The organism is Paraburkholderia sartisoli (assembly GCF_900107685.1).
Classification (GTDB): domain Bacteria; phylum Pseudomonadota; class Gammaproteobacteria; order Burkholderiales; family Burkholderiaceae; genus Paraburkholderia; species Paraburkholderia sartisoli.
Window position 1 is genome coordinate 398,096 of sequence record NZ_FNRQ01000002.1, and the last position, 115,343, is coordinate 513,438.

The 115,343-nt window shown below is 62.9% G+C and carries 93 protein-coding genes and 2 pseudogenes (1 of these 95 cut by a window edge); 15 read left to right on the forward strand and 80 right to left on the reverse strand.

Annotated elements, in window-relative coordinates; translation table 11 throughout:
- From BLV45_RS09030 to tssB, 24 genes are all read right to left on the reverse strand, one after another.
- Positions 1 to 368, reverse strand: the 5' end (the start) of a protein-coding gene (locus BLV45_RS09030; protein ID WP_090531946.1) for a xanthine dehydrogenase family protein molybdopterin-binding subunit. Its footprint begins 1,936 nt before the window's first position; 368 of the gene's 2,304 nt are visible here — the first part of the coding sequence; it begins with the start codon at positions 366 to 368; its stop codon lies off the left edge, out of view.
- The gene (locus tag BLV45_RS09035; protein WP_090531949.1) at positions 365 to 1,243 is read right to left on the reverse strand and encodes an FAD binding domain-containing protein; all 879 of its coding nucleotides are present in this window, start codon (positions 1,241 to 1,243) and stop codon (positions 365 to 367) included. Before BLV45_RS09035 ends, BLV45_RS09030 begins: the two co-directional genes overlap by 4 nt.
- Before the next feature lie 100 nt (positions 1,244 to 1,343).
- Entirely contained in the window at positions 1,344 to 2,177 is an 834-nt protein-coding gene (locus tag BLV45_RS09040) for an alpha/beta fold hydrolase (RefSeq protein ID WP_090531951.1), read from the reverse strand.
- Positions 2,178 to 2,650: 473 nt separating this feature from the next.
- Complete coding sequence (locus BLV45_RS09045; RefSeq protein ID WP_090531953.1) at positions 2,651 to 3,826, reverse strand: hypothetical protein; 1,176 nt, start codon at positions 3,824 to 3,826, stop codon at positions 2,651 to 2,653.
- Positions 3,827 to 3,840: 14 nt separating this feature from the next.
- Entirely contained in the window at positions 3,841 to 4,983 is a 1,143-nt protein-coding gene (gene tssA / locus BLV45_RS09050; protein ID WP_090531955.1) for a type VI secretion system protein TssA, read from the reverse strand.
- A complete protein-coding gene (locus tag BLV45_RS09055; RefSeq protein ID WP_090531957.1) occupies positions 4,980 to 9,188 on the reverse strand; it encodes a type VI secretion system protein in 4,209 nt (1,402 codons plus the stop codon). The genes tssA and BLV45_RS09055 overlap by 4 nt, the downstream gene beginning before the upstream one ends.
- Before the next feature lie 37 nt (positions 9,189 to 9,225).
- On the reverse strand, positions 9,226 to 9,978 hold the full coding sequence (locus BLV45_RS09060; protein WP_090531959.1) for a DotU family type IV/VI secretion system protein: 753 nt from the start codon (positions 9,976 to 9,978) through the stop codon (positions 9,226 to 9,228).
- A gap of 91 nt (positions 9,979 to 10,069) precedes the next feature.
- Positions 10,070 to 11,386, reverse strand: coding sequence for a type VI secretion system baseplate subunit TssK (gene tssK / locus BLV45_RS09065; protein ID WP_407670989.1), 1,317 nt, complete (start codon positions 11,384 to 11,386; stop codon positions 10,070 to 10,072).
- Between the two features lie 126 nt (positions 11,387 to 11,512).
- Complete coding sequence (locus BLV45_RS09070; protein ID WP_322788607.1) at positions 11,513 to 12,004, reverse strand: hypothetical protein; 492 nt, start codon at positions 12,002 to 12,004, stop codon at positions 11,513 to 11,515.
- A 73-nt stretch (positions 12,005 to 12,077) separates the two neighbouring features.
- The gene (locus BLV45_RS09075; RefSeq protein WP_090531965.1) at positions 12,078 to 13,502 is read right to left on the reverse strand and encodes a dicarboxylate/amino acid:cation symporter; all 1,425 of its coding nucleotides are present in this window, start codon (positions 13,500 to 13,502) and stop codon (positions 12,078 to 12,080) included.
- On the reverse strand, positions 13,499 to 14,200 hold the full coding sequence (gene cuyB / locus BLV45_RS09080) for a cysteate racemase (protein ID WP_090531967.1): 702 nt from the start codon (positions 14,198 to 14,200) through the stop codon (positions 13,499 to 13,501). The genes BLV45_RS09075 and cuyB overlap by 4 nt, the downstream gene beginning before the upstream one ends.
- Positions 14,201 to 14,209: 9 nt before the next feature.
- Positions 14,210 to 15,490: a dicarboxylate/amino acid:cation symporter gene (locus tag BLV45_RS09085; protein ID WP_090531968.1), complete on the reverse strand. Its 1,281-nt coding sequence runs from the start codon at positions 15,488 to 15,490 to the stop codon at positions 14,210 to 14,212.
- Between the two features lie 30 nt (positions 15,491 to 15,520).
- Positions 15,521 to 16,510, reverse strand: a complete 990-nt coding sequence (locus tag BLV45_RS09090) for a substrate-binding periplasmic protein (protein WP_090531970.1) — start codon at positions 16,508 to 16,510, stop codon at positions 15,521 to 15,523.
- Positions 16,511 to 16,532: 22 nt separating this feature from the next.
- The gene (locus BLV45_RS09095) at positions 16,533 to 16,826 is read right to left on the reverse strand and encodes a hypothetical protein (RefSeq protein WP_090531972.1); all 294 of its coding nucleotides are present in this window, start codon (positions 16,824 to 16,826) and stop codon (positions 16,533 to 16,535) included.
- A gap of 13 nt (positions 16,827 to 16,839) precedes the next feature.
- Positions 16,840 to 17,226, reverse strand: coding sequence for a DUF4280 domain-containing protein (locus BLV45_RS09100; protein WP_090531974.1), 387 nt, complete (start codon positions 17,224 to 17,226; stop codon positions 16,840 to 16,842).
- 3 nt (positions 17,227 to 17,229) lie between these two features.
- Positions 17,230 to 17,937 carry a toxin-antitoxin system YwqK family antitoxin gene (locus tag BLV45_RS09105; protein ID WP_090531976.1) on the reverse strand — a complete coding sequence of 236 codons (708 nt, stop codon included), beginning with the start codon at positions 17,935 to 17,937 and terminating at the stop codon, positions 17,230 to 17,232.
- Positions 17,938 to 17,944: 7 nt separating this feature from the next.
- Positions 17,945 to 19,870 carry a type VI secretion system tip protein TssI/VgrG gene (gene tssI, locus BLV45_RS09110; protein ID WP_090531978.1) on the reverse strand — a complete coding sequence of 642 codons (1,926 nt, stop codon included), beginning with the start codon at positions 19,868 to 19,870 and terminating at the stop codon, positions 17,945 to 17,947.
- 4 nt (positions 19,871 to 19,874) lie between these two features.
- Complete coding sequence (tssH, locus tag BLV45_RS09115; RefSeq protein ID WP_090531980.1) at positions 19,875 to 22,568, reverse strand: type VI secretion system ATPase TssH; 2,694 nt, start codon at positions 22,566 to 22,568, stop codon at positions 19,875 to 19,877.
- An 11-nt stretch (positions 22,569 to 22,579) separates the two neighbouring features.
- A complete protein-coding gene (gene tssG, locus BLV45_RS09120; protein WP_090531982.1) occupies positions 22,580 to 23,680 on the reverse strand; it encodes a type VI secretion system baseplate subunit TssG in 1,101 nt (366 codons plus the stop codon).
- Positions 23,635 to 25,398 carry a type VI secretion system baseplate subunit TssF gene (gene tssF / locus BLV45_RS09125; protein WP_090531984.1) on the reverse strand — a complete coding sequence of 588 codons (1,764 nt, stop codon included), beginning with the start codon at positions 25,396 to 25,398 and terminating at the stop codon, positions 23,635 to 23,637. Before tssF ends, tssG begins: the two co-directional genes overlap by 46 nt.
- Positions 25,391 to 25,858 (reverse strand): type VI secretion system baseplate subunit TssE, encoded by a 468-nt coding sequence (tssE, locus tag BLV45_RS09130; protein ID WP_090531986.1) that lies wholly within the window; start codon positions 25,856 to 25,858, stop codon positions 25,391 to 25,393. Before tssE ends, tssF begins: the two co-directional genes overlap by 8 nt.
- A 53-nt stretch (positions 25,859 to 25,911) precedes the next feature.
- Positions 25,912 to 26,394: an Hcp family type VI secretion system effector gene (locus BLV45_RS09135; protein ID WP_090531987.1), complete on the reverse strand. Its 483-nt coding sequence runs from the start codon at positions 26,392 to 26,394 to the stop codon at positions 25,912 to 25,914.
- A 47-nt stretch (positions 26,395 to 26,441) separates the two neighbouring features.
- Entirely contained in the window at positions 26,442 to 27,953 is a 1,512-nt protein-coding gene (gene tssC / locus BLV45_RS09140; RefSeq protein ID WP_090531989.1) for a type VI secretion system contractile sheath large subunit, read from the reverse strand.
- 67 nt (positions 27,954 to 28,020) lie between these two features.
- The gene (gene tssB, locus BLV45_RS09145; protein ID WP_090531991.1) at positions 28,021 to 28,572 is read right to left on the reverse strand and encodes a type VI secretion system contractile sheath small subunit; all 552 of its coding nucleotides are present in this window, start codon (positions 28,570 to 28,572) and stop codon (positions 28,021 to 28,023) included.
- Positions 28,573 to 29,191: 619 nt separating this feature from the next.
- Here tssB and BLV45_RS09150 point away from each other — a divergent pair.
- Entirely contained in the window at positions 29,192 to 29,890 is a 699-nt protein-coding gene (locus tag BLV45_RS09150; protein WP_090531993.1) for a response regulator transcription factor, read from the forward strand.
- 61 nt (positions 29,891 to 29,951) lie between these two features.
- Here the strand turns inward: BLV45_RS09150 and BLV45_RS09155 are convergent, their stop codons facing one another.
- The gene (locus tag BLV45_RS09155) at positions 29,952 to 30,641 is read right to left on the reverse strand and encodes an HD domain-containing protein (RefSeq protein WP_090531995.1); all 690 of its coding nucleotides are present in this window, start codon (positions 30,639 to 30,641) and stop codon (positions 29,952 to 29,954) included.
- A 218-nt stretch (positions 30,642 to 30,859) separates the two neighbouring features.
- Here BLV45_RS09155 and BLV45_RS09160 point away from each other — a divergent pair, with 218 nt between their 5' ends.
- Positions 30,860 to 31,816, forward strand: a complete 957-nt coding sequence (locus BLV45_RS09160; RefSeq protein ID WP_090531997.1) for a GlxA family transcriptional regulator — start codon at positions 30,860 to 30,862, stop codon at positions 31,814 to 31,816.
- A gap of 17 nt (positions 31,817 to 31,833) precedes the next feature.
- Here BLV45_RS09160 and BLV45_RS09165 read toward each other — a convergent pair whose 3' ends face one another.
- Positions 31,834 to 33,132 carry a TAXI family TRAP transporter solute-binding subunit gene (locus BLV45_RS09165; RefSeq protein ID WP_090531999.1) on the reverse strand — a complete coding sequence of 433 codons (1,299 nt, stop codon included), beginning with the start codon at positions 33,130 to 33,132 and terminating at the stop codon, positions 31,834 to 31,836.
- A gap of 372 nt (positions 33,133 to 33,504) precedes the next feature.
- Positions 33,505 to 35,181: a methyl-accepting chemotaxis protein gene (locus BLV45_RS09170; RefSeq protein WP_090532001.1), complete on the reverse strand. Its 1,677-nt coding sequence runs from the start codon at positions 35,179 to 35,181 to the stop codon at positions 33,505 to 33,507.
- A gap of 267 nt (positions 35,182 to 35,448) precedes the next feature.
- Here BLV45_RS09170 and BLV45_RS09175 point away from each other — a divergent pair, with 267 nt between their 5' ends.
- Both BLV45_RS09175 and glmS read left to right on the forward strand, forming a co-directional pair.
- Positions 35,449 to 36,549 (forward strand): MraY family glycosyltransferase, encoded by a 1,101-nt coding sequence (locus tag BLV45_RS09175; protein ID WP_090532003.1) that lies wholly within the window; start codon positions 35,449 to 35,451, stop codon positions 36,547 to 36,549.
- Between the two features lie 144 nt (positions 36,550 to 36,693).
- Entirely contained in the window at positions 36,694 to 38,511 is a 1,818-nt protein-coding gene (gene glmS / locus BLV45_RS09180; RefSeq protein WP_090532836.1) for a glutamine--fructose-6-phosphate transaminase (isomerizing), read from the forward strand.
- Between the two features lie 278 nt (positions 38,512 to 38,789).
- Here glmS and BLV45_RS09185 read toward each other — a convergent pair whose 3' ends face one another.
- The 15 genes from BLV45_RS09185 to BLV45_RS09255 all read right to left on the reverse strand — a co-directional run bounded on the left by BLV45_RS09185 (position 38,790) and on the right by BLV45_RS09255 (position 60,257).
- The gene (locus BLV45_RS09185; protein ID WP_090532005.1) at positions 38,790 to 40,676 is read right to left on the reverse strand and encodes a polysaccharide biosynthesis protein; all 1,887 of its coding nucleotides are present in this window, start codon (positions 40,674 to 40,676) and stop codon (positions 38,790 to 38,792) included.
- Between the two features lie 682 nt (positions 40,677 to 41,358).
- Positions 41,359 to 43,230, reverse strand: coding sequence for a polysaccharide biosynthesis protein (locus tag BLV45_RS09190; protein ID WP_245753171.1), 1,872 nt, complete (start codon positions 43,228 to 43,230; stop codon positions 41,359 to 41,361).
- Positions 43,231 to 43,292: 62 nt separating this feature from the next.
- The gene (locus tag BLV45_RS09195; RefSeq protein WP_090532010.1) at positions 43,293 to 43,853 is read right to left on the reverse strand and encodes a sugar transferase; all 561 of its coding nucleotides are present in this window, start codon (positions 43,851 to 43,853) and stop codon (positions 43,293 to 43,295) included.
- 9 nt (positions 43,854 to 43,862) lie between these two features.
- A complete protein-coding gene (locus BLV45_RS09200; RefSeq protein WP_090532012.1) occupies positions 43,863 to 44,846 on the reverse strand; it encodes a UDP-glucose 4-epimerase family protein in 984 nt (327 codons plus the stop codon).
- Positions 44,846 to 46,033 carry a glycosyltransferase family 4 protein gene (locus BLV45_RS09205; RefSeq protein WP_090532014.1) on the reverse strand — a complete coding sequence of 396 codons (1,188 nt, stop codon included), beginning with the start codon at positions 46,031 to 46,033 and terminating at the stop codon, positions 44,846 to 44,848. The genes BLV45_RS09200 and BLV45_RS09205 overlap by 1 nt, the downstream gene beginning before the upstream one ends.
- Positions 46,034 to 46,044: 11 nt before the next feature.
- Positions 46,045 to 47,688 carry a heparinase II/III family protein gene (locus BLV45_RS09210; RefSeq protein ID WP_090532018.1) on the reverse strand — a complete coding sequence of 548 codons (1,644 nt, stop codon included), beginning with the start codon at positions 47,686 to 47,688 and terminating at the stop codon, positions 46,045 to 46,047.
- A gap of 79 nt (positions 47,689 to 47,767) precedes the next feature.
- Positions 47,768 to 49,903, reverse strand: a complete 2,136-nt coding sequence (locus tag BLV45_RS09215) for a bi-domain-containing oxidoreductase (RefSeq protein WP_090532020.1) — start codon at positions 49,901 to 49,903, stop codon at positions 47,768 to 47,770.
- A gap of 23 nt (positions 49,904 to 49,926) precedes the next feature.
- Positions 49,927 to 51,843: an asparagine synthase (glutamine-hydrolyzing) gene (asnB, locus tag BLV45_RS09220; protein WP_090532022.1), complete on the reverse strand. Its 1,917-nt coding sequence runs from the start codon at positions 51,841 to 51,843 to the stop codon at positions 49,927 to 49,929.
- A gap of 68 nt (positions 51,844 to 51,911) precedes the next feature.
- A complete protein-coding gene (locus tag BLV45_RS28315) occupies positions 51,912 to 53,195 on the reverse strand; it encodes an O-antigen polymerase (RefSeq protein ID WP_245753172.1) in 1,284 nt (427 codons plus the stop codon).
- Positions 53,182 to 54,420: a lipopolysaccharide biosynthesis protein gene (locus BLV45_RS09230; RefSeq protein ID WP_143130402.1), complete on the reverse strand. Its 1,239-nt coding sequence runs from the start codon at positions 54,418 to 54,420 to the stop codon at positions 53,182 to 53,184. The genes BLV45_RS28315 and BLV45_RS09230 overlap by 14 nt, the downstream gene beginning before the upstream one ends.
- A 67-nt stretch (positions 54,421 to 54,487) precedes the next feature.
- Entirely contained in the window at positions 54,488 to 55,543 is a 1,056-nt protein-coding gene (locus BLV45_RS27735; protein ID WP_218133534.1) for a glycosyltransferase, read from the reverse strand.
- Between the two features lie 233 nt (positions 55,544 to 55,776).
- Positions 55,777 to 56,811, reverse strand: a complete 1,035-nt coding sequence (gene gmd / locus BLV45_RS09240) for a GDP-mannose 4,6-dehydratase (protein WP_090532028.1) — start codon at positions 56,809 to 56,811, stop codon at positions 55,777 to 55,779.
- Positions 56,808 to 58,049: a UDP-N-acetyl-D-mannosamine dehydrogenase gene (gene wecC / locus BLV45_RS09245; RefSeq protein WP_218133535.1), complete on the reverse strand. Its 1,242-nt coding sequence runs from the start codon at positions 58,047 to 58,049 to the stop codon at positions 56,808 to 56,810. The genes gmd (BLV45_RS09240) and wecC overlap by 4 nt, the downstream gene beginning before the upstream one ends.
- A complete protein-coding gene (gene wecB / locus BLV45_RS09250) occupies positions 58,049 to 59,170 on the reverse strand; it encodes a non-hydrolyzing UDP-N-acetylglucosamine 2-epimerase (protein WP_090532029.1) in 1,122 nt (373 codons plus the stop codon). The genes wecC and wecB overlap by 1 nt, the downstream gene beginning before the upstream one ends.
- A 205-nt stretch (positions 59,171 to 59,375) precedes the next feature.
- Entirely contained in the window at positions 59,376 to 60,257 is an 882-nt protein-coding gene (locus tag BLV45_RS09255; protein ID WP_143130403.1) for a YveK family protein, read from the reverse strand.
- A gap of 98 nt (positions 60,258 to 60,355) precedes the next feature.
- Between BLV45_RS09255 and BLV45_RS26995 the strand changes: the two genes are divergently transcribed.
- Positions 60,356 to 60,568 carry a hypothetical protein gene (locus tag BLV45_RS26995; RefSeq protein ID WP_143130404.1) on the forward strand — a complete coding sequence of 71 codons (213 nt, stop codon included), beginning with the start codon at positions 60,356 to 60,358 and terminating at the stop codon, positions 60,566 to 60,568.
- 459 nt (positions 60,569 to 61,027) lie between these two features.
- Here BLV45_RS26995 and BLV45_RS09260 read toward each other — a convergent pair whose 3' ends face one another.
- The 7 genes from BLV45_RS09260 to rfbB form a co-directional block, all read right to left on the reverse strand.
- Positions 61,028 to 62,443 carry a mannose-1-phosphate guanylyltransferase/mannose-6-phosphate isomerase gene (locus tag BLV45_RS09260; RefSeq protein WP_090532033.1) on the reverse strand — a complete coding sequence of 472 codons (1,416 nt, stop codon included), beginning with the start codon at positions 62,441 to 62,443 and terminating at the stop codon, positions 61,028 to 61,030.
- Between the two features lie 242 nt (positions 62,444 to 62,685).
- Entirely contained in the window at positions 62,686 to 63,603 is a 918-nt protein-coding gene (locus tag BLV45_RS09265; protein WP_090532036.1) for a GDP-mannose 4,6-dehydratase, read from the reverse strand.
- Complete coding sequence (gene gmd / locus BLV45_RS09270; protein WP_090532038.1) at positions 63,587 to 64,627, reverse strand: GDP-mannose 4,6-dehydratase; 1,041 nt, start codon at positions 64,625 to 64,627, stop codon at positions 63,587 to 63,589. Before gmd (BLV45_RS09270) ends, BLV45_RS09265 begins: the two co-directional genes overlap by 17 nt.
- Positions 64,628 to 64,818: 191 nt before the next feature.
- Positions 64,819 to 65,724, reverse strand: coding sequence for a dTDP-4-dehydrorhamnose reductase (rfbD, locus tag BLV45_RS09275; protein ID WP_090532040.1), 906 nt, complete (start codon positions 65,722 to 65,724; stop codon positions 64,819 to 64,821).
- A gap of 199 nt (positions 65,725 to 65,923) precedes the next feature.
- A complete protein-coding gene (rfbC, locus tag BLV45_RS09280; RefSeq protein ID WP_090532042.1) occupies positions 65,924 to 66,475 on the reverse strand; it encodes a dTDP-4-dehydrorhamnose 3,5-epimerase in 552 nt (183 codons plus the stop codon).
- Positions 66,460 to 67,353 (reverse strand): glucose-1-phosphate thymidylyltransferase RfbA, encoded by an 894-nt coding sequence (rfbA, locus tag BLV45_RS09285; protein ID WP_090532044.1) that lies wholly within the window; start codon positions 67,351 to 67,353, stop codon positions 66,460 to 66,462. The genes rfbC and rfbA overlap by 16 nt, the downstream gene beginning before the upstream one ends.
- A gap of 10 nt (positions 67,354 to 67,363) precedes the next feature.
- Positions 67,364 to 68,428 (reverse strand): dTDP-glucose 4,6-dehydratase, encoded by a 1,065-nt coding sequence (gene rfbB / locus BLV45_RS09290; RefSeq protein ID WP_090532045.1) that lies wholly within the window; start codon positions 68,426 to 68,428, stop codon positions 67,364 to 67,366.
- 296 nt (positions 68,429 to 68,724) lie between these two features.
- Between rfbB and BLV45_RS09295 the strand changes: the two genes are divergently transcribed.
- On the forward strand, positions 68,725 to 69,567 hold the full coding sequence (locus tag BLV45_RS09295; protein WP_090532048.1) for a symmetrical bis(5'-nucleosyl)-tetraphosphatase: 843 nt from the start codon (positions 68,725 to 68,727) through the stop codon (positions 69,565 to 69,567).
- Position 69,568: 1 nt separating this feature from the next.
- On the opposite strand, the gene BLV45_RS09300 is transcribed toward BLV45_RS09295, so the two are convergent.
- The 8 genes from BLV45_RS09300 to BLV45_RS09335 form a co-directional block, all read right to left on the reverse strand.
- The gene (locus BLV45_RS09300; RefSeq protein ID WP_090532050.1) at positions 69,569 to 70,411 is read right to left on the reverse strand and encodes a lysophospholipid acyltransferase family protein; all 843 of its coding nucleotides are present in this window, start codon (positions 70,409 to 70,411) and stop codon (positions 69,569 to 69,571) included.
- 44 nt (positions 70,412 to 70,455) lie between these two features.
- On the reverse strand, positions 70,456 to 71,733 hold the full coding sequence (locus tag BLV45_RS09305) for a dihydroorotase (RefSeq protein ID WP_090532052.1): 1,278 nt from the start codon (positions 71,731 to 71,733) through the stop codon (positions 70,456 to 70,458).
- Between the two features lie 62 nt (positions 71,734 to 71,795).
- Positions 71,796 to 72,818: an aspartate carbamoyltransferase catalytic subunit gene (locus tag BLV45_RS09310; protein WP_090532054.1), complete on the reverse strand. Its 1,023-nt coding sequence runs from the start codon at positions 72,816 to 72,818 to the stop codon at positions 71,796 to 71,798.
- Between the two features lie 138 nt (positions 72,819 to 72,956).
- Positions 72,957 to 73,493 carry a bifunctional pyr operon transcriptional regulator/uracil phosphoribosyltransferase PyrR gene (pyrR, locus tag BLV45_RS09315; protein WP_090532056.1) on the reverse strand — a complete coding sequence of 179 codons (537 nt, stop codon included), beginning with the start codon at positions 73,491 to 73,493 and terminating at the stop codon, positions 72,957 to 72,959.
- Positions 73,480 to 73,920, reverse strand: coding sequence for a Holliday junction resolvase RuvX (ruvX, locus tag BLV45_RS09320; RefSeq protein WP_090532058.1), 441 nt, complete (start codon positions 73,918 to 73,920; stop codon positions 73,480 to 73,482). The genes pyrR and ruvX overlap by 14 nt, the downstream gene beginning before the upstream one ends.
- Positions 73,917 to 74,495: a YqgE/AlgH family protein gene (locus BLV45_RS09325; RefSeq protein WP_090532060.1), complete on the reverse strand. Its 579-nt coding sequence runs from the start codon at positions 74,493 to 74,495 to the stop codon at positions 73,917 to 73,919. The genes ruvX and BLV45_RS09325 overlap by 4 nt, the downstream gene beginning before the upstream one ends.
- Positions 74,496 to 74,870: 375 nt before the next feature.
- Complete coding sequence (locus tag BLV45_RS09330) at positions 74,871 to 76,304, reverse strand: hypothetical protein (protein ID WP_090532062.1); 1,434 nt, start codon at positions 76,302 to 76,304, stop codon at positions 74,871 to 74,873.
- A gap of 279 nt (positions 76,305 to 76,583) precedes the next feature.
- On the reverse strand, positions 76,584 to 76,754 hold the full coding sequence (locus BLV45_RS09335) for a rubredoxin (RefSeq protein ID WP_006047743.1): 171 nt from the start codon (positions 76,752 to 76,754) through the stop codon (positions 76,584 to 76,586).
- A 236-nt stretch (positions 76,755 to 76,990) separates the two neighbouring features.
- On the opposite strand from BLV45_RS09335, the gene BLV45_RS09340 reads away from it, so the two are divergent.
- A complete protein-coding gene (locus BLV45_RS09340) occupies positions 76,991 to 77,854 on the forward strand; it encodes a hydroxymethylpyrimidine/phosphomethylpyrimidine kinase (protein ID WP_090532063.1) in 864 nt (287 codons plus the stop codon).
- 144 nt (positions 77,855 to 77,998) lie between these two features.
- On the opposite strand, the gene BLV45_RS09345 is transcribed toward BLV45_RS09340, so the two are convergent.
- Positions 77,999 to 78,463: a group II intron maturase-specific domain-containing protein gene (locus BLV45_RS09345; protein WP_245753173.1), complete on the reverse strand. Its 465-nt coding sequence runs from the start codon at positions 78,461 to 78,463 to the stop codon at positions 77,999 to 78,001.
- A 159-nt stretch (positions 78,464 to 78,622) separates the two neighbouring features.
- Here BLV45_RS09345 and BLV45_RS09350 point away from each other — a divergent pair, with 159 nt between their 5' ends.
- Complete coding sequence (locus tag BLV45_RS09350) at positions 78,623 to 79,783, forward strand: acyltransferase family protein (RefSeq protein WP_090532065.1); 1,161 nt, start codon at positions 78,623 to 78,625, stop codon at positions 79,781 to 79,783.
- A gap of 124 nt (positions 79,784 to 79,907) precedes the next feature.
- On the opposite strand, the pseudogene BLV45_RS09355 reads toward BLV45_RS09350, so the two are convergent.
- The 4 genes and pseudogenes from BLV45_RS09355 to groES form a co-directional block, all read right to left on the reverse strand.
- Positions 79,908 to 80,189: pseudogene (locus tag BLV45_RS09355) on the reverse strand (IS3 family transposase); the annotation flags it as partial.
- 16 nt (positions 80,190 to 80,205) lie between these two features.
- A pseudogene (locus BLV45_RS09360) lies at positions 80,206 to 80,730 on the reverse strand (transposase); the annotation flags it as partial.
- A gap of 226 nt (positions 80,731 to 80,956) precedes the next feature.
- Positions 80,957 to 82,597, reverse strand: a complete 1,641-nt coding sequence (groL, locus tag BLV45_RS09365; RefSeq protein WP_090532067.1) for a chaperonin GroEL — start codon at positions 82,595 to 82,597, stop codon at positions 80,957 to 80,959.
- Positions 82,598 to 82,651: 54 nt separating this feature from the next.
- Positions 82,652 to 82,942: a co-chaperone GroES gene (groES, locus tag BLV45_RS09370; protein WP_007178996.1), complete on the reverse strand. Its 291-nt coding sequence runs from the start codon at positions 82,940 to 82,942 to the stop codon at positions 82,652 to 82,654.
- A gap of 875 nt (positions 82,943 to 83,817) precedes the next feature.
- Here groES and BLV45_RS09375 point away from each other — a divergent pair.
- Positions 83,818 to 84,873 carry a Dyp-type peroxidase gene (locus BLV45_RS09375; protein WP_090532070.1) on the forward strand — a complete coding sequence of 352 codons (1,056 nt, stop codon included), beginning with the start codon at positions 83,818 to 83,820 and terminating at the stop codon, positions 84,871 to 84,873.
- Positions 84,866 to 85,669, forward strand: coding sequence for a family 1 encapsulin nanocompartment shell protein (locus BLV45_RS09380; protein WP_090532072.1), 804 nt, complete (start codon positions 84,866 to 84,868; stop codon positions 85,667 to 85,669). The genes BLV45_RS09375 and BLV45_RS09380 overlap by 8 nt, the downstream gene beginning before the upstream one ends.
- A 100-nt stretch (positions 85,670 to 85,769) precedes the next feature.
- On the opposite strand, the gene BLV45_RS09385 is transcribed toward BLV45_RS09380, so the two are convergent.
- From BLV45_RS09385 to BLV45_RS09400, 4 genes are all read right to left on the reverse strand, one after another.
- The gene (locus BLV45_RS09385) at positions 85,770 to 88,052 is read right to left on the reverse strand and encodes an FdhF/YdeP family oxidoreductase (protein WP_090532075.1); all 2,283 of its coding nucleotides are present in this window, start codon (positions 88,050 to 88,052) and stop codon (positions 85,770 to 85,772) included.
- Positions 88,053 to 88,704: 652 nt separating this feature from the next.
- Entirely contained in the window at positions 88,705 to 89,880 is a 1,176-nt protein-coding gene (gene tcuB, locus BLV45_RS09390; protein WP_090532076.1) for a tricarballylate utilization 4Fe-4S protein TcuB, read from the reverse strand.
- Positions 89,867 to 91,270 (reverse strand): FAD-dependent tricarballylate dehydrogenase TcuA, encoded by a 1,404-nt coding sequence (gene tcuA / locus BLV45_RS09395; protein WP_090532077.1) that lies wholly within the window; start codon positions 91,268 to 91,270, stop codon positions 89,867 to 89,869. The genes tcuB and tcuA overlap by 14 nt, the downstream gene beginning before the upstream one ends.
- Positions 91,267 to 92,265 carry a LysR family transcriptional regulator gene (locus BLV45_RS09400; protein WP_090532079.1) on the reverse strand — a complete coding sequence of 333 codons (999 nt, stop codon included), beginning with the start codon at positions 92,263 to 92,265 and terminating at the stop codon, positions 91,267 to 91,269. The genes tcuA and BLV45_RS09400 overlap by 4 nt, the downstream gene beginning before the upstream one ends.
- Before the next feature lie 59 nt (positions 92,266 to 92,324).
- Here BLV45_RS09400 and BLV45_RS09405 point away from each other — a divergent pair, with 59 nt between their 5' ends.
- Positions 92,325 to 93,335, forward strand: coding sequence for a LysR substrate-binding domain-containing protein (locus tag BLV45_RS09405; protein ID WP_090532081.1), 1,011 nt, complete (start codon positions 92,325 to 92,327; stop codon positions 93,333 to 93,335).
- Between the two features lie 14 nt (positions 93,336 to 93,349).
- Here BLV45_RS09405 and BLV45_RS09410 read toward each other — a convergent pair whose 3' ends face one another.
- From BLV45_RS09410 to BLV45_RS09465, 12 genes are all read right to left on the reverse strand, one after another.
- Positions 93,350 to 94,879 carry an FAD-dependent oxidoreductase gene (locus BLV45_RS09410; RefSeq protein WP_090532842.1) on the reverse strand — a complete coding sequence of 510 codons (1,530 nt, stop codon included), beginning with the start codon at positions 94,877 to 94,879 and terminating at the stop codon, positions 93,350 to 93,352.
- Between the two features lie 19 nt (positions 94,880 to 94,898).
- Positions 94,899 to 95,642, reverse strand: coding sequence for an SDR family oxidoreductase (locus BLV45_RS09415; protein ID WP_090532083.1), 744 nt, complete (start codon positions 95,640 to 95,642; stop codon positions 94,899 to 94,901).
- A 29-nt stretch (positions 95,643 to 95,671) separates the two neighbouring features.
- Positions 95,672 to 96,637 carry an NAD-dependent epimerase/dehydratase family protein gene (locus BLV45_RS09420; RefSeq protein WP_090532085.1) on the reverse strand — a complete coding sequence of 322 codons (966 nt, stop codon included), beginning with the start codon at positions 96,635 to 96,637 and terminating at the stop codon, positions 95,672 to 95,674.
- Between the two features lie 22 nt (positions 96,638 to 96,659).
- Positions 96,660 to 97,082: a cupin domain-containing protein gene (locus BLV45_RS09425; RefSeq protein ID WP_090532087.1), complete on the reverse strand. Its 423-nt coding sequence runs from the start codon at positions 97,080 to 97,082 to the stop codon at positions 96,660 to 96,662.
- A 2-nt stretch (positions 97,083 to 97,084) separates the two neighbouring features.
- Positions 97,085 to 98,002, reverse strand: a complete 918-nt coding sequence (locus BLV45_RS09430; RefSeq protein ID WP_090532089.1) for an NAD-dependent epimerase/dehydratase family protein — start codon at positions 98,000 to 98,002, stop codon at positions 97,085 to 97,087.
- Positions 97,999 to 98,856 carry a sugar phosphate isomerase/epimerase family protein gene (locus tag BLV45_RS09435; protein ID WP_090532091.1) on the reverse strand — a complete coding sequence of 286 codons (858 nt, stop codon included), beginning with the start codon at positions 98,854 to 98,856 and terminating at the stop codon, positions 97,999 to 98,001. The genes BLV45_RS09430 and BLV45_RS09435 overlap by 4 nt, the downstream gene beginning before the upstream one ends.
- Positions 98,853 to 101,393, reverse strand: a complete 2,541-nt coding sequence (locus BLV45_RS09440; protein WP_245753174.1) for a branched-chain amino acid ABC transporter ATP-binding protein/permease — start codon at positions 101,391 to 101,393, stop codon at positions 98,853 to 98,855. The genes BLV45_RS09435 and BLV45_RS09440 overlap by 4 nt, the downstream gene beginning before the upstream one ends.
- A 68-nt stretch (positions 101,394 to 101,461) precedes the next feature.
- The gene (locus BLV45_RS09445) at positions 101,462 to 102,331 is read right to left on the reverse strand and encodes a branched-chain amino acid ABC transporter permease (RefSeq protein WP_090532095.1); all 870 of its coding nucleotides are present in this window, start codon (positions 102,329 to 102,331) and stop codon (positions 101,462 to 101,464) included.
- Positions 102,332 to 102,363: 32 nt separating this feature from the next.
- Positions 102,364 to 103,596 (reverse strand): ABC transporter substrate-binding protein, encoded by a 1,233-nt coding sequence (locus BLV45_RS09450; RefSeq protein WP_090532097.1) that lies wholly within the window; start codon positions 103,594 to 103,596, stop codon positions 102,364 to 102,366.
- Between the two features lie 101 nt (positions 103,597 to 103,697).
- A complete protein-coding gene (locus tag BLV45_RS09455) occupies positions 103,698 to 105,476 on the reverse strand; it encodes a thiamine pyrophosphate-binding protein (RefSeq protein WP_090532098.1) in 1,779 nt (592 codons plus the stop codon).
- Positions 105,477 to 105,489: 13 nt separating this feature from the next.
- Complete coding sequence (locus BLV45_RS09460) at positions 105,490 to 106,926, reverse strand: aldehyde dehydrogenase family protein (protein ID WP_090532100.1); 1,437 nt, start codon at positions 106,924 to 106,926, stop codon at positions 105,490 to 105,492.
- Between the two features lie 76 nt (positions 106,927 to 107,002).
- Positions 107,003 to 108,703, reverse strand: a complete 1,701-nt coding sequence (locus tag BLV45_RS09465; protein WP_090532102.1) for an FAD-dependent oxidoreductase — start codon at positions 108,701 to 108,703, stop codon at positions 107,003 to 107,005.
- 945 nt (positions 108,704 to 109,648) lie between these two features.
- Here BLV45_RS09465 and pal point away from each other — a divergent pair.
- Positions 109,649 to 110,152, forward strand: a complete 504-nt coding sequence (gene pal, locus BLV45_RS09470) for a peptidoglycan-associated lipoprotein Pal (protein ID WP_143130405.1) — start codon at positions 109,649 to 109,651, stop codon at positions 110,150 to 110,152.
- A 242-nt stretch (positions 110,153 to 110,394) separates the two neighbouring features.
- Here the strand turns inward: pal and mctP are convergent, their stop codons facing one another.
- Positions 110,395 to 111,876: a monocarboxylate uptake permease MctP gene (mctP, locus tag BLV45_RS09475; RefSeq protein WP_090532104.1), complete on the reverse strand. Its 1,482-nt coding sequence runs from the start codon at positions 111,874 to 111,876 to the stop codon at positions 110,395 to 110,397.
- Positions 111,873 to 112,070 carry a DUF3311 domain-containing protein gene (locus tag BLV45_RS09480; RefSeq protein WP_090532106.1) on the reverse strand — a complete coding sequence of 66 codons (198 nt, stop codon included), beginning with the start codon at positions 112,068 to 112,070 and terminating at the stop codon, positions 111,873 to 111,875. Before BLV45_RS09480 ends, mctP begins: the two co-directional genes overlap by 4 nt.
- A 276-nt stretch (positions 112,071 to 112,346) precedes the next feature.
- Here BLV45_RS09480 and BLV45_RS09485 point away from each other — a divergent pair, with 276 nt between their 5' ends.
- From BLV45_RS09485 to BLV45_RS09495, 3 genes are all read left to right on the forward strand, one after another.
- Positions 112,347 to 113,756, forward strand: a complete 1,410-nt coding sequence (locus tag BLV45_RS09485; protein ID WP_090532108.1) for a cache domain-containing protein — start codon at positions 112,347 to 112,349, stop codon at positions 113,754 to 113,756.
- 2 nt (positions 113,757 to 113,758) lie between these two features.
- Entirely contained in the window at positions 113,759 to 114,406 is a 648-nt protein-coding gene (locus BLV45_RS09490) for a response regulator (protein ID WP_090532110.1), read from the forward strand.
- Between the two features lie 96 nt (positions 114,407 to 114,502).
- Positions 114,503 to 115,048, forward strand: a complete 546-nt coding sequence (locus tag BLV45_RS09495) for a hypothetical protein (RefSeq protein WP_090532113.1) — start codon at positions 114,503 to 114,505, stop codon at positions 115,046 to 115,048.
- The last annotated feature ends 295 nt before the right edge of the window (positions 115,049 to 115,343 follow it).

A 115,343-nucleotide genomic window follows, 5' to 3' on the forward strand; every position in this document is an offset into this window, starting at 1 on the left:
TCGGCAACATGCGGATCGGCGGCCAGCACCACCGCCACCGGTTCGCCGACGTAGCGCACCTTGTCCAGCGCGAGGATCGGCTGGTCGTGAAAGGCCGGGCCGAAATACGGCTCCGGAATCACGCGCAGCACGTCCTGTGCGGTGTACACCGCATGCACGCCTTCCATGGCCCGCGCCGCGCTCACGTCGATATCGACGATACGGCCGTGTGCCACCGTGCTGCGGAAGATCTTGCCGTACAGCATGCGCGGCAGCACGAGATTGTGAATATATTCCGTGCGGCCAGTCACTTTCGCACGTGCCTCAAGCCGGTTCAGCGACCGGCCGACCTGGCGCGCCGCCGTCTGTTCAGTGTCGATTGTCGTCATGCGTGATCCTTCCTGCCGGACGCTTCCAGCGCGATGCGCACCGCGCGTCCGAGATATACCCTGAGCAGATGTTTCTTGTAGCTGGCCGAACCGTGCGGGTCGCCCACGATGTCCAGTTCTTCCGCGCCGGCCTCACCCGCGCGGCGCAGCGTCGCGTCATCGACTGAAGCGCCCTGCAACACGGCTTCGGCAGCGGTGAGACGGGTCGGTTTGTCCGTCGCCGCGCCGACGATCACGCTCGCCTTCGCGATCCGCGCGCCCTGCATGTCCAGCACGACCGCGACGCCGAGCGCCGGCCAGTCATGTGCGGCGCGCGTCGTGACCTTCATGTACGCCGCGGGCCGGTTCGCCTGCGGCGGCACGATGACCTTCGAGATCAGTTCGTTGCGCGCGAGCACAGTTTCGTAATAGCCGGTGCATAGCGCCTCGACCGGAAACGTGCGCTCGCCCTGCGGGCCCGTCACGGTCACGCGCGCGCCGAGCGCGGTGAGCACCGGCGGCATGTCCATGTGCGGGTCGGCATGGCCGAGGTTGCCGCCAAGCGTCGCGACGTTGCGCACCCGCACGTTCGACAGCGTGCGCAGCGTGCGGGCGAGCACCGGCCAGCCCTCTTTCACGAGCGACGAATGTTCGAGCGTGGCAAGCCGCGTGAGGCCGCCGATATGCAGCTCGCCGTTCGGGCCGGGGCGAACCTGCGCGTATTCCGGCTCGATGCCGCGCAGGCTCACGAGCCGCGTGGGACGCAGCACGCCGGCCTTCATCATCAACATGACCGCGGTGCCACCACCGACCGGCCGGATATCCGGATCCTCGGGGTCCAGCAACCCGATCGCTTCCTGCAGCGAACGGGGTGTGGCGAATTCAAAAGGTGCCATCCAGAGCACTCCTTGTTGCGTATTGCCTGAGCGCGCGGCCAGGGCCGCTGCGCATGACGGTGTCGAAAACGACTGTTGAGAAAAAAGGCTGACCGGTCTTTCAGTCGCGCGCTGTCCGCTCGAGCAAGGCGAGCAGTTCGCGGGCGATGATGTCGGGCGTCTCGAGCGGCGTCAGGTGGCGCGCCTGTGGAATGACCGTCAGCGTCGAGCCGGCAATGCCCTTGTGCAGTGCCCCGGCCATCGCGGGCGGCGCCGCGTAGTCTTCCTCGCCGACGATCACGCAGGTGGGCACGCGCACGTTCGCCATCAGCGCGCGGCCGTCGAACGCACCAAGCATCCGGCCGGTCGCGGCGAACGCGGCGACTTCGTTGCGCAGGAAAGTGTCGACGCAGCGCTGCACCACCTCGGGATGCGCGGCGCGAAAGGCGTCGCTGAACCAGCGCGTGATCTGAAACCCGACCAGCGGTGCGAGGCCCTCGTTCTCGGCCTTTTCAGCGCGGACGTTCCAGTCTTTCGGGGCACTCTCGCCGTACCACGCGGTGGTGTCGATCAGCCCGGCCGCGCGCGTCGCTTCGGGATAAGTGCCCGCGAACTGCAGCGCCACGCAGCCGCCCATCGAAGCGCCCGCGATCAGCACGCCACCGAAATCGAGCGCACTGACGACGTCATGCACGTCCTGCGCGAACTGTTCGACGGTATAGGGGCCGGCCGGCTTGTCCGACGCGCCGTGTCCGCGGCAGTCGATCGCGAGGACCGACGCATGCGGTGTCAGCCGCTCGATGACCGGTTGCCAGAAGTCCCGGTTCATCGCCAGCGAATGAAGCAGGACGACGCGCGCGCCACGGCCATCTCCGTGAAGGCTGTAGCCGATTCGCGTGCCGTCGCGCACGGTGACGTGCGCCGCCTCTACTTCGCTCGTGGGTAAGGTTTTCATCGCGTGCTCCGCTGGCTCGGTGAGATACGGGCACTGTGCCCGCCACGCGGATAGTGCAAGCCGGCACGCATTGCAGCAAACGACGATCATTCATGGGCGACATGAAAAACTTTCATCGCTGCCGCACAAACAGGCACGGGGGCCTTCTGCAGGCGGCGCAGGCCCCATTCGGGCGCACCTGTCCCGACGAAGCGCCCGGCAGTCAACGGGCGAACGCCGAACTCGCCACGCGCGACATATTTAATGTGATCGAACAGGACTACCGTATCTGGATCGGCGACGCGAATGTCGCGATCCGTTCGATGCCTTCCAGTATCAGCTACAGATCAAGCGGCGAGAGCCTGCACGTACCAGAGCGGCAAAACCATAACGGGCCAGACGGGTTCGAACCGCGTTACACGGTGACCGCTTTCCGGCCGAACCCGTCGGAAGACGTGCCGGAACAGACAACCCCTACGTCGCACGCATCCGGATCACGTAATCCGGAACGGCCTGCCATTCGGATCCCTCAGAAATTCGCGGGCGTAATAGCGATGCTCCTGCTTGACACCGGCGACCCACACGTAAAGATTGACCGTCGTCCACTGCAGGTTCAGTCCTTCGCTCTCGAGTACCTGGAGGCAGTTGTGGAGGTTGTCGCGCGTGGGCTTGTAGTGACCGCTATTGTTGTCGATGACGCGCAGCGCGCCGTCCTTGATGATGAGCGTGCCCGCGGAAATCACGTCCTTGCCGGCGTTGAACGACGAATGGTTGAAAAACGTCGCACCGCCAAGCGGAGTGGCATCCTTGGTATAGAGCGTTCCGTAGTTATCCATCGCATAGGCCGTGACCGCCCCCGCCGTGATCTTCTGGTCGTGGCAGTCGTACAGCGTCCCGTCCGCACCGACGATCGCGATGTACTGCAAACGCTCGGACTTGTTCAGATAGTTCACGTCTCCGGATACGAAATTTTGCCGGCCGATCTCGTCGAGAATCTGGAAATCCTCCATCGTCAGGGTATGCACGTCCTTCGCGGCGACCGCCAGCGCCTCCTGTCGCCTGAGGGGGTCTCGCGGAAGCTCGATGTCCTGGTTGGTCGCGAGTCCCTTGTTGATGAACTCATGCGTGCCGTGTACGCCACTACCGGAGATCGCCTGCGTTTTGTTCGACATCAGATAGGAGATGCGCTCGTTCTGATAATCGGCGCCCATCGGCTTCAATGGCTTGACGTTAGGCGCGCGGGCGCCCACGTGCCTGCCCGACCCGAGCACGGCCAGCTTGTGCGAGTCGAAATGGATCCGGCCGCGCAAATCCGCCGTCAGGATGCCGAGCGCCTGCAGGCGCGTGTAAAGTTCGCGCAGCGCCTCGGTACCCAGATTCGTGATCGCCGTCCTGCGCGCGATGAACAGCGTTCTGACTTCCTCCGTGCGGGTGAAGGTCGTCGTGCGTGTCTCCGACTTGCCCTGCTTCAGCTTGAGCCAGTCCTTGCATGCGATCACGATGTTATTGAGGCACGCGATTTCACGCGTGGCGTTGGCCGCACCGTTCATTTCCGTCCAGTACGCCCTCAGGGCGGTATCCACCTCCCTGATATTGTTGCCGCGCGCCGTGAAGACGGTATGGCGTTTGTCCGTTGCGGTTTTAAAGGTCTGGTATTGAGTGTTAAGCATCTTCTGGATCTCCGTTAGTCGAGTCCGAGCATCGACAGGTAGCGCCCAAGGCCGCCCTCTTCGCGCGCCACTTCGCGCATCAGTTCCGGGAGCGGCATGCGCCCCCACACCACGGCGCGCCTGAGCAGATAAGGCGTCGGGCTATGCGGTTCCTGCTGCGCCAGATAGTCGGCGATCGTCGCCAGCATCTGGTAAGCGTGATCGCGGCTCGCGATCGTTGTGCCAGCAACAGCCGCCGTGCCCACGCTCGCAACCGCCGAACGCGGCACGGCAACCGGTACGTCTGTCGCGGATAACGGCACCACCGCGCCGGCGCCGGCACTGGCACCGGCAAGCTGCAATGTTGATACGTCGTCCGGTTCCCGCACGCCCTGCGGCCCGAGCAAAACAGTCACCGCACGCAGCAGACGGTCGAGCACCACCGACACCCGCGCAAGGCTCGGCGCATCGTCACCCAGCAGTGCGTCGACCTGTGCCACCAGCGCCGCCCACTGTCCGCCCGCCTCCTCCAGCTGCCGGTGCATATGGATCAGCGCCGTGCGTGCCGGCCGCTGTGCGGCCGCGTTGACGATCAGCTCACGCGTGAGAACGGCGGCATCCTCGTCGTCCTGTGCGGGCGCGGGCGCGATCGCGCTGCGCTCCCAGCGATCGAGGCTGATCGACTCGGGCTCGTTCGCGTCGATCGCGAGCAGCGGCACGTGCAATGCCAGCACCTGGGGATACACCTCGTTCGCCCAGGCGAACGGCGCGCCGCGCGGCTCCGCGTCGCCGTCCTCGATACGCGGCCAGGCGCTGTCCCAGTAGCGCTGCGCAAGCGCCGTCAGCAACCGCGTGCCGGCGAGAAAGCCGTCGATGCCATGCAGGTACGTCCACGCCTCGCACAGCCACGCGGCCAGCTGAAAGTCCTTGCTGCGATGCTGCAACGCGTCGCAGCACAGCGAAGCGACGCGCTTCCAGTCAGCCTTGACGAGCGGACGCTCCCAGTCGCCCATCGGCAGCGTCTGGTCGTCTTCCTCGCGCGCCGTGCGGATCGCCTGATACAGCGGGTCGTAGCGCAACGAAACGCCAGCCGGGTCGTCACCGGGCAACGCTTCCAGCAGCGCGTCGGGATCGACCGGCGAGGCCTCACCCGGGTCCATCGTGGGGATCGCGTTCATAGGGCACTCCATTCGGGCGCTCGTGTCGGAAAACTGCGCGGCCAGGGCAGTGGCGTCTTGCGACCGGCGGGCATCAGCGTGAAACGCAGAAAGACGCGCCCACGTGACTCCTTCGGCAGCAGCGGCGCATCGGTGGGACTGGCCGTGCCCAGCGGAAACTCGAGCCGCAGCAACTGCGATGCGCTGTCCGCGCGCAGGCTGGAATCGGCCACGCGCTCGCGCGCAATCGCCGTGATCAGCGCCCACGGGTCGTCGAACTGCCACGTCAGCGTGCGGCCATCGGTCGACAGCGCGCGCTGCTTCGCGTCGTTAAGCGCGATCAGCGGCGAGTCCTTGGCGAAGCGCAGCGTCAGCACCACCGGTGTGCCGTAGTCCCAATGCAGCGGATGCGGCGCATCGCGCATCGACACACTCTGCGCGCCGAACGTCACGGTCCAGTCGATCACCTGGTTGCCGGCAACTTCGCCGTCGCGGCTCGCGCGGAACTCGACGCCGACGTCATAGCCGGTCGGCGCACCGCTGTCCGACGGATAGAGCGGCGCGAGCAGCGTCTTTACCTGGTTGAAGTTGTCGACGAACTGGCGCACCGGCACGCCTGCGACGTTGCTGCGTGCGCCCGTCGTGCCACGCGCTTCGGCGAACGTCGTCGAGATCCGCTGATAGCGCTTCAGCACGTCGCCGAGTTCACCGAAGTCGGCACTCGCGGCGCCGTCCGCGCGCACGGGTATCGCGCCGCCGAACGGTTGCCGCCCGGCGACCGACTGGTTGAACGCCGTCGAAAAATCACCCCACTGCTGCCGCAGGTCGAACGTATAGCCCCGGCTGCAGGTCGCCAGCAGTTTGTCGTAGAGCTGCGCATGCCGCTGCGCGAAGTAGTCGTCGCCACCGCTCGCGGAAGGACGCGCGGCGAACTTCTCCATGCAGCCGCCCGCGCCTGGCTCCGCCGCCACCTGCACGAACTGCTCGAGATTCAGCAGGCTGCTGTTGGGGTTTTTCAGCTGGTAACGCCCCAGGTCACGATTGATGGCCTGCCAGCGCTGGGCAAGCGGCGTCGCGAGATCCGCTGCGTCGAGCGCGGCCAGATAGATCGACGCTTCATGACCGAGCGCGAGCGCGCGCGCCGACTGCTGCGCGAGGTACGGCGCGAGTCCCGCCACATCGGGCACGCCGAAGGCGGCCAGCACCAGCGAATGCGCCGGCCGCACGCTGTCGGACATCGCGGCGGGCCGCGTTGCGTACAGTTCGGATTGCGCCAGCGCAGTGTCGACCGCGCGCAGATGCGCGAGCGCGTCGTGCGAGACGAGCGTGTCCAGATCCTCGATGCGCGCGTTCGCGCCCATCTCGGCCAGCATCGCCTTGATCTTCACGAGTCGCGCGTTGGCCGCGTCGAAATTCGCGCTGTCCGGATCGCCCTGCACGGGCGTGACGGTCGCCGCGGCCGCGACGGCGTCGATCGCAAGGCGCGCGAACTGCGTGTCGAGCGCCTGCCCGATCGCGGGCTGCGCCGCCGCCGGCAACCCGGTGAGCCCTTCCGCAAGGAAGCGCTTGCGCATGTCGCCGAGCGTCAACGCCTTGTCGAGTTGCGTCCGGTCCCACACGATCATCGAGCCGTCCGGCAGGAGCGGTAGCGCGAGATCGCGCGGCGCGGCCATGAACGGCTGGTTCAGCAGCGCCGTCAAGCCGTCGCGCAGCGCGACGCGGCCGGGCGAGAGCGCGTAGCGGCCATCCTTGTCGAGCCACACCACCCCGCTATCCGGGCCGCCGAAGCGCTGCGCCAGCTCGCTTCTGAATACCTGGAACGCGGTCGCCGAACGCTCGCGGTCCTGCGCGACGATATCGGCGCCGATCAGGCGATTCTGCGCGGCCTGCGCGAACGTGCGCTCGTAGACGGGGCCGGGCACGAACTGCTCACGCCGCATCCATGCGCCCTTGCCGGAGCCGAGCAGGTCCTGCTCCGCGTTGATCCCCGCGACGATGGAACGGTAGTCCGCCACGATCTGGCCAAAATCGCCGCCGGCCGTACTGGCGAGCGACAGGTTGCCAAGATGGTCCGTCACCGCGCGTTCCGCGACGAGCAGCGCATTGTTCCTGAAGAGCCGGTCGTCGAGTCGTTGCATGCCCTTCTCGAACGTGCAGCGCAACGGCGGTTGCAGGATCGCGAGGCCGACACCGGTCGAAGCGGCGGCGTCGCCCGCATAGGTCCGGCCGCCATCGGGATTTCGATAGAAGAACGGCAGGCTGCCCGACACGTTGCCCTGCAATTCCGCGCCGAGCGTATAGCGCACGACGAGCCGCAGCGCATCGGCGTTGCGCGGATCGGGCCGTTGCAGCCTTTGCAGCGCCTGCAACGTCGCGTCGAGCTGATCCAGCGAACCGACGTATCGCTGCATGGCCCGCAAGTCCGGCAGGTCGGCGACGGAAAGACTGCCCGCCGCTTGCTGGGCGACGTCCATGCCATCCGGCGCGGCGCAGTCGTCCCCGCTGATCAGCTGGCCGGTGGATGGATCGCGCCCCACGCCCGTGAGCTGGCTCACGCGCGCGAGCAGTTCACGCTGGATCGCCGTGACGGCGACGTCGCCGAACGCGTGTTCGAAGCGGTCGCGCACGCGCCGGTCGAGATCGTCGAACATGCTCCATGAACCCGGCATGAAGACGGACGACGACGTCTCGGCCGCGAGCCGCTGGTTCATCGCGATCAGCGAGAGCGCCTCGCGCCGGTACCAGTCGGACGACAGCTCCTGCGCGTGCTGCGCGGCCATCGCGCGCTGCTGCCCGACGCTGCGCAGCTCGCCCAGCGCCGTCACCAGTTCCGCGTTACGGTAGTGCAGCTGCCAGCCCGCCACGACGAGGCCGATGCCCCAGCCGCCGAGCAGCACGATGCCGCCCCAGCGCAACGCCCGATGCACCACCGGGCGCGACAGATGCTGCGAACGCGACGGCCGGGTCAGCCCGTATTCAGCGAAGATCTTCTTTTCGAACAGGTCGCGCAGGAATGCGGGCTGAAGCATCAGCTCGTCGAGAATGTCGCCCGCTGCGTCGCGCTCGCTGTCGGCGCCAAACCCCGGTTCGGCGTGACCCGCGCGCTCGCCGTACAGCGCCACGGCGTCGCGGGTCTGCGGATCCAGCACGCCGCTGTCCTCGCCATGCGACACGAGGCCAGCGCCGGGACCTTCGACGGCGCCGGCGGCCCCGCCCGGAACCGTGGCCCCGCCCTGCGCGATTTCGTTGCTGTCGCCCGTCAGATAGATGCCGCGAAAGAAGAACGGCTCGTGATACGCGCTCGGGCGCAGCAGCTCTTCCACATACCGCTGCAGTTGCGCGCGCAGGCCTTCGATGCGCGACGGCAGCATCAGGAACTGGCGGGCGTCCTGGTCGCCCGGCGCGAGCGCGAACAGTTCGGCGGTCGCGTCCGACACCGCGCCCGTCATGCAGGCCATCGCGGTGTCGATCCAGTCCGGCTGATACGTGGTGGACAGGTCGTACGGCGACGACCAGCCGAGCATGCTGGAGCGCATCGACTCGGGCAGCGCCCGCGCGAACGCCGTGAAACCGGGCAGCGCTTCGCAGCCGGTCACCACGACGTACACCGCGAAGCGCACCGCAAAGCGGTTTTGCGCGAGCCACAGCCGGCGGTGCGCGAGCTTCGCGCGGCGCACCAGTTCGAGCTGCGCGTCGGTGTCGCCGGCCAGCAGCATATCGGCCGGCACGGTCACGACGACGCTGTCGAACGGCCGTTGCGGACGATAGTTGCGGCACAGACCGAGAAACTCGTCCCACGGTTTTTCGTCGCCCTCGTCGTCGGGCGATCCCAGCCAGGCGGCCTTGATGTCGATCACCACGCCGCGGTCGAAGAAGTTCCACGCGATGCCCTGAGTCGACGCCGCGTTCGCCGCATCGGAACCCAGCGCGCTCGCCACGCCGGATTGCGCGATCGGCAGCGGCTGGCGTTCGTCGCCTTCGTTGAGCACCATGATCCACGGCACGTTGTAGCGCTCGGCGCGCGACGCGATATTGCCCTCGATCAGTTCGACTGCCTGACGGAACGCCGTGCGCAGCGAGTCCGAGCGCAGACGCATGATCTTGCGCTCGCCCTCCGGCTTCGCCCGTGCGCCATTCGCGGCGAAGTAAAGCACCGCGCCCAGCACGATACAGACGATCAGCGTCAGCACGCCGATCGACAACAGGAAGAGATTGCTCGTCAGCATCGTCGGCCTCCGGCTTGCCTTGCGTCAGCGGCGCGCATCACGGTGCGCCTCCGATCAGCGTATCGGCGCGCAGCGCGTCGCGCACCGGCCACGATTGCCACAGCCACAGCACCTCCGAGATCGCCAGCAGCGACACCGCGGTGAGCACGAAGATCACCGTCCAGCGCGTGACGGTCGGCAGCTTGCGCGGCGCGATATGCGAGAGCGTGTTCGAATAGGCCTCGTCGACCAGCACGCGATCGCGGCCGCCGAGGTCGGGCCTGCGCTGATAGACGAACTCGTACAGTTCCTCGCGAAAACCGCGCAGACGCGCGTCGTTTTCCATGCCGCGAAACCTGCCGTGAAAACCGAGCGCAAGCGCGAACAGATAAAGCCGCGCGATGTTGCGGCGTGACGGCTCGCGATCCGAGAGCAGTTGCTCGATGCGCGTGAACACGAGATCGCCCGCGACGTTGGTGCGAAAGAGCGTCGATTCGAGCAGATACGCGCCCCAGTGCGCGCGCCCCACCCACGGCGTGTTCAACAGGATTTCGTCGGCGAGCACGGCCTTCAGATAGCGTGCGTCCGCGACGTTCTCCATCTCGAAGCGCGTGCTGTCGCGCCGCGACTGCAGCGTCTGGATTTCCAGCAGGTTCAGCAGATGCCGGTGCAGCCCCTGGGCGGCGGCCTCGGGGTCCGTGTCGTGCGCGTCGGCAAGACGCGTCTGCACGTTCGTCAGTTCGCCGATGAACGCGCGGAACTGGCCAGCGATGAGATCGTCTTCCTGATTGTCGGGTCGGTAGCGTGCCATGCGTGTGTGACCTTCCTGTTACCTGTTTATTGCCCGTGTTTTAACTTCGGCCTGGCGGCGGATTGCCGCAACACCAAGGCCACGACCGGGATCAGCCCTTCACGAAGAGCAGCATTTCCTGCGGACGCTGCGCGTTCGCGCCTTCGTTCGGATTACCGATCACCAGCAACTCGCCGCCCTGGATCAGCGCGGGATCGGCTTCGATCTCGAACAGCAGATAGCCCGTTCCGGAGCGCACACCCAGATCGTCCGCGTGTTCGACGCCGCGCCGCGCGGCGCCCAGCACGCGCCGGCTGCGCAGCGACGGATACACCGGCTGCGAGCCGATCACCGCGCCCGCCATCCACGCCAGCAGGTCGCGATCGGACTGGCCACGCAGGCCGATCACGAGGCGCTCGCCGATCCATTCCGTCTGCAGGCCGATTTCGAACGCGCCGTGGCTGAACAGGAACTTGTGCTCGCGATATTTCTCGCTCACTTCCGAGACCGACTCGCCGAGCGCGCGCAGCAGCGGCGTGAAGACCGCCTGCGGATCGGCGTGGTCGTAGTCTTGCGGCACGGGCGGCATGCCGCCCGGCCGGAGCATGCTCAACGAGCCGAGCAGCGAAGTCAGCGCGAGATACAGCGTCAGCGGATGCAGATGCGGCGTGCGCAGCACGGCTTCCACGAACGGCAGGTCGCTCAGCAGGCAACGCAGGCGCTCTTTCAGCTCCAGCTGGGTCAACCGGTCGTCGGCCTTCGACGAGGGAATCGTCATCTGCCGCGCGACGAACGCCGCCTTGCCGCGCAGCTGGCCGAGGAGCGCGGCGACGCCGGTCCACAACGGGTTGTCGCGGCTCACTTCGAGGAGCGGCGGCAAACGCTCGCCAAGCCGCACGACCTCGTTGTCCTTGTAGACGGAACCGATGCACATCGACACATGAAGCGCCGAGGGACGCTCGCCCGCGACCAGCGACAGATTCGGCAGTTGTCGCGGGATATCGGCGGGCGGCGCGTCGGATACTTCGTCTTCGACAGGCGCGCCGCGCGCCGAGCGGAACCGCCTCACCTGCGCGTCGCGGCGCATCGTGCCGGCCACCGGCAGCGCGAGATACAGATCGAGCGCACCGTCGGCGATCCGCTCCGCGAGCGGTGCCAGCGAAAGTTCGAGCGGGCCGTGGCCGTCCGCTTCCGCAGCGTAGGCGACCGCCGTGCCGTCGGGCATGATGGCTTCGAGCTCGAGCACGCGCACGAGGCCAGTCGGCAGCAGACCGTGGTCGAGCACGAGCCGGCGCACGCCCCAGCTAAAAGGTGCCGCCGCGAGCGTCTGCCACGCGACCAGCGAATCGAAGCGCGCCGACATCAACTGGAAATGCTGTGGCGCGAGCAGCAGCCCTTCGTGCCATTCGACGCGATCTACGACGTTCATCGCTTCATGCATGGGAAATCGTCCTGGGCAAAGCCCGGTGGGTTTGATACGACACGGGCGAATCGCCACGGCCTGGCCAGGGTGTGGCCACGCAACGGGCCGCATCGGAAAGACATCGCACCCTGTTCACTTTGTGTCCGAGACAGAAAAAGCGGTGTCGTCCAGCTGCACGACGAGCGTGCCGCTGAACTGCTGGATCCGCACGCGATGGGCGCCGGCCTGGGGGTAGTTCGCGAAGACGAAGGCGCCCGCGACGCGCGTGCCATCGAACGTGTCGCCGGACACGTCGAGACGTTGCCCCGGCACCAGCTCCCAGCTCTGATAGCGCAGCCCCTTCGGGAACGACGCCACCAGGTCCGCGCGGCCGTCGAACCACTTCGACGCGGGCAGCGCGGTGAGCCGGTCGACGAGCGCATCGTCGGTCACGAGGACCACGTCGACCGCGACGGGACTATTGCCGTTGACGTCGTCGCTGGCAACCAGCGTCACCTGTTTCCACTTCACCTTGTCGCCCTTGAAGCTCAGGAACGACGGCACCGCGCAGCCGGCAAGCGCGCAGGCGGCGAACAGCGCGAGCAGGTAGACGGCGGTCCTGCGCAACGTAGACAAACCCATCATCGAAACTCTCCCCATCCACCGGCCTGCGCGGCGGCGTTAAACCCTGCATGTTTCGGGGCCGCGCGATCTGGTCTCATCTCGCCCCCACGCCGATACCCATCAGCACGATGAGCGACGCGGCCATCAACGCGCAGCCCGTGGCGAGCGCCAGTTGCGCGCGCGAAAACGAAAACGTCAGTACCGCGCCGCGCGGATCGGACGGCATCAACTCCGCCGGCGCGACGCGCTCGGACGGCAAACCCGCCGACACCAGCGCGACCACCGCGCAGGTCGAGACGAGGCTCAGCACGTTGCGCGGGCCGTCGCAGATCAGGTCGATCGCGATAAAAAGCGCGCCGGCTGCTTCAACCGGCAATTGCAGCGCGGACAGCACGACAGCCGCATAGGCGACGGTGCCGAGCCCGTTCTGCCCCGAAGAAAGAATCGCCGCGACGGTCGAGCCGACCGCGATCAGCACGATGTCGGACGGGCCGATTGGCCGGTCGTACAGGTTCGCGACGAACACGGTCGCGAGCGCGAAATACAGCGCGGAGCCCGCCCGCACGAACACGGAGCCGAGCGGCACGACGAGCTCCACCACGCCGCGCGAGAAGCCGAGCCGCACGCTCATCGCCTCGATCGTGTGCGGGATCGGCGCGGTGGCGCTGCCCGAGGTCAGTCCGACCAGCAGCGGCGCCTTCAGGTCCGCCAGCACGCGCAGAAACGGCAGACGCGCGATCCTCGCCATGACCGCGATCGCCACCACGCAAAGCAGCAGCGCGAGCCCGAGGAAATCGAGCAGGAAGCTGCCCATGGCGAAGACGGTCGCGCGCTGCGTGTGCATCGTCAGATGCGCGGCGGTGCCGAACGCGAGCACGGGGATCAGCAGGTTCGCGTACTCGATCACGTGTTCGAGCGCGCGGTAGATGCCCTCGAACACGTTGGTCAGCATGCCCGACTGCTCGCGCGAAAGCGCGGCGAACGCCATGCCGAACAGGATCGTGCCGGTCAGGATGCCGAGCGTGTGGCCTTGCGCGAGCACACGATAGAAGTTGTCCGGCACGATGTCGTTCAACGCGAAGCCGATCCGCGACGGCAGTGCGTCGGCGACGGCGCCGGCGAACAGCCTCATCGGCACCTCGCCGCCGCTGCCCGTGCTGTTGAGCACCAGCGTGCCGAGCTGGCTGCGCGCTTCGTGCGAAAGCTGCGCACCCGGCGTGGCGAGCAGTCCGAGCATCGTGCCGCCGGCCGCGGCCAGCGCGACCAGTACCACCGCGACCGCGAGGATCGTGCCGACGCGCACCGCCGGGCGCGGCAGCGCGAGCACCTGGCGCAACCCGAAAAAAGTGGCGACCACCAGCAGCGGAACCGCCGCCATGTTCACCACGGCAAGATAAAGCTGCCCGACGACCCATGCGAAGGTCGAGGGCCCCTCGGCAACCGCGCCCGTGACGCCGCCCGCGACGAGGCACAGCAGGAGCCCCGGCGCGCTGTTGGAGAGTTTTTTCAGCACGTTCATCTGAACGTGTTCCAGCCGCGCGCGGTGGCATACGCCACCGTCGCGCGGGCAAGTTCCAGCGTGCTGTCGATCAGCGGGAACGCCGTCGCGCCGGCTTGCCGCGCCGCCACCGGAATTTCGGTGCAGCCCATGATCGCCGCCTGCACGCCGCCATCGGCGAGCGTGGCGAGCACGTCCGCGAGCGCCGCCGATCCTTCGGCAAGCCGCCCGGCCTTGACGTCGCGAATGCAGATGTCGACGGCGTGCTGCGTCGCGTCGTCGGGTACGACGGGTTCGATGTCACGCGTGGCGAGCGCGCGCTGATAGAACCCGGAGGCCAGCGCGCCGCGCGTCGCCAGCACCGCCGCGCGCGACACGCCCGCAGGCACCGCGGCCACGCAGGTCTCGGCGATATGCAGCACGGGCGCCGCGCTGCGCGCGCTCATCTGCGCGTACCAGTGATGCGACGAATTGCACGGAATCGCGATCAACCCGACTTCGTTACGGTTGAGCAGGTCGATGCCCTTCAGCAGATACGGCAACGGCGCTTCGTCGCCACCCAGGATCGAGCGCGAGCGGTCCGGAATCTGCGGCAGGTTCGCCACCATCATCGGCAAATGCTGCTGGTCGCTTTCCGCGCGGGTGAGGCCGATCACCTTCTCCATGAAGTCCACCGTTGCAAGCGGCCCCATGCCCCCGAGCACTCCGATCATTGTCATCGCGCGCTCCTAGATCTTCAGCGGCCGCGGGCAGATCATCGACACGGCCGCCGCATTGCCGATCACGAGGATCAGCGTGCGCAACATGTCGCAGACCGGATCGACCGCGAGAAAGAGAATGAACGCCGCCTCGAACGGCAGCTGCAGATACGCGCAGGTCATGCCGATCAGCGAGACGGTCACGAGGCCGGTCATGCCCGCCGACGCAAAACCCGCCAGCACCGACGCGAGCAGCACCGTGCAAACCTCGACCACGCCGAGCGTGTGGCCGTAAAGCTGGGCGATGAAGAGCGTGGCGCACACGTAGTACACCATCGGGCCGACACGCAGCAGCGACACGGCGAGCGGCACCAGCAGCTCGACGCGCGAGCGCGCGAAGCCGAGCCCATCGACGAGCGTCTCGATCATGCTCGGCATGCAGGCCGCGCTGTTGCGCGTGGCGAGCGCGAGCGCGAACGGCGCGCGCAGCGCGTCTAGCGTCGCGCCCAGGCGCTGGTTCGAACGCTTCCAGATGACGACGACCGCGAATACCAGCAGCAGCACCGCCACGAGGAAGAACGCGATGACGAACTGCAGCATCGCGTGCAGCGGCCCGACGCCCGACTTGCCGAGTTGCGCCGCGCTCATGCAGAAGAGAATCACCGGCAGCGGATAGCTCAACCAGTGCATCAGTTTCTGGCACGCGTGATAGATCGTCTCCAGCGACTGGCTGAGGCCCACGGAAATGCGCTCCGGCACGCGGCCCACGGCAAGGCCGAACAGCAGCGCGAACACCAGCGCCTTGAGCGCGTCGCCATTGGCGAGCGCGGCGAAAATGTTGGTCGGCACGAGGCTCGTCAGCACGTCCGTGAAGCTGAGCGACTTCGGTGGAATGTCGGTGCCGTACAGGCTCATCACGGTGTCGCTGGACGTCGAGTCGCCGCCCACCATCATCCCGAACGTGTGCATGGTGCTGCTCGACAGGTTCGCGCCCGGATTGAGCAGCAGCAGCACGATCGCGCCGACCACCGCGACGATCACCGACGCCCCCGCGAATACCGTCACCACACGCAACAGCAGCCGCGAGGCGCCGCCGTCGCGGAAGAGCCGCTGCAGGCTGAAGATGACCGCCGAGATCATGAACGGCAGCGTGGTCATCTTCAGCAGGTCGACGTAGATGTCGCTCAGCACGACAAGCTGCTGCGATTCGGTGGGAAAGAGCAGGCCAACCGTGCCGCCGAGCACGAGGCTGCCGATCACGACCCACGGGTTGAGCACCAGGGCGTAGATCTTGCTGGAAGTGAGTGTCATGTGCCGGATCCGGTTGGCGAGATCAGTAAATCAGTAGCTGGGTGCCTGCAGAACGGCGGCGACGTCGAGCCGCTTCGCGCGATCAGCAAGGAACTGGTTGACGAACGCGAGCAGCGCGGGTTCGCTGATGTTGACGGCGACGGCGAGCGTGTCCTCGAGGTCTTTCAGCGTCACCACGCGCAGGCGCAGCGACGCGGTCGGATCGGATTTCAGCACGCGCTTGACCTCGAACTCGTCGCGAAACGCGGCGGTGATGTCGCCGTCGTTCAGCGCCTTGAGCACCGCGTCCCACGTCGGGTAGGTCATCAGCTTCGCGTGCGGGAAATTGCTCAACGCGTACTCGGCATAGGAGGACTTCGCCACCACGCCGAGCGTGCCGTCATAGGTGCGGATCACCTCGGGCACCGGGCGTCCATGCGCGAGCTGCGCGAACTTCACGCGGTTGAGCAGCAGCGCGCGATTCAGGCGCAGATAGGGCTCGCTGAAACTGATGGTTTCCGTGCGCGGCAACGTGCGCGACAGCTTGCTGACCGCGAGATCGGCCTGCCCTTTCGCGAGCAGGCTGACCACGCCGTCGAACGTCATCGCGTCGCGGTTGAAGCGCACTTTCACGTTGAGCTTCTGCGCGAGTTCTTTCGCGAGGTCGATGTCGAGACCGACGAGCTGTCCGTTGTGCTCTTCGAAGAACGGCGGCTGGTCGACGCCCAGCACCGCGACCACCAGTTCGCCCCGGTTGACGATGCGCGCGAACTCCGGCGCGAGAAGACGGCCGTCGGGCATCTGGACGAGACCCGTCGACGTCAGGACCAGCGCGGCCCCGGACGCAGGCGCGGGCGCGCTCGCCGCCGGGCGTGCGGCAGGTGCCGCGTCGGCGGCAAGCGCGAGCGCGGGTGCGCCGGACGTCGCGACGAGGAGCGCGGCACATGTTGCACGCGTCAGCGTGACGTGGGATCGAACGGCAGCAGCAACGCGCCGCCGGCAGAGTGAAGCAATGTCTGAGATGAATTTCGCAAACGACATGGGGCAGCCGGTATCAGTTAGATCAGTTAGTCGGGGAAGAAGCGGGAAGCGACACCACGTCGCCCGTATAGGTTGACTGCGTCGATGCGGGTGCGGCGGCAGGCGTGACGGCGGGCGCGGCAGCCACAGCGGCGACCGGTTGCGCGGCTACGCCAGGCAGCGCGCTACGTGCCGCGGCGTCGGCACCGGACCACGCGGGGGCCACGAAACGCACGCCGATCTCGACGCCCAGCAGAAAAAGGAGTCCGCATAACAGCACGGCGCAGGTCACGGCGATCGTCACCATGCGCGAAGTCATCGAAAAGGCGTATTGCATCGTGTGTCTTTCCTCAGGGAACCATGGTGTCGACCTGCGCGGGCATCACGATCTGGATCACGCCGCCCCATGCGCACATCAGCTTCGATGAGTTCTGCAACGCCGGCTGGCAGCCGATCAATACCGTGGGCGAGCCCGGCGCCCACGGCGCGGACGTCATCGGCACGCACGGCATCGGCGTGAGCACACCCAGCGCGGCGGCCGTCGCGGCGGCGACCTGCGGGTTGCCCATGCAACTGCACATGCCGAACGGCGCGACGTTGACGACCGGTGCGTGATCCATGATGCAGGCAAGCGGTGTCTGCCCCATCACGCCGCTTGCCGGCAGCACCGACAGCACGCCGGGCGCCACGCCGAAGCTGCATTGCAGGCCGCTGCCGGCGGTAATCTGGATGCCCATGGCCTACCCCCTCACCCAGCGTTCGAGACGCTGGGACAGGCGCGGCGCGGCGGCGGAGTCTCCGCCAGCGGGGATCGCGCGCCAGGCGCCCTGCGGCTTGCCCTGCACATAGCGGCGCTCCTGCATCACCTGACCGTCCGGTCCGTAGCGGCGCACGGTGCCATCGAGCAGCCCCGCGTGATACGGCGAGACCTGCGAGAGCGCGCCGTCTTCCGCGTAGTCGAGCGTCTCGCCTTCGAGTACGCCCAGGCGATACCGCACGCGACGCACCACCACACCGTCGTGCATGAAGAGCGCTTCGCCGTCCGGCAAGCCCTTCACATATTTCACGCGCGACGTGACGAGGCCGCCAGGCGCATAGCTCACGCTCTCGCCGTTCAGCGCTCCCAGCGCGTACTGCTGGCGGCTGACAGGCACGCCTTTTTGCCATGTGGTGACGAGGCCGTGCAGCTTGCCGTCCACGTAGTGCGACTCGATGAGCGGTGCGCCCGACGCATCGAACGCACGCGATGGTCCGGACAGCACGCCAAGCGCGAACATCGCGTTCAGCAGCACCGTGCCACCGGGGCCGTAGCGCACCATCTCGCCGTGCTGCACGTCGCCCGCGAACGACATTCGCGTAACGAGACGTCCCGCGTCGTCGTGTACGTCGACGACGCGCGTCGCGCTGGCGGGCGAACCGGAATCGACGGGAAGAGTGGCGGCGTTCATCGTCGGTCTAGTTGAGCTTGATGAGCGAGCCTTTCAGCTCGAGGATGCCGCCGCTTTGCACCGTGTGCGACGCACTGGCCTTCTGCTGCACCTCGGGCGCGTCGTTGGTCAGCGTGGCGCCCGCCTTGTTCGTGAGCGTCGTGCCCGCCTTGTTGTCGAGCGACGTGCCGGCCTGGTTCAGCAGTGCCGCGCCCGACTTGATCGTGACCGAGCCGCTCACATCGATCACCAGGTCGCCGCTCACCTTCAGCTGATAGTTGCCCGTCACGTTCTGCGTAAACGCCGCGTGGTTGGTGTGCGTTTCGTCGCCCGTCACGTCGAGCGTGCGGGTGCCCTTCACGTTGTGCGTCTCCTTGCCGGCCTGCACGTCGACGGTGCGGTCGCCCTTTTGCAGCACGTGCGATTCGGCGCCCGCTTTCACCGTCGTCGAAAGCGCGTTTTCGATCTCGACGGTCATATCCTTCTGCGCGTGGAAGTACAGTTCTTCCGAGCCGGACTTGTCCTCCATCCGCATTTCGTTGCCCGCGCTGCCATCCTTCGACGAACGCGAGCGCATCACGCTCTGGGTCTGCATGCCGGGCAACGCGACGGGCAAGGTCGATTGAAGGTTGTAGACGCTGCCGGTGACAAGCGGGCGGTCCGGATCGCCGTCGACATAACTCACGACGACCTCGTGGCCGACCCGGGGCAGGAACAGATGACCCCAGCCCTGCCCGGCCGACGACTGCACCACCCGCACCCAGCACGAACTGTTCTGGTCGGCCGTGGTGGAGCGGTCCCAGTGAAACTTCACCTTCACGCGGCCATAGGCGTCGGTCCAGATTTCCTCGCCGCTCGAACCGACCACCGTCGCCGTGTGCGTGCCGGCGACAACCGGCCTCGGTGTCACGAGCGGCGCACGGAACGGCACGGCCTGCGGGAAGACCTCGAATTCGTTGCCGTACGCCTCGTTCGACGCGGAGTGCGTCACCGAGCGCACCACGTACATCACGTTCAGCGCGCTGTTGGAATGGCCCGCGAGCGTGAACGTCGCGCCCGCCGCGAGGCTGTAGCAGACGCTGCTGCCCGCGCCCGTCTGCTGTTCGACGGTTTGCGCGGCCGCGCGGATCGTGGCCTTGCGGGTTGCGTCGTCGGAGTCGGCGTATCGGCCTGGATAGACGTACTGCTCGCCCGCGGTGGCCGCCGCGTCCGCATTCAATGCGGTGCTCGATGTCTCCGCCGTCACATAGTCGTAGTCGGCGAACACCTGCGCGGACGCGCCCAGTCCCTGTGTCAGCTCCAGATGCGTGACGGGCTGAACCGTGGCATCGCTCATCGCGCCCGTGCTGACGTGCAGCGTCGCGCTGTCCGCCGCGCCCGCGTGATGCGCGGACGAACCGTCCGCCAGCACCATCGTGTGTACGCCGTCGGCGAACGTGAAGAAGTAGAACATCCCTTCTTCCTCCATCAGCCGCGAGATGAACGCGAACGGGCTTTCGTCGAACTGCACGCAGTATTCGCGCACCGCGTAGGTGCCCGAGAGGCGCAACTCGTACGTAATGCTGAAGGCGCCGAGGACCTGCTCGATGATCGCGAGCGCGCTCAGGTTCTGATAGATCGCGCGGTTGCGGCCGAGCGTCAGCAGCACGAGCGAAGGCGCGAGTTCCGCCGTATAAAAGCCGTATTTCAGATCGGCGCCGGCGTTCACAAAACGCGTGACGATGCCGTTGAACCAGCGTTGCGGTCCGGTGGGTTGCTGCAGCGTCACCGTGACCTTCTTGCCGACGATGGTTTTCGCATCGAGCGCCATGTTGGACGAGCGCATGCGCAACTGGAAGCGGAACAGCTCGGAGATCGCTTCCCGCCCGGCGAAGCCGTCGAGCAGCAACACGTCCGTGCCGAACGGTGTGCTGACCGATGCGAGACATCCCGCCTGGCTGGCTCTGGAATACATCCGCTCAGGCCTCGTCCGTCGACAGGAAGTGGAAGCCAACATTCCCGGACGCATCGAGCGACAGATGCACGCCGCCGAACGGAGACTCCGTCGAAATGCGTTCGAGCACCTGGCGCGCCAGTTCCGGCAGCACCGACTGCGTGAGAATGTGGTCGACGTTGCGCGCGCCGCTGTCGACTTCGGTGCATCGCTGCGAGATCGCGCGCGCGAGCGCGTCGTCCCACGTGAGGCGCGCGTGATGATTGCGCTCGAAGCGCTCCGCGAGCCGCGCCAGCTTGAGCGCGACAATCGCGCCGATCTGCGCGTCGCCCAGGTGGTAGTAAGGCACGAGCGTCAGACGGCCGAGAAAGGCCGGACTGAAACGCGTGAGCAGCGCCGGACGCAGCCGCTCCACCAGCTCGGCCGGCGGCGGCCGGCGGCCACCCTGGCTCGCCTCGGTGATGACGTCCTGCGCCGCATTCGACGTGAGCAGGATCACCGTGTTGCGAAAATCGATCGGCACGCCTTCGCCGTCTTCCATCACGCCCTTGTCGAACACCTGGAAGAACAGCTCCAGCACGTCCGGATGCGCCTTCTCCATTTCGTCGAGCAGCACGACGCTATACGGGCGACGGCGCACCGCTTCGGTCAGCGTGCCGCCGCGTCCGTAGCCGACGTACCCGGGCGGCGCGCCCTTCAGGCCCGACACGCTGTGCGCCTCCTGGAACTCCGACATGTTCACGGTGATCATGTTGCGCTCGCCGCCGTACAGCAGGTCGGCCAGCGCGCAGGCGGTCTCGGTCTTGCCGACGCCGCTCGGGCCGACCAGCAGGAACACGCCGACCGGCTTGCCCGGATCGTCGAGGTCCGCGCGAAACGTGCGGATGCGGCGTGCGATCGCGTCGAGCGCTTCGTCCTGGCCGACCACGCGTTCCGCGAGCTTTTCCTGCAGATACAGCACCGTGTGCAGTTCGTCGGCGAGCATGCGGCCGACCGGGATGCCGGTCCAGTCCGAAATCACCTTCGCCACCACCGCCGAACTCACGCACACCGGCACCATCGGCTCGTCGTTCTGCACCGCTTCGAGGCCCTTTTCCAGGCGTGCGAGATTCGCGCCGAGCGACTCGCCGTCCTCGTCCTCGCCGATGCTGTCCGCGTCGTCGAGAAAGCGCGCGATGCGGCTGCGCCACGCGATGATTTCGCCGACCGCGCGCTTTTCGGTGACGAGCTTTTCCGTCAAACGCAGATGCCGGGTGCGCGCGTCGTCGAGCTGACGGCCGGTCGCGGCGATCGCATCGGCGCGATCGATGCCAGTCGCCGCTTCGTGACGCAGGATGCGCAACTGGTGCGTCGCGCCGTCGATCGTGCGCTGGAGCGCCTCGATTTCCTCGGGCACGCCGTTCTGCGCGATCGCGACACGCGCGCACGCCGTGTCGAGCACGCTGATGGCCTTGTCCGGCAACTGCCGGCCGCTGATGTACCGGTGCGAGAGCTTGACGGCATCGCGCACCGCGTCGTCGAGAATCTCGACGTGATGATGCTGTTCGAGCTTCTGCACGACGCCGCGCAGCATGTCGACGGCGACCGCTTCCGATGGCTCCTCGACCTTCACGACCTGAAAGCGCCGCGCGAGCGCCGGGTCGCGTTCGATGTACTTCTTGTATTCGGCCCACGTGGTGGCGGCGATCGTGCGCAGCTCGCCGCGCGCGAGCGCGGGCTTCAGCAGGTTCGCCGCGTCGCCCTGCCCTTCGCTGCCACCCGCGCCGATCAGCTGGTGCGCCTCGTCGATGAAGAGGATCACCGGCGTGGGCGAGGCCGCCACTTCGGCGATCACCGACTTCAGCCGGTTCTCGAATTCGCCCTTCACGCCGGCGCCTGCCTGCAGCAACGCCAGATCGAGCGAGCGCACCGACACGTTGACGAGCGCCGGCGGCACCTCGCCGCTGACGACGCGCTGCGCGAAGCCCTCGACCACCGCCGTCTTGCCGACGCCCGCCTCGCCGGTGAGGATCGGATTGTTCTGGCGACGCCGCAGCAGCACGTCGATCAGCTGGCGGATTTCGCCGTCGCGCCCCTGAATGGGATCGATCGCCCCTTCCCGCGCCAACGCGGTCATGTCGACCGTGTACTGTTCGAGCGCCGAAGCGGAAGCCCTTGTGCCCGTCGGCATCGCGGCCGGCATGCCGGCTGCCGCGCGTGGCGAAGCCGCCGCGCCCGACGCCGCAGCGGGTTCGTACGCGCCGGCTTCCGCGGTACCCGCGAGCAGCATCGGCAACGCGTCGCGCAGCGCCGCGCGCGGGATCTTCAGCAGCGCGGGCACCGACTCCAGCAGCAGGCCGCGCAGCGCCTCGACTTCGAGCAGCGCGAGCACCAGCGTGCCGGAGCGGACCTGCTGTTCGCCAAGCAGCATCGAGCTCAGCAGCCACGCTTCCTGAAAGAGCTGCGAGAAGTTCGGCGAGAGCGCGGGCGTGCGGCCGTTGCCGCGCTTGAACTGGTCGATCGCCGCCTGCAACTGCACGACCAGCGTGTCGGGCGCGACGTCGAAATGCGCGAGGATCGCCTGCAGGTCGGGCGCGTTCGACTCCAGCAACTGAAGAAGCAGATGCTCGACGTCGACGTTGTAATGCGTCTGCCGCACGCAGAGTTGCGCGGCCTGTTCCATCGCCCGCCGGCATTCCGGATTGAGCCTGCCCAGCAGGGTTCGAATGTCGATGTCCATGTGTCTCGCCGTCAGGAGGTCTGCCAGGTGGCGCCTGGCATGGCCGCCACGGCTGTCGGACGTGCCGCGCGCAGCGCGAAGCGCACCGGCGCCGGCTGCCGCGCGCCCGCGAGCCACGAGGTCCAGCCGAGTCGCGCCGCTGTGCCGCCGCCCACCGCGGCGCCGTCCAGCCGGGACGCGCCGCGTCTTACGTTCAATACGATTTGCACGTCGAGATCCTGCTGCACGTAGCCATGCACGAGCCACGCCGCCAGTTCGTGATCGCGGCCGCCGGGCAACAGGCCTGCAATCCGCTCGACCGGCAGGTCGTCGAAGCGGATCTGGATACCCGCGGCCTGATCCCACGTGCGCCGTCCCAGTACGCGCATGTCGCCGAGCCGCGTCGGCGGCTGCGTGCGGTGGCCGGCGAGGCAGGCGGTGTCCGCTTCATCCATCTCGCGCCAGGCGCCCGCGAACTGCACGCCGCGCGCCGTCAAACCGAGGCGCTCGGACAGCATCATCAGCAGCCCCGCCATCGAACGCGGTGCGCCTCCGAGGACACCGGCGTGCCGCATCCACAACTGCGCGCCGTGCGGGCCGCGCGCGCCGCCGCGCAAGCCGAGGCTCGCGAGCGCATCGAGACACGTACCCGGCGCGCTGGTTCGAGGCGCGTCGCCGTGCAGTCCTGGCGCATGCTTTCTGCGGCCGCGATGCAGGAACGACAGAAACCGGTGATTGAAAATGTCCAGCAGGTCGGCCATCGCGTGGTCGCGCGCGGCACGGCTTGCCAGCAGCATCTCGGTGTAGGCGACCGGCAACGGGCCATTCGCGCCGGCCAGCGTGAAGGCCGGCGTCGACAGCGTGTACGCGCGTGTTTCCGCGTTTGTCTCGCCATCCGCCGTGTCGCGCGCGCGTACCGAGCGCACGTCCGCGCCCTGGAACGCCATCGTCACGAAGCCGGTCAGGCGCACCGCTTCGCCCGCGCCGTTGCCGTGGCCGAGCGGCTCCGCGCCCGGCACCGCGCGTTCGAGCAGACTGATCGCCTGGAACAGGTCGAAGCTGTGAGGGCGCGCGATCAGCGTGGCGATCAAAGCAGCGACTGGTAACCGGTCATCGGCTCCCATTGCTTCCATGTCTCGTCTCCACGGCGCACCACCAGCCGCACAAATGAATTGACCGTCGTATAGAGCGCGAAGAACCGTGCGAGCACGGCGCCCATCAGCAGCGGCGAGCCGCCGACGAATGCGTCCGCGTCGAATTCGACGGCGACCTCCGTGCCACGGCAGTAGCCGCGCCACGCGTCACTGCCGACGTACGCGGTGACGCTGCGCGCCTGCACGCTCTTCAGGCCGCGAATCTGGTCCTGCTCGCGGGCGCTGCCGGACGCGAAGAGGCGCAGCATCTGCTGCAACTGCGTGCGCCCGGTCGCGCCGCTGACGAGCGCGCCGTGATTCAGCGTCAGGAGCGACACGAGCTGCCACAGCGACTCGCCGTCGAGCGGCGGCGTACGCTGCACCGTCGGTTCATACAGGCAGCGCACGTGGGCCGTGTTCGACACGTGCTCGACGCTCACGCGCGCGCCGACCGGCACCTGCTCCGCGAGACGCCGGTTCGTACACAGCACCTGCGCGTAGACCACCGGCTGGGCAAACCGGGTGGACGCGCCGCCGGTCTCGACGAGACTCAGATACATGTCCGTGCCCGACAGGTTCGCGCGCATGCTGCGCTCGCGCCGTGCCGACCAGAACATGCCGACGTCTTCGGACGCCACGTCGCCGGCGGCGGAAAACGGCGGCACCGTGACCGAGCGGTCGGCGGAAGGATCGGAGAGCGTCACCGAGTCGATCGAATGAATCTCCGTCATCGGTTCGCGCCGCTGGTCCGCCACCAGCCGGTGTTCGTAATGCCGGCGATCGTGTACCACCGGCTCGGTCGTCTGCGAAAAAAGATTGATGGCCGGCGTGCAGCCCAGCGCGAAATGGCCCGCTTTCAGCATGCCGAGGCCGCGCTGCGCACGCTTCAGATGCAGCACGAGCTCACAGGTACGCGTGCGGCCAAGACTCCCGCGCGGCACCGTCAGATCGAAGAAGTGGAACTTGCGCGGAAACGCAAAATACTCCTGCATCAAGCCGTAGGCCGGCTGGGCGTTCGCCGGGCGCGGCAGCACGTTGTCTTCCTCGCCGCAGCCCACTTCGCGCCAGGCCGTGGCCGGCAGCGTCCGCTCCGCCGCGTCCTGCGGGCGCACCGATACGCCGGTCACGCCGACCACCAGCAGCTCGTAGAGCGGCATCGTCACCATCCAGTCGCCATGCAGATGGATGCGCAACGTCGTCAGTTCGAGCTCGGAAAAATCCACGCCCTCCTCGCACTCGAGCGTGAGGGCGAGCATCGTGTCGTCCGTGAACCGCGCCCGCGTGATCGAGACGGGCCACAACAGGGTGTCCCATGCCGTGCGGAAACGGCAGGCCTCGCCGCTTTCCGTGCGCGCCTGCAGGCCCGTATGGCGCGGCACGCGAAAACCGGCCGTCACCTTGCCCTGGGCGGGGTCGAGATCGAACTGCACGACGGTCATCGCGGGCACGGGTTGCACGAGCGACGGACACACGTTGTCGAGCAGCAGCGACGCGACCTGCGGAAAAGTCTGATCCAGATCGCGATGCACGCGCGCGGCGAGAAAGGCGGTTGCCTCGATCAGCCGTTCCGTGTGCGGATCGAGCGACTCGGTGCCGTGCAGCGCAAGACGTGAAGCGACCTTCGGATAGCGCTGCGCGAACTCGGCGCCCTGCGTGCGCAGGTACGACAGTTCGCGTTTGTAGTAATGCAGGATGTCGTCGGAGGCCGCATCAGTCATGGTCCGTCCCGTGCGGAACAGGCGACGGCTCGCCGCCCGCCGAGAGTTCGAACGCGACGCGCCCCAGGCCCGTGGCCATGCGCAGCGCACCGCTCACCACAACGACAGGTTGCCCCGACTGCGAGGCGCCCGATGCGAAGCGCACCGTCACGTCCGCGAGTCTCGGCTCGAACAGCGTGATCGCACGCTGGATGGCCGCGGCGATCGCGTCGCGATCGGCGCCCGATTGCACCGAGCGCGCCGAGAAGTCGGGCACGCCGTAGTCGATCACGGTGCCTTCGCTGGTTGCGAACGCATCGAATGCCAGACGCGAACGCGTGCCGAGGATCCGGCCCAGTTCGCGGGCAACGGATTCGCGTAGCGCGTCGCCTTCCAGCAACTGCTCATGCGAAGGCGCAGCGTCGCCGGCAACGAGGCGCTCGAACAGAGGCATCGGTGAACCGTTGATGATTGCCAGCATGACGCAGAACTCCCCGCTACGCTTTTGTTGCCCGGCCTGCTGCAACTGCTGTCTTAAGATGAAATCGCTTCGTTCTTCGAGAGGTCCCAGCCAAACGAAGCCGTGCCCTTCTTCGACGAATCGACGTTCTGCTGAGTGTATTCCGCGGTGACGCCGGTGAAATGAATCGAGAAGCTGTCCGCCATTTCACCACCGCCCGACGAACTGACGTTCGCGATCATCGCGTTCTTCATCACGTACTTCATGTGCGGCATAAACTCGCCGTTCTCGTTGCGACCGATCAGCAACGTGGCATCGCCAAGCTTGGTGCCTTGCGTGCAGGCCGAATACAGCGCGGTCGTCGACTGGTCGCTGACCTTGGAGAAACTGAACTCGCTGAAATTCGGGCGGCCCATGGTCCGCTCCGTATTCGCCACGTCAAGGCCGATCGGCAACGAGATGCCGATTGAAAAGCTCATCAGGATGATCTTGTCCTCATAGCCCTTGATGGTCGAATTGCCTTTGATGTCCTTGATATCAAGAATGATCGTATCCATGAATTCCGTACCTCAGTGCTTCGGTTGTAGGGGTCAAACGGCGGGCGTCAGGCCGCGGCCGCAGGCAGTTCGGCGACGAGCCGAAGCGAAGCCGTCAGTTCTTCCATCTGGAAATGGGGCTTCAGGAAACAGGTGGCGCGGTACGCACCCGGCTTGCCCGGCACTTCGGTCACGTCCACGCGCGCTTCGCTCAGCGGAAAGCGCGCCTTGGAGGCCTGCGACGCCGCCGGGTTGATCAGCACGTAATCGGCGATCCAGTTGTTCAGGTAATTTTCGACCTGGCCGCGTGTCTGGAAGCTGCCCACCTTGTCGCGCATCATCACCTTCAGGTAATGCGCGAAGCGCGAAGCGGCGAGCACGTACGGCAGACGCGCCGACAGTTGCGCGTTCGCGTTGGCCGAATCCTTGTTGAAGAGTTTCGGCTTGTTGGCGGTCTGGCTGCCGAAGAACGTCGCCGTATTGGAGCCCTTCGAATTGACGATCGCGATGAAGCCCAGATCGTTCAGTTCCTTTTCGCGGCGGTCGGTGATCGTCACCTCGGTCGGGCACTTCAGCGCGACGTCGCCTTCATCGGTGCGGTACGTGTGCGCCACGAGGCCGTCGACCTTGCCGCCGCCCTCGACACCGCGGATCGCCGTCGACCAGCTGTACAGCGAGAACGCGTTCGTGATGCGCAGGCCGAGCTGATACGCCGAGTTCGCCCACAGATACTTGCCGTGATCAGTGCCGTCCACGTCTTCTTCGAAGTTGAAGTTTTCGACCGGCTGGGTCTTCGCGCCGTACGGCAGGCGGGCCGCGTACGAAGGCAGCACCAGCGACACATAGCGCGAATCCTCCGCTTCGCGGAAGCTGCGCCACGTGGTCAGCTCGGCGCTTTCGAAGACCTTCGACAGATCGCGCGTGACGCCCAGTTCGGTAAACGACTTGATGTCGAAGAGGCTCGGCGCGGCCGACGCGATGAACGGCGCGTGGGCGGCCGCGGCCACCTTCGAAATGCGCTCGAGCAACGCGATGTCCTGCGGATGACGGCCAAACGAGTAATCGCCGATCAGCAGCGAATACGGATAGCCGCCGAACGTGCCGTACTCTTCCTCATAGATCTTCTTGAAGAGCACGCTCATGTCGTGATCGACCGCCGATTCGAGGTCCTTCAGCAGTTCCTTCTTCGTCACGTTGAGCAGGCGCAGCTTCAGGTTCTGGCCCGTCTCCGTGCCCTGCACCATGTCGTGCAGGCCGGTCCACGACGCCTCGAGCGCCTGGAAAGCCGGGTCGTGCATGATCGCGTTCAGCTGGTCCGACAGCAGACGGTCGATCTCCGCGACGCGTTCATTGATGGTCGCGACGAGACTCTTGTCGGGGCTCGTGCGCATGCCTTCGTCGAGAACCTGCGAGGCGAGCTGGCCGATGAGCTGCTTCGCGTAGCCGCGCTGCGACGGCTCGATCGCCATGTTGCCTTCCTCGACGATGCGTTCGAGCAGGCTCAGTTCGCTTTGGGTCGTGACGACGGTGCCCGAGGTCGCTTCGGTGGCCGCGCTGTTGGCGGCAGGCTTGGTTGCCATTCTGATCACCCTGGTGGAATGTGGTTTTGCGTTTGCGCTTGATGGCAAAGGCGGGAGAAAGACCGGGTCACTCGGACGCGGCGTCTTCCTGTGCGGGCTGCTGGGCCTGTTGCGGCTGTGATGCGTCGCCGGCGTACGCCTGGCTTTGCACCTTTTTCAGCTCGTCGGCGTCCTTGACGATGCGCTCGAGGATCGAGTCCAGCTCGTCGTTGCCGTCGAGCTTGCCGAGCAGGTCGCGCAGTTGCTGGCGCGCTTCGAGCAGCTTCGCGAGACGCGGCACCTGGCCCACCAGGCTCTCCGGATGAAAATCCGAGAACTGGTTGAAGTTCAGTTCGATCTTGAGGTTGCCTTCGCCCTTCATCGTGTCCGGCACCGAAAGGTCGAGGCGCGGGCGGATCTTGCCCATGATTTCATCGAAGTTATCGCGATCGATCTCGACGAAACGGCGCTCTTTCATCTTCGGCAGCGGCGTGGCCGGCTGCCCCGACAGGTCCGCGAGCAGACCGACGACCATCGGCAGCTCGCGCTTTTCCACGGCGTCGCCCACCTCGACGTCGTACGTAATCTGAACGCGCGGCGGCCGGTTACGACCCACCCATTTTTGCAGACTGTTCGACATAAAAACTCTCCGGAAAAAACCCAAAACGTCTGATGAATAGCCGGATTCCATACACGCCCCATGTTCAATCAGGCGTGCTGAAATCCGTCATTAAAACGTAATTAAAAGGGCAAATAAAAGCATCCCGGCCATAAACCGGAAAGGTAAATGGCGCTCATTGCTCATTTGCAATATCAGGTAATGCGGCTACCCTTCCGAAGGGTTCCGCGGACCTGTCACGAGATGACAGACCGCACTGTCGAGCGCCGGTAGCGTACCGCTTGCACTCGCCCCCAACGGTTTTTCCCTGTCCGATAACTGTCGTGGTCAGCGACAACGGTTCATCAGGGGAAAACCGGAACTATTTTCAGGAATTATTTCAAAATGGCACTGCCATCTCTTCTTTCAGTTCTGGAACTGTGCAGACTTTAAACGTATCGCGGAATGGCCCGCAATACCTGAGATCAGGTATTTGGCTACCCATTTTCACAAAAAACGCCGTGAATAAGCCGGTACTACCTGTTTTCAGGTATTTGTTTTCCGGGGTATCTGTGTATAGTTGCGTCGAACCTGCTGCCGGAGACGCAACCTTGCGTCGAACCCGAAAGAAAAGCAGTGACACCTCCCCAGACGCCTCTCCATGATTGCAGATCCCACCGAGTCGCGGTTGCGACAGCTGCTTATCGTCGGACATGATCCCGTTACACAGGTACGGCTGCGTACCATCCTGGCGAGCCTCGGCTACGCACATCGGGACGCGCTGTTTTTCGCGGATAGCATCGCTGAAGCGGCCGGACTGCCGGTCGACGAGACGTTCGTGCTGGCATTGATCGAAGGGGAATTACCCGATGGCACCAGCGTCGACCTGATTCGCAGCCTGCACGACCGCCAGCGCGGACTGCCGGTTGTTGTGATCGCCGAACAGCGTAATGAGCTGGACATTCTGGGGATGCTGCGTGCGGGCGCGGCGGGTTACGTGCTCAAGAGCCGGGACGACGTGGAGATGGCGCTGTACATCCGCAGCGCGCTGTGTGGCGGAACGCCTATCGACCCGTTCGTCGCGAAGCGGCTTCTCGACCTGCTCAACCGCTCGCGCCTGGATCTGGAGCCGCCCGTGGCGGGTGAGCCGGCGGTCGCGTCGAAAAACAGTCTTAGCGTGCGGGAAACGGAGATTCTTGATTTTGTCGGCAGAGGGTTGAGTAATCGCGAGATCTCCTGCCTGCTGTCGCTTTCCACGCTGACGGTGGAATCCCATCTGAAGAACATCTTTCGCAAACTGGCCGTCAAGCGGCGCACGCAGGCGATTCTCGAAGCGCGTGCGCGTGGGTTATTGCCTTAGGACTGTGATCTGGCTAGCCACGTCGCGACATGTCCAGACGCCGCGACGCGACCACGCGCAATCACTTGTGTCCGTGCGAAGGATCGTCGCAATGCAGGCATTGATGCCCGTCGTCGACCCATGACGAACCGAGGATCAGGCTGCAGAAATTCACGCGTTTATAGCCCGGTTCCTTCAATGCGAGCACGTCGGCCTTGACGTTGCCGAAGGTCGTTTCCGGCTTGTGCCGTGTGCCCTGTGCGAACGCGTCGATGATGCCTTCCTTGAAGTTCGTTTCACGCGGATGCGCGGCGACCACCTGGTTGCGCTGGTCGTCGGAGAACGCGTCGTAGGCGAGACCCAGTACATCCATCTCCACCCCGGCCGTCACCAGCGCGACGACCGACTTCTTGTGGTGCGGAATGCCGGGCGTCGTATGCAGCGCGATCGCGTCCCACACCATCTCGACTTCAGCTTCCGGAATGCCGTACTGGTTGAGGAAATCGCGGGCCGCGTTCGCGCCGTCCACTTCGAAACGATCGGTCGTGCTGCTGTATGCCGGCACGAGCCCCATGTCATGGAACATGGCGCCGATGTAGAGCAGCTCCGCGTCATACTTCATCTGCTTGCGCTCGCCGGTGAGCGCGCCGAACAGAAAGACGCGTGTCGAATGATTGAAGAGCAGATCGGGTTCGGTGTCGCGAACCAGTTGCGTGGCGTCGCGGGCCATCTTGCTGTCGGGGATACTGATCCCGGCGATTGCATTGCTCATGTGATTCTCCGTTGATTGACAGGTCCAATCGGACTCGCCCCGATCCACCGGCGTGAGTTGCTAGAATGCGGCGGAAAGGTGCGGTAACCGTGGCATTCAGTCTGGCTGCCAGCGCGCCGCCAATCAACGCGATCCATCCGTCTAACCCTGCCAGTCAGACGCGATCTTCTGCCAGCCGGCCCGATCGCGCCCAATCTGGACCTGCGGAGCCTCTGCTGATGCACACCGTCGCCATCGCGATCTTTCCGGACGTGCAGGCACTCGACGTCGCAGGGCCCGCCGATGTGTTCGCCGAAGCCAACTCATTTCTGCCGCGCGATTCTCACTACGTACTCGAACTGGTCAGCACCGGCGACGCGCACATCCGCGCGTCGAACGGCACTCACCTTTTCGCTGACCGTGTGTGGGACGGATCGGCTGACCGCTATCACACGGCGCTCGTCGCGGGCGGGCCGTTGCTGCCGACCCAGCCCGCCGATGCACGGCTGTGCGCGTGGCTCGTCGAGGTGGCGTCGCAAAGCGAGCGCTACGGCTCGATTTGCACGGGTGCGTTCGCGCTGGGTCATGCGGGACTGCTGGATAACCGCAACGTCACGACGCACTGGCAAAACGCACGGCAACTCGCGCAGCAGTTTCCGCTTTCACGCGTCGACTTCGACCGGATCTATCTTCGCGATGAACGCCTGCTGACGTCCGCCGGTGTGACCGCGGGCATCGACCTCGCGCTTGCGTTGATCGCCGAGGATCACGGCGCGGCGCTCGCGCTTCAGGTGGCGAAGCGGCTGGTGGTCTACGCGCAGCGTCGTGGTGGGCAGTCGCAGTTCAGCCCGTATCTGAGCGCGCCCGTGGACGGCTCGCCCATCGCTACCGTGCAGCACTATGTGATGGAACACATCGCGAATCCGCTGACGGTTGAAGAACTGGCGCGGGTTGCGGGCATGAGCACGCGGAGTTTCGCGCGTGCGTTCGCGGAATCGGCGGAGATCACGCCGCATGAGTTCGTCGAGCGCGCGCGGGTGGATGCGGCGCGGCGTGCGCTGGAGAGTAGCGATGCGCCTTTGAAAACGATCGCGTATGAATGCGGCTTTGGGAACGCCGACCGGATGCGGCTCGTCTTCGCGCGACGCATCGGCGTTTCGCCCGCGGACTATCGCGCGAGTTTTCGGGCGCAGTGAGCGCGACGCGTGCGCCGCTATTCCTTCACCCTCGACGCCACCTGCGCAATCCGGTCACGCACGACGCCAATCGCCTGCTTGAGCGCGTACACGTCCTGGAAATAGCGATATGGAATCCGTATCTGGCTGGCATTCGCATCGATGTTCTCGATTTCATCGCGCCATTGCGCAATCTGCTTCGGATCTGGATTCGGGCGCTTCCAGATTTCATCTTCAAGCGACTTGATCTCGCGGTACCAGACGATGAACCGTCGTTTGATGCGCGCCTCCGCCATGCGCGGCAAAGCCTGCAGGAGACCCAGCAACAACGCGGTAAAAGGAACGAGGATCAGCAGACGCCTTTCGATAAAGCTCGCCAGCCAGAACGGCAGATAGCGTTGCAGGAACGGACGGCCGGATTTGAAGTAACGCGTGCTTTCGTCAGAGACGGGAAATTCCTCGGTTTTCAGGTTCGGGAACGTGCCGAGCGGCGTGAAGTAATCCTCGCCGCTGTGGACCGTTCTGGCCGCATCCAGCAGCAGGTAGGTAAGCGCGGGATGCAGCGTGTCCTTGGAGACAAGCAGCGCGGTGGCCGCCAGCAGCGTGACATCGGCCTGCGGCAGGTCGTTGACGATGCTTGTCGACGCGCGCGGAAAAATCACCTTGGAAAGCGACGGAAACTTTTGCACCAGCGCGTCGGCCTGGGCAAAACTCATCAGCTTCAACTTGCTGTTGAGCAGCGTGACCTGCATCGCGGCATCCGGTCTGCCGATGAAGAACGCGGCGTCCAGCGTGCCGTTTTCGAGTCCCTGATATGCGTTCTGCGCATCCATTTGCAGAAGCGTCGTGTTATCGCGCGTGATGCCGCTCCACGAGAGCAGTACCGACGAGACGTTAAGCAAACCGCTACCGGGAACGCCAATGGAAATTCGTTTACCGCGCAGCTGCGCGAGTCTGTCGACGGTGGTGGCACCGCGGTAGAACACCCATATCGGCTCATAGGAGACCGCGGCGATCGTCTGCAGGTTGTCCGATTCGCTCGGGCTGCTTGTGCCTGACTGAATGAAGCCGACTTCGTAATCGCTGTCGGGATCCTTGAGGCGTTGATAGTTTTCGACCGAACCGGAAGAGCTGCGGATATCGAGCTTGATGCCATCGCGTTTGAGGATGGGAGCGTAGCGATCCGCGAAGCCGCGATAGATGCCGCCGTCCGCGCCCGTCGTGATCACGATCGTGCGCTGGATAGCGGGTTTTATCAGCATCCACACGCCCCACCCCGACGCGACCAGCAACAGGATCACGCCAGCGATCAGAAGCCGCCGGCGTCGCGGTGTCATCGGGGGTTTCTGGACTCGGTGAAGGGCCGGGTTCTGCCTCGCCATGCTTCGGTCTCTCTCGTCAGGGCGCACCCGCGCGATGCTGAGTGGGCGCAGGCTTGTGTGGCAGCGCTGGTGATCGTGCCGGATACGAAGCTGGATAATGCAGCCGGCTCAGGCGCTTTGTCCAGACTTGCGTTTATGCCTGCTTTGGGCAGTCTGCTTGAGAAAACGTGGCGCGAGTGAGAACGAAGCGGGATTCACGATGCCGAACGCGAAGACGCGCGATCCGGAACACGTTGAGGTGAGTTGATGAGGCGCCCGGGTTAACCGCGGGCGCCCACTGCCGAACAGGTTTTCTGATGACTCCGCCGTCGTTTAACCACGACCGCTTCAGGCAGTCACGGCACCGTGCATGCCAGTGGTTGCGATGCCGCTGCCAGCATCGCCTTCCGACGAAACAGCGACACCCTGCCTGCCACGACGCTCACCACCGGACGCGTGGTTGATACCTCGACCGTCCTCATCCAGACGGAACACCGACACCGCGTCGCGCAGCACATCCGCCTGCCCTTCCAGCGATTTCGCCGCGGCCGCCGCTTCTTCGACGAGCGCTGCGTTGTGCTGCGTGACTTCGTCGATCTGCGTGATGGCCTTGTTGACCTGGTCGATGCCGTCGCTTTGTTCCAGCGCGGCGGCTTCGATCTCGCTCATGATGCCCGTCACGCGTCCGACGGAATCCGTCGCTTCCTGCATCGTGCGACGCGCCTCCGCGACGAGCGACGCGCCTTCCTGCACCTTCATTGCCGAATCGCCGATCAGTTCCTTGATCTCCTTCGCCGCCGTGCCCGAGCGCTGCGCGAGGCTGCGCACTTCCGAGGCGACGACCGCGAAACCGCGTCCCTGCTCGCCCGCGCGCGCCGCTTCCACCGCTGCGTTGAGTGCGAGGATGTTCGTCTGGAACGCGATGCCCTCGATCATGCCGATAATCTCGGTGACCTTGCGCGACGAATCGGAGATACCGTCCATCGTTTCTGTCACGCGCGCGACGACGTTGCCGCCGCGCGTGACCGTCTCCAGCGCGCCCTGCGCGAGACGGCTTGCCTGCTTCGCGTTGTCGGTGTTCTGCTTGACCGTCGCGGACAGCTCTTCCATGCTCGCCGCCGTCTCCTGAAGCGCCGCGGCCTGCTGCTCCGTGCGCGCCGAAAGATCGGCGTTGCCCGACGCGATCTCGTTTGCACCGAGCGTGATCGACTGCGTGCTGCCGCGCACCTTCGATACCGTGTCGACAAGTCCGTCGCGCATCTGCATGAGCGCCGACAGCAGTTGACCCATTTCGTTACGCGACTTCGATGCGACCGAAATGGTCAGATCGCCCGCCGCGATGCTGCGGAAATGCTCGATCGTCTGGTTGACCGGGCGAATCAGCGCCACCGACAAACCCACGCGCGCGAGCAACGCGATCACAATCGCGACGACACCGATGCCGCCGAACAGGAACGTCGCCAGCATGACGCGCCGGGCAGCAGCAGCGGTGACGCGCTCCTGCTCGACGGCCTGCACGCGCTGAAGCCCGTCGATCGCCTTCGCGTAGGCCGCGTAGTACGTGTTGGCCGTTTCGCCCTGGATCGTGCGGAACGTGTTGAAGTCGAAATCGGTGAGGGCCTTGAATTCCGGTTCAATCGCCTTGTCGACGAGCGCGCTGCGCGCGACGTCGACGGCGTGCGCCTGCTGCTTTTCCTCGTCGCTGGAAAACGGACCGCTCGCGTAGGCGCGGAAGTCGCGCGTCGACTCTTCCAGCACCTTGTGGGCGGCCGGGATGAGGCCATCGGTCTGCTTGCCGACGCTGAAGAGCGTCTCGTAGCTGCCAAGCGCAAGCCGCGCCTGCAACAGCTTTTCCGAGCTCGCCTTCAGATGCGACAGCGCGGCCGCACTCTGCCGGGCCTCCTCGAGCCCATTGTTCGTGAGCTTGAGCGCGGCATAACCGACGCCGATCACAGTCAGCAGGAAAGCGACGAAAACGCTGATAACCAGCGTCAGTCCACCGCGGATGGTGATGTTGTTTAGCATTGTTTCTCCGGAACGTCGGGGTCGGTCAACGGCAGGCGCATTGTCGGATGGCTCGAAAGCCGCGCCATCTGTGCGTTAACGGCACCTTTCCGGAGGGATTGATTGGGGGAATCCATGAGAAACAGGGTTTCCTCGCGACGTTTGCCGGTTTTTTGAATCATTATCTGGGATTCACCGGGTTACTGTGCGGAGGCGCGCGTGGTCCCGGTTTCGGGGTTGTCGCGGGTTTCGTTTGTATAATTCCGCGTCTTCGTTCAGGTCACTTTCATGCTCAGTTTCGCGCTCGGCTTTCTTGTTTCACTGCTGGTCACGCTGTTGATCGTGCGCTACGCGCATCTGCATGAAAAATTCTCCACCGACACCGATCTTGCCGGCGTGCAGAAATTCCACGCGCGGCCGGTGCCGCGGATCGGCGGAACAGGGATTCTGCTTGGGCTGATTGTGTCCGCGTTGCAGCTGCATCATGCGTATCCGGCCGTTTCTGGTGGGATTCTCGGACTTGTGGCGTGCGGGATGCCGGCGTTTGCTTCCGGGCTTGTTGAGGATGTCACCAAGCGGGTGTCGCCGCTGGTGCGGCTGCTTTGCACGATGGCCGCTGCTGGCCTGGCGTTTTTTCTGCTCGATATCGGTGTGACGCGGATCAGCGTGCCGCCTCTGGACTTTCTGCTTTCCTATGCGGTGATTTCTTGCGCCGTCACCGTGCTGGCGGTGGCCGCGCTCGCCAATGCGATCAATATCATCGATGGATTCAACGGACTCGCTTCGATGGTCGCGTTCATGATGTTCGCCTCGATGGCGTACGTCGCGTTTCAGGTTTCCGATCCCGTGGTGCTTTCCGCGTCACTCATCATGATGGGCGCGGTGATGGGGTTTTTTATCTGGAACTTCCCGGCGGGGCTGATTTTTCTTGGGGACGGCGGGGCTTATTTTATCGGGTTCATGCTGGCCGAGCTTTCGATCATGCTGGTGATGCGGAACCGCGATGTGTCGGCTTGGTATCCGGTTTTGCTGTTTATGTATCCGATCTTCGAGACGTGCTTTTCGATCTACCGGAAGAAGTTCATTCGCGGGATGTCGCCAGGGATTCCCGATGGCGTGCATCTGCATATGCTTGTGTATAAGCGGTTGATGCGGTGGGCTGTGGGGGTGCGGACTGCGAGGGAGTTGACCAGGCGGAATTCGTTGACTTCACCGTATTTGTGGCTGCTTTGTCTGGTCGCTGTGATTCCGGCTACGCTGTTCTGGCGGCATACGGTGCATTTGTTCTGCTTTGTTGTTGTGTTTGCTGTTACGTATGTCTGGCTTTATGTCAGCATCGTACGGTTTAAGTCGCCGCGGTGGTTGGTAGTTAGGAAGAAGAATCGCTGAGTCCGCCTTGGCGAGTAACAAGTCGCGTTCGATATGATCGGATGCAGCAGGGTCATCGCGAGTCACGCTGTCCAGTTCGATGAACAAAGCGTGACGCTCAGAAACGGCGAGATTCGCCCTGCAAACTCTTTGGAAAGGTTCTATATGTGCGGCATTGTCGGCGCGGTTGCGCAACGTAACATCGTCCCGGTTCTGATCGAAGGACTGCGGCGCCTCGAATATCGCGGCTACGATTCCTGCGGCGTGGCCGTGCTCGCGGGCGGCGAGCCGCGTCGCGCGCGCAGCGTGGCGCGCGTCGCCGATCTCGACGAGCAGGTGCGCGAGACGCATCTCGAAGGCTTCACGGGTATCGCGCACACGCGCTGGGCGACGCACGGCGCGCCGGTCACGAACAACGCGCATCCGATTTTCTCGCGCAATGCGCTCGCGCTCGTACACAACGGGATCATCGAGAACTACGAGTCGCTGCGGGAGATGCTGCGCGGCAAGGGCTACGAGTTCGTCTCGCAGACCGACACCGAAGTGATCGCGCATCTGATCCACAGCCTCTATCGCGGCGACCTGTTCGTGGCGGTGCGCGAGGCCGTGCAGCAACTGCACGGCGCGTACGCGATCGCGGTGGAACACAAGGACCAGCCGAACACGGTGGTCGGCGCGCGCCAGGGCTCGCCGCTCGTCGTCGGTCTGGGTGAGGGCGAAAACTTCCTCGCTTCAGACGCGCTCGCGCTGGCGGGCAGCACCGAGCATTTCATCTTCCTCGAAGAGGGCGACGTCTGCGAACTCACGCTCGAACGCGTGCGCGTTGCCGATCGCGACGGCCGCGACGTGGAGCGCGAAGTGCGTACGGTCGCGGCCTATGGCGGCGCGGTCGAGCTCGGGCCCTATCGTCACTTCATGCAGAAGGAAATCTTCGAGCAGCCGCGCGCGATCAGCGACACGATTCCGCAGGCCGATTCGTTCGATGCATCGCTCTTTGGCGACGCAGCGGCCAGGGCATTCGGCGAGATCGACAACCTGCTGATTCTCGCGTGCGGCACGAGCTATTACTCGGGGCTGACGGCGAAATACTGGCTCGAATCGATCGCAAAGATTCCGACGCAGGTCGAGATCGCGAGCGAATACCGCTATCGCGATTCGGTGCCGAATCCGAAGTCGCTGGTGGTGGTGATCTCGCAGTCGGGCGAGACGGCGGATACGCTCGCCGCGCTCAAGCACGCGCAGTCGCTTGGGCACAGGCATACGCTTTCGGTGTGCAACGTCGGCACGAGCGCGATGGTGCGGCTCACCGAACTGTCGTTCCTGACGCACGCGGGGCGCGAGATCGGCGTGGCGTCCACCAAGGCGTTCACGACGCAGCTCGTCGCGCTGTTCGTGCTGGCCGCGACGCTGGGCAAACTGCGGGGGCACGTCGACGCTTCGCTCGAAGCGCAATACGTGCGCCAGTTGCGCCATCTGCCGGCCGCGCTCAACAGCGTACTGGCGCTGGAGCCGCAGATCATCGCGTGGTCGGAAGACTTTTCGCGCAAGGAAAACGCGTTGTTCCTCGGGCGTGGCCTGCATTACCCGATTGCACTCGAAGGCGCGCTCAAGCTCAAGGAAATCTCGTACATCCACGCGGAAGCGTATCCGGCGGGTGAACTCAAGCACGGACCGCTCGCGCTGGTGACGGAAGCGATGCCCGTCGTGACGGTCGCGCCGAACGACGCGCTGCTCGAGAAGCTGAAGTCGAACATGCAGGAAGTGCGCGCGCGTGGCGGCGAGCTGTATGTGTTCGCCGACTCGGACACGCGCATCGTCAGCGAAGAGGGCCTGCATGTGATCCGGATGCCGGAGCACTATGGTGTGCTGTCGCCGATCCTGCACGTCGTGCCGCTGCAGTTGCTCGCGTATCACACGGCGTGGCAGCGTGGCACGGATATCGATAAGCCGAGGAATCTTGCGAAGTCGGTTACGGTGGAGTGAAGAGCCGCCAGCTTCGAGACGACAAAAGCATTTTGTGTAGGCTATGTGGGATTGTCTGAGGCAATGTAAGTTGGAATATGCGCTAAGTTCGCGTACCTTACGCATTTGCTAACGAATGCCTCACTCAAGCCTTTCGGTTAAGGTACCGACGAATCCTATTTCACTATGATGCGGACGATCAAGATCGGTACCCCTGATGGTCGGCAAACTGCCATCGCAGGGAAGCGCGGATAGATTTCGACACCGGGCTCCAGCGAGGATGCACAGCCCACCATGCGTCACCCCGATTTCCGCGCCGGTCCAATCGCCGAAACGCTTTGCAACGTCGGCGCGTTGGCCGGCTGATACTCCGGCACCCAGCGACGCAGATCGCGACGCACCTCGTGATCTGCCAGTACGCGACGCTGCATCAGCCATGGCAGCAACTCGTCAAGCAGACTGTTAGGTACTTCACGGGCTTGGGCGATGCGGAGTTTCGGATGTGGCGTGCGAGTTGTGGTTTCGTCGTCGGCGAGCAATTCTTCATACAGTTTTTCGCCCGGACGCAGACCGGTGAAGACGACGCGGATCTGTTCATCGCTAAAGCCGTACAGACGGATTAAGTCACGCGCAAGATCAACGATCTTCACCGGTTGCCCCATTTCCAGAATGAAAATCTCACCGCCGAGCCCCATGCTCGACGCCTGCAGCACCAGTTGTGACGCTTCCGGAATAGTCATGAAGAAGCGCGTGATCTCCGGATGTGTCACCGTCACGGGACCGCCCTTCGCGATCTGTTGCTGGAACTTTGGAATCACACTGCCCGCGCTGCCCAGCACGTTGCCGAATCGCACCGTCTCGAACTGCGTGTGGGTGCTCGTTTGCTGCAATGCCTGACAGGTCATTTCCGCGAGCCGCTTGCTCGTGCCCATGACATTGGTAGGGTTGACCGCCTTATCGGTTGAAATTAGGACGAAATGCTTCACGTCGTGACGTATGGCAGCGCGCGCTACGCGGTAGGTGCCCAGCACGTTGTTGCGCACTGCCTGCCAAGCGTTCAGTTCTTCCATCAACGGCACATGCTTGTATGCGGCGGCGTGAAAAACGATGTGAGGCGTGTGACACGACATCACCTGATCCAGCAGCAACGAATCCTTCGTATCACCAATCACCGGAATCACGGGAAGGTTCGGAAAACGCTCCGACAGCTCCTCCGTCAGCAGGTACATCGCGTACTCGGACAAATCGAACGCAATTAGCTGAGCAGGTTCGAACCGTAGGATCTGTCGGCACAACTCGGAACCAATAGATCCGCCAGCGCCAGTCACCATCACCACGCGGCCGCGCAATAGCCCTTCAACATGCGGCGTATCGATTTGGACTGGATCACGGCCAAGCAGATCCTCGAGATCTATCTGGCGAATACGCGACATGAACGCTTGATCCTGCGTAAGTGTTGTAAGCGCGGGCAGTACCATTGCGCGCACTCCGGCTCGCACGCAAAGCGTGGTCACGCGTCGCTGCGCTTCCACAGGTGCGGATGGAATCGCGATAATCACGTATTCCGTTTTCAACTCGCTGGCAAGACGCGGCAACTCGTTGATCGAGCCCAATACCTTATATCCGTAAACTTCGCGACCCTGCTTGGCAGGATCATCGTCGAGCAGGCCAACCAAGCGCCATTCACTCGAACGCGACAGCTCGCGTGCCAGACTCGCGCCCGCCGAACCGGCGCCCAGCACGATAACTGGCTTACCTTGGACGACGAGACCACCATACAGATAGAACTCCTTGGTCGTGCGATACAGCGCGCGCGACCCGCCCATTACGAGGAAAAGCAGCAATGGGGAAACGATTAGCACGGAACGCGGAATGATCGGCGACGGCTGAAGCATGACGGCGCCGATCATCACAACGAGCGCGCCCGCCGCCACGGACTTCGAAATCCGCATGAGATCGGGCAAGCTTGCGAACACCCACATACCACGATAAAGGCCGAAGAGCCGAAACATCACCGCATAGACGGCCGCGACCCATATCAATGCGTGAATACCACCCCGCCAGAATTCCGGCGGCACCGTTCCGTTGAAACGAATCGCATACGCCGCCAGCCACGCGACAACCACTGCGCATGCATCGAATGCGAAAGCACTTAGAGGTAGCCGCGACGACTTGAATCGGAACATTTTCATGACACCTCGGAAAGGCCCCGTCTTTTTTAAGTGGCACAACGACCAGTCTATTGATTAAATCCAAATTTCTACGCATATAACCGATGAAAGAGCGTCGATCATCAAATATGCGCACTATGCCGATGCTTCTAAGCAAACACTAGGCCCAACACGAAAGGTTGGCTTGGACAAGATATTTCCCCCAACCGTACCGACCGCACGTACCGCTGCCCTAGTTCCATCTACCTACAGCAAGATACCGCGCACCGCCTCCGCCCAGGACCAAATCGAGCACTGCAGCTGCAACATAGGTAACGAGATGTTCTAGCTTTTTGCCTTCTAGCAAAAATTGCTTCGTGGGCCGGTGGCCACGACCGTGTGCCTGCCCCCCGCAAATAGTCGCAGGGATGGCATTCATGGCGTCGTCAGGTGAAGGGTTTGGCATCTCTATCGACGGATGTTGACGATAGTCAACGAAGGACGACTGTGTTCAGGCGAGCGCCCATCTATGGAACGGCAGCATGTTTTGTCTCTCAGGACGCCAATCTCTTCCATGCGCCGAGGATCTTTCATGAAGAATAGGCACGGTGCTGTCGTGACCTCTCCCATCCAGAGCGGCCGTAGGACCTGAGCGCCAGCGCCATGAACGCCCTCACAAGCATTCACAGTGGCGCCCCCGACGCCCGTCACGAGCAAGTCATGTCAACGTGGGCGAGATCGAACGATTACCGGCGTACAGGTGATCACGAATCTCCGCCTCTGGTTTGAAGCCGGATACGCACGCCTGCATTACCCGGATGATTGCATCATGATCGTTGCGATCGCACGCCACGACTAGCGTCTCCAGATGCGGTTCCAACTGTTTCCGCTCGATGTAGTGCTCGTTCGCCATCAGGATCTTGGGATGACTGGTCCCGGCCACGTCGTCGCCGATCAGCAGCTCTTCATACAGCTTTTCACCGGGACGAAGGCCGGCAAACCGGATTTCGATGTCGCCGTCGGGATCGTCCTCATCTCGCACCGAGAAACCGCTCAGATGAATCATTCTTCGCGCCAAGTCGACGATCCTCACCGGCTCTCCCATGTCCAGCACAAAGACCTCACCGGTAGCGCCAATTGCGCCGGCCTGAATCACTAGCTGGGCGGCCTCAGGAATGGTCATGAAGTATCGAATGATGTCCGGGTGCGTAACGGTCACCGGACCGCCCGCGGCGATCTGTCTGCGAAAGAGCGGGACCACCGAACCTGAGGAACCAAGCACATTGCCGAAGCGCACCATGCAGAAGCGCGTCTTCACTGCCGGATCGTGCGCGTACGATTGCAAGACCAGTTCGGCGAAACGCTTGCTGGCACCCATCAGGTTGGTGGGACGTACCGCCTTGTCCGTGGAAATTAGGACGAACGTCTCGACGTTTGCATCGATAGCCGCGATGGCGGTGGCCTGCGTGCCGAAGGTGTTGTTTCGGATTCCTTCGGTCATATTGAACTCCACGATCGGCACATGTTTGTAGGCCGCGGCGTGATACACCGTCTGCACCGCGTAGCGAGACATGATGTCGCGCAAGCGTGTTTCGTTCTGGACCGAACCTAGCACCGGGATCAGTTCGATCGACAGGTGTTGACGGGCAATCAGGTGAAGCAGTTCCTGCTCGATCGAATAGAGGCCGAACTCTGACTGTTCGTACAACAGCAGCGTTCTCGGGCGCTGCTGGGTAATCTGACGGCATAACTCCGATCCGATCGAGCCGCCGGCACCTGTTACCATCACGCACTTGTCCTTGATATTCGCGTCAAGAAGCACCTGGTTGGGCGGAACGACGTCACGACCAAGGAGTTCATCGACCTCCACCTCCCGCGTTTCCAGCGTCTGGACGTCTCCGCCAACCACGTCGGACATACCCGGCACCACACGCACTTCGACACGCAGCGGTTCGAGTTGCCGAATGATCTCGATTCGACGGGCGCGGGTGACCGAAGGTAACGCCAGCAAAACCACCTGCACCCGTCGCCGCAAGACGACCCGTGCCAGTTGTTCATGCGAATAGACTTTCAGTCCGAGGATCTGCAGCCCCTGAACAGCGGAACTGTCGTCCACGAACGCCACTGGTTGGTATTCGACGCCAGCGCGCAGCGCCACCGCGAGCTGGCGCCCTGCACTGCCAGCACCATAGATCGCAACCGGCCGACGCAACGGCGAACGCAGTTGCAGCAAGTGTCCCAGCACTGCGCGCGCGAGAAAGCGGCTCGCGCCGACGTAGATCACCGCAATCATCGAATAGATGAGCACTGCCCCACGTGGCACTTGAGGCTGGCCCAACAGGTTCAGCAGGCCGACGAAAATCATCACCGCGAGAGTGATGGCTGCGGTAATCATCAGCAGCACACGGTCTTCCATGTATCGCACGACCGCACGGTACATGCCGAGGCGAATGAAGATCGGAATAGTGACGAGGGGTGGCAGCAGATAGACCCACCACGCGGGTGTCTGAGGAAACGTCCAGACGTCAATTCTCAGCCCGATGGCTGTCCACAGCGACAGCGGTAGCAAGATGATATCCGCAATCAGCATTATCAGACTCTTGACGAGCCGAGGCTGGTTCGCAACGTAGCGGATCATGTGGCTAAAGGGCTTCAATGCGAAACCCCTTCCCGGCGAATCACCTTGAGGAAGGTGAGAACCAAGATCTTCAGATCGAACGCAAACGACTGTTTCTGCATGTACACGACGTCGAGGCCCACTTTGACCGGGATAGGCAGCTCGTCACGGCCATTGACCTGCGCCCAGCCGGTCAAGCCCGGACGAAGATGGTGAACCCCCTGCTCCGTGCGCAAACGGATCAGATCGTCCTGATTGAAAAGAGCAGGCCTTGGCCCGACGAAACTCATGTCGCCTGTCAATATGCTCCAGAGTTGTGGTAGCTCGTCGAGGCTGCTTTTGCGCAGCAGGCTGCCGATTGGCGTCAGAAAGCTATCGGCGTTCCTGAGAAGATGGGTGGCTACAGCCGGCGTATCGACAACCATTGAGCGAAATTTTGGCATCGCGAATATGCGGTTGTCACGCCCAATCCGATCCGACCAGTACAGCACGGGACCGCGTGAACTCAGCTTCACCATGAGCACAACAATCAAGATGGGCAACAGCAGTACTGCCGATGCCACGAGCGCAAGCCCAAAATCAAAAATCCGTTTCATATTATTAGCTTATGAACCAGCCGACCGGTACCCCGAGCATCGGTTGCTATCCGCCAGGAATTGGCGCGCGGTTTCCTTCAGAGCCTTTTCCATCGTCACCACCGGCTCCCATCCGAGCATGCTACGCGTCTTGCCGATATCGACCTGCAGCGATGCACATAGGCGCTGGCCGAGATCGCGCCGTCCGACCAAGGCCCCCGCCACCTCCAGCATCATCGGCGGAACCGGCACGAGCCTCGCGGGATGTTCCAGGGCGCGACCCAGTTTGCGCAGCAGCTCGGTCGTCGAGACATCCTCGCCGTCCGACACCAGGAATGTCTGATTGGCCGCATCCGGATGGACGCAGCATATGCACAACAGATCTACGAGGTTATCCAACGCCACCAGACTACGGCGATTGGATACCGCACCCAGCGGTAGCGGTACACCGCGCACCAGCCAGCGCATCATGCCAAGGAAGTTCGCCTGCACACGGGGGCCGTACACAAGCGGCGGCCGCACTATCACCAGTTCCAGGCCTGTGCGCGCCGCCAACCGTCGCAACCCAGCTTCGGCCTCGAGTTTGGATATCCCATAAGGATCCGTCGGCCTAGGCGTCTCGTCGGCCTCGAATACCCGGCCTGGTTCGGTCTGCTCGCCGTTGACCTTGATCGAGCTGACAAACACGAAGCGCGAGACGCCGGCGGTAACCGCCTGCCGCGCGAGTTCCAGTGTCCCTTCCGTGTTGGCCCGGCGAAACGCCTCGAGCGGATCCGCACTTTTGTCGCGCATTACATGGACACGCGCCGCCGCATGCACGATCACGTCACTGCCGCGCAGCACTTCCGTCCAGTCCTCGCTGACCGCGAGATCGGGACTACTGACCCATTCGGCGTTCCCGACATTGTCCGGTCGGCGCCGTGCCGCCGCGCGCACGTGAGTGTTTCGGCGCAGCAGTTCGCGACATACTGCACTGCCGACAAAACCGCTGGCACCAGTCACGACTGTTAGCATCAAAGCTCCTCCTGCCGCATTGCGACATTTTTCAGCACGTGCGCAAAACCCTCCATAATGTTCGCACGTTTGAACTTATCAGTGAACAAGCGTCGATCCACTTGACCGAGAGGCAAACCGCGCAGCGCCTTTTCCGCTGCCTGCGCGTCGCAGGGCGAAAACACGGCGGCGCCGTTGACCTCCGTTTCGATGAACTCTCGCGCATACCCACCGACCCCGGCGAGCACGGGCTTGCCGAGCGCACCATACTCGAAAAGCTTGGACGGCAAAACTTTGAGGAACGCCGGGTACGCGTTGAGATGAAGAAACAGGACATCAGCGGCTTCATACAGCACAATGAGCTCCGCGCGCGACACCGGCGCGGAAATTGTTACATTGTCCACACCGTTTTCCGTCAGAGCGGCCTCCAAGGCTGCACGTCGACCACCGTCGCCGACCACCAGGAATTCAAAGCGATCTGCGCAACGACGCGCCAGTTCCGGCAGAATGCGATGCAGTCCCTGCCCTTCCCCAATATTGCCCGCATAAAGCACCTGCTTACGCTCATGCGTCGAGCGAACACCTTCGAGCGGGGGCGCCTGCAAGAAGGCGTCGTCGATGCCGTTAGTAAAGCAGTCGTAGTACTTGTCTGGAAACCGCTCGCGAAAATATGGCAGAAACCCCGCCGACACGAGATTAATGCGGTCGGCCCGGTTGAACGTAAAGCGCTCGATCAGGCGAAACACGGGCAAGCCAAAACTGCTGATACGACCCGGCAGCACGTCCTTGATCGTGTCCACGAAGATGTCCCGGATATCTAGGTACAACAAGCTGCGCGTGCGGCGCGCGACCATGGCGCCGAGAAAGGCGGTGAACAGTCGCGAGGACGTTGCGTACACCATGTCGTAGTGCTGCCCGCGCACGATGGCGCGCACGGCCTTGAAGTACGCAAAGAACGCCTTGGCCTGGTCGCTCATGCCGCTCTTGTGCGATGGTAACGGAATACGCCGGACGTTGACGTTGCCCTGCTTCTCTTTCTCGGGCACAGCGTGATTGAACGACGCGTAACGGTTGGGTTGCGTCGTCAAAACGTCGATCGTGGCATCCGCTGGCAATACTTTCACCAACGCGTCGACCAGCGCTGCAGTACGAAAGGAACCTGCGGATAGGTCCGGTGTGAAGTAAAAACTTAGAATCAATATCTTCAAGGTGTGTCCGATTACCAGTTCATGACCGCGACAAGCTTAGCCGCCAGGAATGGCACGACGATACGTGTTGTCGCCACTGACTCGCCGAAGCGTGGGTGCCAGGTGCTTGGCGACAGCGTGGGCACGCCCCCTTCGAAGCGAAGGCTGACGGTCTCCGCCCCCTTCAGCTGAAGCCGGACCACGCCGTCAACGATCGTCGCCCGCACGTCGGGATGCAGATGAAAGTACGCGACCGCATCGCCTGCACGAGCGAACAGCGTATCGGTCACCTGCAGCTCGCGCGGACTGGCAAGCCATTCCCGGCGATGGACGGGACGTCCCGTAAGACGGCGGTAGCCGTCGTGCGCGCAGCCCACGCGGACTTCGGCAGGCGTGGCCGCGACCGTTAATCCGATCGGATACGCACGTCGGGCGACGCGGAATCCCGCCCACACCTCTGATGAGTTCTCACCGCCAATCACGACCGTATTGTGCGCAGCTGTACCCCGCTGACGCTGGCGCTCGGCATCGTCGCCGTACTGGGATGTGCCCGAGTTCACCAGAACGCGCTGCCCATGCAGAGACCATTCGAAACTCAGTGTGTCGGCGTGGGCGTGCCCCGGCAAGTAGTCCGGTCCGATCTTTGCCACGTCGATCAGGGCTTGCGCCTCGGCCCAGTCGATCCGAGCGTATCCGCTGCTTGCCATGCGTGTCAGGCGGACTTGCCTCTCGGCAGGTCGCTGCATCATGGGTATCGCGAAGTCCAGGCACTCGGCATAGCTGTACACCTGCGCCGGTGCGGGTGCAATGCCAAACGCAGCGTCGTTGAAAAAACCAATCTCGCCATCGGCGTGGCACATCGAGGCGAGCCATGCCAGTCCGCACCCCACATTCTCGCGCCAGACTCCCACGCGGTTACGCAGCGCGGGATGTTCCCTGCAACCGGCCAGTTCGAGCAGGTCGAGCAGGTCCCAGAGCAGCGTCGCGTGATACATAGGGCTCAGTTCGAAATGCGCGCCGTCCGCCAGAAACTGCTCCTGGATCTCCCGGTCAAGAATGGCAAGCCCCTTCTCCAGCCAGCCCTGCGCCCGCTCGCCGGAGAAATACATGCCGGCAAACACCAGTGCCTTGGCGTTCGCAAACAAATGATTACCGAGCAGGTGATATTCGAGGCGCTGCTGCAAGACCTCAACCTGCAGCGCGAGGCTGGCGAGCCATGCCGGCTGCGGAGCCGGATCCGTGGAGAGCCACTTGATCCAGTTCACGATTCGCAGCGACAGCGTGTAGGGCTCCCAGCCATTGCCCAGCGGTGCAGGATTGTCCGCCGCCCAGTGCGTCACCCAGCGTTGGTGTTGTGCCCTGCGCGCGTGCGCGTCGACGGCATCGAGATCGTCGAAATAATGCAGGTTGTAGAGCCATAACTTCGACCACACTGGATTGTTCCAGTCCGACACCCCTTCGACGCGGTGAGATTCACCTAGGAACGTCCACGTGTCATCCGGGGCCAGCGACGGGAGCTTGTAAACGGCGCCCGCCCATGCGCGCGACCAGCGCGCTAGCGCAGGTGTCGGCACGCTGGTCGCGTCGATCTTGCGCAGTCGCGCGGCAACACGGCATACGATCTGCTCCCAACGTAGGTGGCGCACCGTATGAAACAGCAGCAGTTTTGACGTCATATCGGAAAAGTTGGGGTCCCACAGCGAGCTACCGCCGAAGTATCGACGGGGGTATTCGCGACTACGGCGGATCGCGTGGTTAGCTCGCTTGTGTAGCCAGTTCGACCGACAGCCTCGCGACTTCGATCAACTCCTCGAAAGGAATTGGAGCTGGCTTACCCTGCTTGATCGCGTCCAGGAACGCCATGGCGCACGCGTCCTGCCCCTTGTCCTGCTTCCACAGTTTGACTCGCCGCATCGGCCAGTCGAACCCCTGCAGCGAACGATAGTTGTCGAGCTGAAGCACACCGTCGTTCGCGAATACTTCCAGACGCTCCTTCGGAAACGCCTTGCCGCCATTTGCTAGGTAGTGAATGGTCCCGAGCGAGCCATCCTCGAACGTGAGATTGATGACGGCCTTGTCACTCTTGATGCCGGCGGCGTCGCCTCCACCGATGGTGCGGATTGACGCGTCAACAACCTTCGCGCCCGTCAGATAACGCAGCAGGTCCACGAAGTGACAGGCCTCACCGATGATTCGCCCCCCGCCAACGGCCATGTCCTGCGTCCAGTGGTCGGCCGGAATGGCTCCCGCGCTGACGGTGTAGATGAACACCTTAGGCACGTGGACCACATCCAGCAGTTGCTTCACGCGTTGCACAAGTGGCGAAAAACGTCGGTTGAAACCGACCATCAGAAGCGGGGCTCCGGCTGTACGCATTTCGCGATACGTACGCTCGATGTCGTCGATCTCCGAATGCGTCAGCGCGAGCGGCTTCTCGACGAACACATGCTTGCCAGCGCGCAGCGCTTCGACGGAAAAGCGGGCATGCGTATCGTGCCGGGTCGCGATGATGACCGTGTTGATATCGGAGGCCTGCAGCACACTGGAACGGTCGGTAGCGGCGCTTCGGAAACCCAGCTTCTTGCCGTGATGCACGCCGCTCACGCCTGCGCTCGTCACAATGGTGTCAAATACGGCACCGGCCCTCGCGAATGCAGGTAGCAGCACGCGCGACGCGTAGTTGCCGGCGCCGATCACCCCAAGCACTGGGGATTTCGGATCCGCCTGCGGAGCAGGCGCTGCGCCTAGCGCGACCTTGCCGACTCGGAGGGTCGCCTCCGGCGTGTCCGGGTACTGCAAGACGATGCCCAGCGCACTGCGGTCATCAGTGAGGACGCGATAAGCGTCGACGGCCTGCTCGAGTCCATAGCGGTGCGATATCAGCGGCGCCACGTCCAGCCGCCCCGACTGCATCATGGCAAGAACCGCTTCGAAGTTGCGCTGCTCGGTCCAGCGGACGAAACCGAGCGGGTAGTCCTGCCCTCCTTGTTCATAGGCAGCATCGTAGCGGCCTGGGCCGTAAGAGCAGGACACCTGGAAGCTCAATTCCTTTTCATAGAACTCGGAGCGGTTCAGTTCCAGCCCTGTCACACCTACCAGCACAATACGACCGCGTTTGCGACACATCTGGGCCGCTTGGCTAACCGGCTCGCTCGACTTGGTCGAAGCGGTAATCACAACGGCATCGATACCGCGCCCCTGCGAAAAAGCGGTCGCAACCGAGACCGGATCTTCACCGGCCGCCGGATTACAGGTCTGCGCGCCGAACTTGCGCGCCAGCGCAAGCTTGCTCTCATCGAAGTCGATGCCAAGCACCTGACATCCGTGCGCGCGGAGTAGCTGCACCGTCGCGAGGCCGATCAGACCCAGACCTGTCACCACCACGTACTCGCCCAACGTCGGCTGAACCAAGCGAATGCCCTGCAGACCGATCGACGCGAGCACCGTGAACGCAGCCGCTTCACTGTCAACTTCGACTGGCACCGTGGCACAGAGATTCTTGGGAACCCGAACCAAGTCTGCATGCGGACCGTTCGATGCAACGCGGTCGCCGACCGCAAAGCCGCTGACGCCCGCGCCCACTTCCAGCACGACGCCGACATTGCAGTAACCGAGCGGCAACGGTTGATCGAGCTTGCTCCTGACGGCGTCGATGGTCGTCATCAGACCCTCGGTTTTGACCTTGTCCAGCACCATTTTGACCTTTTCTGGCTGCTGGCGCGCCTTATCGATCATCGACGCCTTTCCAAAGTCCACCAGCATGCGCTCGGTGCCCGCCGAGATCAGGCTATGTGTGGTGCGAATCAGTAGCGTTCCAGGTAACGCTCTAGGAGCAGGCGCTTCCACCAGCGACGTCTGGCCATTACCCATGTTCTGGAGAATTTGTTTCATTGATCTTGCAGGTTGCGATACGGTTATACGGGGTAGCGTCCATCAAGATATTGCCGACACCAGAGCTCCATGCAAACCAGTGCGAAGATCGGGTACGTTCCATCGACGCGCCTCTCGCGATCAGCATGGCGCAGGGCCTCCACGGCACTGGCATTGAAAATGCCGCGACGCCGGATGGATTCGGGCGATAGCACATCGTCCACTAGCGGGCGCAGCCGCGTCTGCAGCCATGCGCGCAGCGGCACACCAAAGCCGGTCTTGGGGCGATAGATCACGTCGCGCGGCAGCAATCGCTCCATGGCTCGCTTGAAGATCCACTTGCCCTCGCGACCGCGCTGCTTGAAATTAAGTGGCAGCCGGGCGGCGAGGTCGACCAGTTCGAGGTCCAGCAGCGGCACCCGCACTTCAATGCCTGCCGCCATCCCCATCTTGTCCGTGTAGTTAAGGTTATGGTCGGCGAGAAAGTGCTTGCATTCCAGGTACAGCATTTGATTAAGCCCCGACACGCCAGGCGGCAACTGCTTCAACGATGTCAGCAGTGGCTGCGTCAGGGAAACCGGGCTCAATGACGCGGCGAAGTCACGATCGAGCAGGTTAAGCGCCGCTGCGGGGCCAAGCCACATGAAGTACCCGGCCAGCCGCTCCGCAGGGCTCTTGTCGACGTATTGCAGAGCCTTGCCGACCCGGCGCAAGGCCGGCGACGATACGGGCAGCGCCCCGCTAGCCGTGGCCAGCATGCGTCGCGCCGACTGCGGCAGCCATGACCAGTATCGCTCTTGCTGCAACGCGTAGTGGCGACGGTAGCCAGTGAAAATGTCATCACCGCCCGAGCCCGACAGCAGGACCGTGATGCCATGTTGCCGGGCCAGTTCGGAAATGAACAACGCATTCAATGCGGCCGGATCGGCGGTGGGTTCGTCGAGGTAATAGATCATCTCCGCAAGACGATCCACCATTTCGGGACCGACCTCGACAGTGTGCAAATCCACATCCAGATGTTCAGCGACGCTCCTTGCATAGGGTAGATCGGAGGCAAACCCTTCGTCTGCCACTGAACCGTCCCGCACTGAGATCGTGAAACATTGAATGCGCGTGTTGGGCAGCGCGCGCCTCGCGCAGGCCACTACGGCGCTCGAATCCAGGCCGCCGGACAGGAACGCACCGACGGGCACATCCGACAGCAGTTGACGACGCACGGCGGCGTCCACCTTTTCGGCAACAAGGTCCGCCGCATCATTCTCGGACAGATCGAGCAGCGGCTGATCGAATGGCAGGTCGTAGTATCGCCAATTGCGCAGGACGCGCCCCTCCTTGACGATCATCGCGTGACCCGGCTCCAGCTTCTTCACCGACGCCACCAGTGTGCTTCCGCCCGGCGACCACAAGTAGCCGAGATGGCTCAGCACCGCCTGAGGGTCGAGCGCGCGATCGGCAATGCCGCCACGCAGCAGCACCTTCATTTCGCTCGCGAAGGCAAAACGTGCGCCATCGGCCACGTAATAAAACGGTTTCACACCCAGGTGGTCACGCGCAACGAAGAGATGCGACTTGCGCTTGTCCCAGATGGCGAACGCAAAGATGCCGTTCAGGCGCGATAGCATGTCCTCGCCATACTTTTCATACAGGTAGAGCAGCACTTCTGTGTCCGAGTGGCCACGAAACTGGATCCCATCCTGGCGCAGCTCCGCGGCGAGTTCGGGCGTATTGTAGATTTCCCCGTTATAGACGATGACGGTAGATCCACTTTGGGTCATCATCGGCTGATGGCCGGCCTCCGTCAGGTCCTGGATGGCAAGACGAAGATGAGCGAGGCCAACACGGTCGGCCTCGAAAACAATCTCGCCGCGGTCGTCGGGGCCGCGATGCCCCTGCACGTTGGTCAACGCCCGCAAGTTCAGCGAAGCTCGGTCGAAACCAGAATAGCCGACAATTCCACACATAAGTCAAGTCACCCTTCAGAGTGCAAAACGGGAACACTGGTCTACCAGCGCCCCAAGCGTACTGCACGTCAGTTCACGGCCCGAGTAACAAGCAGACGCGGCGCGGAAAGCTTGATGATCAGCCAGAACGGAACGTAGATCGTGAAGAACAATACCGTCACCGAAGCAACTTCCCCGCGGAAATAGTGCAACAAGAGACTCAGGAAAAGCGCATGCCGTCCCAAGGTCAGATCGCAATCCGGGCGGCTACGCATCGCGCGGTAGGACCAGCCATACAGAAGACCGGCGACGAGGCCGCCGCCGATCAGGCCGAACCAACCGAAATTCATGTACATCTCGCCGAAGTAACCGGGCGGCAGCGTGGTGCCCTGTTCGAGCCATGCAGCCGGCCAGAACGCCAGCGTGAAAATCCCAGGAGCCGTTAGCGGTTTCGCCGGAAACAGCGCGGACGGAATCCAGATCAGGGCAACCATCAAAAGTGTCTGACCATGCAGAAACGGGAGTTGCCCAGGCATCGCGTCCATCAACACTGCCAATGTCTGCAACTGCATCATGTTTCCTGTAAATTGCAGAAACAGGAACTTCAGGAATGCGGAGAAGATGTTGTCTCCATAAATCGTAAACGCAAAGTGCCCCAAGACTAGATACTCCTGCTTGATGACGTGGTAAATCATCAACAAGACAAAGAGCACCGCGCCGGACACCACCAGCTTCCATGCCGAGAATGATCGCACGCGATAGTGCCAGATCAGGGCCATCGCGATCACGTACACAAAAATTGTGGCCTTCGCTCCTTGGAGCGCGATGATGCCGATCGAAACAAGAAAGTAGATCGCGAAGCACATGACAGCGCCCCTCGATACCCGATGACGCCGATTGGTCAGCATCAGCGCCCACGCCATGCCGACGCTTAAAAATGCGTTCTGCAACAGGATGATGAAATTCAACCCGGCAAACGCTCGCGTACGGTTGCTGGTGGCAGCCAACAGTTGTTCAAAGCCACCTAGTAGATGGACTGTAAGAGCAAGGCCAAGCGTCGCAATACCACCCATAAGGTAAAACGTTAGCGGCGGCCTGTTCTTGATGAACCCCAGGCACCGGAGTATACGGGGCGTTGCCCCTGCCCTCGGCCCTCTCTGCACCACCAGGTAGGCACACGCGAAACAAATCAACGCCAATGTATGCCCGAGGACGGCAAACAATGCCGCTCCATCCCGATCCGAGAAAGCGAACGGCCAGTATTGTGTGAAGCCGTCTTCCATGTTGAGGAACGGATATAGCGGCAACAATACCCCGCTGATAAAGAACGCCATCATCAGGGACAGCGGCGAAAACGGGTCAATTCGTCGCATCTTTTCTTCCTAGCCAGAGCCGATAGTAAGACAGATCAAGCAAGCCTGAAATCCTGAGCGCGCCGATGTGCAGCCCAATAGACACAACTGAGCCAGCCACGAATAAAAGAATCACACCGGTGGTAGCAAAGTAGCGCGCGAGCGGATAAGCAAAGCCGCCGACGATAGCCAGTTCGGCCAGGTTCACATAGACCGAGAACCGATATTTGCCCAGCGCCGTGAACATGGTACCGATCGAAAGCGTAATCGCCCTGAGTGGCAGCGCGAAGCTCATGATGCACAATGCGTTGATTGTCGGCGTGTAGGTCAGATGCAAAAACTCGCGATTAAACATCCATCCCAGCAGGATAAGGCCCAAGAACGCGAAAGCGATGCTCAGCATATTGCGTAACAATTTGCCGAAGCGTTCGCTTACCAACTGGGCGTTGGACAGCACAGAGACCACACGCGGCAATTCCACTTGCATGGTGACCGCCAAAATAAGGTTGGGTCCCATCAAAACCAGCGTGGCAAGCCCGAAAAAGCCGATCTGGTCCGTCGGCACCTTGGCCGCAGCCAGTGCGAGAATCGGCAGGTTGTCGCAAAGCAGTCGGATAAACAGCGCCAGATTTGCCGTAATGCCAAGCGAAATGACGTGCCAGTTGGGCAACGTGGCACGTTCGAACCAGCCGGTGCCGATGAAATACCGACGCACTCCATGTACCAGCCCGATCAAGACCGCAGCTTCACCCAGATATCGCCCCGCTACCCATCCGTCGACACCACCGTACCAGGATGCGAAGCACACTGTACTGACCGCGACCAGCGTCAATATCACGACGCGCACCGAGAAGGCCGCGGCAGTCTGAATACCCTGCACGAAAGCGGCGATCACACGAATGGTGTTGCTCAACAACGCAACGCCCGCGATCATCGACGCAAAGCGCAGCATCTCACCTTTGATCAGGCCGCGCACGAGCAGCATACCGAGGATCGCCAGCGCGCCGACAATGAGTTCCATGCAAATTAGACGCTTGAGCAGCGCGGACCGCTCATCGTCACCGCGCAAGGCGGCAATTTCCCGGATCGCCAGCGTTGGCGCCCCGACGGAAGTGCCCAAAATCACGATCGACAGGACACTCTCCACCGTGCGGATCACACCGACCTGGTTCGGGCTCAGATAGAAGGCCGCCAGGAACTGCGAAATGATCACACCACCCTGAATACAGGCGGTCAGGATCAACACCCCGATCACAGATCTGTATCTATCAAGAAGTTGTTGAATCTTTAACACGTTTGACGAGGACCGTTGGCTATTGCAATCGCGCATTGCGCTTTTGACCACCGCGCGCGACCTGCACGGAATTAAGGATCTTGGCCAGATGCTCACGACGCTTCGCAATCGAAAAATTGTCCTCGATATGACGCAACTGAGCCTGTTGCTGGGCAGGGTCGACAGGCATTTCAGCCAAATCCAGCATAGCCTGAGCCAATTCGCGTACGTCGTTTGGCGTAACAAAACGCGCATAAGGACCGGTTACCTCGGGTACTGCCCCGGAAGGACTGGTAATCACTTTGGCACCACACGCTATCGCCTCTCCGATAGCGTGGCCGAAGCCTTCGAACAGTGTTGGTTGCACGTAGGCAAGGCACTGCTGGTAATGCCGAAGTTTCTCTTCGTCGGAAATCATGCCGACGAACTCGACCCGATCCGTCACCCCGGCCCGTCGAGCGAATTGGACCAAGGCGTCATAGTGATCGCCTTTCTTGCCCGCCATAACCAGCCGCAAGTCTGGCCGCGCCTTATGGACCTCTCCGAACGCGCTCACGATCGAGTCCAGACACTTCCGGATGGCGTTAGTTTCACTGCTCCAGCACACGGTGAAGAAGTAATCACCTTCGAGCGCAGGCTCCGGACGGTAGTACGACGTGTTGATGGCCAACGGACACAGAATCGGATTGTTGACAGCCAAGTGATTGGTGACGAGCTTGTATTCACACTCCGAGATAAACAGGTTTCGCGTCGCGAACCTCAGCGCGAACTTCATCAGCACTTTTTGCCAGAACGGCCGATCCAAATAGCTCAGACCAGGAATGATCTTATGGCAGGTGTCATAGTCGAACGCGCCAGTTACGATCACCGGTTGCCCTTTTAGGAAAGACTGGGCGAGCGGATAGAAAGCATACGTCCACCACCAGCAGTAGTAGACATCTGCAGTCTTGTCGAGGCTCTTAAAGTCGCCGGCCAACACAACCTCGTGTCCAAGGCTACGGAGAATTTCAATATCGACTTTGTAGAACTCGACTGTTTCAAACATTTCACGCCAGTTGGCGTGATTAGTCATATTCGCGAAAAAGCAGATTCGCATGCTTTGGGAACCAAGTAGTTATTCAGTGCGTCTCCGTACATCCATTGATGTACGCAGTGGTATGCGATTGGAACTTCGTGATCAACGCAGCCGCATCGCCCACGCTGCGCTTCAATACGCACCAAACGTCACTGCTGCCGTTTGCAATGCCGACGACGCCGGCACGGTTCGAGACTGCCAGACCGGTGCGCTTTTATAACCCCGTGAGTGCGGGTAAGCCAAGCCTGTATCCCTCAGCAAGAGAAACCATCGCGGTTCTTCCGCATGTCCGATTCCACCATCAGATAGCACAACTCTTCGAGGGAAGTCTGGGCGCGCCAGCCAAGCTTCTCTTGCGCCTTTGCAGGATTGCCGATCAGCAGGTCGACTTCAGCTGGCCGGAAGAACTTCGGATTGACACGCACACGTTGCCGACCTGTCGCTCTGTCTACCGCCACCTGCTTTTCGTCCTTCCCTTCCCACGCCAACTCGATATCCGCGGCCTTGAACGCCATCGTGACGAAGTCCCGCACCGTTTCGGTACGGTTCGTGGCCAACACATAGGTATCCGGCTGCGCAGCCTGCAGCATCAGACGCATGCCCTCGACATACTCTTTCGCGTATCCCCAGTCGCGCTTTGCATCCATGTTGCCGAGCTCGAGACAGTCCAGCTTGCCCAGCGCGATCTTGGCAACCGAATCCGTGATCTTGCGCGTTACGAACTCTTTGCCCCGCAAGGGGGATTCGTGGTTAAACAGGATGCCACTGGCACCGAAAATGCCGTAAGACTCGCGATAGTTGATGGTCATCCAGTGAGCATACAACTTCGCCACACCGTAGGGGCTGCGCGGGTAAAAAGGAGTCGATTCGACCTGAGGTACGGCCTGCACCTTGCCGAACATCTCGGAGGTCGACGCCTGGTAGAAACGGATGGCAGGGTTGACGATGCGGATGGCTTCGAGCAGATTCACCACTCCCACGCCCGTGATCTCCGCGGTCGTGATCGGTTGGTCGAACGAAACGCCGACAAAACTCTGGGCCGCGAGGTTATACACCTCGTCGGGCTGGTACTTGGCCATCAGACGGATGACGCCCGACGCGTCACTCAAGTCGAACTCGACGAGCTCCAGCTCGGGATGGTGCTCCATACCGAGCTCCGCGAGGCGCCAGAAGTTTACGGTGCTGGAACGACGATACGTACCGTAGACGCGATAACCTAGCTCCAGCAGGCGCTGAGTCAGATACGCGCCGTCCTGCCCGGTAATGCCAGTAACAAGCGCCTTTTTCAATTGACGATCCCGCGCGTGTCGATGATTGCCTTACCTTTGATGCTTGACCAAGACACACGCTTGAACTGTTCGTGATCGACCAGCAGCACGACGATGTCGGCCTGCTCGAGCGCAGCTTCCAGCGCGACCAGCTCCACGCCGTCGCGAAGCTCTTCGGGTAGTTCGCTGACATGCGGTTCGACAGCGAGAACAATTCCAATCTTGCCGTCTGCGAGACGACGCGTGATCTCCACCGACGGGCTCTCGCGCAAGTCGTCAATATTGGCTTTGAACGCCAAGCCAAGGCATGCAATTACCGGATTCGTCTTGCCGCGCGCGGCGCCCCGCACCTTGTCGACCACGTAGCCCGGCTTCCCATCATTGACCTCACGGGCTGTGCGGATGATACGTGCTTCGTCTGGCGCCGAGTCGACGATGAACCACGGGTCCACGGCTATGCAGTGACCACCCACGCCTGGGCCAGGCTGCAGGATGTTGACGCGCGGATGGTGATTGGCCAACCGAATCAGTTCCCACACGTTGATTTTCAATCGGTCGCAAATCAACGAAAGTTCATTCGCGAAAGCGATGTTCACATCGCGGAAGGCATTCTCGGTAAGCTTGGCCATTTCGGCGGTGCGGGCGTCCGTCTTAAGGCATTCACCCTCGACGAAGGTGCGATACAACCTCGCCGCCTGCTCGGCAGCACGCGCCGTCATGCCGCCCACAATACGGTCGTTAGCGACAAGTTCGCGGAGAATATGTCCCGGCAGCACACGCTCCGGACAATAGGCCAGTTGGACCTGTGCGTCTTCGCCGGCCTGGTGCGGAAACGTGAGATCCGGACGAGCCTCTGCCAACCACCCGGCCAGCTTCTCCGTAGTACCGACGGGTGAGGTGGACTCGAGGATTACCAGATTGCCGGCAGTCAACACCGGCGCGATAGACTTCGCCGCTGCCTCGACATACACCAGGTCCGGCTCGTGATCGCCCTTGAACGGCGTGGGCACCGCAATCATGAAAGCGTCAGCCGGCTGCGGCGTCGTACTCGCGACCAAATACCCGTCATTGACGACCCGATGCACTAGCTGATCGAGGTCAGGCTCAATAATATGAATCTGCCCACGATTGATGGTATCTACGACGTGCTGGCGGACATCCACGCCAAAGACCTTGATTCCCTTGCTCGCGATCACCGTAGCAGTGGGCAGTCCGATGTAGCCCAAGCCGATCATCGAAACCGAACGGATGTTCGCCATTACACAATCTCCCTTGCAAGTATGTCGACGATACGTTTCGCGGCCGTGCCGTCCCCATAGGGATTGTGCGCACGCGCCATCCTTTCGTAGGCATCCGTATCATTTAGCAGGCTTTGCGCCTCGCTGACGATTTTCGAGCGATCCGCACCGACGAGGCGGACCGTGCCGGCAGTGATTGCCTCCGGCCGCTCTGTAGTATTCCGCATGACCAGGACAGGCTTGCCCAGCGAGGGTGCCTCTTCCTGCACACCACCGCTATCGGTCAGTATCAGGTAACTCCGTCCCATCAAATAAACGAACGGCAAGTAATCCTGCGGCTCGATCAAATGCACATTGGGCAATGCACCCAGAATGCGGGCAACCGGTTCCTGCACATTGGGATTCAAGTGCACCGGGTAGACGATTTGCACGTCGGGCCGCTCCGCGAGTTCGGCCAGTGCGCCGCACATGTTCTCGAAGCCCTCGCCAAAATTCTCGCGCCGGTGGCCGGTCACGAGAATCAGGCGCCGATCGTCACGTAGAAACGGAAATGCTACTGAAAGTTCGTCGTGCATGGACGCGCTGTGCTCGATACGCGTGTGCACCTCCAGCAGACTATCGATCACGGTATTGCCCGTAACATGAATGGCAGCCGCAGCGACCCCTTCGGCCAGCAGGTTCGCTCTGGCCTTTTCCGTGGGCGCAAAATGGGTTACCGCAATCGCACCGGCGATTTTGCGATTCATCTCTTCCGGCCACGGCGAATATATGTCGCCCGTGCGCAGACCGGCCTCGACGTGGCCGACTGCGATCCGCTGATAGTAGGCGGCCAGTGACGTCGCCATCGTAGTGGTCGTGTCGCCATGCACCAGCACGAGATCAGGACGCCACTGGCCGAACACCATACGCAATCCTGTCAGCACGCGCGCGGTAACGTCAGTGAGATCTTGGCCTGGCTGCATAAGGTCAAGATCGAACTCAGGGACGATATCGAACAGCGCGAGCACCTGGTCCAACATCTGCCGATGCTGGGCCGTCACGCAAACCCTCGCATCGAACCGGGGATCAGCCTTCAGGGCCTCTACCACCGGCGCCATCTTGATGGCTTCGGGGCGTGTACCAAACACTACCAAGACTTTCATTACAATTTGCCTATCGACCTGTTGTGTGCAAGGCGGGGAGCGCAGCCCAGCTCATTGGCATGCGCCAGCGCTGTTTACACGCCGCAGTACTAACCTCTTACGGCCGTACAAGAGGATGCAATACGGCCGAGCCGAAAGCTGTCAATTCGAGAATACGGTCGGAGGGTTTGTAACCCCTACTCGGCGCAGGCGCAATGGTGCAAAATTACCGGCGACGACCGCTGTTGCCAACATGCCGAAAGATTCCGATCAAGACTGCGATCGCCAGTCCAATAATAGCGCCAGCCGCGACATAAAAAGATATGCGCGGCGAAACCGGCTGCGCTGAAACCACCACCTCGCCGATCGGACGGGTGACGAAAGTGCGCTCATCGCTCAGTTGCTCAGCCAGTTGCAATCGACGCGTTTCTAGATCACGCCACTCCTCGCCAACTTTATCGATGAGGGAGTTGAGCAGCACATCCTGCGCCGAGGCCGGCTTGCCAGCAGAGGCCTGCACTTGGACCTGCAGTTCGGCACGGCGCTTGTAAAGTTCCGCACTGCTTGCGATGACACGAGCCTGCGCCTCCTTGAGCCGCGCAATGGACGGCCCTGCTATTTTGGCGTGGACCGCAACCAGTTGATCCTCCGCCGATTTCATTGTGATTTTTGCCGCGTCCGGAGATAACCCGCGGACCGACATCCGGATGAAGCCGGTATTCGGCACGATCTGTGCTGAAAAGGTTGCATGCAGTAAGTCGATGTCGCCGGCGGAAACTTTCCCCAACCCGGGGACGTTCGCCTTGGATTCCTGTTGGACTAATGCTGTAATGCGCTCCACCGTATTCGGAATCGTCTCGATCATCGAGAGCTGACCCGCCGGATCAATATTACCAACTTGCCCGACCTGAATCACCGACGAAGCCTGCCATTGCTTCGGTTTGGTCAACGCGATGCCGCCGCCGACCACCCCACCGATTACCAGACCGCCAATGAGCCAAATCGCCTGGGCGCGCAAAAAATGGATCACATCGGGCAACAGCGTGTCGCCCATCGCCGCTACATTGACATCCTTACTTTCGACCGCGCGGCGGAAATCTTCGTGCATCTTGATCTCTCAGAAAAAATCGAATTGGTTTTACCCTGATTTCGTGAACAGTTCGGTCTGCTCTGTCGCGAGATCAGAGGAATGGCAAAGCCGGCAATGTGGCTACAATCGCCGACAGGAAAATTGAAATTACCGGACTGACGGTGTACGGATTTCCTGAGCAGTTCTCACTAGATCTTGATGGCCATGCATATGACTTCGATGCCGCTCATGATGATGGAGGCGCAACAAAGATGTCAAAAAAAGTCTGGCATCGCCCGGATCCGATGTTCGATTGCCGAACGGCCCTGTTCGAAGGAGTTGGATTGTAGAGATGCTTTACCCGCCGGATGTTGGCGGGTGCTTCCCGCTCGGCGCTGTTGACCGTCTTCGGCGCGCCGCCCTGACCAATTACATTCTCGAACATCGACAGTCACCGGATCGTCCAGTGATGCACAACCAATACTGAAGCGCCGTTAGATTATCACACTTCTGTCGAGGATCGGCCCCTTGCACAGCGTCCAATAGTTATGCTTTGCGCGATGGTCGCGGAACTCTGGAATGACATGGTTGCGCCCAAGTACCGAGAAATGTAGGTGGACACCGTCACGGCAACGTCACCTCCTCAGAGCCTTCGTGCGGAAGCCCTGCGGCCAACCGCTGGCATGATGGCCAAAACATGCACGTGAGTTCCACTATGCCGAACCAAAGTCGAAGCCGGTGTACGGGGGGATGAGGTGGGAGATTGAAGACGATGGAGGCGTCCCTCCGCGCGGCGCTGGCTCCGCGCCTCAGGTTCGCCCGTAAACATCCTCGAACCGGACGATGTCGTCCTCTCCCAGATATTCGCCGCTCTGCACTTCGATCATCACAAGGTCGACGACACCCGGATTTTCCAGTCGATGTTTATGACCTGCCGGGATGTATGTCGACTCGTTCGTGGATATGAACATTTCCTTCTCCCCATTCACCACTTTCGCCATGCCGCTCACGACAATCCAGTGCTCACTGCGGTGATGGTGCATCTGCAGACTCAAACGGCCGCCAGGCTTGACTTCGATGCGCTTGATCTTGAAGCGCGGACCTTCCTCGAGAACCGTATAAGTGCCCCACGGACGATGCATGGTGCGGTGCCACCGGTGCGCTTCATGTCCTTGTGCCTTGAGGGCAGCATAGACGTGCTTGACGTCCTGGCTTCTATGGCGATTAGCCACGAGCAGCGCGTCGGGGGTGTCGATCACGATCAGATCTTCCACACCGACCGCGCCAATCAAACGATCATGGCTCACCAGATAGCAGTTCGCTACATCGTGAAGCAACGCCTCGCCTTCGACCCGGTTGCCGTTTGCGTCGGGCACGGACAACTCGCTAACGGCCGCCCATGAGCCCACATCGCTCCATCCGATGCTGCACGTCACGACGGCTGCTTCAGTGCACTTCTCCATGATGGCGTAGTCGATCGAGTCCTCTCGCACCTTGGCGAAGGCGTTCGCCTCCAGCTCGACCTGAGTCCAGCCCGTGGCTTCGGCGACGCGCGAGCCGGCAAGACAGGCCTCAGTCGCGGAGAAAATATCGAGCGCGTGTTGCCGGAACTCGCGCAGGATCGCCCTCGCGGTGAAGCAGAACATGCCGGAATTCCACATGAACCGCTGCGACTCTACGTATTCACGGGCCTTCTCGAGCGACGGCTTTTCGACGAAGCGGACCACATCGGTGCCATTGACCTCGATGTAGCCATAACCCGTTTCCGGGCCCTCCGGCCGAATACCGAACGTCACGATTTTCCCGGTCCGCGCGAGGGCTTCAGCCTGTTTCACAGCGGCGGCGAAGGCGACTTGATCGGCAATCAGATGATCGGCTGCGAGCACCAGCATCACGGAATCCGGACCATGCACCTGAGCCACACGCAGGGCAGCCACCGCCACGGCCGGGGCGGTGTTGCGACCGAACGGCTCGAGAATGAACGACGTGGCACAGTTACCGTGATTGACCTCGCGAAATTCGTCTTCTGTCTTGAAGAACAGTTCGCGGTTGGTCACTGTCAGAATGTGCTCGACGCCGGGCAGCGCCACGGCCCGGAGAAACGCCTTTTGCAGAAGACTCTGTCCGTCTCCTAGACGCATGAACGGTTTGGGATGAAGCTCACGCGACACCGGCCACAGTCGCGAACCGGCTCCGCCACACAGAATGATGGGTGTCAGACTCACAGATTCCTCACGGTCGGTAGAAGTGATTGCCCTGTGTCGGCCACGCGCTCGTTGAAGCACCCGACACAGTTCTTGGAAATACCGGAGAAGCGCAAAGGCTAGCTGCTCGTTGCAGCAAGCGTCGTTGTCCGCGCCTCACTCAACTTCCACTCAAAAAAGAGCGGGCATTTTACACGACGCCCTTATGCGCCTGCCCCCTGCCATCGACGACTTTAGGGGTTTGCCAGTCGGGCTGAACGCGCTCACTCACCGTCGGTGGCCCGAACCATCCACTTGATCGTCTCCGCGAAGTCAATTGCAGGCACACCGGGAACGAGACGGCGCAATCTGCTCGCCGAGCCGACCAGGCTCTTGACTTCGTTTGCACGCACGAAGGCGGGATTCACGCGGATTTCCAGATCGTGTCCAGATGCTTCCCTCACCATCGCCACGATTTCCTTGAGCGTACGGGGGCGCTCGTTGCACACATTGACTGTTTCACCGGCAACCGACGACTCGAGCAGCGCGCGATAGGTCGCCGCCACGGTACGCACATCGGAAAAATCGCGCGCAACGTAAAGATTGCCCAGTTCCATCAACGACCGTCGCTTCACAAAATGCGACACGATTTTCGGAACCAGGAAGCGCTCGCTCTGTCCACGCCCGGTGTAATTAAACGGCCGTGTCATCACGATGGGCAGGAGGTCGAACCACGTGCGAACCAGGTGCTCCATCGCCAGCTTGCTGGCTGCGTAGTGATTGACCGGCGCTGGGGGCGTGGTCTCGTCTACGACGCCCCCAGCGTTTCCGTACACGTTGGCGCTGCTCACGATCAGTATCTTGTCCGGCCGGTGGCCGACCTCGGAACATGCCTGTAGCAGATTCAGCGTCCCCAGGACGTTGACACGATACATCTCAAGCGCATCGTCGTGTGCGACGAAGCTGATCGCAGCGAGATGCACGATATACGCTGGGCGCACCTCGTCGATCACGCGGCGGCATTCATCCAGCGATGTGATGTCCAGCGCATGCTCGTTTGCGTCCGCTATATCATTCCGGGCAAGCGTACCCACCACCTCGTAACCGCCGCGTTGCAGTTCGTCCTTGACGTACGCGCCGGTAAAGCCGCGCACACCAGTGACAAGGGCACGCCGGCGGGCCGGATCAGAAGGAAAAACCAATTTTGTTTCTCCGCAGGTCGGCTTCCACCATCATCTTGCACAGTCCTTCCAGCGAGGTTGTCGCTTCCCACTTGAGCTTCGTCTTTGCCTTGGCGGGGTCGCCAATCAACAGCTCGACCTCGGCGGGCCGATAGAACCTCGGGTTTACTCTTACGAGAACCTTTCCGTTCGACGCATCGACGCCCTGCTCCTGCTCGGCCTGTCCGCGCCAGTCCAGTTCGATTCCGACCGCCTTGAAAGCCATCGCCACGAAATCGCGGACCGTTTCGGTACGGTTGGTCGCCAGCACAAACGTGTCCGGCTCGTCGGCCTGCAGCATGCGCCACATCCCGTCGACGTACTCCTTAGCAAAACCCCAGTCGCGTTTGGCATCCAGATTGCCGAGTTCAAGCGTGTCCTGCTTGCTGAGCGAAATCTTCGCGACGGAATCGGTGATCTTGCGCGTGACGAACTCGCGGCCGCGGAGTGGCGACTCGTGATTAAAAAGGATGCCACTTGAACCAAAGATGTCGTATGACTCGCGGTAGTTAACCGTGATCCAGTGTGCGTACAGCTTGGCGACACCGTAGGGGCTACGGGGATAGAACGGCGTTTCCTCGTTCTGCGGAATCGACTGCACCTTGCCGAACATTTCAGAGGTCGATGCCTGATAGAAACGGATCGAACGGTTAACGATGCGGATCGCTTCCAGCAAATGGAGCGCACCCACACCCGTAATTTCGGCTGTCGTGACGGGCTGGTCGAACGAAACACCGACGAAGCTTTGCGCTGCGAGGTTGTAGATCTCGCGCGGCTGGGCCTTTTCAATCAGGCGCATCGTGGAACTGAGGTCCGTCAAATCGTGTTCGACCAGATGCAACTTCGGATGGTTGACGACGCCGACCTCTTCCAGACGCCAAAAATTGACTGAACTGGTGCGCCGATAGGCACCGTAGACCTCGTAACCGTGTTCAAGCAGTAACTGCGTGAGATACGCTCCGTCCTGCCCCGTGATGCCAGTTACAACTGCGCTCGTCAATTCCATCTCCTTGAAAACACCGCGCTTGACGGTCACGCCGCAAGCAGTGAGTGCGGTACTAAATGTCGTGGCCGATTATATCTGAGGGCCTGGTCGGCCCAGCCGGGGAAACCAGTGCTGCGGCGCGTTCTTTCCCTCGCTTCGATGGTCGTCGCTGTTTCGCCATTCGCGACCCGCCGGCATCGAGATCCGAGCCGTCACACAGGGAGGCCGGTAACGCACAACTTCAACGCCTCGCGCCAGCCCGGTGCCCGGATTCCGAACATCGATGCCAGTTTTTCGTTCGACAGCCGGGAGTTAGCCGGGCGTCTCGCTGGAGTCGGGTATTCGTTCGACGTGATGGGTTTCACCGTCGGCCGGCTGGGTAACGCCGCTGCGCCGAAAATTGCGTCTGCGAATCCGGCCCAAGAGGTCATTCCGGCCGCAGTCAGATGATAGACACCCGCGCGTTCCGACCACCATCCACCATCGTGCCGATGCTCAACCAGCGCTTGCGTCGCAATATGCGCCGTCAAAGCGGCAATCGTCCCTGACCAGGTCGGCGCCCCCACCTGATCCGCCACAATACTCAGTTCAGACCGCTCCGCAGCAAGCCGCAGCATCGTCCGCATAAAATTGCGCCCACGCGTCCCATAGACCCAACTCGTCCGAAACACGAAGTATGTGCCGCCGACCTGCTCGATCGCCTGCTCGCCCGCCAGCTTGCTTTTACCGTACACATTGAGCGGGCCGGTCGGATCGTCTTCCTCGTAAGCGCCATCCTTGGTGCCGTCAAACACATAGTCAGTAGAAAAGTGAAAAAGCGCGGCGCCCACGCGCCGGGCCTCTTCCGCCAGCACCCCTGGCGCCTCACCATTCATCTTCATTGCGGCGTCGACGTCGGTTTCCGCCTGATCCACGGCCGTATAAGCCGCCGGATTGACGATAAGCGCGGGCTTAAGCTCACGCACCACACGCCGCATCTGGTCGAAATCCGACAGATCGAAAGCTTCCCGCCTGGGCGCAACGATCCGGCCGAGCCCCTGCAGGCTTCGAAGAAGTTCAAAGCCCACCTGGCCCGTGGAACCGGTCACAAGAATAGTGCGTTCGTGCAGATCGGCCATCAGGACGTCCTTGAAATCAGTGCATCCTCACGTCTGAAGCACTGTCGGACGACGGTAACAGACTGGATGCACGATTATAGAATCGCCGGTCGAGCGACCGAAGCGAGCTAACAAACAGATACAAAAGCGCCTATTTTCTTTAAATTCAACACCTTGCACTCATTCCGTACTTCGTGGTGAAGTCCACGAAGATTGGAGATCACGCATAACTCTCCGCCTCCCCAAACCCCTTCCCCGCCGCATCCTTCGTCGCCAGCGAAGGCGCACCCTCAACCGGCCACTCGATCCCGATCTCCGGATCGTTCCAGATCAGACACCGCTCGTACTCGGGAAACCAGTAATCCGTCGTCTTGTACAGAAACTCAGCCGTCTCCGACAGCACCACAAACCCATGTGCAAACCCCGGCGGGATCCACATCTGGCGGCTGTTCTCCACACTCAGATTCACCCCTACCCACTTGCCAAAATCCGGCGAGCTCCGGCGCATATCGACAGCCACGTCGAACACCTCGCCCGACACCACCCGCACCAACTTCCCCTGCGCATGCTCGATCTGATAATGCAAACCGCGCAGCACACCCTTCGCCGAGCGCGAGTGGTTATCCTGCACGAACTCGACATCCACGCCCACCTTCTCCGCAAACTCCTTCGCGTTGAAGCTCTCGAAGAAAAACCCGCGCGCGTCGCCAAACACCTTCGGCTCGATGAGCTTGACCTCGGGCAGCGCCGTAGCAGTTACCGTGATTGCCATATAACCTTGTCCGTCAACAGATTCTTGAGATATTGCCCGTACTCGTTTTTCGCCAGCGGCGCGGCAAGCTCCATCAATCGGGCGTCGTCGATCCATCCACTCCGGTAAGCGATCTCTTCCGGACATGCCACCACCAGACCCTGCCGCTTTTGCAAGGTCGCGATAAACGTCGCCGCTTCGATCAGCGAATCGTGCGTGCCCGTATCGAGCCATGCATAACCGCGCCCCATGATCTCGACACGCAGCTTCTTCGCCTCCAGATAGCGCGAATTCACGTCGGTGATTTCAAGCTCGCCACGCGCCGACGGCCTGATTTCCGCGGCAATGCTGCAAACGTCGTTATCGTAGAAGTACAACCCCGTCACCGCATACGGTGAGCGCGGTTTCACAGGCTTTTCCTCAATCGAAAGCGCCTGCAGCTGGTCGTCGAACTCCACCACGCCATAACGCTGCGGATCGTTCACGTGATACGCGAACACCGTTGCACAATCGGTCCGCGCACTCGCCTTCTCCAGTTGATGCGCGAGATCGTGGCCATAAAAAATGTTGTCGCCAAGAATCAGCGCGCAGTCGTCGTTGCCGATGAAATCGCGTCCGATGATGAACGCCTGCGCAAGGCCATCGGGCGATGGCTGCACCGCGTACTGAAGATTCATCCCCCACTTCGAGCCGTCGCCGAGCATCGACTGAAACCGCGGCGTGTCAGCGGGCGTCGAGATGATCAGCACGTCGCGGATGCCCGCGAGCATCAACGTCGACAGCGGGTAGTAGATCATCGGCTTGTCATACACCGGCAAAAGCTGCTTCGATACGGCGTGCGTGATCGGATACAGCCGCGTGCCCGATCCCCCCGCGAGAATGATTCCCTTGCGTGCCATTGACGCTCCCTCAGGCCTGTCCGGCGTAGTGAGTTTCCATCCAGTGACGATAGTTGCCGCTCGTCACGCCAGCAATCCACTCCCGATTCTCGAGATACCAGCGCACGGTCTTGCGCATGCCGGTCTCGAACGTCTCGGCAGGACGCCAGCCGAGTTCACGCTGGATGCGCGTCGCGTCGATCGCGTAGCGACGGTCGTGGCCGGGCCGGTCCTTCACGAATTCGATCTGCTTCGCGTACGGCGCACCGGACGACGAAGGGCGCAGTTCATCGAGCGTCGCGCACAGCGTGTGTACAACGTCGATGTTGGCCTTTTCGTTCCACCCACCGATGTTGTAGGTCTCGCCGGGCACGCCCTTTTGCAGCACGGTGCGGATCGCGGCGCAGTGGTCGCCGACGTACAGCCAGTCGCGCACGTTCCTGCCATCGCCATAGACGGGCAACGCCTTGCCGGCCAGTGCGTTGATGATCGTGAGCGGAATCAGTTTTTCGGGAAACTGGTACGGACCGTAGTTGTTCGAGCAGTTGGTGGTCAGCACCGGCAGGCCGTATGTGTGGAAATACGCGCGCACCAGATGGTCCGAGCCGGCCTTGCTCGCTGAATAAGGGCTGTTCGGCGCATAGGGCGTGCGTTCGTTGAACGCGGGATCGGTGGCTTCCAGCGAGCCGAACACTTCGTCGGTCGAAACATGCAGAAAGCGGAACGCGTCCTTCTCGCTGCCCGCGAGGCCGTTCCAGTAAGCGCGCGCCGCCTCGAGCATCGTGAACGTGCCGACGACGTTCGTCTGCACGAATTCGCCCGGCCCGCTGATCGAGCGGTCGACGTGGCTTTCGGCCGCGAAGTGCAGCACCGCACGTGGCCTGTGTGCCGCGAAGAGCGCGTCGAGCGCGGCGCGGTCGCAGATGTCGACGCGCGCGAAAACGTGACGCGAGTCGCTGGCGAGCGGCGCGAGCGTTTCGGCGTTGCCCGCATAGGTGAGTTTATCGACGTTGACGACGGGTTCATCTCCGTCGCGCAGCCAGTCAAGAACGAAGTTGGCGCCAATAAAACCTGCGCCTCCAGTCACCAGAATCATGTTCTTCCCCGGAATCGCCTCGCGACGTGTTGCGTGTTGCGTGTCGCGGAAGCGGTGCGTTCAAGGCAGCCCGTACGACCGTGTTGCGTCGTGCCGCGCATCAAACGGACTATTATGTCACGCGACGTTGTACGTTCCGTGACCCTGTGCGGATGCGGGCACCGCAGTATGTCGCCGTCGCAGCCCACCGCCTGACAGGCGACTCCCACCGTCATTGATGCCGCATCGTTTTTTTGACGTCAATGCCCTGACACATATGTCACAACTACGTTACGAATTATCCAGTCCGCATCCAGATGATCACCCGGCCCACACCACTTGCCTTCGGCGACCTTCAGGGCTGCCGCTCCCAGTTCCAGCAACTCCTCGCGAAAGCCGCACCTTCGGACGACACGCCACTGTGGTTTGCCGGCGACATCGTCAATCGCGGCCCTGAATCGCTCGCCACGCTGCGCGATCTCGTCGCGATGGGCGATCGCGCAATCGCGGTCCTGGGCAATCATGATCTGCATCTGCTGTCGGTTTCGGCGGGCATCCGTAACGCGAAGAAAGGCGACACGATCGACGAAATCCTCGCCGCGCCGGACGCGGACGACCTGCTGGAATGGGTACGTCACCGTCCGATCGCGCACTTCGAGAACAACATGCTGCTGGTCCACGCAGGCGTGCCGCCGCAGTGGGACGCTGCATTCACGATGGAAATGGCCGGCGAACTGGAACGCGCGCTGCGTGCGCCGACCTGGAAGGAAACGCTAGCGGGTCTGTACGGCAACGAGCCGAATCGATGGAAGCCGGGCCTGAAAGGGATCGACCGGCTACGTCTGACGTGTACCGCGCTCACGCGCATGCGCTTTTGCAACGAGGAAGGCGCGATGGACTTCACGTCGAGCGGCGGTTTGGGTTCCGCGCCGCCGGGTTACATGCCGTGGTTCGACGTGCCCTCGCGACAATCGGCCAGCACGACCGTCGTTTTCGGCCACTGGGCGGCGCTTGGCCTGATGGTGCGCGATAACGTGATCGGGCTCGACTCGGGCTGCGTGTGGGGTAACCAGCTTTCCGCGATCCGTCTCACGGACGATCCGGCTGGCCGCGTCGTCACGCAGGTGGATTGCTCGGCGTGTCGCGGGACGGGTAACTAGGCTAGCTGGTTCGCGTGCCGTCGATGTCGACGTCTTGAGTCAAGGCGACGTCGACGGTGTCCGTAGTCTTCTGACCGGGCTCGGGAATCTCGGCAGCAAAGGTGTTGCCGCCACCCTGCATCCCCCGCAACGCCCGCCCCACCACCGCCTCCGCCTCCGCCGCCAGCAACCGCCTGTCGGCACCCGAAGCCAGCGGCGCCCCGACATAAACATGCGCGGTCAGCGGACCGCCTTTCAGCAGCGCGTTCAACGAATCGCTGAGCGTGAGATCGTCGATATATGCAGGCGCCGTCGACTGCCGCCCCTGCGCATCCTCGTACATGATGCACACCGGCTGTACCGGGCAGGAAGCCGACACCGCCGCCTGAAACAGGTTCGCGTGAAACGGCAGCAGCGCGAGACCATCGGACGTCGTGCCCTCGGGAAACACGCACATCAACTCGCCCGCGCCCAGCCGGTCGGCCAGTTCATGCACGATCCGCTTCGCGTCGCTGCGCTTCTCGCGCTGGATGAACACCGTTCCAAGCTGCCCGGCAAGCCACCCCACCACCGGCCAGTTGCGAATCTCGGCCTTCGACACAAACGGCGTCGGCCGCCACGCGTTGATCACGTAGATATCGATCCACGAAACGTGGTTCGCCACGACAAGCGTGCCCGCATCGAGCCGCGCCTCGTCGTTATGCACGACGAGGCGCATGCCGCACAGCCGCAGCATCTTCAGCGACCACGCGCGGTTGAGTTCGAGCCGCTCACCGGCGGATGCGCGCGGAAAGCGCGTCGCGACCGTCCACATGCCGTGCAACAGATGTGCAACCAGTTGTGCCTTGCGAAACGCGAGCTTCATGTTCGGCGCTTTCCGTTCCTGTATCGATGTCTGTTAATCGCGCATCAATGCTGCTCGAACGCGAGATGACCCGCGACGATCGTCGCCCGCACGCGCGCCGGCAGTTCGTAGCCGAGGAACGGCGTGTTGCGCCCCTGGCTCTTCAGTACACGCGGCTCGACGCGCCAGTGCCCGTTCGCATCGAACACGCACAGATCGGCCACGGCGCCCACGGCGATGCGCCCGGCGGGCAGCTTCAGCACGTCAGCCGGCGACGACGTAATGCGGTTCAACGCCTTCGCGAGCGGCACGTTCGCTTCGCTCGCCCACTTCACCGTCAGCGACAGAAAGAGCTCGAGCCCCGTCGCACCCGGCGTCGCCTCGGCGAACGGCAGCAGCTTTTCGTCGTCGTCGACGGGCGTGTGGTCGGAGCAGATCGCGTCGATCGTGCCGTCGACGAGGCCCGCGCGGATCGCTTCGCGATCGCGCTGCTGGCGCAACGGCGGATCGAGCCGGTACTGCGCATCGAAGTAGCCGATATCGACGTCGATCAGATGCACGTGGTTCACGGTCACGTCGCACGTCACGGGAAGCCCTTCGGCCTTCGCCGCGCGCATGAGCGCGACGCCGGCCGCCGACGACACATGCGAAAGATGCACGCGCGCACCCGTCACGCGGACGAGCTCGAAAATCGTGTGCAGCGCGATCGTCTCGGCGGAAACCGGCACGCCCGACAAGCCAAGCCGCGAAGCCAGCGCGCCGCTCGCCGCCACGCCGCCCTTCGCGAGATACGCATCCTGCGGACGCAGCCACACGGTGTAGCCGTACGTGTTCGCGTATTGCAGCGCGCGCAGCAGAATCTGCGTGTCGACCACCGGCACGTCGGCCTGCGAAAAGCCGACGCATCCGGCTTCCGTCAGCTCGACCATTTCGGTGATCGTCGTGCCCTTCAGGCCGACGGTCAGCGCGCCGAGCGGATACACATGCGCCTGGTTGAGCTTCAGCGCTCGGAACTTGAGCATCTCGACGAGGCCCGGTTCATCGAGCGTCGGATCGGTATCGGGCGGACACACGAGGCTCGTCACGCCGCCGGCGAGCGCCGCGGCCATTTCGGATTCGAGCGTCGCCTTGTGCTCGAACCCCGGCTCGCGCAGACGCGCCGACAGATCGACCAGACCCGGCGCGATCGACAGCCCTTTGGCGTCGATCGTCTTCGTCGCATGAAAATCCGCGGGCGCGTTGCCCAGCGCGACGATCTTGCCGGCTTCGATATAAACGTCCTGCTGCTGTTCGGTGCCCGCCACCGGATCGATCAGCGTGCCACCCTGGATATGAATCTTCATCTGCTGCCTTTTGTTCTGCGTTGCGTGTCGCGTGTTCGCGCAAGATGTCCGGTCTTCGGACTTCAATCGTGATTGCCGGCAACGATGCCCATCACCGCCATGCGCACCGCGATACCGAACGTCACCTGATTCAGGATCACCGACTGCGGACCATCCGCCACCTGCGAATCGATTTCGACGCCGCGGTTCATCGGGCCCGGGTGCATCACGATCGCATCGGGCTTCGCGAGCGCGAGACGCTCGGGCGTCAAACCCCAGCTCTTGAAGTACTCCTGCGCCGAAGGCAGCAGCGCGCCGCTCATCCGCTCGTTCTGCAAGCGCAGCATGATGATGACGTCGACGTCCTTCAGCCCTTCGTCGAGGTTGTGGAACACGCGCACGCCCATCTGTTCCAGTCCGCCCGGCAGCAGCGTGCGCGGGCCGATGGCGCGCACTTCCGGCACGCCGAGCGTGGTGAGCGCGTGAATGTCCGAGCGCGCGACCCGCGAATGCAGGATGTCGCCGACGATCGCCACCCGCAGGTTCGTGAAATCCTTCTTGTAGTGACGGATCGTGTACATGTCGAGCAGACCCTGCGTCGGGTGCGCGTGACGTCCGTCGCCGGCGTTGATCACGTGTACGTGCGGCGCGCAGTGCTCGGCGATCAGGTACGGCGCGCCGCTCGACGCATGACGCACGACGAACATGTCGGCGTGCATCGCGGAGAGGTTGTTGATCGTGTCGAGCAGCGATTCGCCCTTGCTCGTCGACGACGCGTTGATGTTCAGGTTGATCACGTCCGCGGAAAGACGCTTCGCGGCGATCTCGAACGTCGTGCGCGTGCGGGTCGAATTCTCGAAGAAGAGATTGAACACCGACTTGCCGCGCAACAGCGGCACCTTCTTCACCTCGCGATCGGTCACGCTGACGAACTGTTCGGCCGTGTCGAGAATGTGATTGACGATCGACTTCGGCAAGCCTTCGATCGTCAGCAGATGTTTGAGCTCGCCGTTTTTCGTGAGCTGCGGGTTGCCCTTCAGAAAGCCGAAGCGGAACCGGTCCGCGGCGGCGCTGCTGTCGGTGGAACCTGAGGTTGCGGTGTTCATCGTGTACCTGTCTGCTGCGTTAAAACGTGTGCTGGGATGTGTGCGTCGCCGCTTGCCGTTCGCTGCTTGCCTCTCGCCTGGCTGCGCGGCCGGAGGCGAAAGCCGCGGCGATCGGCATCCGGTTTCCGGTTCGCCCGCTCAGTCGGCGCGCGCTTCCGTGTGAAACGTGAACGTCGGGTCGTCGCCTTCGCTGCGGGCAAGGACGAGCGTCGCATCGGCCGGCACGTCGACCGTGCCGCCGGTAAAGCGCGCGGCGATCGGCAACTCGCGCCCGCCGCGATCGGCGAGCACGGCCAGTTCCACCGAAGCAGGACGTCCATAGTCATACAGCTCGTTCAACGCGGCGCGCACGGTGCGGCCGGTGCCGAGCACGTCGTCGACGAGCACGATCCTGCTGCGGTCCACCGAAAACGGCAGCGAAGTCGGGCTCGCCTGCACGTGCAGGCCGCGCTTCGCGTAGTCGTCGCGATGAAGCGCCACGTTGACGACGCCAAAACTCGCCATCTTCAGGTCGCGCGCGAGCCGCTCGGCGAGCCACGCGCCGCCACTGTAGATGCCGGCGAGCACAACGGCGCCATCGGTACCGGCGGGCGTCGTGCCGATCGCGGCGCCGTACGCCGCGCGAATCTGTTCGAGGACGGCGCGGTACAGCGCCTCGGCGTCAATGGAACGCATGATCGTCGGGTAGCCCGTCTAGATATTGCTGGAGGATGATGCTGGCGGCCTCGGCGTCGAGCATGTCGGCGCGGCCGTTGCCGGCGCGGATCTCCGCCTTCGCCTCGACCGACGAATAGCGTTCGTCGACCCAGGTGACCGGCAGGTTGAAGCGGCCGTTCAGCTGGTTGCCGAAGCGTTTGGCAAGCTGCGTCATTTCGTGCGGCGTGCCATCGGGATGCACCGGCAGGCCGACGACGAGCGCATCGGGCTTCCATTCGCCGATCAGTTTGCCGACGGCTTCGAAGCGGTATTCGCGGCTGCGGTTCTGCACGACGGCCAGCGCGCGCGCGTGACGCGTCAGCGAATTGCCCACGGCGACACCAATGCGTTTTTCGCCGTAGTCGAACGCAAGGAGCGTTGCCTCACGTCCGCCCGCAAGGCTCATGCGTGACCTGCTTCGCCGGACAGCATCGACAGGTTGATGCCGAGCAGCGACAGCGCCGCCTCGAGCCGTTCTTCGGCGGGCACGTCGAAGACGATCTTCGGGTCGGCTTCGACCGTCAGCCAGCCGTTCTTCGAGATTTCCTCCTCGAGCTGCCCCGCGCCCCAGCCGGCATGGCCGAGCGTGAGCAGGAAGCGCTCCGGCCCCGTGCCGCTGGCGACGGCTTCGAGCACGTCTTTCGACGTGGTCATTTCAAGCCCGCCCGGCACCGACATCGACGATGTGTACGGCGTGCCGTCTTTCGGATCGTGCAGCACGAAGCCGCGCTCGGTTTGCACCGGGCCGCCGAAGTACACGGGAACATGCAGCAGGGGTTCGATCTCGAGCTTCAGATCGATGCGATTGAAGAGCGCTTCGAGGTCGATATCGGTCGGCCGGTTGATGACGAGGCCGAGCGCGCCGCGCTCACTGTGATCGCACAGGTAGACCACCGTGCCTGAAAATGTGGGATCCGCCATGCTCGGCATGGCAATCAGGAACTGATTGGTCAGGTTGATGCGATCGGTACTCATGGACATGGTTCGAATTTTAGCAAAGACGGTGCGGGATGGCGGGCTTTGAGCGTACGCCGGAACGCGTGGATGAGGCGCGTGGGCGACACGGTTCGCAGGGCTCCGTCGACGGCGTGCATATTGCACTTTAGCACGCGAGGAGCGGCGGCCTGTCAGGCGCTTCGCGGACTATGCGCGTTGCGGCTCGCGAGGTTTCTTGCGGTGGCTGTTTCGCCATTACGCTCGCTGTTATTTGCGCGGTTTTCGTCGCGGGTTCTTGGGTTTTTTCGTGTTGTTTCCAGCGGTGTTTACGTCGCGGTTTCTCTCGCTGTTTCCCGTCGCTGTTTCCTTGTTAACGGCACGCATCCGTCATATAGCAGGGTTCGCGCCTGATTTTGCGGCTCACGCCGCGCCGGCCCGCGCCGGGTCAGGCGCGCCGCCCTGCTCGATGGCGCGCGTGAGCGCGGCGAGCGCCGCGCTGCTGTCGGCCGGTGCGACGCCTGCCGCGATCTTGTGCAACATCGCCCTCAACGCCTCGGCGGCGTGATCGAGCGAGCGGGCGTCCGGCGCGTCGACGATCGTGTGCGAGCGCACCGCCGGCGTCGTCACGCCCGCATGCGCGCGACGCCGCCACGCAAGCCCCAGCGCATCCGCCAGCAACGCGACGTGGCCAAGGCCAAGCGCACAGGCGGCCGAACCGAGCCGATACGCGGCGTCGCCGGCCTGCAGCGCCGCGCTGGGGTCGGCCTTCTCCGGATTGTCGGCCTGCCGGGCGTGTTCCGAAAGCGCGGCGATCGCGGCGTCGGCGGTCTGGAGGAAATCTTCATACGCATGCGCGTGTACCGTCAGCACGCCGAGGTCGCGGGTACGCGTGGTACGCACGGCAGCGGCTTCCGCCTGGGCGGTTTCCGCCTCCCACAGCGCCTCCGAAGCCTGCGTGCCCGCCACATGCCAGTCGACGGTCAGGCCATAGTCGTGCAGCAGTTCGACCTGACCGGCATCTTCCGCCGAGGCGCCGAAGAGTGCGTAGTCGCGCCAGAGCGTGGCGAGCGTCGCCCGTACGAGCGAGCGCGGCGCGAGCGGCGTGCCGCGCGCGTGATCGGCGAAGACAAGATTGCAGCGGGCGTAGAAATGACGGGCGCCACCGGACGCGTCGATGGCGTTTCCGCCCGCGCGTAACGCGCGGGCGCACGCCGCGGCGAGACGCCAGAAATCGTAGGGATCGGGGCCGGCTGCTTCGGCGAGACAGGCGTCGAGTTCGTCGAGCGCACGGTGAAGATCCGGCGGCGGCGCATCCTCAAGCGGATGCGCGCGCAGAACGGGCAGCAGCGCGCGTTCGTAGCGGGCGCGCAGATGCGCCAGCGTGCCGGCCGGCTGGACATGCAGGGTAACGGGCGGCACGGGCCGGGCGGCGAGCGCGAGATCCTCGAACGTCGTGGCATACCCGGGCGTGTGCCGGGCGATCTGCTGGCCAAGCGCGCGATAGTGCGCGAAAAGCGCCGGCGAGCACGACAGCTCGCGCAGGTTGTGCCGGCCAACGGCCTCGCCGAATACGTCGAGCGCATCGCCCAGCGCGGCGCGATTGCGGTCGTCGTGCGGCGCGTCGGCCTGCGCCATCGAAGAGGCCAGCGCAAGCGCATTGGCGAAGCGATACGCCGCCAGCCAGCCCGCCTCGCGCAGTGCGCGCGCGGCCTGGAGTAGCGGCGCGGTGGGATCCTCGCGCTGCACCAGCGCGAGTCGCGCTTCGGCGAGCGCGGATTCCGCGCTGCGCACGATGCCGCCGCGCGGATTAGGCAAGGCTTCGAAGGAACCGGTGGTAGCGTGGCGAGCGAGCATGGATAGTCGACGAAGACACCTGTGGACCCGCCTGCGCTCCCGAAGGTGACGCGCGGCCAGCGGTGCGCGTCGCGCGTCGGCGCGTGGACGGTACGATGGGCACTACCCTTGCGACACGGCCAGAACGACGCCGTTCCCGACGCGCCTGTGCGATACCCCGGCCGGCAACGGCGAGCGCAGCGGCCTTGCGCCATTGCCCACGAATACCTCAGGCGTTATGCAGCAAAGCCATGAGCGCAATCTGGCAGGCGCAGCGCAACCGACCGACCGGCGAACCGGTCAGATCTGGACCATCTCGAAGTCTTCCTTGCGGGCGCCGCATTCCGGGCAGGTCCAGTTGATCGGGACGTCTTCCCAACGGGTTCCCGGCGCGATCCCTTCATCTGGCAAACCGGCTTCTTCGTCGTAGATCCAGCCGCAGATCAGGCACATCCAGCTTTGATATTCCATTCTTATGCCGCGTCGAAAAGTCTAAAAAGTCGGTTGAATCAGGACCATGATGGTACCGTGTTGCTGCCCTACTGCCTAGCAATCCAGGTCAGGCCCGCGCGTGATTCTGATCAATCCGGGCATGAATTTGCACTGGCGCGCGAAAAAACGCCCTGGCGTTAGATTAGGCCGCATAATTGGGGCAACCCCGGGCCGCGTGCCTGGCACTCTTTTTTGATCAATCCAGCAAGATTTTCATGCCCAGCGACACTCCTCCGATCGTCCTCACCTTCGGCCTCTCCGATCCGACCGGCGGCTCCGGCATCCAGGCGGATCTGATGACGCTGGCCAGCATGGGATGCCACGGCGTCTCGGTGCTCACCGGTTACACCGTGCGCGATTCGGCAAGCTGCGACGAGGTCACCGGCCTCGATCCCGAGGTCGTCGCCACGCAGGCGCGGATGCTGCTCGAAGACATGCCGATCGCCGCGTTCAAGGTCGGCGCGGCGACGCGCGCCGAAGTGGTGAGCGCCATCGCCGAAGTGGTTGCTGACTACGACGACATCCCGCTGATCCTCGCGCCCGACTTCACGCTCGACGACGAACACGTGCTCGCCGCCGACGAACTGCGCGAAGCCATCGCCGATCTGCTCGCGCCGCAAACCACGCTGCTCGTCGCCGATTTCGCCACCCTGCTCGCGCTCGCGCAACCCGATGGCGACGCCGAGGCACCGAGCCTCGACGCGGCGATCTCCCATTTGCTGTCGCAGGGGTGCGAGTACATCCTGTCGGCGGAAACGGGCACGCATCGCCTCGTCAATACGCTTTACAGCGAAGACGGCCAGTTGCGGCAGGACATGTGGGATCGCGGCCCGAACCGCATCATGGGTGTCACCGATACGCTCGGCGCGGCGATCGCCGCGTTGCTCGCCAACGGTCAGGATCCGGCCGAAGCCGTGCGCGAAGCGCAGGAGTATTTGTACCAGGCGACACGCGCCGCGTTTCGCCCCGGCATGGGCGCATATATGCCCGACCGTTTCTTCTGGGCGCGCAGCAATGAAGACGAAGAAACGCTGCGTGCAAGCGGCAAGGGCGCGCCGCCGGACGAAGCGCGTCACTGAGTTTTCTAGCTGTTCCCCGCGTGGACGGTTTGATGAAACAACAAACCGTCCACGTATTGGGATAGGGGCAGGCCTCGCGGCCCGACTCCTCCCACACCACCGTGCGTACGGGCCGGTACACGGCGGTTCGGATCGGTTGACCGATTATGAACTGAGCGACGGAAGTCCAAGCGACCGGAAGTAACGATTAGACAGGGCAATGTTTAGCGCCGGACTGCAACTCAGGCGCCACGCACTGTGCGGCGAGCCCGCTGTCTGGGCGGCAAGGTTGCCGCTCACACCGCGTGCGATCAGTTCCTGGAATCGGGTGCGGCCTCGCTTCCATTGCTTCCAGAAGAAGCATCGAATGCGACGGCGGATCCATTCATCCAGACGCCGGAGCACGCCAGGTGTTTCGCAGAAACCGAAGCAGCCACGCCAGCCCGTCAGATATCGTTTCAGCGGACCGATCAATTGGGCGACGCTGACCCCGCGCGTGCGTTGAGTCAACTCCCGGATTCGATCCTTGAAGCGAGCCAGCGCCTTGGGCGCAATGCGCCGTTTGACCTGTACCCGGTCCGAGAAGGTGAATCCAAGAAATTTGCGCGTGTGATGATGTTGTCGAAGCACGATAACGGACGATATTCAGCAGGGCGACTTGGCGACGATGCGGTAAAAGCGATGCATCTCGTGCGACAGCCGCCCCGAGTCCTAGCCTAAGGGGATGTACCACCCCGATGGGGTTCTAACGCTATACTTCGCAAATTCTTAAAAAAACATTGACCTTCGATGCGGGCCACAATTCTTAAAATCCCAGTTGATCATTCCAGATCTCCACACATAGATTCGCTACGATTCATTCTTGCAATGTGGGTAGTGATTACCCATATGGTCCCGTGGGTGCTCACGATTCAAAAGCAGGCCGCGATACCGATCGCTCTCACTTCCGTCATGAACTGGCTAACTAGCCTCTTCCAGGCCAACGGAGAAACTCACCCTGCCGTCGTTGGGTTCATCATCTTGAGCGGCTACTGCATTCATCGTAGCGGGCTGCGTTCATATCGGGACGATATTGTCTCCTATGCGGTCCGACGATTCTTCCGCATCTACCCCGTATTTTTCATCGCCACAATTTTTGGCGTCGCAGCGTTCCTTGTGGGATTTGCGATTAACTCGGCTGCCGTGCCTTCGGTGTCGGGAACGTTTTCTATCTCGGCAGTGCATGTCGTCGAGAAGCTGGTCGCGCTGGAGGCAATTAATCCAAATGGCTACTTTTCATCGATCCAAGGTAATGGGCCGCTTCAGACTGTCGCAGTCGAAATGTGGCTTTACGCCGCATACCCCGCAGCGCTGCTCCTGATTGATAGATGGTCCGAGCGCGCCTGGTGGTTGCTGATGTTCATCTGCTGGTCCGCCAGTATCGCAATTAACACGTACGTCCCAGAGTGGCGCCCGTGGTCGTACAACAGCAGCCTCATCGCCTTTCTGCCATTTTGGTGGCTTGGCGCGAAGTTCGCAGACAAACGGTTTGCCGCGAAGCTGAAGCGTTTCATCGTTGCGCCGGCGCTCGTTTGGTTACTCATCAGCTTCGACCATGCATGGGGCGGCCAAGTCGCTCAACTGCTAGCAGCTATCAGGCAGGTGGCATTCGCGATGTGTTTTGCATGTCTTGTTTCCTCGCTCGATGCACTCCGAAATACGCCGGATAACGCAGTCAGTGAGCTTGGAGCCGCCGGGTACAGCATCTATGCCTTTCACGCGCCTATCGTCTACACGGCAGTGCTTCTTGGCGCCCCGTGGTGGCTTATTGTCGCGATAGTAATCGTCGCTGGGCTCGTCTCATTCCGTTTTCTCGAAACGCCAATGATCCGACGAGGCAAGCTCGTGGCTGCGAAATTTCGAACATCCTCCGAGCCTGCCATGCAGTCCGCAATCACGCCCAAACGATAGCGCGCACATCTGCCACCGAAATGGCGGCCGCTAGGGGACTTTCACCCCGAGCTGTTGAGCATGCTCGGCACACATAAAAAAACCCGCATTTTGAACTGACCCCGCAAAGTTGGACAGTTTTGGACTAGGGCCGTGAGGGCTGAGTTCTGTACATGACAGGACTCAGCCCTTTTAGCTTCAGCTTGATGCGTTTGTGGTTGTAGTAATGAATGTAGCGTTTGATACCAGCCTGCAGCGCTTCGATACTCTCGAAACGATTCCGGTAAAAGAACTCTGATTTCAGGGTGCCAAAGAAGCTTTCCATGGCGGCGTTGTCATGGCAATTGCCCTTGCGCGACATGCTTTGCGTCAGGGCGCGCTGCGAGAGTAGCGCCTGGTAAGCGTCCATCTGGTAGTGCCAGCCCTGGACGCCCTTCTAAAGGTCAAGGGGTAATTTGAGTCTGTGTGATCTGGTGGTTGCGTTGCTGGATTACGTAGTAGACCTCCCGCGCGATATAGCGCTTGAGGCAGCGGATCGCTTCAAGTTTCGAATGCCTCTCGCTGACGCGTTTGGCGACGTAGGCCTTTGTGCGAGCGTCGGTTCTCAAGCGACCGATGGCAATGATGTGCAAGGCGCTGTTGGCTGCGCGATCTCCACCACGATTTAGTCGATGTCGCGTCACCTTACCGGAAGACGCCGGGACGGGGTTCACGCCACAAAGGGCGGCGAAGCTGGCTTCTGACTTAAGCCGGTCGCTGTTATCGCCAGCGGTCAGTAACAGTTGCGAAGCCGACTCGTAACCAATCGAATTTCGCGAGACAAGATCAGGAGCAAGTTCGTCCAGGAGCGTCGCGATCATGACGTCGAGGTCGGCAATCTCGTCGTGCAACTCCAGATACCGACGTCCCAGTGACTTCAGTGCAATTCGGCAAGCAGAGGTCAGGTTCCGATAGTCGGACAGATCCGGATACGCCACCTCTCTGCTGTTACCTCCGCCTGACAGATAGTCTTTGACAACCGACCGCTTGAACTGCGCGCTGTACTTGCTCATGAAAAAACACCCCAAATCGTTGGACGGGTGTCCAACTTTTGGGGTGCAGTTCATTTCTGCGGGTTTTCTTTTGGGCCGCGCGTCTTTCGACGTGCTTCCCACACGTGTTCCAGACCGGGCCGCGAAGGCCCGGGAACCGGAATTACATGTCCATGCCCATGCCGCCCATGCCACCCGGCATACCGCCACCCATCGGTGCATCTTCCTTCGGCAGTTCGCAGACAGCTGCGTCCGTCGTCAGCAGGAGACCGGCAACCGAAGCTGCGTTTTGCAGCGCCGTGCGCGTCACCTTCGTCGGGTCCACAACACCTGCGTCGACCAGGTCGACGTACTCGCCGGTTGCTGCGTTGTAGCCGTAGTTGCCCTTGCCTGCTGCAACTGCTGCCACCACGACGCTGGCTTCTTCGCCGCCGTTCGTGACGATCTGGCGCAGCGGTTCTTCCATCGCGCGCAGCACGATCTTGATACCTGCGTCCTGATCAGCGTTAGCGCCCTTCAGACCAGCGATAGCCGTGCGAGCGCGGATCAGCGCAACGCCGCCACCGGCCACGATGCCTTCTTCCACAGCTGCGCGCGTTGCGTGCAGTGCGTCTTCGACACGTGCCTTCTTTTCCTTCATTTCGACTTCGGTCGCGGCGCCAACCTTGATCACCGCAACGCCGCCTGCCAGCTTGGCAACGCGTTCCTGCAGCTTTTCACGGTCGTAGTCCGACGTTGCTTCTTCGATCTGCGTGCGAACCTGCTTCACGCGCGCTTCGATCGTTGCTGCTTCGCCAGCGCCGTCGATGATCGTCGTGTTTTCCTTGCCCACTTCGATACGCTTCGCTTGACCCAGTTCAGCCAGCGTTGCCTTTTCGAGCGTCAGGCCGGTTTCTTCAGCGATGACCTGGCCACCCGTCAGGATAGCGATGTCTTCGAGCATGGCCTTGCGACGGTCGCCAAAGCCCGGCGCCTTCACAGCAACGGTCTTCAGGATGCCGCGGATGTTGTTCACCACCAGCGTGGCCAGTGCTTCGCCTTCGACGTCTTCAGCGATGATCAGCAGCGGACGGCCAGCCTTCGCGACCTGCTCGAGTACCGGCAGGAGGTCACGAATGTTCGAAACCTTCTTGTCGTGCAGCAGCACGAACGGGTTTTCGAGCACGGCAACCTGCTTGTCCGGGTTGTTGATGAAGTACGGCGACAGGTAGCCGCGGTCGAATTGCATGCCTTCGACCACGTCGAGTTCGTCTTGCAGCGACTTGCCGTCTTCGACGGTGATGACGCCTTCCTTGCCGACCTTGTCCATCGCTTCAGCGATGCGGTCACCGATCGACGAATCGCTGTTCGCGGAGATCGCGCCAACCTGGGCGATTTCCTTGTTCGTCGTACACGGCTTGCTGATCTTGCGCAGTTCTTCGATGGCGGCCGTCACGGCCTTGTCGATACCGCGCTTCAGGTCCATCGGGTTCATGCCCGACGCGACGTACTTCATGCCTTCGCGAACGATCGATTGCGCGAGGACGGTTGCCGTCGTCGTGCCGTCGCCTGCGTTGTCGCTGGTCTTGGAAGCCACTTCCTTGACCATCTGTGCGCCCATGTTCTGGAGCTTGTCTTTCAGTTCGATCTCTTTTGCGACCGAAACACCGTCCTTCGTGACCGTCGGGCCGCCGAAGCTGCGTTCCAGGACCACGTTACGGCCCTTCGGACCGAGCGTGACCTTCACAGCGTTCGCGAGGATGTTCACGCCTTCAACCATCTTGGCACGGGCGGAATCACCGAATACGACGTCTTTAGCTGCCATCTTCAAACTCCTTGAATTCTCTGGGATATAGCCTGGATTTCAGCGATTTTTCGCTTACTTCTGCACCACGGCCATGATGTCTTCTTCACGCATCACCAGCAGTTCGTTGCCGTCGACCTTGACGGTCTGGCCAGCGTACTTGCCGAACAGGACGCGATCGCCCACTTTCACGTCGAGCGCGATCTGTGCGCCCTTGTCGTCACGCTTGCCCGGGCCGACTGCGAGGATTTCGCCTTGATCCGGCTTTTCCGCTGCGGCTTCGGGGATCACGATGCCCGACGCAGTCTTGGTTTCCTGGTCAAGACGCTTGACGATCACGCGATCATGCAAAGGACGAAGGTTCATACATACTCCTCTCTGGATTGAGACTGAAGAACGCTGAGAAAACCCGGCTGGCAGGGCCAACCGGAAATGTTGTTAGCACTCTCGTGCAGCGAGTGCTAATTATATGGACGGGCGGTGACAAATTCAAGAAGACATACGGGGGTGTTTCTGCCGGGAGTTGCCTGACGTTGAACTTTGTTCGCTTGAGCCCGAACCTCGCGACGTAGCGAAATCCGGATGAACCGGAATAATTCCCTTTCGAAACAGCGATCTACCTGTAGTCGCTCGCATCTATCAACCCCGACCTCGATCATTCACGCCTGGCTACCTGACGGCCGGATTCCCCCGAATTTCCTCCGTGAACACGTCCCAGGGAAATCCCTTACCTCGCAGATAAGCGGGGATATTTCGCTCCAGTTGAGACGCGAGGGCTGCAAGGTCGGGGAAAGATCAACGCCGACTCTCGATCGGGATAACCGACACGCAGCCCGGCTTCGCTTCAGCAACGTCCATGGGAAGGTTACCGATGCAGCGAATTCCCACCCGGTCGCCATGAACGGGCAAGTCGGGAATCATGGCCGTCACATGAGGCATGGAGTCGGTTCAAATCGATTTGGCATCCATATTAATTTACGCCCGTGACTCCGGCTCCGATAGACCTTCGACAAGTTCAATGCGTTTCAGGCTCCGGTATCCCACATCCGGGCGAATCCCAAAGCCTTCCCGCAGTTTCCATAAGATCGCCGGGCGGTATAACATCTGTGGGCGCAACCGCAAACCTGCTTCAGTCTTTCAGACCAGAGATTCGTGCCCGCCTCAGGCTCGTGATCGCGAAGCGGAAAAGCATGCGTTCCGCCGCTGCCGGAATCCATAACGGTTTATCAAAATCCAGTCCCATGCCTAAAGACACGCCAGAATCGCAAGCCGTTTGCAGTACCGTTGTCACGCGTAGCGCGATCTTCATCGTCGCGACCCTTGCGGGCGGCGACGACGCAGCCAGCACGGTGCGCGCGTGGTGCGCGGATATCGCCGCCCTCGTGCGCTCGGTCGGCAAGCGCGTCCCTTCAGGCAACCTGTCGTGCGTGTGCGGCTTCGGCTCCGGTGCGTGGGACACGCTGTTCGGCACCCCGCGTCCCGCGGGGTTGCACCCGTTCCGCGAATTCGGCGAAGGCGAACGCCATGCCGTGGCTACCCCCGGAGATATCCTGCTGCACATCCGCGCGGACCAGATGGATCTCTGCTTCGAACTCGCCACGCAGCTGACAGGGCGGCTACGCGACGCGGTCTCGGTGGTGGATGAAGTGCATGGCTTTCGCTATTTCGATCTGCGCAGCATGGTGGGCTTCGTCGACGGCACCGAGAATCCGTCAGACCGCGAGGCCGCCGGTTTCACCCTCATCGGTGACGAGGACGCGGCGTTCGCGGGCGGCAGCTATGTCCTCGTGCAGAAGTACCTTCATGACATGACCGGCTGGAACGCGCTTTCCGTCGAGACGCAGGAGCGCATTATCGGTCGCACGAAGCTGTCCGACATCGAGCTCGACGCAGCGGTCAAGCCGTCGTCGTCGCACAGCGCGCTGACGACGCTCGAAGAGAACGGCGAGGAAGTGAAAATTCTGCGCGACAACATGCCCTTCGGCCGCCCCGGCGCGGGCGAGTTCGGCACCTACTTCATCGGTTATGCGCGTTCGCCCGCGCCGATTGAACAGATGCTGGAGAACATGTTCGTCGGACGGCCGCCGGGCAACTACGACCGGCTGCTCGACTACAGCCGCGCGGTCACGGGCGGCCTCTTCTTCGTGCCTTCGGCGACCTTGCTCGAGGCGCTCGCCGACCGCGATCCGCAAGCCGCCGTTGCCGGCCAGCAGCCCGATACATCTTCGTCCACCGGGCCGCATCACGACGGCTCGCTGAATATTGGCTCTCTCAAAGGAACCGCACAACATGAATAACCTGCATCGCGAACTTGCCCCCATCTCCAGTGCCGCGTGGTCGCAGATCGAGGAGGAAGTGGCGCGCACGTTCAAGCGCTCCGTCGCCGGCCGTCGCGTGGTCGACGTCAAGGGTCCGGGCGGCGCCGAACTGACCAGCGTCGGCACGGGGCATCAAACCGCGGTCGCCGCGCCGCAGCAAGGCGTCGTCGCGAAGCTGTCCGAGGTCAAGGCGCTCGTCCAGCTGACCGTGCCGTTCGAGTTGCGGCGCGATGCGATCGACAGTGTCGAGCGCGGCGCGAAAGATGCCGACTGGCAGCCGGCGAAAGATGCCGCGAAGGAACTCGCCTATGTCGAGGATCGCGCGATCTTCGACGGATATCAGGCCGCGGGTATCGGCGGGATTCGCGAAGGTTCGTCGAATCCGCCGCTCGCGCTGCCGGCCAGCGTCAGCGACTACCCGGGCACGATCAGCAACGCGCTCGAACAGCTGCGGCTCGCCGGCGTCGACGGTCCCTATTCCGTGCTGCTCGGCGCCGATGCGTACACGGCGCTCGGCAAGGCAAGCGATCAGGGCTATCCCGTCATCGAGCACATCAAGCGGATCGTGAACGGCGACATCATCTGGGCGCCCGCGCTCACAGGCGGCTGCGTGCTGTCGATGCGCGGCGGCGACTTCGAGCTGCATCTTGGCGAAGACCTGTCGATCGGCTACGCGAGCCATACCGACTCGGTCGTGCGCCTCTATCTGCGCGAGACGCTGACATTCCTGATGCTGACGAGCGAAGCATCGGTCCCGGTGACGCAGGCGGAATAGGTGGCGTCTGTTCAAGTCCGCTCGCCGTCACCCTCAGTGGCACCCGGCGCCCCCTTTCCGCACCTCGCCCCGGCATCCTGCAGGTCGAGGTCGATCAAGGTCAGGCTGCCGCCGAGCGCACGACATGCACAGGAACAGACTTGTACGAAGGCGTGCCGCTCTCCTTGTCGATGAAGTCGAGCGGCACCAGCACGTTGGCCTCCGGATAATAAGCCGCCACTGAACCCGGCGCGATGTCGTAGGCGATCGCCGTGATCCGCTTCAGGCGAAGCTGTCTGCCTTCTGAAATTGTTTCAATGTCGACCAGGTCACCATGTTCGAGTCCACGCACGGCAAGATCGTCCTCGTTCATGAACAGCACGTCACGCCGGCCGAACACACCCCGGTAACGATCGTCCATGGCATAGATGGTGGTGTTGTACTGGTCGTGGCTGCGGATCGTGATGAGACGCAGCACATTTTCGGCACCGAGCACGTCTGCGTCTTCCTTTACCCCACCGTACACCGAGAACATCGCTTTCCCCGACGGGGTGGGCCACACGCGCTCCGTCGGAGGAAGCGGCATGCGAAATCCTCCCGGCACTCTGATTCGTGCATTGAAGGCCTCGAATCCCGGCACGGTTTGTTCGATCAGATCCCGAATCCTGTCATAGTCGGCCACCAGGTCCGACCATGCCACCTTGCTGTCCGGCAACGTTGCGCGGGCGATACCGGCAATGATCGCCGGCTCGGATAGCAGGTGTTCGGACGCGGGCGTCAGCTTGCCCGAAGAAGCGTGGACCATCGACATGGAATCCTCGACGGTAATCGACTGCCGCCCGGTCGCCTGCATATCGAGTTCCGTGCGTCCAATAACAGGCAGCACGTACGTTTCTTTTGCCACCAGCAGATGCGAACGATTGAGCTTGGTACCGAGATGAACGCTCAGATCGAGCCTGCTCATCGCGGCAAACGACTGCCCGGAATCGGGCAACGCAACCGCGAAGTTTCCGCCGAGGCAAATCAGGGCTCTCGCGGTGCCGGCGATCATCGCCTGCATTGCCTTGACCGCATCGTGCCCGTGCGCCGCGGGCGGCGTGAAGCCGAACACATCTTCCATCTGCTTGAGGAAGGTGGCGGACGGTTTTTCCGTGATGCCAACCGTGCGGTTCCCCTGCACGTTCGAATGCCCGCGCAAAGGACAGATGCCTGCGCCGGGCTTGCCGATGTTGCCGCGCAATAACAGCAGATCAGCAATCAGACGGACATTGGCCGTCCCCTTGTTATGCTGGGTAACGCCCATGCCGTAAGTGACGATCGTCGCGTTCGATTTTGCGTAGGCAACGGCAACCTGATCGAGATCTTCGCGGGTGAGGCCGCTTGCCTTTTCGATATCGTCCCATGACGTCGCTTCCAGATCGGCGGCGAACGCCTCGAACCCCTGGGTGTGCGTTGCAATGAACGCGTGATCGAGAACGGTATTACCCTGTTCGGCGTCCATCGTGAGGAGCGCCTTCATGACGCCCTTGAGGGCAGCCGCGTCTCCGCCGGCATCGAGCTGAAAATAGGTCGACGCGATCCGGGTCGATCCGAACGTCGCCATTTCGATGACGCTCTGCGGATCGGCGAAGCGCTCGAGCGCGCGCTCGCGCAGCGGGTTGAATACGATGATCGGGACGTTGCGCCGTGAGCATTCGTGGAGCGTTCCCATCATGCGCGGATGATTCGTCCCGGGATTGTGGCCGATCGAGAGGATGAGTTCGGTTGTGTCGAAGTCATCCAGCGATACCGTGCCCTTGCCGATCCCGATCGACTGGGGCAACCCGACGCTGGTCGGCTCGTGGCACATGTTCGAGCAATCGGGGAAATTGTTCGTCCCATACTCCCGCGCGAACAGCTGAAACAGGTAGGCGGCCTCGTTCGACGCCCGGCCTGACGTGTAGAACTCGGCCTCGTCGGGAGAGGACAACCCGCGCAGCACTTCACCGATGCGCGCGAATGCGTCGTCCCATTCGACTGCCCGGAATCTGTCCGTGGCGCGGTCGTAGACGAGCGGATGCGTGAGCCGGCCGAGATCCTCCAGTTCGAAATCCGAACGTCGCAGCAGCGACGACACCGTATTGTTGTCGAAAAACGCCGGCGTCACCCGCTTCGTCGTCGCTTCCCATGTGACCGCCTTGGCGCCGTTTTCGCAGAACTGGAACGTGGACTTGTGCTCCTTGTCCGGCCACGCGCAACCCGGACAATCGAAGCCGTCGGGCTGATTGGTCCGCAGCAACGCAATCGGTGCCTCGATGCTTTCCATTTGTGTCCGGACCGCCTGAGCGGTCGCCCGAAGCGCCCCCCACCCTCCAGCGGGTGCGTCATACGGCCGGATTCCTGGAACTTCGCGTCGCGTGGTCATAGGAGACTCCATGAACTGCTCCAGGAAACCTGGAGGCTGTCTTGCCTGAGGTTACGCCGTATCACGGCGCAGGGCCTGAACAAAGATTACAGAACGCATTCGCGTGATTGGCGAATACTCCAGACTCGTAGCCCGTGACGACTTATGCAGGGGCGGACCGGTGACGAAGCACACACATCGCCTTCCTCGTTACGCGTGGCACCAGAGCATGATGGGCATGGCAAACGCTGAATCGCCATTCAATTCTATGAGCGGGTCGTGAAGAAGGGAATATTGGATTTTTCCGATGACAGGCATTGGAGAATCCTGCCTGAAAGGCGACGAACACATCATCGCCATGTGAGCGGCGATTTCTCCGATGTTAGTTATTGGCAAAACTGTCCGATGACCATTCAACCGGGATGGCTAATTAGAGAGGAGGCGACTGGAGACGGAGTTGAATGGGGCGTCGGTTCATCGATGGTGAGTTCAACAAGCCGCAGTCTCACTCGTGGGTTGCCGGACCATCTCATGCTGAACGCCGGTTCCGTCATGCCGGGGAATCGCGCAACGGCCTGCCTGCTGCACTCACAACCCGCGATCGACGGCAGCCTCCCGCCGTCGATCGCTGTTCTCACCTGGCGAGATCGCTTCGACTGCCGTTCATACGACGTCAGTCGTCGCCGAGTTGCAGCCGGCTCGGTTGACGCCGCTCGATCGTCCATTTCAGCAACGCCGCGCATCTGAAAATCCCGTGGGCGAACTTGCCATAGGGCATCGTGGCAAAAAGCGCCATCACACAGCCGAGATGGATGCACAGCGTCAAAGGAAGCGCAGCGGAGCCCTTTGCCAGCATCAACATCAAGCCGGTTGCCGCGGTAAGAAATAGCAGCGCGATGAACCCACGATCCATCGGACGCTGTTCAAGGTCCTGCTGCAACGGATGGCGCCGCAGATTGAGCACGAAGAGACCGCCCGTGCCCACCATCAGGGAAATCCCACCTGAAATGCCCAGCAGCTTGGGCAGGCTGGTGAAACCGTACGGTGCGGACCAGCCCATGAAGTAGTGATAGAGCGTCGCAACAGAGGTGGCGGCGAAACACAACATGAAGCCGTAAAACGTGAAGTGATGAAAGCGTCTGCGCGCATGCGTGAAGGCGTCGTCCGCGTTGTTGCAGCCGCCTCCCTGGCCACCGTCGAGGTACTTGAGAGACAACACGTCATGCACGGCTTCGCCCAACGCCGCACCCGATGGCGGGCCGACCTCTTCCTGTCGCCAGAAACGGCTCACGCCGACGCCGAGCGCGAGCGCCGCGAAAAGAAACACTGGCGCGAATAGTCCGACCAGCAGGTTATGCGGGAAGATCGCGTAGAAGCCTCCGTTCACGGCGCCCCACAGCGTGCCGTTCGCGGCCAGCCCAAGCGTCATGAACAGCGTAAAGCCAAGCACCAGCGCGAGGGAGAGAACCAGCCCGTTGCGCTTGTACAGCACACCGAGGGCGGACGGCCACGCGTAATCGGTGTAGGTGGTCAGGCGGACTTTCGCCATCGACTTCGGTACGTTGACGGCGAATTCATGCGGAGGCGCGTACTGGCACGCATGCAGACACGCTCCGCAGTTGTGGCAGAGATTCGCCAGATAGTGAATGTCGGCCTTGCCGAATTCGAGCCGGCGCGTCATCGCGGGAAAGACCGCGCAGAAGCCTTCGCAATAGCGGCACGCATTGCAGATCTGCAATATGCGCCCGACCTCGGCTTCGTCGGTGGTCAATGCGTGAATCGGAATCACCTTTGCCTCGCCTTGTGCAAGCGCGCGGGCCTCCCGGGTCAAGGCTTCAAGCTGTTGCATGTCGACGCTCCTCCAATGCGGCCTGCGCGGCCTGACTGCCGGCGATACGCCCAAACGCCGTTCCGATGCTCATGCCCACCCCTGCTGTATAGCCCTTGCCGAGCACGTTGCCGGCCATCATTTCGCCCGCGACAAAGAGATTCGGGCTGGGCTCGCTACCGAAGCGAACCGCCGCGGTCTCGTCGACCTTGAGCCCGAGATAGGTGAAAGTCACGCCCGGGCGCAGCGCGTAACCGAAGAACGGCGGTGTATCGATGGGCCGTGCCCAGTGTGTCTTCTGCGGCGCAAGTCCGGCTGTCGTGCAGTCGTCGAGCACGGTATGGTTGAAGCGACCCGGGCGACATGCGGCGTTATACGCATTCATCGTCTGCATGAAGCGCATTTCGTCGAGGTCGAGCGCGCGGGCCAGTTCCGGCAACGATCCTGCTTTTGTCCCCGGGAACACCGGTGGCATGAAACGTCCCACCGCCTTCGCGTCGATGATTGAATACGCAACCTGTCCCGACTGCTGCGCGACGAGCCGGCCCCAGATCGCGTATCGCTTCGGCCAGAAATCCTCGCCTTCGTCATAGAAGCGCTGGGCATCGCGATTCACCACCACGCCCAGTGACACGCAGTCGATACGCGTGCAGATTCCGCCGTCGTAGAGCGGCGCGCGCGCGTCGATCGCCACCATGTGCGCCTGGGTTGGATCGCCGGTCATGTCGGCGCCGGCGTCCATCATGAAGCGCAGGAGCGTCCCCGTATTGAACCGTGTGCCGCGAATGAGGAAGTTGTCGGCGGGCCATTCCCCCGCCGGGTTCCGGCCCCAGGCCTCGCGCAGCCACTCGCGGTTGGACTCGAAGCCACCCGCGGCCAGCACGCAGCTACGCGCCTCGATACGCTCGTCGCCGACGAATGCCGCCACGAAGCGGCCATCGCGCAGTTCCAGCCGTTCCACGCGCGCGTCGTAGCGAATGCGCACGCCCAGCGCTTCGGCGCTGCGATAGTAGGCGTTGACGAGCGCCTTTCCGCCGCCCATGAAAAACGCGTTGGTGCGCGCGGTGTGCAGCGCGCCCGACAGCGATGGCTGAAATCGCACGCCGTGCCGGCGCATCCATGGGCGGCAGGTCGACGATGCGCGGATCACGAGCCGGGCGAGCTTTTCATCGGTCGCGCCGCCGGTGACCTTCAGCAGATCCTGCCAGAACTCCTCTTCGGGATAGGCATCGACCAGCACATCCTGCGGCGCATCGTGCATGCAGCGCAGGTTACGCGTGTGCATGGAGTTGCCGCCGCGCCATTCGCGCGGTGCGGCTTCGAGAAGCAGCACACTCGCGCCCGCCTCGCGCGCCATCAAGGCGGCGCACAACGCGGCATTGCCGCCGCCGATCACGAGTACGTCGATCATGAGTCTTCGCTTCCTGTATTCAAGTCGTGAAACGTGGTGCCCGGCCAGCGTCCAGCCTCGACGAGTTCGCGCGCGACATCGGAAATCACGACACGCGTGGCGAGCACGGCAGGCGATAGTTCATCCTCGCACTGGCTCGCGATCAGCGTCTGTCTGCGCGCATCCGGGTCGGCAACCAGCAAGGCCCGCAACCGGCGCCCCGGTTCCCGGCACACGACGGCGCCTGGCTGCAACGTGGCGCCCAGCCCCGCGCACACGGCGTCCATCAGCAACGCGAGACCGTCGATTTCCAGCGTGATCTGAGGCTGCACGCCCGCGCGCTCGAACGCGATGTCCAGCAACGCGCGCAACCCGTGCGAGCCGCTCGGCATCACGAGCGGCAACGCCCCGAGTTCGGCGAGATTCACCCTCTCCACTGCCGGGAAGCCGGGCAGATCGGCGCGGCCAAGCAGATAGACGCGCTCGTCGACGAGCGGACGGATGCTCCAGCGCCGCGCCGCGCTGCCACGCGCGACCAGCGCCAGGTCGAGCTGCCGCGCGTCGAGCATCGCGGCCAGATGCCCGGAGAGCGCCTCGACCAGATGCACGCGCAACTCGGGATGCCGCTCGCGCATCGCCGTCACGAGCGGTATGCCCAGCACCGAGGCCGTGCTGGGCGGCAGGCCAACGCTCACGTGCCCCACCAGCCGCTGCTGCCGCGCGGCCTCCACCGCGTCGACGGCATGCTGCAACGTAAGTTGTGCGTGGCGCAGGAAGGCGAATCCGGCATCGGTCGGAATGACGCCGCTACGCACGCGGCGAAAGAGCTGCGTGGACAGTTGCGCTTCCAGCCTGTCGATATCCTGACCGAGCAGCGAAGCCGCCACGCCCAATTCAGACGCGGCTCGCCTTATACTGCCTAGTTCCACCGCGCGGACGAAATAGCGTAGTTGCCGAAGTTCGACGGGCAATTCGACCTGGTCTTCAGTTGCAGAAGTCAGACTTGCAATCGACATGGATTACATCCAGAAAAGGAGACATGCGGTACGCCCAACGCTCCGCATAGGGATCAAACATGGACATGCGTCAGTTGAAGTACTTCGTACAGATCGTCGAGAGCGGCAGTCTGTCGAAAGCATCGCGGCAGTTGTTCATCGCGCAACCCGCGCTCAGCCAGCAGATGACGCGTCTCGAGGACGAAGTCGGCAAGCCGCTCCTTGTGCGGTCCTCGCGCGGCGTCAAGCCGACCGAGAACGGCGAGGCGCTCTACCATCACGCGCGTTTCATCCTGCGCCAGATCGACCAGGCCGTATCGGTCGCGCGCCGGCAGCACGCCAACGTCAGCGGACACGTCAACCTCGGCATGGCGCCGACCACGGTGTGCGCGCTCGGGCTGCCGCTCATCAAGCACCTGAACGCGAAGTATCCCGGCATCGTGCTCAATGTCGTCGAGGCGCTTTCCGGCCATCTCGAACACATGACGCGCCTCGGCGAACTCGACCTCGCCATCCTGTTCAGCACGACGGCCGCGCTGGAGCTGACTGTCGAATCGCTGCTGGAGGAAGAGCTCTTCGTGATCCTGCCGCACGACAGCCAGATGATCGCGCCGCACCGCAAGGACATCACGCTGCACGAGCTGGCGAAGCTGCCGCTCGTGCTGCCAAGCCCCGGGCACGGTCTGCGCCGCCGCATCACGCTGGAGTTCGACCGCGTGAGCCTGACAGTCGACGCGGTGGCGGAAATCGATTCGTTGCCGCTTCTCATGCACTGCGTGGCCGACGGCATCGGCGCGACGATCAAGCCGATGGCGGCGGTGTATGCGCTGCAGAACGCCCCTGAGCAATGGCGCTGCCTGCGCATTTCGGACGCGGAGATGGTCCGTCGCAACTACCTGTACGCACTCGCGCCTGAAAAGCTGTCGCAAGCCGCGGCGATCGTGCGCGACGAGATCAAGCACATTGCCCGCACGCTCATCGAGAACAACACCTGGCAAGGCGTGCGTCTGATGGCGCCGCTCGAAGTGCCCGAGCCCGAACCCGACAAAATCGAATTCGACGATGTTTCGCTGCACGACGCCGAAAGTTGATGCCTGCATCGTCTTCATGCGGTTTCGGCCCTGGTTTCTGATCCGGACGTTCTCTTCGCTGCCATCGTGGCGAGGCGTCCGGCGCGCCGCCCGGAAGCAAACGCCCACGCAAGGTGGTGCCCGTGCCCCTTGAGCAGCAAACCACCCTGCCCCGTCGAACCAGCGGCGAACAGACCCGCAATGGGTTGCCCGCCCGCATCGATCACGCGATGCTGTTCATCGACGCGCAAGCCCCCTTCGCTATGCACGAACACCGCACGCACAGGACCGAGCGCGATGAACGGCGCGCGCGCGAGTGCGTTCGGTCCCGCGGCGCCCGCGATGCTCGCGCCCAGCGCGCCGGCGTCCATCCCCGTCATGGCGGCGAGACCGTCGATGGTGGCGGCCTCCCGATAGACGTCCGGACGGTTGCGCCGGTAATCGGCCAGATACGCGTAGGCGACACCGGGCGCGGTGGAGATGAAATGCGGCCACCTGGAATAACGTTCGGCGATACGGCCGTCGATAACGATATAGCCAATGCCGTCCGGCTGGTCGGGCAGGCGGTACGCGGGCCTGTCGGTCTCGTCGCCGAAGCGTTCGCCGCGCGTGTTGACGAGCAGCGCGCCGTCTTCGAATAACGCGAGGGCGGGTGCGAGCGCGGTCGTCAGGAACTTCATCAGGAACGGGCGCAGGATTGCGTCCGGCAGATGCTTCATCGACCATTGCATGACGGCCGCGAGCGAGCGCCACGGCGGCAGGCGGCGCACGAAATTCTCCTTCGCCGGGGCGATGAAACGGATCTCGGGACCAAGCGCGAGGTCGCCGTTGAGAATCCGCGCGCCGCAGCGCTCGGCCATGCGCTGGCCGTCGCCGGTGGCGGTCGGGTTCACCGCGTCGACCTTGGCTTCCTGCGGCCCCATGAAACGGGCCTTCAGTTCGGGGCTGTTCGTGAAATCGCCCGCCGCGAGAATGACGCCGCCACGCGCGTCGATGCGTCGTGCCGCACTGCCCCCGCACTCGACCAGCACGCCTCGCACGCCGTCCTGTTCGAGCACCAGTTCCGTCACCCGCGCGCGCACGCGAATGTCGACGCCGCATCGACGCGCGCGCCGCACGAGGTGGTAGATGAACGAACGCGAATTCGGCAGCACGTTGTGCATGCGCGGCACGCGATGCGGCGGCTCCGGCATCGGCCCCATGAACCGTATGCCGCTGTCGAGCAGCCACTGGAACGTGTCGGGCATCGCGTCGCACAGGATGCGGCGCAGCGCGTCGTTGTCGCGGTCCGCGAGATCGCCCGCGAAGCCCGGCATGTCCTCCCAGTGCGCCTCGGGCGTGTCCGCGATACCCTGGGCGCGCTGATGCGGCGTCTGCGACGCGCTCACGGAGCCGATCGACCATGCGGTCGATCCGCCCGGCGCATCGTTCTTCTCCAGCAACACGACACGCGCGCCGGACTCCGCCGCCTCGATCGCCGCCGCGAGCCCGGCGCCGCCCGCGCCGACAACCACGACGTCAACGGTCTCACCGGCCGGCGGATAGATACGATTTCGTGTCAGCATCTTTTTTGCGCCCAGGCGGTCACACGAGCGCACCGTTGGCCTGAACGATCTGGCCGTCCACCCACGAAGCCTTCCCGGAGACGAGGAACGCGACCACGTCGGCCACCTCTTCCGGCCTGCCGACGCGGTTCAGCGGGCTCATGCCGGCCGAGCGCTGCTTCGCCTCCTCGGTCTTGCCGGCGCGAAACAGGTCGGTGTCGACCGGTCCGGGCGCCACCGCGTTGACGCGCACGTTGCGCGCCGCCAGCTCCTTCGACATCGACCGCACAAGGCATTCCACCGCCGCCTTGGTCGCGCTGTACGGGCCGACGCCCGGCACCGCATGGCGCACCAGCGAAGTCGTCAGCGCGACGATCGCACCGCTGTCGGCCACCTCGCGCGCCGCCGCGCGCAACACATGAAACGCGCCGACGATGTTCACCTCGATGAGGCTCCGGAAATCGTCGTCGCCGAACTGCGCGACGGGCGCGGGCGGCACGTTGATGCCGGCGTTGGCGATCACCGCCTGCACCGGACGGCCGAAGTCGCGCCGGGTCTCGGCGAACACGGCGTCCACGGCCGCCGCATCGCGGATGTCGACGCAATAGCCGCGCACTTTCGCCCCGTGTGCGCGCGCCTTGTCTTCCAGTTCGTGCGCCGCCGCAGGCTGGCTCGCGTACGTGAACGCGACGTCCATTCCGTCACGCGCCAGCACATCCACACACGCCGCGCCGATACCACGCGATCCGCCGAATACCAGTGCCAATGGCTTGATACTGTTCATTGCCTGCTCCTCTTTCCTGCGTAATGGTTTTAGGCGACGGCAGGGTGTACAAGCGCGGCGCGAGTTTCCTCGATAGTCGCCTCGATGCCCCGCTGCAAGTCGTAGCGCGGTTCATATCCCAGTTCCGCGCGCGCCCGGCTGATGTCGAGCGCGCCTTTCCTCGCGCTGAGGATCGCGCCGCCGTGCCGGTACGGACCGCGGCTGCCCACACTGATGCGCGCCCCCGGAATCGCGCGATTGACCGCCTCGGCGACGTCCGCGATCGTCGGCGCGACGCCCGTCGCGATGTTGTAGCTGTCGTGACGGTGCGTTTCCTTGTCGAGCGCGAGCAGGAGGCCCGCCACGGTGTCGGCGACATGGACCTGATCCACGGCCAGGTCCGCGCCGTCGGGTGCATGCAGCGCCTCGCCGCGCAGCGCGGCCTCGATGAACGTGCGCGGCACGCGCAGACGCGGCAGATGCGGCCCGTACACCCAGCACGTGCGCACGTTGATGCATTCGAGCCCGTGATCGCGCGAGTACATGCGTCCGTAATGCTCGACCGCGAGCTTCGTCGCGCCATACACGCTGACGGGCTTTTGCGGATGCTCCTCGTCGATCGAAGGCGCGGTGAAATCGCCGTACGTCTCCTCGGTGCTGACATGCACGATCCGCTTGACGCTCGCCAGGCGCATCGCCTCGAACAGATTGATGGAGCCCTCCACGTTCACGCGATTGGCCTTGACCGGTATATCCGCGCACTGAACGACGCCGACGATGGCAGCGGCGTGAATCACCGCGTCCGGACGATGATCGTTCAGGAGGCGCAACACCTGGTGCCACTCGCACAGGTCCGCGGCGACAGCCGTCAGCGTCGGATAACGCGTGGCGAGCGCCGTCGTCGCCGGGCTGATGACGATGTCGGTGCCGATAACCGCATCGCCGCGTGCGAGCAGGGCTTTCACGATCGCCGTGCCCAGCCAGCCGCTTGCACCCGTGACAAGAATCTTCTTCATGGTCTTCTCTCGTTGTGCAGCCTTAGCGCGGCTGCGGTTCTTCGTCGGTCGGCGGGCTGGTGATCACCAGAAAGACCAGCGTGTCCGTGCCGGTGCAGTGAAATTCGTGATGCACGCCGGGCGGGATATAGGTCACGTCGTTTGCGCGAACCAGACGGCGCTCGCCGTCGACGGTCAAAATGCCCTCACCGGACAGCACGTGATAGATCTGCTCCTGCACCTTGTGTACGTGGTTCTCGACATAGGCGCCCGGCTCATAGCAGGAGATGCGATGGTCGAAGAAGCGGCTGCCCACCGTCTCCGGTGTCACGATCGCCTTGGAAAGCGCCTGGTTGAAGTGGCCGGGGTATTGCACCCACAGCAGCTCGCCCAGGTTGCGCGTCACGGCCTGTTTTTCCTTTGCCGCGTTTTTAAATTGTCCGTCGTCGGGGATGAGGGTCGTCATGGTCAGTTCTCGAAGCCGGGCAGGCCGGCCAGCAGATGCCGCTGGTCGAACTCGGGCACGAAGCCGAGCCGCGTCGCGGCGTGTGTGAGGTCGTAAAGCGGTGCGAACGGATTGCGGCGGTAATGCGCCGGATCGCGAATCTCGACCGCGTCGCCGTGGAGGCGGCGCAGGCGCTCGACGGTCGGCTCCGGCGACAGCGTGACGCTCGCCGACAGATAGAAGCGCTCGAATTCGCCGGGCTGCATCGGCAACTCCAGCGCAAGGCGGAACGCGCGGGCCAGATCACGCGCGTCGATATGGTGATGCAGCGGGCCGCCGCCCGCCGTCGACGGTCCACCGGCCACGGGCGCGTGATAGTTGAGCGGATCTTTGGCGCGCGCGACGATCTCGCCCGCCATCTCGGGATACGCGACGAACACCGTGCGCAACGCCGGCACCGACATGCCGCGCAAGGCGTACGCACGCGCGATGTCCTCGCCCGCCACCTTGCTCAACGCATACGGGTCCGTCGCGTTCAGCGGATGCGCGAGATCGAGCGGCGCATAGCGCGGCGGCATCATCCGGCCTTCGCGCACCGTGTAGCCCGCAACCGAATCGCTCGAACAGAACACCACGCGCTGAATGCCCTCGGCCTCGGCCGCGTCGAACACAAGCCACGTGCCCTGCGTGTTGACGTGCATGATGGTCGCGCCGTCGCCGGACCAGATGTTCGGCACCGCCGCGATGTGCAGCACGGCATCGATCCCCTGCATCGCCCGCTTCACCGCGACGGGGTCGGTCACGTCCGCGACAATCCATTCGATGCCGGCATCGCCCGCGCGACGATCGAAGCCGCGCACGTCATATCCGTGCGCGCGCAGTTCGCGGACCACGAAACGGCCCAGCAGGCCGGCGGCGCCCGTGACCAGAATACGGCTCATGCGCCCCCCCGCGCGACTGGCGCGAAGCCGAACGCCGTCAGCGCCCGGTGACTGCGCTGAATGGCGCCTTCCGGTTCAGACGAAATGATTTCAAGCATGCAGGTTCCCTCGAAGTTGATGTCGTCCAGCGCGGTGTGTACCTGCGCGAAGGGCATGTCGCCAAGACCGGCTTCGTCATGGCGCCACGCGCTTCGCGTGGTATCCGACAGATGGACCAGGTGGACGAGTTCGCGTAATGCCCGCAAACCCGCGCCAGGCGACTCGCCGATGAAATGCGCGTTCGCCACGTCATAGCAGACCGCCAGCGAGCGCGAACCGTATCCGCGCACGAAGGCGCCGAGCGTCGTGGCATCGGGAAAGGACGCGAACGGCACGTTCTCCAGCGCGAGCGTCACGCCCTGCCGCTCGGCACGTGGAAGCAGTGCGTCGAGGCTTTCGCGCATCCATGTTTCGCGCTGCTCATGTGATGGCGGAAAGAGCGGACTCATGCGGCCGGGCACGACGACCAGATGCGTCGCGCCGAGATCGGCAGCCAGATCGATCGCATCGATGAAAAGATTGACCGAGTACTCACGCATGCGCCGCATCGGGCTGGCGAGGTTGTGATCCAGGCTCGGCACGTTCAGCGAGCGCACGACCAGACCTTCGGCCGCGAACGACGCGGCAAGCCGCCTGCGCTCGCCGGACGCAAACTCATCCAGCGCGAGGTGCGGCGGGTTCAGCACCAGCTCGAACTCGCGATATCCGAGCGCGCCAAGCCACCGTACGCAATCGGCCGCCGGGGTCGACCAGATGTAGCCGTAGGTGTTCACGCCGAGCGGCCTCGCCCGTTGCTTCGTGTCCGGAGTCGTCATGCCGTCTCCCGCGAGCGTTCTTCGGGGCCGGCCGTCGTCACGCCGAGCAGGCGTTCCTGCAGCGCCGTGTCGGCCGCCAGTCCCTTCGCGCTGCCGCCGAACGCCACCTTGCCGTTGACGAGCACGTAAGCACGGTCGGCCATTGTCAGCACGGACTGCGCATGGTGCTCGACGATCACGAGGCTCGCCCGCGAGGTCAGCTTCGCCACCGCCTCGCGGACCTCATGTACGACCGCTGGCGCGAGGCCCTCGAACGGCTCATCCAGCAGGATGAGGCTGCTGGGCACCATCAGCGCGCGCGCAATCGCGACCATCTGCCGTTCGCCGCCCGAGAGATTGCCCGCGCGCGAGCGCATCAGCACGCGCAGCTTGGGAAACAGCTCGCAGATCTCGTCGAGCGGTGCGCCACCGTCGCGAGCGCCGATCTTCAGGTTGTCCTGCACGGTGAGGTTGGGGAAGAGCCGCCGCCCTTCCGGCACCAGTGAAATGCCGAGCCGGTTGATGAGATCGGCGCGCATCGCGCTGACGTCCTTGCCGTCGAAGTTCACGCGGCCGGCGGTGGCGTGCAGCGTCCCGGTGATCGTGCGCAACAGCGTGGTCTTGCCGACGCCATTGCGGCCAAGCAGCGCCACGACCTCGCCGGCGTACACGGTCATATCGACACCGTCGAGTACCGTGCCGCCGTCGTAGCCCGCGCACACCTGGTCGAGCTGCAGCAGCGCGCGCGCCGTCGGGATAGCCTGCGCCGGTTCAGATGCGGCGTCGGCGCGTGCGATCCTCGCCGGAGCGGCAACGGCCGTGCCCGAATCGCCGAGGTAGGCGCTGATCACCTGCGGATCATGCGCGACGGCGGCGGGCAAGCCGTCGGCGATCAGCCGGCCCTGGTGCAGCACCGTGATGCGATCGGACAGCGCCAGCACGCGGTCGATGTCGTGCTCGATCAGAAGCACCGCGTGCGAACTCGCAAGACGCCGGATCAGCGTGGCGACGATCTGGCGATCCGATTCCGCCAGTCCCGCGAGCGGCTCGTCCAGTAGCAGCAGCCTCGCGCTCGTCGCCAGCGTCATGGCGATTTCGAGCAGGCGCTTCTCGCCGTGGGACAGCTCCGCGCACACGTCGGCGGCGCGATCGGCGAGCCCGACTGCATCGAGCAGCGACCAGACGCGTGCGTTCGCTTCCTCACAGGTATAGGCATCGCGCCAGAAACCGCGCCATTGGCGACGCGCGGCCTGCACGGCGACACGCACGTTCTCGAACGCGCTCAGGTTCGGGAACACGCTCAGGATCTGGAACGACCGCGCGAGCCCGAGACGCGCGCGCCGATGCGCCGGCAGGCGCGTGATGTCGCGGCCCTCGAACACGATGCGGCCTTCGTCCGGCAGGAGGAAACCCGTCAGGATGTTGAAGAACGTGGTCTTGCCCGCGCCGTTCGGCCCGATGAAGCTGTGCAGCTGGTTGCGCTTCACGTCGAGCGAAATGCCGTCCTGCGTGACGATCGAGCCGAACCGCTTGGACAGGTTCTGCACGGAAAGCACCGTCTGGCTTTCGTCGCCGCCGGCATCGAGCGGACGATACGGCGGGATGTGCGACGGCCGCGCGGGAATGCGGTGTCGCGTGAGCGTCCAGCGGGGACGCTTGCCGAAACGCTGCAGGAAGCCCTGAATGCCTTCCGGCGACAGAAGCGCCATGACAATGATGACCGGCGCGAAGAACAGCCACCAGTTTTCCGTGATGGCGCTCAAGCGGTCTTCCAGCACGATGAAGGTAATCGCACCCCACAGCGGCCCGAGGAACTGGTGCACACCGCCGAGCACGGCCATCAGGACCGGATCGCCCGCGTGCTGCCAGTTCAGGTTGTTCGCATACACGCCCTGCAGCAGCAGCGCCATCAGCCCGCCCGCCGCGCCGATCGTCCCCCCGGCGATCAGAAGCGCGATCAGGCGTGTCGCATAGACATCGTAGCCAAGGCTCGTCACGCGCTGCTCGTTGTCGCGCAGCGCCTGCATCAGACGGCCAAACGGGGCATGCGCGACGCGCCACAGGAACCACGACAGCGCCAGCACGACCACCAGCGTGAACGCATGGAACGACAGTGCCGAGCCGAAGAGCGGCCGCGGGACATTCTGGATGCCGTTCTCGCCGCCCGTCACCGCGGTCCACTTGTACGCGATCTCGAACGCGATCTGCGAACACGCGAGCGTCAGCAGCGAGAAGTAGAGACCCTTGCGACGCAGGATCAGCGCGCCGATCACGAGTGCCAGCAACACCGAAAAGCCCGTTGCGACCAGCACGCCGGTGATCTCGTTGCCGCCCCAGAAACCGGACGCGATGGCCAGCGCATAGCTCGAGCAGCCGAAGAAAAACGACGCGCCGAACGGCACCAGTCCGAGATAGCCGATCAGGAAGTTCGTGCCCGCGGCATACAGCGTATAGATCGCGATCTGCGTGATGCGGTCGATCGGCATGCCGAGCGCAAGCGCGGCTGCCGAGACGGCGGCCAGCACCACCGCCATCACGACGACCGGATGCCGCCACACAGGCAGGCGGTTCCGTTCCTGCGCCCTTGAGCCTGCGTTCGTTGGCGCAGTTGTATTTGTGCGCATGTTCATTCGAAGCGCTCCCAGTGTTCTCCAAACAATCCGCGCGGACGCAACAGCATCACGAGGAACATCAGCGCATACATGGACGCGGCCGCCGCATCGGGTTGAAACTGGATCGTGAGCGAGGTCACGATGCCCACCGCCAGCCCCGCCACCACCGCGCCGGCAAACGAACCGAGACCGCCAATCGCGACGACGACGAACGCGGGCATGATCGCGTTGGCGGCCATGGAAGGCGACACGGTCCAGAGCGGCGCGGCCAGCACACCGGCGATCGCCGCCAGCGCGCAACCGAGTCCGAACACGCCGGTCATCACGCGAGGCAGATTGATGCCGAGCAGCTCCACCATCTCCGGATCGCGGCTACCCGCGCGCAGGATGCGCCCATACGGGGTCCAGACGAGAAACGCGCCGAGCCCGAGCAGGGTCGCGAGCGTCACGACCAGCACGGCAACCCGGTATTTCGTGATCAGGAGCGGTCCGACCTCGACAATGCCCGCGAGGAAATCAGGCTGGTTGAACGGCTTGCCGTCGGCCCCCCAGAAGAGGCGGATCAGCGCCTCGATCAGCAGCGCCAGCGCGAACGTGACGATCAGGCTGGAGAGCGGCTCCTTGCCATAGAGCCGCCTGATGATGACGACCTCGACCACCATGCCGATCACGCCGACCACGATCGGCGCCAGCACGACGGCGGGCCAGCCGAACATCTGAAAGAGCTGGTACGCGACATAGGCGCCTAACGCGAAGAAGGCCCCGTGCGCGAAATTGATCACACCCAGAAGACCGAAGGTGATGGACAGGCCCACGGCGATCAGCACGTAGACAAAACCCAGCACCAGTCCGTTGGCCGACTGGGAAACAAGCGTATCGAGCATGATGCCCCCCTGGATCGTACGGTCGCCGCGCGTTACAGCGGCGGCATGTTGCAGCCGACTTCCTGCCGGTCACCGAACGCCTTCTCGGTCTCGGCAGCGCTGCTCGACGTCGCCCTCTCCACGTCGAAGAAGTCGTACTTGTCGGTGATCTTCGACTTGACCTTGACGACCACCGAAGGACGCACGAGCTGGTGATCCCATTCGCGGTAATAGAACGGGAACGGGCCGGCGGTGTCCTTCCACTTCTCGAGCTGGGTGACGATGGCCTTCGAGTCCGTCGACTTCGCGGCGTTGATCGATTCGAGCAGCGAGCGCATCGCGATCCAGCCCGACCACGCCTTGTCCGACGGAGGCTGTCCGTATTTCTTCTCGAAGTCGGCGGTGAACTTCTTCTCGGCGGCCGTGTTCTTCGGATTGTTGTAATACCAGGGCTTCACGTAGATGCCCGTCGACGCCTGCGGGCCGACGTCCCAGAAGTCGGTATCGGTCACCGCGACGGCAACGTAGGGAATCTTGTCCTTCATGCCCATCTCGTTCCATTGCTTCAGGAAGTTCGAGAAATCGCCGCCGACGAGACCGCCGAGCACGACATCCGGCTTCGCCTGACGGATCTTCAGAATGTACGAGCTGTAGTCCGCCGTGTTGACGGGAACTTCGTCGACACCGACCTCCGTCATGCCGTTCTCCTTGAGCCGGCTACGCGCCGAGCGCAGGACGTCCTGGCCGAACGCATACGAAGGCGTCAGGAAATACACCTTCTTGCCGATCTGCGACAGGTATGGCATCACGCCGGCAATCTGCACCGGCACCGTGGCCTGCGTGCGAAACGTATAGCGGCTGCAATCCTTGCCGGTGATTTCGCTGGCGGCCGCGCCAGGCAGGATCAACGGAATTTTCGAACGGTTGGCGACGCTCATCATCGCGAGCGCGGACGAACTGTAGTTGCCGCCCACGACGGCGACGACCTTGTTCTCCCCGATGAGCTTCTGCATGTTCTGCTGCGACACCTGCGGGTTCGGTTCGTCGAGCCATATGAGTTCGACCGGCCGGTCGAGCACCTTGCCGCCGGCCTGCGCGAGCGCCAGTTCGCTGCCGCGGTCGAGGAACTGGCCGATCGAGGCACCCGGCCCCTGCTTTGAATAGATGAGCCCGATGCGCACGGGCTCGGTGCCCTGTGCGAGCGCCGTGGCGCTGAAAGCGAGGCCGATGGCGATGGCGAAGAGCGAGCGAAGGCCTACCCGCCCGCGCGGATTGCGGAAATTCATGGTTTTGTCTCCTTTGAGGGGTGGCGCCCGCCGTTTGGTGTCGCGGGACGCCGTGGAGCCTGGGTTGAACGACGGCTCTCTCGTTGTGATTGTGTTTGCCGCTACGCGATGTACGGTTTGCCGTAGACCGGCTCTTTATACGGAATCGGCGGCAACTGCCACGTGCCGGTCGAAGGCGGTCTGACTTCGGCGTCCACATGCACGTCGATCACACAGGGCCGCCTGTTCCTGATTGCCTGCTCCACGGCCTGGCCGAGGTCCTGCGAGCGCGTGACGGTCATCCCATCCGCGCCGCACGCGCGCGCCCATGCCGCGAAGTCGGGGTTGTAGCGCTCGCCGGTTTGCCCCTTGTAGAAGGCCGTGCCGATCTCGCGGCCATCGAAGAGGCCATATTGCAGGTCGCGAATCGCGCCCCAGGCGAAGTTGTTCCAGATGATCCACACGACCGGCAGGTTGTATTCCACCGCCGTACACAGCACGTAGGGCGCCATCGTGAAGCCGCCGTCTCCGACCACCGCGACGCAGGGCCGGTCCGGCGCGGCCAGTTGCGCACCCAGCGCCCCGCACACGCCGAAGCCCATCGACGAATAGCCCCAGCTGTTCAACATGCTCTGCGGGCGCTTTGGCTTCCAGAACTGCATGAACCAGTTGTGATGCACGCCCGAATCGAGCGACAGGATGACGTCGTCGGGAAGCGTCTTTTGCAGCGTGCCGACCACGAACTCCGGCCTCAACGGACTGGTGGAGTCACCGAAGTGCGGACGCACGAACGCTTCCCACTGGCGCACCCAGCCGAGCACTTCTTCGGCCCACGGCGCGTAACGCTTCGCTTCGATCGCGGGGCGGCCAGGCAGCGCGTTGAGCAGCTGGCGCGTAAACACCCTGGCGTCAGCGACGATGCCGATCGTCGTCGGGTAATTGCGGCCCAGCTCTTCTGGATCGATATCCACGTGGACGAGCCGCGTCTTCGGGAAATTCCACGAGTAGCCCGGATGCCAGCTCGACGACGAGCGATCGTCAAAGCGCGTCCCGATCGTGATGACCAGATCGGCATGACGGCCCGCCTCGTTGGCGGGATACGCCCCGTTGCGACCGATGAAACCGAGCGTCAGCGCGTCGTCCGCCGGCACGCAGCCCATGCCGTTCGGCGACGTGATCACCGGAATGCGCAGCGTCTTCTGCAGCTCGGCCAGCTCAGGCCCCGCTTCGGCGAGCGTCGCCCCGTGGCCGATGAAGAGCACCGGTTTGTGCGCGGCGCCAAGCAGGTCCAGCACGGCGGCGATATCGGCGTCGTTCGCGCCGGGCCGCGCCGGCCGGTCCATCTGCGAAGCAGGCGGCAGTTCGACGTCGGCCTCTTCCTGGAACACGTTGTACGGAATGTCGAGATTCACCGGACCGGGGCGGCCCGTGACCATCGTGTCCATCGCCTGACGCAGCGCGAGCGGCAGCATGTCGACGCGCGTCGGCTGGAAGGCGCGCTTGACGACCGGCCGCATGACCTGCGCGAAGTCCGCCTGATTGTGCCGGTAGAGTTCCTGGAACGGCCCGCGATTGTGCTGCGACGTCGGCACGTTCGCGGTGATCGCCATGAACGCCGACGAGTCGGACAGCGCGGTGGCGAGCGACATCACCATGTTCGCCGAGCCCGGACCGGTGGACGTCAGCGTCGCGACGGGCCGGTGCTTCACGCGGAAATACGCATCGGCCATGTGCCCGGCGCACTGCTCGTGGCGCGGAGAGATCATCTGCAGCTTGTCGCGCACGTCGTACAGGGCATCGAGGATGCCGACATTGCCATGACCACAGATGCCGAACACGTACGGCACCTTTTCCTTGACCAGCGTCTCGGCGATCAGTTGACCGCCCTTCATCATCGGCATTGCATCGTCCCCTTCATGCACTCAGTGTGATCAAACGTTCTTCGCTCATCTCGCGCACGGCGTAGTGCGGCCCTTCCCGTCCGAAGCCGGAGTCCTTGCTCCCGCCGTACGGCATCAGATCGACGCGCGAACTCGACGTCTCGTTGATATGCACCCCGCCCACGTGCAGGCGCCGCGCGGCCTTCAGCGCCACGTCGATGCGGTTCGTGAAGAACCCGGTCGCGAGGCCGTACGGCGTCGCATTCACACGATCGATGGCTTCGTCGAAGGTATCGAACGGCACGATCGACATCACCGGGCCGAACACTTCCTGACAACTCACCGGCGAACCCTGATCGACGCCGGTGAGCAGCGTCGGCGGCACGACCGCGCCCTTGCGCGCGCCGCCCACGAGTCTGTCCGCGCCGCGCGCCACCGCATCGTCGATCCAGCGCTCGATGCGCTCGGCCGAAGCAAGGCTGATGACAGGGCCGACCAGCGTCGACGGATCGCGCGGGTCGCCAAAGCGCAGTTCTCCCACCAGTTCGGTCAGACGCGCCTTGACCTCCGCCATGCGGCTGCGTTGCACCAGCAGCGTCTGGATCGACGTGCAGACCTGGCCCGCCTTTCTGTATCCCGCGGCGACGATCTTCGGCAGCGCCTGGTCGAGATTGGCGTCGTCGCCCACGATCGTGAACGCGATGCTGCCAAGCTCCATCTGCGTGCGGCGAAGGCCCGCACGCTGCTGAATCGAACGTCCGACTTCGGTGCTGCCCGTGAACGCGAAGAAGCGCACAGCCGGCTCGTCGATCAGCCACCCCGCCACCTCCGCGCCGCCATGCACCACCGTGATGAGTCCCGGCGGCAAACCGGCTTCGAGCAGGCTCGACGCCATCAGATTCGCGAGCGTGGGCGTGTGCGTCGAAGGCTTGAGCACGACTGCGTTGCCAGCGGCGAGCGCAGGCGCGACCTTGTGCGCGACAGTGTTCAGCGGTGCGTTGAATGGCGTGATCGCACACACCACGCCCAGCGGCACGCGAATCGTGAAGCCGAGACGGCCGCCCTGCTGCGGCGCGCCGTCGAGCGGCACCATCTCGCCGGCGAGCCGGCGTGCTTCCTCGGCGGAGAGCCTGAATGTCTGCTGGCAGCGCTTGACCTCGCCCTGCGCGTCGGTCAGCGTAAACCCACCCTCGGTCTGCAACGCGGCGACGAGATGCGCTGAATCGCGTTCGAGCAACGCCGCGGCGCGCTCGAGCACGGCGCCTCGTTCATACGGCGTCAGCGTGGACGCGGAAAATGCGCGATGTGCCGCCGTCACCGCCATGCGCACCTGTTCGTGCGACGCGACGTGCAGGTTCGCGCACGGCGTCAGCCGGTATTTGTCGTGTACTGCCATGCGGTCGCCGCCATCGGCCCACTGGCCGTCTATCAGCAGTCGTACCTCGGGCAGTGCGGTGAATGAATCGGTCATCGAATTGGGCTCCATGCGGTAGAAAGCAGTGTAGGCTCGCCGTTTCGCGAGCAAAACTATTGTTTTCCGAGACCACCTATACGGTCAGCTTATGGCCGGATGCATGCCGCGCCGCGATCACGCCGAAAACCAGCGCCGGGCCGAGCGTGATGCCAGGCCCGGGGTACGCGCCGTTCATCACGGCGTGCATGTCGTTGCCGCACGCGTAGAGTCCGTCGACCGGCGTGCCGTCCGCGCGCAGCACGCGCGCATGTTCATCGGTGACGAGGCCGGCGGCCATGCCGAGGTCGGCGGGAAACACGCAGACCGCGTGGAAAGGGCCCTGCTCGATCGGCGCAACGCAGGGATTGTGCTTGTGATCGCCATCGCCCAGATGGCGCTGGTAGATGTCGCCGCCTCGACCGAATTCGTCGTCGCGCCCTTCTCTTGCGTCGGCGTTGAAGCGCTGCACGGTATGAAGAAGCGCCGCGCGGGGGACGCCGATGCTGTCGGCCAGCGCGTCGAGCGTGTGCGCTTTCTTGAGGTAGCCACTCGCGACGTCGCGCCGGGTCGACAGCGCGAACGGACGCACGCGGCCGAGCCCGTATTTCCAGAGAAAACGGCTGTCGCAGATGAGCCATGCAGGAATCGCGGCGTCCGCATGGCGAAGCTGGGCACGCACGAACTCGTGATACGAGACTGCTTCGTTGACGAACCGTTTGCCGTGCTGGTCCACCGCGATCAATCCCGGTTTCGCGCGATCCGTCACGGTGTGCGGAAACATGGCGGAGGTGCCGTCCTCGCGTTGCCAGCAGGACACCGGCACCCAGAACGCAAGCGCGTCGTCCACGCCTTGCGACGGCGGGCTCAACGCCGCGCCCGCCGCCTGCGCGAGGCGCACGCCGCCCTGCTGCGCGCGTGCATCCACGGTGGCCGATCTGTGCCCGGCATGGGCCGGCACGAACGAGGCACGCAGCGCTGGATCGTGTGAGATACCGCCCGTCGCGAGCACGACTGCTCGCGCGCGCACGGTCCTTTCGTGACCGTCGATGCGCACGTCGAGTCCGGTCACGCGGCCATCTTCGAGTACGAGTCGTTCGACGCGCGCGTTCAGTGCGATCTCGACGTGCAGATCGCGCGCCGACTTGAACAGCCTCGCGACCAGCGCGTTGCCCAGCACGAGCGTCGTGCCGCGATGCGCACGCAGGCGCTGCAACGCGTATTTGCCGGTCAGCTTGAGCACGTCCCATGTCGCAGCGGGCGACTTTCCGATCCGGCGCAGCTTTGGGATGTCTTCGCGGCCGATCATCATGCCACCGAACAACATGAACTCGGGCAGCGGATCGCGCAGCAGCGCAAAATCCTCGCCGAGTTCGCGGCCATCGAATGGAACGGGTTCGAGCACGCGCCCGCCTGCCGTCGCGCCGGGAAGGTCGGGGTAGTAGTCGGGATAGCGGCGCACCGGCCTTAGCTTCAGCGCGGTATGGGCTTCGAGGTAACGGATTGCGGCGTCGCCGTCACGAAGAAAGGCGCGCATCCTCGCATCATGCGTCGCGGCGGGCACGGTCTGCTCGATGTAGCGACGGGCCATCTCGTCGCTGTCATCGAGGCCGCATTCCTTCATCTTGTGGTTCGCGGGAATCCACACCATGCCGCCGGAGATCGCGGAGGTACCGCCAATCCGGCCGGTATGCTCGACCAGCAGTACGCGAGCGCCTTGCGCCGCACCAGCGCATGCGGCCGCGAGCCCCGCAGCGCCCGCCCCAACGACAACCAGATCGTAGTTTTCATCAATCATGGTGACGCAGTGTAAGCTTGCGAGCCGCGAGGACGGGACTACCGATTTCCGATAGCGGTTATCGCTTTCTGCTATGGCTGTCTGTTTTGCGCGGCGGGCGTTTCGTTTGCACACGATGACGACTGGAATCCGCGGCGCGGGTGCAAAGCGGTGGTGTGGTCGCCTCTCTTGTAGATTTGTCGAACGAAGACAGCGAGGGCCACGGATGATGAAAAGCGCTCAGGGCGCTTGCATAGGTTATGCGATGGAATGGTTTGATGCCGGAGAGGAAGCGGTCAACCTCTCCCATGAGAACACGAGCTATCGGACTGCCCGACGAAATCTTAATTGAGCCTCGCAAGGCCGACGTTCGCAACGTGCCGTCGCGGCACGCAGGAAAAAACGGATCCGGTTGAGGACACCGGATCCCAAAAGGTCGTCCCCAGCACAAAACCCGGGGGACGTCCGGACGTTTCGCCTGTCAACGCTGGCAGGCAACCTTAAGCTAATTTATTTCGCCTTCCTTAAACGAGGCTTAAGCAACGAGATTCGTTGACCGAAACCTGCTCTCGCGAGACAAATGTTTCAGAACCCTTTCACCGTGCTGATTCCGGTTCAATAAGGCTCGCTGATCGTGAACCGAGGTGGCATTATTCATGTCGAAATGACAGGTCACATAAGACTCGTTATAGATCGCGGGCCAGACATCGAACCCGTTGTTTACTGGAATCGTGAGTGGCCTTTAACCCGTGCTTAAGAGTACGATGAAGCGTGGCAACCAGCCGGGATTAAAAAGAGGCGAAATTGCCTGCCCCATGTCGTAGAGTATCGAAGGTTGAAACCTGAATCTCTGTCTTGCGTATCAATCGAATAACGTCGTCCGTAACGTCAACCTATCCCCGCTCTCGAGCGGTAACAGTAGTCCTGTGAAGGCGCGATGGCGCCTTCGGTCAGAGGAGACCTGCCATGACCAGGATTGGATTCTGCGCAGCCATGCTCATGGCGAGCGTTCTTGCCGGGTGTCATTCGGGTGTAAAGATGAACGAGCAGGGAGGCGCCACTCAGGGCAACGCCGCAAGCAGTCAGCCGGCAAATGTCGGACCCACGGTAGTCGACGAACTGAATAATCCCAATGGGCCGCTTGCGAAGCGAAGCATCTATTTCGATTTCGACAGCTATACGGTCAAGAGCGACTATCAACCGCTGCTTGAAGCCCATGCGAAGTATCTCAGAGCCCATCCGGATCATCATGTGCGGATTCAGGGCAACACCGACGAACGCGGAACAAGTGAATACAACCTTGCGCTGGGTGAAAAGCGCTCGGAAGCGGTACTCCACGATCTGGAGACGCTGGGCGTTCCCGACTCGCAACTAGAGGCGGTTAGCTTCGGGAAAGAAAAGCCGGTTGCCCTGGGTCACGACGAGGCATCGTGGGCGCAGAACCGGCGGGCAGATCTGGCTTATCAGTAAGTCCGCGTGCCTGAAAAAACGCGATCGGCCACTAAAGAATGAAAGGGACTTCCCCGCCCCGAGGCTGCGGCGGAAGCCACGGGACGGGGAGTGGCGCTTTCTTTGCTTACATTTCTTTGCGGCGGCAAAGAAAGTGCCTGCCCCGCACAAGGGCGAACGCTAATAGACCACGAAGAAAACAACGAAAGGCCAACGCCGCAGGCAAACAAACCAACAAAGCGCCAGCCCCCCAAACAAAAACCTCAAACCACCACGCCCCCCCTTCGCGGCAACAAAACCGACACAACAAACCCAACCACAACATTAGCCACCAACGCAATCAACCCGATATAAACCGGATAGCTGGCATCGCCGATATGAAGCGCAAACACCGGCTTAAGCCCTTGCGAAATGGCCATTCCTGTCCCGATCACAATCCCGACAAGCCACCCAAGAAACAACCCCGGCGTATTCAGCCGCCGCGTATACAAGGAAAACACAATAGCCGGGAAAATCTGCAAAATCCAGACCCCACCCAGCAACTGCAAATCAATCGCATACTGCGTCGGCAAAAACACAATAAACAACAGCGCGCCGAACTTCACGACCAGCGAAACGATCTTCGCAGTCGATGCCTCCGCCTCAGGCGTGATATTCGGCGAGACGAGCGGACGCCACAAATTCCGCGTGAACAGATTGGCCGCGCCAATCGACATGATCGCGGCGGGCACCAATGCGCTAATCGCAATGGCCGCGGCCGCAAAGCCGACGAACCACGACGGGAACAGCGTGTTGAACAGCGCCGGCACCATGTCGGACGCCGACTTCACATGCACGCCGGCCGCAATCGCCATATAGCCGAGCAACGCAATCAACCCCAGCAACAACGTGTACGCCGGCAGAAAAATCGCGTTCTTGCGCACCGTGTTCGCCGACGAGGACGACAATACCGCTGTCATCGTATGCGGATACATGAACGCCGCCAGTGCCGAGCCCAAAGCCAGCGATGCATAAGCGGTGAATTGCGCCGGCTTCAGAATAATCCCGGTTGCGCCGCCCTTGGCCTTGAAATACGTATCGGCTGCATCGAACACGTGCGCGTAGCCGCCGAGCTTCGCAGGAATCAGCCAGACCGCGGCGATCACGACGATGTAGATCATGATGTCCTTGACGAACGCGATCATCGCCGGCGCCCGCAAACCGCTTGCATACGTGTACAGCGCAAGAATCACGAAGGCGACGATCAGCGGCATTTCCCCGCTCACGCCGAGCCCCTTGATCACCACCTGCATACCCACCAGCTGTAGCGCGATATACGGCATCGTCGCGACGATACCCGTGATCGCAACCGCAGCAGGGAACCACTTGCCGCCGTATTCACCCTGCACGTAATCCGCTGCCGTGATGTGGTTCTTCGCGTGAGCGATCTTCCACAGCTTCGGCATCACCGCGAACACGAACGGATAGACAATGATCGTGTACGGCAACGCAAAAAAGCCATACGCCCCCACCGAATACACCAGTGCGGGCACCGCGATCACTGTATAGGCGGTATAGAAGTCGCCCCCCACGAGGAACCACGAAATCACCGTGCCGAACTGACGGCCGCCCAGGCCCCACTCGTGCAATTGCGTCAGGTCGCCCCGCTTCCAGCGCGCGGCGAAAAAACCGATCACGGTGACGAGCGCAAAGAAGGCGATAAAGACGGTCATCGCGACCGGGTTCACAGGATTGACATCGCTCATTTGACACCTCGATACACGACGTAAATCAGTAACGAGGTCAACGGAACCCACAAGAACTGATACCAGTAGAAGAACGGAAAGCCAGCGAACGAGGGACGCGTGTCGTTATAGAACGGCAACCACAGTAACGCGATGTACGGGATCAGCAGGATAAGCCATAGCCATGAACGGCCGGTGGATTGAGAGGTCTCCACACACGTCTCCTAAGTCTGTTATTGAAACCGCGCGCCGTGGCTTGTGGCCGGGCACGCGGAAAACCGGTTACCTGATATTGGACGGCAAAACCGGCGCTTGCTTTTTGCACGGCGCCAGAGCGCGGCCGCCGATACAACCCCGGCGCATCGAACGCACGCCGAAAGGCGCGACACGCTGCGGGGATGTAGTATTCGCCTTCGTGAACGTCCTCACAAGCGCGCAACTACGTAAGCCGGCTACGTACTACTACGTAGCCGTTCGCCGGCCTTTCAACGATGAAACTCAAAGCAAAGATTGTCCTGCTGGCGATCGTGCCCTTTCTGGCGGCCATCGTCAGCATTGAAACCGGCGTACGCCGGGAAGCCACGGCACTCGCCGAAACGCAGCACGCGACCACCCAGGCGGCGTATATAGCCAGCAAGGAAATCGAACTCAAGCACTACGTCGAGCTTGCGACCACGGCGATCGCCCCGCTCTACAACGCCGGCCACGACAATGCGCGCGACGATGCGATGCTGCGTACCCGCGCGCTCGACATCCTCGGGAAAATGGATTTCGGCAAGGACGGCTACTTCTTCGTCTACGACATGCACGGCCGTTCGCTAATGCATCCGCGCGAGCCCGACCTCGTCGGACGCGACCTATGGGCGCTGCGCGATCCGCAGGGCACGCCGACGATCCAGCAGTTGCTCGCCGCGGCCTCGCGAGGCGGCGGTTACGTGCGTTACGTGTGGCATCGTCCGTCGACGGGCAAGCTCGCGTCGAAACTCGGCTACGTGGTGCCGCTCGAACGCTGGGGCTGGATGATCGGCACCGGCATCTATCTCGACGATATCGACGCGACGCTCGCGCACATCGATCAGCGCGCGGCGGCCAACATCGATCGCACAATGCAATGGATCGACGGCATCGCCGTGGCCGGACTCGCCGTGATCGCATTGTGTGCACTGGTGCTCAACGTCACCGAATATCGCAGCGCGGATGCCAAACTGAAGCGGCTCGCACAACAGGTGGTCGATTCGCAGGAAAACGAACGGGCGCGGTTGTCGCGTGAATTGCACGACGGCATCAGTCAGATGATGGTCTCCGTGAAGCTGTTGCTCGAATCGGCGCTGGCACGTCTGGAACGCAGCGACGTGCGTGTGCCGGCAGCGGAAGCCGCGCTATCGACCAGCGTCGCGCGCATCGGCGATACCTTGCGTGAAGTGCGCCGCATTTCTCACGCGCTGCGTCCATCAATGCTCGATGACCTCGGCGTAGCGGCCGCACTGGAGCAACTCACGCGCGAGTTGAGCGACGAGTCGGGTATCCAGATCGGTTTCACGCAGATCCCGCACACCCACGCCGTGTCTTTGCCGGAAGCGGTCAACACCGTGCTGTTCCGCATCGCCCAGGAAGCGCTGACGAATATCGTGCGGCACGCACACGCGTCCAGCGCAGCGCTTTCGCTGGAAGTATCGAACGACGCCGTTACGCTAACGATCTCCGACAATGGGCACGGTTTCGACGTGACGCACGCACTCGTCAGTCCACGCGCAGGCGTGGGCCTGCGCAATATGCGCGAGCGGCTGGACGCACTGGGCGGCAGGCTGTCGCTCAGTTCGCAAGCCGGCCATACGATCGTGACCGCGCGCGTGCCGGTCGTTGCGTCTGCGCTTCAATCGCCAGCCGTGCCGGAGATCTGACTATGAACGGCCTGTCGCTCGCTATCGCACGTTTGATTCTGGTCGACGATCACCCACTTGTGCGCGATGGTTTGCGCGCCCGGCTCGAAGCCGTGCGCAACATCGAAATCGTCGGCGAGGCGGGCAATGCGCAAGAAGCGCTCGCACTCGCGGCCAGCCACGAACCGCACCTGGTGTTGATGGACGTCGGGATGAGCGGGATGAACGGCATCGCGCTGGCCGGCATGTTTCATGAGCGCTTCCCGGCAATACGCGTGCTGATGCTGTCCATGCACGACAATCTCGAGTACGTGACCCAGGCGGTACGCGCGGGCGCCAGCGGCTATGTGCTGAAGGACTCGCCCGCCACCGAAATCATTCAGGCGATCAGCGCGGTGCTGGAAGGCAAGACGTTCTTCAGCGCGGGGCTGGGCGCGCGATTGATTCAGGCATCGGCGACTCAATCGCCCATTGAACGGCTCACGCCACGTGAACGCGATATTCTCGATGCGCTCGCGGAAGGCCTTTCAAGCAAGCAGATCGCTCAACGCAACGACCTGTCGGTGCGCACGGTAGAAACGCATCGGCTGAATCTGAAACGCAAGCTCGATATCGAAGGCCAGGCCGAGTTGATCAAGTTCGCCGTCGAGAACCGGCGTAAAAGCCAATGAGGTTCTGAGCCACCGCTGCATAATCTCAACTGTGTAGTCGAGAATCAAAACCGTCGATCCGTCTATCCCACGCTCAAAACGCCGGAGCCCAAGACGATGAAACGCCCGATCCAACTTTCTCTGTTCAGTCTGCTGCTCTGCCTGGCTGCAATTCACGCCCACGCCGCCGACGCGCAGCGCGCCAATCGTGGTCACGACCCGTTCTTTCAGATATCCCGAGCGATCAGCGAATGTCCGGTGCCGTTAGGCCCACTCGAGACCGTGCAGGAATGGCTCGACGACAGCCATTACCGGATCGAGCGCGGCAATAGCTGCTGGGTGGAAGGCCGTTGCCGCCTGTCGAATGCGTACCTCTACGATGCGGAAATCGCCGACGCCGTCCAACGGCGTCTCACCAACATCAACCACGCGACTCATTGGCGCGAACAGTCGACGCTGTGGCTCACACTGCAACGCCGCTTCATTTACGTGCAGGGCTGCGTCGCGCCGGGCTTCGACAAACAGACGTTCTTCGCGGAACTCGCAAAGACCGCGGACGTCGATCGCGTGATCGACGACACCACAACCAATCCGCACGCAGCGTCGCTCCCCTATAAGACGCTTGCGGATCCGGACAAACCCGTGATCGATCCGGGCAACTAGATACTATGTGGGAGGGGCTGTGTCAGGCGTATCCATTTGCGTGCTCCTTCGGAGAAAACGAGTGTGCAAGCCCCGTTTTACCCCAGTCGGGCTTTCTGTCGCTGCCCTCCCACATAGCATCTGGCAAGGCCGGTCGCGTGTACGTCCTGGTCCGGATTCGGTGTCTCCCGAACCCGACTCAAACGCCGATGAAATACGCCTTCACGTTCATCTCTTCGGGCGTGGTCTGGGCATCGACTATCCCGCTGAATTCGACCGGCGCGCGCGCGTCGTGGCACGTGCAGCAGAACCCGCG

Coding starts and splice junctions, on each gene's coding strand:
- BLV45_RS09035 (WP_090531949.1), bottom strand. CDS start 1,243: ATGGCACCTTTTGAATTCGCCACACCCCGTTCGCTGCAGGAAGCGATC.
- BLV45_RS09040 (WP_090531951.1), bottom strand. CDS start 2,177: ATGAAAACCTTACCCACGAGCGAAGTAGAGGCGGCGCACGTCACCGTG.
- BLV45_RS09045 (WP_090531953.1), bottom strand. CDS start 3,826: ATGCTTAACACTCAATACCAGACCTTTAAAACCGCAACGGACAAACGC.
- tssA (WP_090531955.1), bottom strand. CDS start 4,983: ATGAACGCGATCCCCACGATGGACCCGGGTGAGGCCTCGCCGGTCGAT.
- BLV45_RS09055 (WP_090531957.1), bottom strand. CDS start 9,188: ATGCTGACGAGCAATCTCTTCCTGTTGTCGATCGGCGTGCTGACGCTG.
- BLV45_RS09060 (WP_090531959.1), bottom strand. CDS start 9,978: ATGGCACGCTACCGACCCGACAATCAGGAAGACGATCTCATCGCTGGC.
- tssK (WP_407670989.1), bottom strand. CDS start 11,386: ATGAACGTCGTAGATCGCGTCGAATGGCACGAAGGGCTGCTGCTCGCG.
- BLV45_RS09070 (WP_322788607.1), bottom strand. CDS start 12,004: ATGATGGGTTTGTCTACGTTGCGCAGGACCGCCGTCTACCTGCTCGCG.
- BLV45_RS09075 (WP_090531965.1), bottom strand. CDS start 13,502: ATGAACGTGCTGAAAAAACTCTCCAACAGCGCGCCGGGGCTCCTGCTG.
- cuyB (WP_090531967.1), bottom strand. CDS start 14,200: ATGACAATGATCGGAGTGCTCGGGGGCATGGGGCCGCTTGCAACGGTG.
- BLV45_RS09085 (WP_090531968.1), bottom strand. CDS start 15,490: ATGACACTCACTTCCAGCAAGATCTACGCCCTGGTGCTCAACCCGTGG.
- BLV45_RS09090 (WP_090531970.1), bottom strand. CDS start 16,510: ATGTCGTTTGCGAAATTCATCTCAGACATTGCTTCACTCTGCCGGCGG.
- BLV45_RS09095 (WP_090531972.1), bottom strand. CDS start 16,826: ATGCAATACGCCTTTTCGATGACTTCGCGCATGGTGACGATCGCCGTG.
- BLV45_RS09100 (WP_090531974.1), bottom strand. CDS start 17,226: ATGGGCATCCAGATTACCGCCGGCAGCGGCCTGCAATGCAGCTTCGGC.
- BLV45_RS09105 (WP_090531976.1), bottom strand. CDS start 17,937: ATGAACGCCGCCACTCTTCCCGTCGATTCCGGTTCGCCCGCCAGCGCG.
- tssI (WP_090531978.1), bottom strand. CDS start 19,870: ATGTATTCCAGAGCCAGCCAGGCGGGATGTCTCGCATCGGTCAGCACA.
- tssH (WP_090531980.1), bottom strand. CDS start 22,568: ATGGACATCGACATTCGAACCCTGCTGGGCAGGCTCAATCCGGAATGC.
- tssG (WP_090531982.1), bottom strand. CDS start 23,680: ATGGAAGCAATGGGAGCCGATGACCGGTTACCAGTCGCTGCTTTGATC.
- tssF (WP_090531984.1), bottom strand. CDS start 25,398: ATGACTGATGCGGCCTCCGACGACATCCTGCATTACTACAAACGCGAA.
- tssE (WP_090531986.1), bottom strand. CDS start 25,858: ATGCTGGCAATCATCAACGGTTCACCGATGCCTCTGTTCGAGCGCCTC.
- BLV45_RS09135 (WP_090531987.1), bottom strand. CDS start 26,394: ATGGATACGATCATTCTTGATATCAAGGACATCAAAGGCAATTCGACC.
- tssC (WP_090531989.1), bottom strand. CDS start 27,953: ATGGCAACCAAGCCTGCCGCCAACAGCGCGGCCACCGAAGCGACCTCG.
- tssB (WP_090531991.1), bottom strand. CDS start 28,572: ATGTCGAACAGTCTGCAAAAATGGGTGGGTCGTAACCGGCCGCCGCGC.
- BLV45_RS09150 (WP_090531993.1), top strand. CDS start 29,192: ATGATTGCAGATCCCACCGAGTCGCGGTTGCGACAGCTGCTTATCGTC.
- BLV45_RS09155 (WP_090531995.1), bottom strand. CDS start 30,641: ATGAGCAATGCAATCGCCGGGATCAGTATCCCCGACAGCAAGATGGCC.
- BLV45_RS09160 (WP_090531997.1), top strand. CDS start 30,860: ATGCACACCGTCGCCATCGCGATCTTTCCGGACGTGCAGGCACTCGAC.
- BLV45_RS09165 (WP_090531999.1), bottom strand. CDS start 33,132: ATGACACCGCGACGCCGGCGGCTTCTGATCGCTGGCGTGATCCTGTTG.
- BLV45_RS09170 (WP_090532001.1), bottom strand. CDS start 35,181: ATGCTAAACAACATCACCATCCGCGGTGGACTGACGCTGGTTATCAGC.
- BLV45_RS09175 (WP_090532003.1), top strand. CDS start 35,449: ATGCTCAGTTTCGCGCTCGGCTTTCTTGTTTCACTGCTGGTCACGCTG.
- glmS (WP_090532836.1), top strand. CDS start 36,694: ATGTGCGGCATTGTCGGCGCGGTTGCGCAACGTAACATCGTCCCGGTT.
- BLV45_RS09185 (WP_090532005.1), bottom strand. CDS start 40,676: ATGTTCCGATTCAAGTCGTCGCGGCTACCTCTAAGTGCTTTCGCATTC.
- BLV45_RS09190 (WP_245753171.1), bottom strand. CDS start 43,230: ATGCTGATTGCGGATATCATCTTGCTACCGCTGTCGCTGTGGACAGCC.
- BLV45_RS09195 (WP_090532010.1), bottom strand. CDS start 43,853: ATGAAACGGATTTTTGATTTTGGGCTTGCGCTCGTGGCATCGGCAGTA.
- BLV45_RS09200 (WP_090532012.1), bottom strand. CDS start 44,846: ATGCTAACAGTCGTGACTGGTGCCAGCGGTTTTGTCGGCAGTGCAGTA.
- BLV45_RS09210 (WP_090532018.1), bottom strand. CDS start 47,688: ATGACGTCAAAACTGCTGCTGTTTCATACGGTGCGCCACCTACGTTGG.
- BLV45_RS09215 (WP_090532020.1), bottom strand. CDS start 49,903: ATGAAACAAATTCTCCAGAACATGGGTAATGGCCAGACGTCGCTGGTG.
- asnB (WP_090532022.1), bottom strand. CDS start 51,843: ATGTGTGGAATTGTCGGCTATTCTGGTTTCGACCGAGCTTCGCTGAAC.
- BLV45_RS28315 (WP_245753172.1), bottom strand. CDS start 53,195: ATGCGACGAATTGACCCGTTTTCGCCGCTGTCCCTGATGATGGCGTTC.
- BLV45_RS27735 (WP_218133534.1), bottom strand. CDS start 55,543: ATGCGAATCTGCTTTTTCGCGAATATGACTAATCACGCCAACTGGCGT.
- wecC (WP_218133535.1), bottom strand. CDS start 58,049: ATGGCGAACATCCGTTCGGTTTCGATGATCGGCTTGGGCTACATCGGA.
- wecB (WP_090532029.1), bottom strand. CDS start 59,170: ATGAAAGTCTTGGTAGTGTTTGGTACACGCCCCGAAGCCATCAAGATG.
- BLV45_RS09255 (WP_143130403.1), bottom strand. CDS start 60,257: ATGCACGAAGATTTCCGCCGCGCGGTCGAAAGTAAGGATGTCAATGTA.
- gmd (WP_090532038.1), bottom strand. CDS start 64,627: ATGGAATTGACGAGCGCAGTTGTAACTGGCATCACGGGGCAGGACGGA.
- rfbD (WP_090532040.1), bottom strand. CDS start 65,724: ATGGCCGATCTGCACGAACGCACTATTCTTGTGACCGGTTCCACGGGC.
- rfbC (WP_090532042.1), bottom strand. CDS start 66,475: ATGGCAATCACGGTAACTGCTACGGCGCTGCCCGAGGTCAAGCTCATC.
- rfbA (WP_090532044.1), bottom strand. CDS start 67,353: ATGGCACGCAAGGGAATCATTCTCGCGGGGGGATCGGGCACGCGGCTG.
- rfbB (WP_090532045.1), bottom strand. CDS start 68,428: ATGATTCTGGTGACTGGAGGCGCAGGTTTTATTGGCGCCAACTTCGTT.
- BLV45_RS09295 (WP_090532048.1), top strand. CDS start 68,725: ATGATCACCCGGCCCACACCACTTGCCTTCGGCGACCTTCAGGGCTGC.
- BLV45_RS09300 (WP_090532050.1), bottom strand. CDS start 70,411: ATGAAGCTCGCGTTTCGCAAGGCACAACTGGTTGCACATCTGTTGCAC.
- BLV45_RS09305 (WP_090532052.1), bottom strand. CDS start 71,733: ATGAAGATTCATATCCAGGGTGGCACGCTGATCGATCCGGTGGCGGGC.
- BLV45_RS09310 (WP_090532054.1), bottom strand. CDS start 72,818: ATGAACACCGCAACCTCAGGTTCCACCGACAGCAGCGCCGCCGCGGAC.
- pyrR (WP_090532056.1), bottom strand. CDS start 73,493: ATGCGTTCCATTGACGCCGAGGCGCTGTACCGCGCCGTCCTCGAACAG.
- ruvX (WP_090532058.1), bottom strand. CDS start 73,920: ATGAGCCTTGCGGGCGGACGTGAGGCAACGCTCCTTGCGTTCGACTAC.
- BLV45_RS09325 (WP_090532060.1), bottom strand. CDS start 74,495: ATGTCCATGAGTACCGATCGCATCAACCTGACCAATCAGTTCCTGATT.
- BLV45_RS09330 (WP_090532062.1), bottom strand. CDS start 76,304: ATGCTCGCTCGCCACGCTACCACCGGTTCCTTCGAAGCCTTGCCTAAT.
- BLV45_RS09335 (WP_006047743.1), bottom strand. CDS start 76,754: ATGGAATATCAAAGCTGGATGTGCCTGATCTGCGGCTGGATCTACGAC.
- BLV45_RS09340 (WP_090532063.1), top strand. CDS start 76,991: ATGCCCAGCGACACTCCTCCGATCGTCCTCACCTTCGGCCTCTCCGAT.
- BLV45_RS09350 (WP_090532065.1), top strand. CDS start 78,623: ATGCGGGCCACAATTCTTAAAATCCCAGTTGATCATTCCAGATCTCCA.
- groL (WP_090532067.1), bottom strand. CDS start 82,597: ATGGCAGCTAAAGACGTCGTATTCGGTGATTCCGCCCGTGCCAAGATG.
- groES (WP_007178996.1), bottom strand. CDS start 82,942: ATGAACCTTCGTCCTTTGCATGATCGCGTGATCGTCAAGCGTCTTGAC.
- BLV45_RS09375 (WP_090532070.1), top strand. CDS start 83,818: ATGCCTAAAGACACGCCAGAATCGCAAGCCGTTTGCAGTACCGTTGTC.
- BLV45_RS09380 (WP_090532072.1), top strand. CDS start 84,866: ATGAATAACCTGCATCGCGAACTTGCCCCCATCTCCAGTGCCGCGTGG.
- BLV45_RS09385 (WP_090532075.1), bottom strand. CDS start 88,052: ATGACCACGCGACGCGAAGTTCCAGGAATCCGGCCGTATGACGCACCC.
- tcuB (WP_090532076.1), bottom strand. CDS start 89,880: ATGCAACAGCTTGAAGCCTTGACCCGGGAGGCCCGCGCGCTTGCACAA.
- tcuA (WP_090532077.1), bottom strand. CDS start 91,270: ATGATCGACGTACTCGTGATCGGCGGCGGCAATGCCGCGTTGTGCGCC.
- BLV45_RS09400 (WP_090532079.1), bottom strand. CDS start 92,265: ATGTCGATTGCAAGTCTGACTTCTGCAACTGAAGACCAGGTCGAATTG.
- BLV45_RS09405 (WP_090532081.1), top strand. CDS start 92,325: ATGGACATGCGTCAGTTGAAGTACTTCGTACAGATCGTCGAGAGCGGC.
- BLV45_RS09410 (WP_090532842.1), bottom strand. CDS start 94,879: ATGCTGACACGAAATCGTATCTATCCGCCGGCCGGTGAGACCGTTGAC.
- BLV45_RS09415 (WP_090532083.1), bottom strand. CDS start 95,642: ATGAACAGTATCAAGCCATTGGCACTGGTATTCGGCGGATCGCGTGGT.
- BLV45_RS09420 (WP_090532085.1), bottom strand. CDS start 96,637: ATGAAGAAGATTCTTGTCACGGGTGCAAGCGGCTGGCTGGGCACGGCG.
- BLV45_RS09425 (WP_090532087.1), bottom strand. CDS start 97,082: ATGACGACCCTCATCCCCGACGACGGACAATTTAAAAACGCGGCAAAG.
- BLV45_RS09430 (WP_090532089.1), bottom strand. CDS start 98,002: ATGAGCCGTATTCTGGTCACGGGCGCCGCCGGCCTGCTGGGCCGTTTC.
- BLV45_RS09435 (WP_090532091.1), bottom strand. CDS start 98,856: ATGACGACTCCGGACACGAAGCAACGGGCGAGGCCGCTCGGCGTGAAC.
- BLV45_RS09445 (WP_090532095.1), bottom strand. CDS start 102,331: ATGCTCGATACGCTTGTTTCCCAGTCGGCCAACGGACTGGTGCTGGGT.
- BLV45_RS09450 (WP_090532097.1), bottom strand. CDS start 103,596: ATGAATTTCCGCAATCCGCGCGGGCGGGTAGGCCTTCGCTCGCTCTTC.
- BLV45_RS09455 (WP_090532098.1), bottom strand. CDS start 105,476: ATGCCGATGATGAAGGGCGGTCAACTGATCGCCGAGACGCTGGTCAAG.
- BLV45_RS09460 (WP_090532100.1), bottom strand. CDS start 106,926: ATGACCGATTCATTCACCGCACTGCCCGAGGTACGACTGCTGATAGAC.
- BLV45_RS09465 (WP_090532102.1), bottom strand. CDS start 108,703: ATGATTGATGAAAACTACGATCTGGTTGTCGTTGGGGCGGGCGCTGCG.
- pal (WP_143130405.1), top strand. CDS start 109,649: ATGACCAGGATTGGATTCTGCGCAGCCATGCTCATGGCGAGCGTTCTT.
- mctP (WP_090532104.1), bottom strand. CDS start 111,876: ATGAGCGATGTCAATCCTGTGAACCCGGTCGCGATGACCGTCTTTATC.
- BLV45_RS09485 (WP_090532108.1), top strand. CDS start 112,347: ATGAAACTCAAAGCAAAGATTGTCCTGCTGGCGATCGTGCCCTTTCTG.
- BLV45_RS09490 (WP_090532110.1), top strand. CDS start 113,759: ATGAACGGCCTGTCGCTCGCTATCGCACGTTTGATTCTGGTCGACGAT.
- BLV45_RS09495 (WP_090532113.1), top strand. CDS start 114,503: ATGAAACGCCCGATCCAACTTTCTCTGTTCAGTCTGCTGCTCTGCCTG.